Origin of the sequence: Cohnella hongkongensis (genome assembly GCF_042654645.1) — a bacterium.
In the GTDB taxonomy this organism is placed as follows: Bacteria; Bacillota; Bacilli; order Paenibacillales; family Paenibacillaceae; genus Cohnella; species Cohnella hongkongensis.
Genome location: NZ_JBHSEP010000007.1, coordinates 1 through 115,024, shown reverse-complemented (window position 1 = coordinate 115,024; position 115,024 = coordinate 1). Strand labels below are relative to the sequence as shown.

The following is a 115,024-nucleotide window of genomic DNA, read 5'->3' as shown; positions in this document are numbered from 1 at the left end:
CCGCTCCATCACCCGATCGCGAACGTCGATCTCCCGGCCGCTCCGGATTTCCATCGCCTTCAGTTCCTGATCGTCCATGATTTTGCTCGTCTGCCGCATTCCTCTCCCTCCTCCCTTTCCTTCATAAGCTTGCCGAGCTTCCGCCTTAAACGTTCGTATCTCTTCTTCACGGTATCCGTCCTCATATCCAGAATGTCCGCCATCTCCTGGAAGCTTCTCTCTTCGAACACCCGCAGCACGAGCAGATTCCGCTCCTCCGGCTTTACCGCCAGAAGCGCGGAACGAAGCGGCTCTCCAAATACGCGGTCGCTTACGATCTCCTCTGCGCTCTTTTCCGCCTCCGTCGATCGAAGCAGGCGATAGGCGCGAGCTCGAACCTTCTGCCTGCGCAGCAAAGTGATGCAGTGGTGGTAAGCGAGCTTGTACAACCAGGACGAGAAAGAGAATGTCGGTCTGTAACGATCGATGTTCTCGTAAGCTTTTACCATAATTTCCTGAAGCGCGTCCTCAGCCTCGTGCTCGCTGTCCAGCAGCCGACAGCAGTAGGCGTAGATCTGTTTCTGATAGGTTTCCACGATCGCCCTGAAGTGGCCGATTTCACCGGATTGCACGAGACGCACTTTCTCTTCTATCGATTCCACGTCGGTCCACCTTTCTCAGAATGAGCCCCTACCCCTATAACGCTTTCGAACCCGGAAAAGGGACGCGCATTCGGAAAACAATAGGGCAGTGGGAGAACCGTTTTTATTTCGGGGCCACCTCCCCTAGAAGCCGCGCGTTTCTCGCGGCTGCCGCCATCGTAAAACAAGACCATAAAAAAAGGCCAACCAGAAAAAGACTGGTTAACCTGATAATACGAAAAGCCGCCCGGAGGACGGCCTGCCGCCGCATATGTCAGAACGCGTTCCGGATGTGGCGAATGTCCGCGACGGAGCCGTCTTCGCGGAAGGTGACGGCGACGACGTCGAACCGCGCGGAATTCGCGGAGGCGCCGCGCGTGCGCAAATAGATCGCCGCCAATTCGCGCACTTGGCGGCACTTGCGCGGGGTAACCGCTTCGATCGCCGAGCCGAACCGGGAAGGACTCGTTCGCGAGCGAACCTCCACGAAGACAAGCGTTTCTCCGTCCCGGGCGATCATGTCCAGTTCCCCGGATCGGCAGCGCCAGTTGCGCCGCTCTACGACGAGGCCCGCCTCGGCGAGATACGCCGCGGCAGCCTCCTCGCCCGCGCGGCCGACGGCCGCCCTGCGGCTTCTCGCCGAGTCCGAGCGTTGCGCATCCATACCCGCTCCCCCTCTACTCCATGCCATCTGCCAAAAAAACGCCTCTGGGAAAACGAAAAAGCGCCCCTACATAGCGGTAGAAATTTCTCTGGTCGGTTAGAACAAATATAACACGGGAGGGCTCCAGCGACAATGGAGCGGCAGAGCCCGAGGCCCGCACGAATCGCCTGTTTTCGAACCACGACGCTTACGGAGACGGCTTTCCGGATCCGCCGTCCGTCTTGTCTTCGGCTATTCCGCCGCTCGTGCCTACCCCTTGATTCCGCCGTGCGCCACGCTCGTGACGATGCTTCGACGCATGAACAAGAATAGCAGCATCATCGGCAGAACGACGATCGTGGATGCCGCCATCAGCAGTTCGTAGCGAATGCCGCTCTCCGAGATAAAGGCATATAGCCCGAAGGGGAGCGTCCGATTCTGCGTAGAGTTGGTCACGAGCAGCGGCCACAGGAATGAATTCCAACTGGATATGGCGTTTAACAAGACGATCGTGACGAGCGCAGGGCGGGCGATCGGCACCATGATTCTCCACAAGTACTTCCAATGGCCCGCTCCGTCGATTCTGGCGGAACGATACAAGCTGTCCGGTATGGACAGAAAGAAATTGCGCAGGATGAAAGTATAGAAGATGTTCGACGTAAAAGGGAGGATCATCGCGGAGAGCGTATCGATCAGCTGCCAGTTGGCGATCGTCGTATAATTGGTTATGACGAGCATTTCGAAAGGAATCATCATCAGCGACAGCAGCAAGGCAAACAGCAGATCCCTTCCGGGGAAGCGCAATCGCGAAAAGGCGAAGGCCGCCAAAATCGTCGTACACACGGTCAGCCCGACATTCACCGTACTTACGATCACCGAATTCAGAAAATAAGTGCCGAAAGGCGCTTTGTTAAACGCGTAGGCATAGTTGTCCAACGACCATACCGAGGGCCAGAAGGTCGGCGGAGTCGTATTGACTTCTACGGCGGTTTTGACCGACGAGATGAACATCCAGAAAAACGGGAAGAACATCGGGATCGCGCCGATCGCGAGCAGGACGTAGACTGCCGCTTTCCCAGGTGTTATCGACCTCAACGATGATCCCTCCTTAGTCGTGCTTCCATTTTCTCTGAATGTATAATTGCGCCATAGTAAAGGCGAACACCAGCAAAAACAGGATCGTGGCGCTGGCCGCCGCCGTTCCGAGCTTCCATTGCACATAGAACTGATCGTACAAATAATAAACGACCGTATACAAAGAATGGGCCGGACCCGGCCGGCCGTTAAACAGCGGAAACAGCTCATCGAACACTTTGGAGGCATTGATCGTGTTGACAATCAATACGAGTCCGATCGTCGGAGCGAGCAGCGGCACCGTAATCCGGCGAAAGATTTTGAAGGGCTTGGCGCCGTCGATTTGCGCCGCGGTATAGTACTGGGCGTTAACGTTCTGTAAGCCCGCCAAGAGCAAAATGATCGTGAAGGGCAGCATGCTCCATATCCCGTACATGACTAAAGCGGGCATGGCGTATGCCGGGCTGTTCAACCAATTGATCGCTTCTGCGCCAACCAAGGACAGCAGAAAGTTCACGATGCCATAGTCAAAGTTGTACATCCATTTCCATACGAGCCCGACTGCTGTCACGGAAGTGACCAGCGGGAGGAAATAAGCGGTCTGGAAAAAAACAGACAGCTTGATCTTCTGAATGAGCAGCACCGCGATCGCCAGGGAGACGATGGTCGAGGCCGGCACGACCGTCAAAATATAAACCATCGTATTTTGCAGCCCGCTCAGGAAGGCCGGATCTTGAACAATGGCTGCATAGTTGGCCAGACCGTAACCGCTGAACTGCTTGCGCAGCAAGTTGTAGTCTTCCTGAAAGGACAGCAGCAATACGTTCAGGAACGGGTACACGGTAAAGATGCCGATCCCGATCAAAAAAGGGGACAAATAAGCGAGAGGCTCCAGAAACGTTCGAACGGTCGTTCTGGGCGCATCGTCACGACGTTGGATTAACCGCTTCACCTGAATCGAGCCCCCGTCCTTGCGTCGAAGAGAAAAACTCCCTGCGGTTTAAAACCGATCGGCACCTCTTCGCCGGCCTCCACCTTCGTATCGTCATCGATAAAGCAGCGAAGCGTCGCCTTGCCTACCGCAAGCGCAGCCAGCTTGTCCTTCCCGAGCTCGTAGACGTCTTTGACTACGGCTCGCTGCACCGCTTCTCCGGCGCGGACCCGGATGCTTTCGGGGCGCACGGACAGCACCGCCTCCGCGCCCTCCGCCAATTCATGCGGCACCGGAAAACTCCACATAAGCTGTCCGTCATCCGAACGGAACCGCCCGTCTCCGACCCGTCCGCGAACCTCGTTGATCGGCGGCGTGCCTAGAAATTTGGCGACGAATGCGCTCGCCGGATCGGCATACAGCTCGCGCGGTTTTCCGTATTGCTGCAAGACGCCTTGTCGGAACAGCACGATGGAATCCGCGATGCTGCTCGCCTCTTCTTGATCATGCGTGACAAACACGGTCGTAATATGCGTATCCCGCTGAATGCGACGGATCTCTTCGCGCATCTCGATTCGCAGGTTGGCGTCGAGATTGCTGAGCGGCTCGTCCAGCAACAGGATCGCAGGGTTTTTGGCGAGGGCGCGAGCGATCGCGACGCGCTGCTGCTGGCCGCCCGAAAGCTGGGCGGGCTTGCGATCGAGCAACTCCTCGATATGGGTCAGACGGGCAAGCTCCATCGCTCTCTCCCGCCGCTGTTTCCGCGGCATCCGTTGGTTCTCCAGCGGAAAGCAGATGTTGTCCACGACCGTCATGTGCGGATATAAGGCGTAATGCTGAAACACCATACCGACCCCCCGCCGATCCGGCGGAATATCGGTGACGTCCCTCCCGTCAAAGTAGATGCGCCCATCCGTCGCCGGAACGATCCCGGACAGCATATTCAAGAGCGTCGACTTTCCGCAGCCGCTCGGTCCGAGCAAGGCGACGAGCTTGCCGCTGTCCAGCGTAAGTGTCAGGTCGTTCACGGCCGTCGTATCCCCGTATCGCTTCGTTATATTTTGAATGCGGATCTCCATTCCGCTTACCTCAACATCCCGAGAATGGGCGAGCCGTCGGTGTTGTCCATGGACAGACCGAGCATGCGGGCCATCGTCGAGGCTTCGTCGACCATCTTCCCCCGCTCGATCACGATTCCCTGACGAACGGCCGGGCCGCTGGCGATGAACGTCGTCATCTCCTTTTTATGCGGCAGTCCGCCATGCGAGCCGTTGCCGATCTTTTTGTCGCCGCGTTTTTTCATGCCGACGACGCTCTCCGAGGTCCAGTCTTCGTTAAACGAGATCGCCCCCTCGCCCTCGATGACGAAGTCGAACGGTCCGGTGAGATGATACTGCGCTTCCGCTTCTTCCTTCGTGAAAATATGCTTCAATCGGATTTCCGGATCGTCCCGCAGGCTGCACAAGAAGTCGAAAACGTTACGCTTCGTCTCTTCATCGTCCGGATCCTTCAATTCGATCCAGGCGGACAGTCCGGTCGAGTGGCACAGCGCGTCGTAATCGCGAATCGTGCCGTCCTCGTTCAGCCGCAAAAATCCGTTTTGCTGCAGCAATACGTTAAAGTTCAGCACCAGTTCGACGTCCGTCTGCCCGTGGTCGCCGAGAATGACGAAGTTCGTGTTGTCGGCATCTCCGTATCGGCGAACGGATTCCAGCAGCACGCCGAATTCTTCGTCATGCTTGCGCAGCTGCTCCTTGGCCTTTTCATGATAGACGCCGTGAGTGTGACGAATCGTATCCAGGTCGCACATTTTGACGAGCATGACGTCCGGCTGTCCGAAGTCGCGAATCAGATCCGGAGCGACCGCCATCGTAAACAGATCCATGCTGCGATCTTGCCCTTTCAAGTACCGGCCGTATTTCCAAAAATACGTTTCCAGCAACTGCTCGGTAGCCGTACCGGTCAAGTACTGTTCGGGGTGATAACCCCGATAGTTATACGGGACGATCATCGGCAGATTCAGGTCGTAATCGGCTCCGCCCGTTACCGGCCAGCTGATCGAACACGTCGTCCGCCCGTTCGCCTTGGCCACGTCCAGCAGCGTCTCGGCGCGCACATCCTGCTTCATATTGAACCACGGCGAGTTCAGCCTGCCCCTTTGGACGATTTCGTTTTGGTTGATCCCATGCGCTTTCGGATATTTGCCGGTCATGATCGACGTGTGACATACGTAAGTAATGGACGGATAGACCGGCTCGACATGCTTGACATAAGAGCCGCTCTCGATGATTTTGCCGAAATGGGGCATCTGGCTCATCCACTCGATATCGCTGCTGCACAGCGCATCGATGCAAAATACGAACAGCTTCTGTTTCATTCCGCACACTCCCCGATGTTGTTGTCGCTAATTGTCATCCGCTTCAACCAGATCCCCGTCCCGCAGCACATAGGTCTGTCCAAGCTTGGGAAGCAGCTGCTTGCCGTCCTTGGGAAGGAGGCGTTCCGGTTGAAAGGAATGACACGGAATTAATACTTTGGGATTGACTTGGTCGACGAAATATTTGACTTGCGACGGGTAACCGTGGCCGAAATAGTTCTGGCTGAAGAACGTGACATAACGGAATTCCGTCCGTTCGATGACGCGCTTCAGGTTCGCGTAAGCGGGGTCAAAGTCGCCGATCGGCATGCCGTCCGCGTGCAAGTAAGCCCCGCCCTCGCCCGGCAAATCGAGCAGCTCCAGAATGTGCGGATAGCTGTTCTGAAGCAGGTACCCGCCGGGACGCCGCCGCACTTCCTCCAACGTCACGACCGGGCAGGCCGCGAGAACCTCCTGCAGCCACCCCGGCTGCAGGGAACGGTCGATCGGATATCGCGGCGAATCGGGGATGTACACGTGCACCGGTTGGCCGTAGAAGGCATACACCAAATAGGCCGTCTCCGGCTCGAAGGCGCACAAGCGTCCCGTTCGCGACGCCCACTCGATATAGCGCGAGGCCTCTGCCATCTCCCGTTCGTAAAAATTGATGACGCAGAGTCCGGTTTGCGCTTCAAGCATGGCAAACAGGCGGCTCTCCACATCTTCCTCACTCAGCATGCCGGGCGGGACGTCGGGCTCCGGGACGATTGCATTCGGGCTGTACGAGCCGTATATCATGTCCACGACGCTGTCCATGAACGATGTGCAATCGCAAAGGAGGACGTCGATCTCGCGTTCCTTCAATATTTCCATCTGTTTGAGCGTCAGATCCGCATGCTTGCCGTGCAGGGACAGATCGCCGGTCCAGTGGATCGTCCCGTCCGGCGTCGTAATCAAAAAAGCGAAATCGCAATAGCTTTTCGGATTCGTCAAGATGGGCAGCACCTCGATGGCGCCGATTCGGATCGGCACGTTCGGCTGAAACGGCGTGTACGTGCGTTCTACCGTTTCTATGCCGAGGCCGACCCTCTCCAAAGCCCGTTCGATCTTCTGCGCGTTTTCGTGCAAATAAACCGGGATGTCAGGGGAGACCATGCCCATGAACGCCATATGATCCAGGTGGAGGTGGGTGATCAATACAGCGGTATTATACGGGCTGTCTTCCGCGCTGACGACGCCTTCCGCGCCGAGCAGGTCCTCCCGGCGGAAAATCCCGTCGAGCTTCGGCACGATCCCAAGCCGCAGCTTGTCCTTCAGCCAGCTCCGCCGCCGACCGATCACTTTCCCGTCGAATACGTCGGTTTTCGGATCGTAAGCCGACCCCATCTCGAAAAACACTCGGTCCTTGCCGTAGGTGACGGAGGCGATAACTCCGCCGATCGTGCGGAGTCCGGAATACAGAACGAATTCGGTTTGAGCCGGTGTCATGACCATCAACCTTTCAAATCCCGATTGCTCGCCGCTTCCGCTTCGTCCAGCGCTTGCGCCGGCGTCTTCGTTCCGAGCGCCGCCGCCTCGATCGCCGCTTGGAGATGGTTGCGGACCGAGGAGACGCCCGGAATGCTCGGGATGAAGCCGACATACTCCAGCTGCGGCGCCAGCGCCTGAATAGCGATATTCGAATTCATGTACTCCTGATATTCCGCCGTTTCGATCGCGTCATAGAAAACGGGCACAGCCCCGAATGCGATCGTCCATTCGGCCATTACCTCCGGCTTGGCGTGGAATTTATAAAACTCGTAAGCCGCCCGCTCCTTGGCCGGGTCGGACTTGAACGCTACAAAGCCATTCATCCAGGACGGGAAGAATTTCACCGGTCCTTCCTGCGGAATGGGCGCGGTGGCGAATTCAAATTGACCGGCTACGGCCCCTTCGACGTACTGCACGCCGGCGCTGGAGCCGATGTAGCTTGCGACGGCCTGGGAGCCGAACGGATTCGAGAAATACTGGTCTTCCCCGACCAGGCGGAAGATGCCGTCCTGTACGTTGCGGGCAAACCAGGCGAGCTTCTCGACTCCGATTTCCTGGTTAAACGCGCTCTTCTTGGCGCCCGCATCGATCAACGGCGAGCCGCTCTGCATAATCAAATCGATGTAATGATCGACCGCCGAATCCGCGCCGAATGCCGGCTTGCCGGTCGCTTCGAAGATGATGCGGCTGTTCTCCTCCAGCTCCGTCCAGGTCTTCGGCGCCTTAAGGCCAAGTTTGTCATAGAGGGTTTTATTATAGAAAAAAATTTCACCGGTAATCTGGGTCGGGAGCAAGTAGATCTGATCATCGCCCCATTGAGTAATCTCCTCGTAGATGCCTTCCGGAATGTTTCCCTTGAAGTCCGGCATTCCGATCCCCGGGTCGTTGATATAGGGGGCAAAATCGACAATAAGATCCTCCGCTGCATAATTGACGACATTCGAAGGGAATGTCCGCACCAGATCGGGACCGACGCCGTTGCGCACCGCCTGCATCAGCTTCGAATCAAAATCCTGATACGGCTGGGCTTGCGCGATGACCGTAATACGGTCTTGAGAGGCGTTGAAATCCGCGATGATCTTCTCCATTGTCGCTTGATGATGATCGGTCAACGTATGCCAGATGACCAGCTCGACATCCTCGACGATCTCACGCGTAGCGGGGACGTCCCCCGACGCTGCATGGCTGCCGCCAGCGTTCTGCAATGATGTCGTGCTGCCGGTCTCGTTATGGGATCCGGTCATCTGCGACCCGCAACCTCCCAGCAGAATTGCGAGAGCCGGAATTACCGACAAGATGCGATATGCCTTCACGTTCATTCCTCCGTCGTCTTTTGCTCGAATTTTGCGACTTTTCGCAATTATGAGTATTGTACGGACGGAATGTTACTGCAGCATCGCGGCGCTGTTATCCGAACGTTAAGTTTCGCGCGGCGCTTCATATGCCGCAGCTCATTCATCAGTCATGATGCGTCTATAACGCAAAAAGAAAAGGTCAAGCCGGACGACTTGACCCTTCAACGCTGCGCACCTCTATGCGGTTTTACCTGCTGATATTCGTAGCGATATACCAATGGTTCCCGAACGGATCCTCGATCCCTCCCGAGCGTTCCCCGTAATCGTGGTTTTGCGGCTCGTACAAGGAACGCGCTCCTGCCTTCAACGCCCGGCTGTACACTTCATCCGCATCCTTTACAAATAGATGAAACGCGCTTCTCGTCGGGGGGAAGTCCGGGTTTGTCCCTCCGCCGATCTCGATAATGGCGTCCCCGATGCGACAGGCGGCGTGCTGAATGCTTCCGTCCGGCCGCTTATGCCGCTCGAGCTCCTCGGCTTCAAAGGCGTTCCTAACAAATTCGATAAAACGATCTGCTCCGTCGACAATTACGTACGGCGTAACGGCGGAGTGCCCTTTCGGCTTATAATCCTGGGTCATGACCTGTCCTCCTTCATTTTGGCAAATCCGATTCCCCACTCAGTTTAGCAGCGATCCGCCGGCACGTATTGTACAATATTGATCTTCTTTCCGCTTTTTTCGATGGTATAATTCTCTGTAGCAGGTTTATTTCTATACAAGAGGTGAACGGTCTTGTACTTCTATGCTCGCCAACCCATACCCGCTCTAGCCGGATGGATCGATAAGCTGTGGATCTGCGAAGACTACCTCCCGAGCCATCGGCTGGAACAAAAGCTCCCTGACGCCGCTTTAGCTTGGATCATCAATCTCAAAGAGGATCGCTTCCGGCTGTTCGAAGGAAATCGGTTCGATCGCTCGATTCATCTTCCGGGCAGCATCATCGCCGGTCCGCGCTCGACTTATTTCTATCTTGAAACAGAAAGTCAAGAGTCATGCCTGGGCATTCAATTCAAACCGGGGGGAGCGCGGCCTTTTCTCGGCGACCTGATCGGAGAACTAAAGGATGTCGACATAGCTCTCCGGGATGGACTGGGCCGGCATGCCCATGTCGATGATTTGCGGGAAAGACTGCTGGAAACTTCCTCGGCGGAACGAAGGTTACAGCTGGTGGAGCGTTACTTGCAGCGTCGTTTGGAGAAGCCTATAAGGACTCCGGCAGGACACCCGGCCGTCGCCTACGCTTTGCGAATGTTCGAGCGAGCGCCCGCGGCCGCGCCTTCCGTCGCCCAAATAGCGGACATGGCGAATCTGAGTAAGGAACGTTTCATACGCGTATTCAAGGGAGAGGTCGGACTGACTCCTAAAAATTACGGAAATATCGTTCGGTTCCGGCTGGCCCTTCGAATGATCCGGGAAGGGCGGCTCCCCCCCGGCATTGACTTGGCGCTGTCCTGCGGATATTACGATCAATCTCACTTGAATCGGGAATTCCGCAAGTATGCCAATCGGACCCCGACGGAGCTGCTTCGCAGGCAGGACAGGTTTGAAAGTCACCTTCCCCTTACGGAGCTGCCGTCCGGCAATAAGAGAGCGGATTGAAATTTTTCATCCGTTTGGCCGATCGATTGTTTTCGAACGCATCGATCATCTGATTCCATGCATCGTTATTCCTTGTGAAGAAGCTTCAGCAGCTCTCGCTTCGTGACGGGGTGGTAGGTTAACAGCTCACCATTGTACATCACAGTAAAAACTCCGAAGGCCGAAGGAGCATTCCGAGCATCCTGGCAATCGCGAAGCTCTATAACCTTCACTTGAACGTCTAATTCCCTAGCCGTCTCGACAATGACCTGTACTGCCTGGTCCACGTACGGGCATTGGTCGGACCGCAGCACCGTAATGCCGTTCGGATATTTGCCGGCTCTTTCCGCCCAATCTCCAGGGAATTGGGGAGAAGGGCCTTCACGGAATTTCTTGACGAGCAGCTCAAAGGCGGGCGGCGCTTCGTCGACGACTTGAAAGCCGTACTTCAGGAAAAGCTCCTTGTTCGCCAGCCAAGTTCCTCTGCTCGACACCATCGCGACTCCCGACTTGTCCTGTTCCCTGGCGTCCTCGATACACGCCTCCAGCAGTTTCGAGCCGTACCCTTTTCCTTTGCCCCGACCTACGATCCACAGACAATGAATGACCATATAGCGATCGCCAAGCACGGCTCTCCACGCATATTCGATGGGCATGTACTCGATGAATCCTTTGGGCTGACCGTCCTCTTCCACCATTTTTACCTTTAAGCCCTCCGCAAAACGCTGTTGAAGCCAGCTCCGTTTTCTTTGGTATCCGGCGGATTTAGGCTTGCTTCTCATGCAAAAAAAACCGCTTTCTTCCACGTTGACCGCCGTAACGTCTACGATGTTCGCCATAGCATTGTGCCCCCCTGTCCGAATGATGAATAGCCCTATACTACCCTAACAGAACGTCGGTTGACGACGAGATTTGTCACTGGAGCCGCCTGGAGTCAAAAATGCAGCTTCAGAAAAAAAGCCGCAATCGAGACGACCCGAAGCAGCTATGCATGAGTTATGGAAGATTCGTCCCGCGGCCCTTGGCGTTCAGTCCCGCACGCCGGTCCGAACGGTAGACGAAGCTGAGCACCTCCGCGACCAGCTTGTACAGCTCGGGCGGAATTTCCTGATTCAGGTCGAGCTTGGAAAGCACCTCCACCAGGGAGGAATCCTCCTGCAGCGGAACCCCGTTTTCCTGCGCCCGCTTCATGATTTCCTCCGCGATCGTGCCCTGGCCTTTGGCGACGACGATCGGCGCCGAGCCTTTCTCGGGCTCGTACTTGAGCGCGACCGCTTTTTTTCGAATCGTCTTTGAGTTGTCCGTATCCGCCCCGCTCATGCTCTGTAGTCGACTCCCTTGTACGGTTTGGCGGCATAGGCTCCGGCCGCGACGGCTTTATGGGCCTGATCGGCCGGCTGAGCCTCAGCCGCAGCCGCCGAGCCGGGCTTCCATTGCGGCAGCGGGGACGAGGCCAGCGACAGCAGCTGGAAGCCCGCCTCCGCCATGCCCCCGGCCAGCTCCTCGCGAGCGTTCTCGACCAGCTCTGCCATGCCCGGGAAGTCGCTCAGCAGCTTCAGGGATACGATCCGGTCGACGACCTGAACGTCGACGAGGGTGTCGCCGAGATGGCGCATCCGCAAATCGAACAGCAGGTGGCAGTTATCGGCGTCCCACTCTCCCCGCCGACCGCGTCTCGTCTGCACGTGGACGGTCGCGGTCGTCTCGCCGTCGGCCCCCCGCATCGGGATGAACAGCGTCATATGGCTGAGCGGGGCCGCCAGCCCCCGGTCGGAGGAGAGCAGCAGCTGCTGGCCGGTCACCTGGCTCGCCAGCGTCTGCGCCGCCTCGCGCAGCGCCGGAGGCACGTCGTCGCGCGCCGCAAGGGCGAGCAGCGCGCCCTTGAGCGTCTCCGCGGCGGGCCGGGTCTCCGGCGCCGCGGCATCCCCCGCGGGAGTCCCGGCAGCCGCGGCAGGTGGCCCGGCGTCCGCGCCGACGGGCCATCTGGCTTCGGCGGCGTGCAGGAGCTGGCGCTCATGCCCGACGCCGAGCCACTGCAGGAAGCGGCCGATCCATGCCGCTTCCGGCTTCGCCGCCGACGCCTGCGGCTGCCCCGCAGCAGCGGCGTCGGCACGGCCGTCGGCGCGGCTGCCGCCTGCGGCCGCGCCCTCCTGGGCAGCGGGGCGGCTTCCTGCCGCCGCTGCCCGCTCTTCGGCCGCCGGGAGCCGGGCGGCCGTGTCCGCAGCCGGACGCGAAGCTTCCGGCTGCGTCAGCTGCGCCGCCGCGCCCGGAGCCGGCGGCGTTTGCGCGCCCGCCCCGGCCGGCGTCGGGGCGGCGCCTCTGGCCGCGGCGCCGGCATCGCCGCGGACCGCGGCCGCGTCGGCCGAGCCTGCGCGCGACGCGGCCGGCGCCTCGCGCTGCGCGGCGGCCGCCTCCGGCCTGGCCGAGGCCGCCGCCGCTTCGCCCTTGTTGCCGGAGCGCGGCTCTCCCGCCAGCAGCGCCTCCCCCTCCTCCAGAATCGCGGCTCCTTGCGTCAGCAGAGCGGCCAGCCGCTGTCCGAGCGCGGCCGTTTCCGGCGAAGCCCCCTTCGCCCCGGAGCCGGCGAGCCAGCCGTCCAGCGCCGCCCGGAAGTTCGCCAGCTCCTCGTGGACCGGCGGACCGAGCAGCGCCTGTCTGAGCGAGGCAAGCGTCGTCTCCGTCGCCTTCAGCCCGCGCCGGAAAGCGACGTCCGCCGCGCTTGACCACGACTCCGCGTCGACGCCGGCCGGCTTCAAAGCCGCCGCCGCATTGAAGAACGCGGCCGTCTCCTTCCCGATCGGGTACCCGTCCCGCTTCAGCCCGCGCACCAGCTCCATCGCCCATTTCTGATCCGAGAGGCCGAACGTCTTCAGCACGTCCTTCAGCCCTTCCTCCGGCAGCGCGTCCGTTGCGTCGGCCAGCGGCTTCAGCGTTACCAGCCCGCCCGGGCCTCCCGGCTGCACCTGCAGCAAAGTGCCTCTGCCGAGCGGCATGTCGGCGTCCAGCTTCGCCCTCACCTGCATGCCGTTAATCTGGACGAGCCCCTCCTGGTTGTCGAGCATTTCCATCAGCACGCCTCTGACGATTTGACCGATTCTCAGCTCCAGCGAGCGGCTGTCCCCCGGCGACGCGTCGCCCATTAAAGCCCGCAGCATCGGACCGATATTCATGCTCATGCCTGTTCCTCCCCGCTCACGCCTTATCCTTTATTTATCGGCACCCGGACGTCGATTCGTGAATGGGCTTAACCGCTCTAGAACAGCACCTGCTGCTCGACGAACAGCCCTTTCAGGAAGCTTCTCCGGTGCAGCGGCGTCGGCCCGAGCTCCAGCAGCGCCTGACGATGCGTTTTCGTGGCATAGCCTTTATGTACCGCGATCCCGTAGCCGGGATACAGCGAATCCCACACCTCCGCGCACAACCGGTCGCGGGTCACCTTGGCGACGATCGACGCCGCCGCGATCGACTGGCTTAACGCGTCTCCTTTAATAATCGCCGTCTGGCCGATGTCCAGCTCGACGCTCTCCGCGTCGACGAGCAGATGCTCCGGCCTGACGCCGAGCCCCAGCACCGCCTGCTTCATCGCCAGTCTGGAAGCCTGGCGAATATTGATCGTGTCGATGACGGCCGGTTCGACTCTTCCGACCGACCACGCCACCGCTTCCTGCACGATTTGCTCGTACAGCCTGTCCCTCTTTTTCTCGCTAATCTGCTTCGAATCGTTGACCTCTTCCAGCACAAGGCCGACCGGCAGCACGACCGCGGCAGCGACGACGTCTCCGAACAGACAGCCTCGTCCGACCTCGTCGACGCCCGCCACAGCCGTCAAGCCTTGCGACCACAGCTCGCCCTCGTAGGCCAATCGGTTGATTTCTTCCATTGCGCACGTTCCTCCTGTCGGCTTGCGGATCCAGTTCAGACGTCAGCTTCGGGGCCCCGCCCTCGGCTAGTTATCGGACCGTCGCCTCTTCCTTCCTTCCGTCCGTTCCCGTCCGCGAAATCCAGAAATCGCGAACGCATGTCGGGGGTCGGCAGAAGGCAGCTGTCGCTGCGGCCGAACCAGCGATAACGCCGACGGGCGACGAACCCGTAGACCGAATCGCGAGCGAAACGCGGCAGAACGATCGCCGGATAAGCGACCGCCCAGGGCCAGCCGAGCTTCCTGCCGATTCGGAGCGCCGCCGTCGACTTCGTATAATATTTTCCGTTCTCGATCATCACGAACGTATCCGGCAAGCTTTCCGGCAAGCCGCCGTCCTTCAACAAACGCCTCCCCAGCTCCGACTGCAGCGAAGCGAAGCGGAAAATCGCGCGTTTGTCCCGGCGAACGACGAACTTGGCCAAACCGTGACACAGGTTGCAATGGCCGTCTATCAGGAGCACGACGAGTTCGCTCGGGCTCGCTGTCGGCTTCATCCGGCCACTCCCTTTCTCTCGCTTATCTTTAAAAGAGTACACTCCTGCCGCGGCCATTGCAAGACGTCCGTTCCGGATTACCTTTTGGCCGTTCTTCCATATTTTCTGGCATAATCGGAGATTCTCCGGTAAGCGCTCTTGTCCACGCTCCTTAACGGATAATACTGCGGCCGGGTATTCGCTTCGAGGATCCAGCAGCGGCCTTTCCTGTCGATCGCCACGTCGAGGCCGATTTCCCGAAACCCGTCCCGATGCCGGTCGAAGCAAGCGCCCGCCGCTTCGCCGAGAAAGCTCAATCTGCCGTAGGCTTCGCGAATCCCGGAGTCGGAATAGCCGGCGCCCTTCAACGTTTCCCTGAAGCCGGCCACCTTGCCCCCGCGATGGAAATTCGTGACGACCTTTCCTTTTTTCCCGACTTTGGCGAACAGAGCCGTCGTCGTCCAGCGCTCTCCGTCCTTCTGGGCCATCACGCGCAGATCGAACGGCTTGCCCTCCGTCAGCGCGAGGTCGACGCCTCTCTGCAGCAAGTACCGCTTGCCGTTTGCCAGCGACTTCAGCCAGCCGTAAAGCTCTTCCCCCGTGAGCCCGCTTCTCTGGCCGCCCCCGCTCCCCTTCGCTCGATAGCCGCCGCCCGGCGACCTTTCGATACGGGTAATTCTCTTGCCCCCCGTCCCTCTCGACGGCTTGAAGTAAACGACGGGATACCTTCTCAGCATTGACTCCAGGTTCTTTCTGTCGAACAGCCGGGTGTCCGGAATGAAGGGTCGAAGCTTCGAATCCCCCAGCATCCATCCGGTTTTTCTCCACTTGCTTGCAATCGATTTGCTGGCGTATTTCATGGGCTTCCCTCCTCCCTTGTCCGTCAGATTAGACTATGTAAGCCTGGCCGCCGCCCGTCACCGCTGGAGCGTATGGCGGCTCGGGGGAGAGGGACGAAATTTCCCCGCTGCCGCCGTCCGTCGATTAACGCGAAGCGTCCGTATAGGTATAATAAGAAAAAACGGCCCTCCTCTTCGGACGCGCAAGCGGCAGAGAGGGGCCGATGAAGGAGCGAAAGCCCATGACGCAATGGAACGACCCCTATATTCGCAGCCGCGAGGAGAAAGCGCGGGCGGCTATGGCCGAGGAGCTGGCTGCCCGCTTCGCGGCCCGGGCGGAACGGCACGACCGGGAAGGCTCCTTTCCCTTCGAGAATTTTGCCGATCTTCGGGAGGCGGGATATCTGAAAATAACGGTTCCGACGCTGTACGGGGGAGACGGGCTATCGCTGTACGATCTGGTCCAGCTGCAAGAAAGGCTGGCCTACGGCGACGGCTCCACCGCGCTGGCCGTAGGCTGGCACGTCGGTCAGGTGCTGCATTTTCGCGCCAGCGGCAAATGGCCCGAGCCCCTCTTCTCCGAGCTGTGCCGGTCCGTCGTTCGGGACGGAACGATGATCAACACGTTCGCGAGCGAGGCGGCTTCCGGCAGCCCCAGCCGGGGCGGCCGTCCCGAGACGACCGCCGTGCGGGAGGGCGAAGGCTGGCGCATTACCGGACGCAAGACGTTCAGCACGCTGTCCCCGATTCTCGATCGCTTCGTCGTGACGGCCTACGTGCCGGAGGAAGACGCCGTGAGCGAATTTCTTGTGGAGCGGTCGGATCGGGTAAGAATCGTCGAAACGTGGGATACGCTGGGGATGAGGGCGACCGGCAGCCACGACGTCGTGCTAGACGGCGCGTTCGCCGGCGCGGACAGAAGGTTGACCGGCAAAGGAGAGGACGACGGGGGAGGCTGGCTGCTTCACATTCCCGCCTGCTATATCGGAATTGCGCGAGCGGCGCGCGATTTCGCTCTCGACTTCGCCCGGACGTACCGCCCCAATACGTTAAGCGAGCCGATCTCCTCCCTTCCCTCCGTGCGCCAGACGATCGGCGAGATGGAGATCGAGCTGAGAACCGCCCGGGCGGTGCTGTACGAGGCTGCGGAGCGTTGGGACCGCGAGGCGGAGCGCCGCCCCTCCTTGAGGCCGGAGCTCGGATTGGCCAAATACGTCGCCGTCAATAACGCTATCCGGATCGTCGACCTGGCGATGCGCATCGTCGGGGGCGCAAGCCTCTCCCGCCGCTCCCCTCTGGAGCGTTACTACCGGGACGTCCGGGCCGGCCTGCATAACCCGCCGATGGATAACGTCGTCGTCCAGACGCTGGCCGACGCCGCGCTGGAACGGCGGAGCTGAAGCGGCTTTCGCAGCGGCGCGACGTGTTGTTCTGGCTCAACCGGCGCAGCGGCGGTTATAATAGAACCAGCTTGTCCTTAATCTATAAGAGGAGTGATTCGCTTGTCGCTTAACGCCTACTTGAACTTCGACGGAAATACCCGAGAGGTCGTACAGTTTTATGCGCAGGTTTTCGGAATCGAAGAACCGGAAATGCACACGTTCGACTCGATGCCGGCCGACCCGGACTACCCGCTTCCCCCGGAAGCGAAGAACCGGATTATGCATGCGTTCTTGAATATCGGGGGAGGCACCCTGATGTTCTCCGACACGTTCCCGGGGATGCCTTACCAGCAGGGCAACAACTTCTCGCTCGCCCTCGTCCTTGACGATGAGCGCGCGATCAGGGACGCCTTCGACAAGCTGAAAGAGGGCGGATCCGTCAAGATGGAGCTTCAGGAAGTGCCCTGGAGCAAAGTCTACGGCAGCTTGACGGACAAGTACGGCATTGCGTGGCAATTCAGCCTGACGAGCTAATTCTCCCAAGCATAAACGGCTTACGCCGTCCTTGGGACCGGCGAGATAACGTTTATGTCGGAGGTGATTCAGATAAGGATAGCGCTTGCTGAATCACGAAAAAAATGCCTCGTCGATCCGACCGGATAGACGAGGCATTTTTGAACAGCCGCCTTGGCGACAGGCCTTCTACTGCGCGGCCTCGTCCGGCGTCTCCAGCGTCATTCGCCCCAGCTTGCCGGAGCGCAGATCGCGCAGAAGCACCGTTGCCGCCTTCTCGTAATCGACGTGGCCGCCGCTGACGATGCAGCCTCTGCGTCTGCCGATGCTCTCCAGCACTTCGACCGCCGCCTGCATGTCCGGCAGCTCCGAAGGCAGATCCTTCAAGCCGTACCGCTCGCCGAGCACCGCTCCGTATTCCTCGACCAGCACCTTCAGCACGAAGCAGGCCACCTCGTCGAGATGGAGAATGTCTTCCTTGATCGCCCCCGTGGCGGCGAGACGAAAGCCGACGACCGGATCTTCGAACTTCGGCCATAAAATGCCCGGCGTATCGAGCAGTTCCAGTTCCCCCCCGAACCGAATCCATTGCTGGCCTTTCGTCACGCCGGGCCGATCGCCGGTCACCGCGACGTTGCGTCCGGCCAGCCGGTTGATCAGCGTCGATTTGCCGACGTTCGGGATGCCGACGATCAGCGCGCGAATCGGACGGGGCTTCATCCCTTTGGCGATCTGACGCTCGATCTTCTCCTTCAGCAGCTCTCTCGCCTTGCCGGCGATTTCCTTGACCCCGTCGCCCTGGTTAGCGTCGATCGCATGCACCGCATGCCCAAGCTCGCGAAAATGCCGCCCCCACTCCGCCGTCCGCTCCGGGTCCGCCAAATCCGCCTTGTTAAGCAGCACGAGCCGAGGCTTCCCGACCGTAATTTCGTCGATCATCGGATTTCGGCTCGAATTCGGTATGCGGGCGTCAAGCAGCTCGAACACGACGTCGATCAGCTTCAGCTTCTCTTCGATCTGCCGCCTCGCCCGGGTCATATGCCCGGGGAACCATTGAATCGTCATGCCGCTTCCCCTCCTTGCCTAGACAACGGGACTGTCCCACAAGTCGTCTTCGATCGTCCCCCGACGCACTTATGACACAGCCCCGCCTCATTAATGCTTCACCCATTTGAAATCCTGAATCGGCCAGAAGATCAGATCGGCGCGGCCGACGATGCGGTCCACAGGGATATAGCCGATCATCCGGCTGTCCTCGCTGTTCGGCCGATTGTCGCCCATGACGAACACCGTTCCCTCCGGCACGACGCCGTCCGGGAAGGAGCTGTTCGGAAAGTTGGAGCGATCTCCGTCGTAACGGTTGTACAGCACGCCCTGCGAGTGGGCTTTATCGTAAGCCTCTTGCAAATAAGTTTCGGCTAGCGGTTCCCCGTTTATGTACACCTGGTCTCCTTCGACCTTGACGGTTTCTCCCGGCAGCGCGATGATACGCTTGATAAAGTCGCGGCCTTCCTCCGGCACGTGGAAGACGATCACTTCCCCGCGCTTCGGCTCGCGAATGTCGTAAATGATTTTGTTAACGATAATCCGCTCCCGGTTCCAGAAATTCGGCTCCATGGACGGTCCGTCGACGATAAAAGGACTGATGAGAAACCAGCGGACCACGAACACGAGAACTCCGGCAATCGCAAGCGCCTTGATCCATTCCATCAGCTCGTTCCCGGGACGCTTCGGAGGCTTGGCCGCTTGACTGCCGCCGCTCGCGCCGGAAGCCGCTCCCTCCCCGCTGTCGCGAACCAGGCGGTCGTCCCCGGCCGAGTTCGCTTCCTGCCCGGCCGATTCGTTTGGTTTGGAATTGTAGTGGTTATCCATTCGCAATCGCCTCTAGCTTTCTGGTATACATGCAAAAAGGAGGACTTGAACGTCGCCAAGCCCTCCTCTGTCGTCCATTATCGAATTTCTTTAATACGTGCTGCCTTACCGCGCAGATTGCGCAGGTAGTACAGTTTCGCGCGGCGAACTTTACCGCGGCGAGCCACTTCGATTTTCTCGAGGCGCGGGGAATGTACCGGGAAGGCACGTTCTACGCCTACGCCGTACGAGATTTTACGGACGGTGAAAGTTTCGCTGATGCCGCCGCCGCGACGTTTAATGACGACGCCCTCGAACAGCTGAACGCGCTCGCGGGAACCCTCGACGACTTTCACGTACACTTTCAGCGTATCGCCGGGACGGAAGCTTGGTACGTCCTTGCGCAGCTGCTCTTGCGTGATCGCTTGAATCAAATTGCTCATTGCGTGTTCACTCCTTCCCTAACAGACGTTCGTACCCCGCTCCCCGAATGCCCGGCATTCGGATCTTGGCGTGCAGAGGACCGTCCTACTCGTTCCGTTGTATCCGCCCATCGCGGGCATAGACAAAACAACATTTGAAATTTTAACATATACACGCACAAAATACAACTACTCCGCCGGCTCTTTTGCCGAATTTTGCCGTTCCGCACGAAGGCCGTTCAGCCAGCTCCGCTCCTCCTCGCTTAACTCCGCCCGCTCCAGAAGATCGGGGCGGCGGACGAGCGTCCGCTCCAGCGACTGCCGCCGGCGCCACTTCTCGATCTCCGCATGATGGCCGGACAGCAGGGCGTCCGGCACCTTCCAGCCTCTGAACTCCGCAGGCCGCGTATAGTGCGGATATTCCAGCAGCCCGTCGCTGAACGAGTCGGTCACGGCCGACTGCTCGTTGCCCAGCGCGCCGGGCAGCAGCCGGACGACGGCGTCGGTGACGATCATCGCGGGCAGCTCCCCGCCGGTCAGCACGTAATCGCCGACCGACAGCTCGTCCGTCACGAGATGCTCGCGAATGCGCTCGTCATAGCCTTCGTAATGGCCGCAAATGAAGATCAGGTGAGATTCCTCGGACAGCTCCCGCGCAACCTCTTGCGTGAACGGCCTGCCCTGGGGGCACATCAAAATAATGCGCGGCTTGCGCTCTTTTTCCCCGTCTCCGTCTCCCTTCTGCCGCTCGAGCAAATGCTCGACCGCGCCGAAGATCGGCTCGGCCTTCAGCACCATGCCGCCGCCGCCGCCGTACGGGGTATCGTCGACCGTATGGTGCTTATTGTTGGCAAAGTCGCGAAAATTAAGCGTGTTCAGCGATACGATGCCTTTATCCTTCGCCTTCCCCAGAATGCTCGAGCCGAATACGCCGGCGAACATTTCCGGGAACAGCGTCAATACGTCTATTCGCATGCTAGAGCAGCCCTTCCATCAAACGCACTTTGATTTTGCGGGCGGAAACGTCGACATCGAGCACGACGTCGTCGATGACCGGAAGAAGCAGCTCCTTGCCCTTGGGCATCTTCACGACCCAGATGTCGTTCGCCCCCGGAGACAAAATATCGGTGACTTGCCCGAGCGTCTCGCCCTCTTCCGTGACGACCTCGCAGCCGACGATGTCGCGAACGTAATACTCCCCTTCGTCCAGTTCCACGCGCTCGTCCTCGGTCACCTTGAGCTCCCAGCCCTTGTATTTTTCCACCTCGTTAATGTTGTCGAAGCCTTTGATCTTCAGAATGTACAGGTTCTTCTGCTCGCGCGCCGAGACGATCTCGACCTTCACCGGCTCTCCCGCCTCCGGAGGCACCATCAGCAGATGTCCGCCCTTCCTGAATCTGATTTCCGGAAAATCCGTCTGCGGCCACACCTTCAGCTCGCCTTTGATCCCATGCGTATTTACGATTTTCCCTACGTTAAGCAACCGGCCTTCCGACATTCCGCTAGCTCCCTTCGAAAATAAGACGCCCGTTTTCTGTCCTTATCATAAGGCATCCGCAGGACTGTTCGCAAACGCCATTCCGGAAGCCTAACCGGCTTACGCCGGCCTTGAGGATCGGCGGGATTATGTTTATGTCGGAGGGGATTCCGGTCAGGATAGCGCATTTTATACTTTTTTAATCACTAACAAAAGGCCGCACCATGCTCGCGCACGATACGGCCTCCCAGCCTATTATTCCGAGACAATGTCCACGATGACGCGCTTCCGCTCCTTCACGGCAGCGGAAGAAACGACTGTACGCAGCGCCTTGGCGATACGTCCCTGCTTGCCGATAACTTTGCCGACATCGTCGGGATGAACGGAAAGCTCGTACACCAGGCCTCTCGCGTCTTCCTTGACCTGAATCTGCACGTCTTCCGGGTGATCCACAAGCGCTCGGGCGATAACCCGAATCAATTGTTCCATGGCTCAGCCCTCCGGTTAGAGACTGCATTGAAATGGCGTATCGCTCATTTCGCCGCAGCTCCTTAGTGACAGGATTACTTCTGGAGCTTGGATTCGTGGAACTTCTTCAATACGCCGGCTTTGCTGAGCAGGTTGCGAACGGTATCGGACGCTTGCGCGCCGTTTTGCAGCCATTTCAACGCTTTTTCCTCGTCGATCTGTACTTGAGCCGGTTGAGCGACCGGATTGTACACGCCGATTTCTTCAATAAAACGGCCATCGCGCGGGGAACGGGAATCCGATACGACGACGCGATAGAACGGAGCTTTGTGAGCGCCGATCCGTTTCAAACGAATGCGAACTGCCATGTGACTTTCACCTCCTTGACAAGAGTAGGAACTCGAGAAGCCTGTTCGCTTAGAACGGGAACTTCATGTTTTTGCCTTTCCCTCCGAACATGCCCTTGAGCGCCTTCATGCCGCCCTTAGGCCCCTTCGGACCCATCATGCCGGAAAACTGCTTCATCATCTTCTTCATGTCCTCGAACTGCCTGAGCAGCCGATTGACGTCGGCCAGCGTCGTGCCGCTTCCTGCGGCGATCCGCTTGCGCCGGCTGTAGTTGATGATGTCCGGCTTCTGCTTCTCCGCCTTCGTCATCGACTTGGCGATCGCTTCGGTGCGCGCAATCTGCTTCTCGTCGATCTTGAAGTTCGGGTTGTTCTTGACCTTGCTCATGCCCGGAAGCATGTCAAGCAGCTGATCGAGCGGCCCCAGCTTGCGAACCTGCTCCATCTGCTCGAGGAAATCGTCGAAGGTGAACTCGGCGGTGCGCATCTTGCGCTCCATCTCGGCCGCCTTCTCCTTGTCCATGTTCTCCTGCGCCTTCTCGATCAGCGACAGCATGTCGCCCATGCCGAGAATCCGGGAAGCCATCCGGTCCGGATGGAAAGCTTCGAGCTGGTCGATCTTCTCCCCGGTGGAAGCGAACTTGATCGGGCAGCCGGTCACCGCCTTGACCGACAGCGCGGCGCCGCCGCGCGTGTCGCCGTCGAGCTTCGTCAGCACGACGCCGGTCAGCGCGAGCTGCTCGTGGAAGCTCTTGGCCACGTTGACCGCTTCCTGCCCGGTCATCGCGTCGACGACAAGCAACACTTCGTCGGGCTGAACCGCGGCGTGAATGTCCTTAATCTCCTGCATCAGCTCCTCGTCGATCTGCAGGCGGCCCGCCGTATCGATCAGGACGTAGTCGTTGCCCTGCTCCTTGGCCAGCTGTACGCCTTGCTTCGCGATCTCGACGGGGCTGATCTGGTCTCCGAGCGTGAATACCGGAGCGCCGATCTGGCCGCCTAGCACTTCCAGCTGCTTGATCGCGGCCGGACGGTAAATATCTCCCGCGACGAGCAGCGGCTTATGGTTCTGGGACTGCAGCAGCTTGGCCAGCTTGCCGGTCAGCGTCGTCTTCCCGGCGCCCTGCAGGCCGGCCATCAGCACGACGGTCGGCGGCTTGGCGGCCTTCGCCAGCTTCTGCTGCGTGCCGCCCATCAGCTCCGTCAATTCCTTGTTGACGATATCGATAATCACCATCGCGGGCGTGAAGCTCTTCTGGACTTCCTGGCCGGTCGCGCGCTCCTTCACCTTGGCGATGAAGTCTTTGACGACCTTAAAGTTCACGTCCGCTTCCAGCAAAGCCAGACGCACTTCGCGCATCGCTTCGTTGACGTCGTCCTCCGAAACTTTGCCGCGGGTTTTCAGCTTCCCGAATACGTTCTGCAGCCGGGTAGTCAATCCTTCGAATGCCATCTTTCCCATCCCTCCTTCGGAACGGTTCATCTTCGTTCATGGATCGCGAGCGTCGCAGACAGGCCTGCGGCGATTATTCGGCGCTTCTGAGCAGCGCCGCGGTTCGGGCGAGCGGCTGGCGCCATTCCGCCGGCAGCCCGGCGATCTGTTCTTCCAGCAGATCGATGCCCGCGTTCAAGCGGCTGTGCCGCTCGGCCAATCCGAGCTTCGTCTCGTATTCCTCCAGCACCTGCTCGGCGCGCTTCAGATGCTCGTACACCGCCTGACGGCTAATCCGAAAATCCGCAGCAATCTCGCCCAGTGTATAGTCATCGTGAAAATAACATTTCAGGAACGTCTGTTGCTTGTCGGTTAACAACGGTCCGTAAAAATCAAACAACACATTGATTCGGTTCGTCTTCTCCAGCGCGTTCTCCCCGTTCACAATGGCTGCTCCCCTCATTCCCTCGCGGCGGGATGCGAATTGTCGCTCGGCCTCTCCGCGTGCAGTTGTCAAGGAAAAACACTTTACATCTCATTTCATTGCCTATGTTACCGAAAAAAAAACAGGATGTCAAGGGAAATACCTTAACATCTATCCGGCAATCGACAACTGAAGGAAGTGCGAGTTTCCCCATAAAAGAGCGTCAAAAACGAGCGCAGACGAGAGCTAGAAAAAGATATCGCCCAGGTTTTCCGGTCAAATCCCGGATTCTGAAGTCGATTTGCCTATTTTTCACCAGGTACCTTCCAGATCAATAGGCAACACATTGAAAACCCCTGCAGAGGTTCAATTTAATTTCAGGAGGCGGTTTATCGTGAATGCGCTATTGCTAGCAGGCGGGTTGGGGACGCGTTTAAGACCATTGACCGAGCGCAACGACGGAATGGCCGCCATGATCGGAGCCGACGGAGGCTGCTGCGACGGACTGGGAGAGGCGGGCGTCAACCGCAATCAGGGAGCGGAGTCCACGATCGCTTATTGGCTGACGGAGGCGATTTATCTCCGGCACCGGCAGAAGGAAGCGAAGCCGTATGCTCTTGGCGTTCGATAACCGAAGCATCGTCAGCCTGTCGAGAAACCTTCGACAGGCTTGGCCAGCGGTACGTCATTTTCACCTCTTGGTTGCACTCGTTTCTCTGGCTACGCTGCGGGGGATGAAGTAAGGCTTTCTTTCCTCGGGGCCCTCAACAACGTAAGCCTGTATTCCAAATACCTTTTCAAGCATGGAGACGGTCAGCACCGTTTCAGGCCGACCGTCGCCCGCGATCCGGCCATGCTGCAGCACGACCATTCGGTCGGCTACCTGGGCTGCCTGATTGAGGTCATGAAGGACGATGACGACGGTCATGCCCTCCTCCCGGTTTAAGCGTTTGACCAGCTCCAGCACTTCCAGTTGGTGACGGATATCCAGATACGTCGTCGGCTCGTCGAGCAGCAGGATCGAAGTGGACTGGGCGAGGGCAAGCGCGATCCAGGCGCGCTGCCTCTCCCCGCCGGACAGCGAATCCAACAGCCGATGCCGATAGTCGACCATTCCCGTAAGCGCCAGAGCGCGATCGATGGCGGAATGATCCTGCTTCTTGAGCATTCTCAACGGCCCGGCATGAGGATAGCGGCCTTGCTCGACGAGCTCGCGAACGGTTAGGCTGGCCGGTACGTCGGGAGCTTGCGGCAGGATCGCCATTCGGCGCGCTGCCTCTGCAGAAGAAAACTCGGCAATCGCCCTGCCGTCCAAATAAATGACTCCGCGATCGGGTTTTAACAGTCTGGCGAACGCTTTTAATAAGGTCGATTTCCCCGATCCGTTCGTTCCGACAAGCGCCGTAATTTGCCCGGGGCGTATCGAAAGATCCACCTCCGGCAGGATCACCGAGCTGTCGTATCGCAATTGAACATTTCTCGCTTCCAGTACTGCTTTTGATTGCGGACTGGCTTCCATTCGACCTTCCTCCCCGTTTCGTTTCATCTTTTGATCTGCTTGCGAGCCAAATACAGAAAAAACGGCGCGCCGATAAAAGCAGTAACGGCTCCGACCGGCAGCGAGGCCGGACGTCCGCCTTCGAACAGCGGAATGGACAGCCCTTGGGAGAGAATATCCGAGCCGACCAGAAGCCAGGAAGCGATAAGCGCGCTGAAAGGAAACAGTCTTCTGGCGTCCTGCCCCACGATCTGTCTCGCAATGTGAGGGCCCATTAATCCGATAAAACCCACGGCCCCGACGATAGACACCGCGCCAGCCGTTAACAGAGCGGCGATGAGAAGCAATCCGGCCCTCGCCGGGCGAACGGGCAGGCCGACTCCCCGAGCGACGCTGTCGCCGAGCTGCAAAGCGTTAGCCAGCCCCGCGCTCATCCATCCGACGGGCACCATGACCAGAAACCAAGGCCAGATGATATTCCAATGAACCCACACCCGTCCGTTTAGCGATCCGACCGTCCAGAGCAGAATGCTGCCGATCGCCTCGGAATGGCGGAGCAGCAGCAAAGAGGTGCACGCGGACAGAAAGGAGGACACCAGAAGACCGATGACGGCAAACCGTAAGGCATCTCCTCTGCGATGCCAGCCGAGCAGGTAAATGACCGATACGGACAGGAGGCCTCCTGTCAGACCGAACAACGGGGTTTGGATAGACAAGTTCGCCGATCCGCCGAAGGAAGTCATGTAAGCGACCAGCATTAATACGCTGCCGGCGGACACGCCCAGCAGACCCGGTTCCGCCAATGGATTGCGGGTAACGGATTGAAGGATCGCCCCCGCAAGCCCGAGCATCGCCCCGGCAGCGAGCGCTACCAAAGTGCGCGGCAGCCTCAGCTCCCACACGATCTGCCGATGAAACAGCTCCTCCTGTTCGTTCAGCAAGGCGAGGATCACTTCACGCGGAGACAAAGCGACCTGGCCGAATGCAATGTGCATGATAACGAAAACAGTAAGCCCCAACAAAAAAAGCAGCCCCCACACCCGGAACCGCTTGGCATACGGCGCGTCAGCTTTGAAGTGAACGATCATCGCGAGCTCGCCTCCTCCACACCAGCATCAGGATAAGAATCGGCACGCCGACCATCGTCGTCCATAGCCCGACCGGCACTTCCCGCGGAGTGAATACGGTTTTGGCCAACAAGTCTGCCGTCACGAGCAATACCGCTCCGACCGCAGCCGAGCCTGGAAGAACCCATCTGGCATCCTCTGTCCTCAATAACGCCCGGGCCAGATAGGGGCCAAGCAGGGCAATGTATCCGATCGGCCCGCATTGCGCGACGACCGCCGACACCATCACCCCGCTGGTCGCCAGCAGGAGCAGCCGGAGCCGCGCGACGTTTAATCCCAACGCCTCGGCCTGTTCGTCCCCGAGCCGGAGCAAATTCAGCGGTTTGGCAAACATCATCGCAGCAGGAATGCCAATGGCGGCCCACGGAAGCGTATATTCGACGTGATCCCAATGACGCCCCGACAAGCTTCCCATCAAATATCTGTATAATAGATTGATATCGTTTTGCGTTCCCATCGTAATAAGCCATACAATCATTCCGTTAAGCATGGCGGATACAGCCGTTCCCATCAAAATAATGCTGGCGCTTTCGGATCGTCCGTATACGGAAGCAAGCACGATAGCCCCGCCGATCAAAGCGCCAAGCAACCCGAACAAGGGATATAAGCTAAAGGCGACAGGCAGGTGAAAGACGGTGATCACCGCGATGGCCAGCGAGCTTCCGGCGGATACGCCGATCAGGTCAGGACTTGCCAGCGGGTTGCGCAGGCCCGTCTGCATCAGGACGCCGGAAATGCCGAGCATGGCTCCGGATAACGCCCCGAGCACGACGCGAGGCATCCGAAGTTCGAGAACGGAAGCCACGGCAAGCTCGGAACCGTTGCGGTAGACCAAAACGCCGAAAAGCTCTCTCCAGCTTACGGCCGGGTAGCCCAGCTTCAAGGCCGTCAAGGCGGCGGCAGCTCCGGTTGCAGCGAGAAGCAGCGCCAGGACGAGCGCCCGGCCCGTCCTGGTTGCTCCCGCATAGGTTCGAGTTGCCTCTCCCACTACTGATCAGACCCCTTGAAAACGTCGGGATACAGCGCGGCCATCGCTTCGTCCATTACGATGCCGAGCGATCGCGTGCCTCTCCCGTTCGCCCAGATGGGCGTTCTGACCTCTGTGATCTGATTTTCTTTTACCGCCTTAAGCTTGCCCCAAAGCGGATTGGCGGCAAATTGTTCGGATAGCGGCTTGGCGTCCGGACCAAAACGGAACGTCTCAATGAAAATATGATCGGGGTCCGTTTCCAGCACCTTCTCCAACGAGTAAGCCATTCCGCCTGCCTGATGACCGCCGTCTTCCGCCGGAGCCGGCCACGGATACGGAGTGAGCTCCGCCAGCATTGAACCTACCAAGGACCCTTCCGTATCGATGCCGAAATTGACGTCTGCGCCGTAGAGAATGAGGGCGCTTCGGTCGTTCGGCGATTGCTGCTTATACTCTTCGAGCTTGTCCAGAAATTTCTTCCTTGCAGCGGCGGCGGCATCCGCTTCGCCGGTCCATTCTCCCATGCTCTCCAGAAAGGCGATGGAATCCTCGTACGTCTTCAGTTCGGCAATGTATAACGGAGCGATGCTTTGCAAGCCGTCTCTCAGCATATCGTGGGTGCCTTTAAGTCCGATAACCAAATCGGGCTCAGACTTGGCGATATCCTCCAGACTGGGCTCCATAAAGCCGCCGCCGATCTGCACGAACGAAGACGCGCGGTCCCCGAAAAACTCCGCCTGAAAAGCAAGGCTGTCGGGCACGACGGCGACCGGCTCCAGTCCGAGCTCCGCCAAGCCGTCCACGCATATTTCGGTCAAACAAGCGATTCGTTTGACTGGATTGGGCAATTCCAATTCGGCTCCGGTGCTGTCCGTTACGGTGATGCCTGTCTTTTCCGGGCTGGGTACAGAATTTTCCTCCGGACTCCGACCGGCGGAATTGTCCGCCTCGCCCGACGAAGAGGACGGAGCAGCGGATGAAGCGCCCTGCCCTTTCTCGTTCGAAGAACCGCAGCCCGCCAGCAAGACTAGCGCAGCCAAAATAAAAATGATCCATTTTACCCCATTGCCTGCTTTTCTTTCAATCATAACGCTACCTCCAACTCAATTACAGATTCCCATCTATTCTATTCGTAATTATTACTATTTGTAAAGTGTAATTATTACGAAATTTAAATCGACTTAGAAAACATGCATGTCTATGGACATGAGGCCTTACTCCGCTCCTCCGAGCATGTCTCGCCAGTACGATTATTTCGTAATCCCACTGCCTATCCCCAATAAGAACTACCATGGAGTACGAATAATCGTTCTTAATTGTACTAGTACGAAATCAACGATTTTTGCCGGCGATTGCATATCTGGAAAAATAACGTAAAGAACGGCTATCGCCCAACCTATTGCCGTGAAGGTCGCAAAGGCAGCTTTTTCTTTCCTCTCGGTCGATTTTATTTTAGGCCATTGATAAATGATCATCAAAATGATCACTACTGTTATACTGACTATATAAACCCCTCGCACGTTCTTCACCTCTCTTTTGAAGCCTTAGGACGCACTTCCTTTTCCCGTTCTTAAAACACTTGCCTTAATATCGAAATCCACTTCAATTGTAGGGAATATTTCCTTCCAGTCTCCTTTGATCTTCTTCCATTTTTTGGGGTATTTTCGTCGAAATTCTTCTCCAAAACCGAGGATATCTGCTTTCATCTCTTTTTGTACTTTATCAAGTGTGTCTGTTAGTCGCTTTTCTATTTTTTGGACCAACTCCTTTTCCAGCGCTTTAAGGTTCTCCAGCTCCTTTAAATCCCATTTCGTTTGGTTCTGGATAACATCATCTATCGTTACAATCTTAACCGTCATTTTTAATGGATAGCCGTCCACTTCCGGCACCAAATTTGTTCTTCCCTTGATTAAATTCATGGATATAAACCCGTCTGCTTCTTCGGGCTTTACAGTGACGATCGATTCTTTGATCTCGTCTCTAAACCAGAGCACTCCTCTTGTGATCTGTTCGTTAATGGATCCGATCATCTTCCCTTGTTTTAAAACCGCCGAACGATGGATGTATGCAACCGTTTCTAATGGCGGCTGCCCTTCTTCCGGGGGCAATTTATCAATCATTGGAAGAACGGAAGCTCCAGATTCCCCCTTTAACATTTCCATTAAATCGAGTAAAGTCGCCTTCATTAATACTTCAGATTCAGCTAATTTAATGAGCGCCTCGGAAGCGCTTCGCTCCAAAGACGGGCGTAAAGCCATGATATCTTTCGCATTCCCACCACTAATAAATACATAACTTCTCAAGCGCGGCTGAGGATGGCGGACAAAGAAATCCAATTCGTCACGAATCCCTGTCTCAGCGAACGCCTTGCTGATCACAATCGCCTCCGCATGATTCCAAACAATTTCCCGTGGAAGCTTTTCAGAAAGGTCCTCGATCGCTTCTGGCATGGATAGTCCTTTTCCGCTTCGAAGGATCGTTTTTTTTCCTCCCCCTTGGCTGTCTTTCCCTCCCTCACTTCCATTACCGCTGCCGCCAGGAGAATGTATTTCTACTGTAAGTTCGATCTTCCCTGCTTTATTTTTATCCAGAGCCACTCCGGTTATAATCGCAAGATCATTCGTTTCCCTTCGATCCCAACACCCCGTAAGCGGAATAAACGCTGTACAGACAACACAAATAAGGACGAATCGTCTCACCTTTTCCTCTCCCCTTTATGCTTAAAAATCGTTTTGCGTATGTACGCTGCACAGAAGAGAAACAGGGGGATCGCTAACCCATACACTAAAGTATCCATAATGCCCTGAGAGACTACTCGAAAATGTTCAGCCGCCTCCGCCGAATTCAGGAATGCCTTCATGGCCAACACCCCAACCAAAAAACCAACAGGCAATACAAGCGATCGGTAGTCTGAAAGTTTAAACCATTCAGCGGTTCCCAACACCACAACATAATAAAACGCACTGAGCTTGATAAATGTCCCCGCAATCCAAATCGCCATTACGAGCGATTCAAGATGAGACAGAAATTCGGCTATACTAATATATCTGGAAGCGCTCATTAACGGAGCGTTAAAGTTCTCTGTCACACTTCCGAAAATCCAAATCACGATAATATTGGTCACCACTAACGTTAACGTAACGACGAATACCGAAAGCACTCCAAATTTCAGCCCTTTTTCCCGGTTTGTTAAAAAGGGAAGAAAAAAATAGATGATGCCAAATTGAGCGAACCACGTGTATAACACCCAAGAACCTTTTAATGAAGGCATCAACCCGTTTTCCATCACGGGAAACATTCGTTTTACCTCTACATCTGGCAAGAGTAGAACGATAATGACTAAAAACAGCAAGAAAAAAACTGGAAAGACCATTCCGGCAAGCCTTCCCAGAACTTCCAGTCCCCCATGTACTGCCAATGCGCATAACATGACCATCATGCCTATGATCACGAATTTCGGAGTGTGCGGGAGAAATTCACTTACGACATATTCTCCGTACTGCCAGAACATCACGCTCAATGAAGTCATTAGCAATAACAGCAGGACCAATCCAAGGGCTTTGCCTAAAAAGGTTCCCAGAATACGTTCGCTGTATTGCATGATCGTATCATTGGGATAATACTTGTTTAATCTGTATGCGATATATACGCTTAAAAATCCCACAGGAGAAGCCAAAATGGGAGAGATCCAAATATCCTGCTTCGCAGCATCAAAGACTGTGGCTGGAATAAAAAGGATCCCCGTTGCCAGAATCGCGTGATACATCAATATTCCCATCTGCAAGGCAGATATTTTTCCCTTTTCAATCATCACCTCACCTCATCTTTCCTCTCCCTCGCTCCCCTTATCGGAAGCCGGTTTCTGATTGGAACCTTGCCGGTATTTATTATATTCTCCTGTTAAATGAGGGCGCGTTTTTAATTTCCATAAGGGGGCTCGTATGAGCGCATCATTCATATCCGCACCTTTCATCGGAGCCACTGGAGAAAGGTACGGAACTCCGAAGGATCGCAGCGTGCTAAGATGCGTCATGATCGCCAAGAGTCCTGTCATGATGCCTACCAGTCCAAACGTCCCTGCAAGCAGCATGATCGGAAAACGCAGCATCCTTATAGGGATTGCCAGATTGTATCGAGGAATGGTAAAGGAAGCGATACCGGTAATCGCAACGACCATGACCATATGATTGGAAACTAAGCCGGCATCCACAGCTGCTTGTCCGATAACTAAAGCTCCTACAATGCTGACGGCAGCTCCTACTTGTTTGGGAAGTCTAAGTCCTGCTTCCCGTAATCCTTCAAATGTAATCTCCATTAGGAAAGCTTCCACTAACGCTGGAAATGGAACGACCTCTCGAGAATCCACCATGGTAAGCAGCAGTGTGGTTGGCACCATCTCATGATGGTAGGTAATAATGGCCACATACAGAGACGGCAGCAATAGGGAAATAAAGCAGAACAAATAGCGCAACCAGCGGGTTGCCGTAGATATCATAAAATGATGGTAATAATCTTCTCCGGATTGAAATAAGGAAAAGAAGGTCGTCGGAGCAATCAAAACAAAAGGCGTACCGTCAACAATGATAACCACACGTCCCTCAAGCAAACTGGAAACAGCTGTATCAGGCCGTTCCGTAATAAGCACTTGCGGAAAAGGAGTGTAAGAATAGTCTTGAATTAATTCTTCAATATATCCGGATTCCAATATTCCATCGATATCAATTCGTTTTAGACGTTGATTAATTTCTTCAATTAACGTTTCATCCGACAGATCTTCGATATAAGCGAGAGTAATCGCGGTTTGCGTGTAACGCCCCAATTTCAACGTTTTCATTTTTAATTGAGGACTTCTAATCCTTCTTCGCAGCAAAGAGGTATTAACCTCCAAGGTTTCAGTAAAACCTTCTCGCGGCCCTCTAACAACCAATTCCCCAGTCGGCTCTTCTATGGCTCGCTTCTCCCATTTAGCCAATCCCAAGGCAAACCCCTGCTCATCGCCTTCCAATAACAAAAGCGGATTCCCGACAGATAACTGTTCGATACAGGCATCGAAAGACTCTAGCTTTACTACCTCCGCAACAGACAATGTCTGCTCAATCAAGGCTTTAGGATGAACAGAACGCTGTTCCGCTCTTTTCATAAGCGGAGTTAATACGTTGTTATCCATTTCTTCAACATTGGACAGGCCCTTTATATAAATTAATTGAGCCTTTGTATGACCAGCAATTAAAAATGAGCGAAAAACCACATCAGAACAATCTTTATACAGATCATGTAGAACGTTCAAATTTTGGTCCAAATCAGGATAAAGCGGTTTTGGAGCCTGTTTATCCCCTTGCTGCGCTTTATTGATGTTTTTATTGACCTTAAACCTTCTGCGATAAAACACACGAATCCCACTTTCTCCAGGGTATACGGATGATAACGCAGTATCCCACTTATCTAATCAAAATATACCCTGCTCGGAAAGAGATGCGGGAGGTCAGGAGTCCGGGAAACATCTCAGCGCTTGTTTTGTCGTGGTAACTGAAAACCACATACTCTCCGTCTTATGCCTTGATTCGGTGCACAGCGATTGCGGGACGCCGGATATATCGCCCAATGTAGCGTAATTACTGACGAACGTGCCCACGCTGCTTTGGCGCATGCACATCGATGGTGGACTTGCAGCACGTCATCATGAGCAGCCTGCTCCACTCTTCTGTTTTTCCGCAGGAACAGGTGGTACAAAATCGCCCCTTGCAGCGATACGGTACCATCTTCAAGTCATGACACCCTTCGCATACCATCAGCTTTAATGTTAAAAAAGACCCCGCAGCCAAACGTACAGGCTTGGCTGAGGGGTCTTGTTCCTGTTATTTGCGTCTCGCCCGGCCCGCTAAGCCGGAATCGATACGTCGATTAGGGTTCGGTCGTCTCTTCTTCTTCGTCGTCGGTTCCGGCCATGCCTGCGAACAGCGCGTGCACGAATTGATCGGCGTCGAACTGCTGCAGATCGTCCATTTTCTCGCCCAGTCCGACCAGCTTGACCGGCAGCTTCAGCTCGTTGCGGATTGCGATAACGATGCCGCCCTTGGCCGTGCCGTCCAGCTTCGTCAGGACGAGTCCCGTCACGCCGCTCTTCTCTCCGAACAGCTTCGCCTGCTGCAGCGCGTTCTGTCCGGTCGTTCCGTCCAGCACCAGCAGCGTTTCGTGAGGAGCGCTCGGAATTTCCCGCTGGATGACGCGGTGGATCTTGGCCAGCTCTTCCATCAGATTATGCTTGTTTTGCAGGCGGCCCGCCGTATCGCAGATGAGCACGTCGACGCTGCGCCGCTTCGCCTCCTGCACCGCATCGAACATGACCGCCGCCGGATCCGCTCCCGAAGACTGCTTGACGACGTCCACTCCGACGCGCTCGCCCCACACCTCGAGCTGCTCGATCGCGCCTGCGCGGAACGTATCGCCGGCAGCCAGAAGCACGCTTTTGCCCTGCTGCTTGTATCGCCAGGCCAGCTTGCCGATGGTCGTCGTTTTGCCCACTCCGTTCACTCCGACGAACAGAATGACCGTAATGCCGTTCGGATTTTCCTTCAGCCCGGCCTCGTCTCCCGAGCCGCGAAGCATCTCGACGAGCTTCTCGGACAAAATCGGCTGCAGCTCGGCCGGCTCCTCGATTTTCCGCTTCTTTACCTCGTCGCGAAGCTCGTCGATCAGCGCCATCACCGTATTGACGCCGACGTCCGCGCCGATCAGAATTTCCTCGAGCTCCTCGAAAAATTCCTCGTCGATCTTTTTGCGCCGGCTGAACAGCTCGCCGACCTTGCCTACGAGCGCGTCGCGCGTCTTGGCCAGACCGTCGCGGAATTTGCTCGTCACCGCCTCCGTCTTGGACGCGATGCTCTCTTTCAACCTCTTAAAAAAACCCATTATCGTTCCTCCAACCCTGTCGCGTTTACGCGGATGAGCACGGCGGTTGCAGCTAACGGTCCCGCTCGCCGTTATTCGCCGACCTCCCTGTCCAACCTCAGTTAACGGCCTGCTAGACCGTTATAACCATCTACCGATTCATCTGCCCACGATAGCGACGGTCCGCAAAACCGTTAATCTTGAGTGCCCGCCGGACTTCCGGCAAGGAAGGCGCCTTCGCGACCGTTAAGCCGTCGCGATCATATCGTCCGTTTCCTCCAGACGCACCGACACGAGCTTGGACACGCCGCCTTCCTCCATCGTCACTCCGTAGAGCACGTCGGCTTCCTCCATCGTCCCCTTGCGGTGCGTGACGACGATGAACTGCGTCGAATCCGAGAATTCGCGCATGTACTGTGCGTACCGAGCCACATTGGCTTCGTCCAGCGCGGCCTCGACTTCGTCCAGCACGCAGAACGGCACCGGCTTGACGTGGAGAATCGCGAACAGCAGCGCGATCGCGGTCAGCGCCCGCTCGCCGCCCGACAGAAGCTGCAGATTCGTCAGCTTCTTGCCCGGAGGCTGCGCCACGATGTCGATGCCCGTATCGAGCGGCTTGTCCGGCTCGGCCATGATCAGATCGGCTCGTCCGCCGCCGAACATTCGCGAGAAGACGACGACGAAGTGCTTGCGGATCTCCTCGAACGTCGTTCGGAACCGCTTGGACATCTCCTCGTCCATCTCGCGAATGATGCCGTGAAGCTTCGTCTTCGCTTCGATCAGATCGCTCTCCTGCGCAGAGAGGAAGTCGAAGCGCTCGGATACCCGCTTGAACTCCTCGATCGCGCCGAGATTCACGTCCCCGAGCGCCGTTATTTTGCGCTTCATGTCGCGTACCTCGTTCTGGGCGCCGACGACGTCTTCGGGCACCGGGTAGCGCTCCTTCGCCAGCTCGAAGCCGATCTCGTATTCCTCCGTCAGCTTGCGCAGCAGGTTGTCCAGCTCGACGTCCATCCGGTTGACGGCAATCTCCGCCTGCCGCAAGCTTTCGTCGACGTTCCTCAGCTTCGCCCGCTGATCCTTCGTCTCGCCCTCCTTGCGTTCCAGCTCGCGCTGCTTCTCGGCGCGGTCGGCCCGCTTGAACTCGAGATTCTCGGTCAGCTGTTTTTTGCGAATGCGAAGATCGTTCAGCTTCTCCCGCTGCTCGACCGACTCGCTCAGCGTCCGCTCCGCCTCCGCTTCGTTATGCTCGAGCGACTCTTTCAGCTGCTTGAGCTCGCCCGTCAGGCGGCTCAGATCGGACCTGTGGCGTCCGAGCTGCTCGTCCAGCGACGCGCGGTCCTGCTCCATCCGCGCGATCGCGACCTTGAGCTCGGTAAGCGCCGCCTGAAGCTCCTCCTTCGCGGACGCGCTCTTGCGGCGCAGCTCCTCCGCCTCGCGAATCCGCTCCTGGATGCGCTGCTCCTCGGCGGACAGATCGGCCAGCCGCTTCTCGGCTTCTTCCTTGCTCGCAGCCAGGGAGCCGGCCTCGGCGGCGAAGGCGGCCTTCTCTCCTTCCATGGCGGAACGCTGCTCCTCGAGCTGCCGCTCCTCCTGCTCCAGCTGAACGCTTTCGGCCGAAGCCTGCTGCTCCCTCAGCCTTTCCTGCTCGCCCTGTTCCCGAAGCTGCTCGATGTTCTGCGCGACCTGCGCCAGCTCCTTCTTCAGATCGTCGACCTCGGCGCGCGAGCGCTCGCGCGCCTTCTCCGCTTCGGCGATCTCGCGCTCCAGCTCCTCGAGCTGCCGCTGGCGCCCAAGCAGATTCGCCGACTTTTTCTGCAAGCTGCCCCCCGTCATCGATCCGCCCGCGTTCACAACGTCTCCGTCGCGCGTCACGACGCGATAACGGTACTGCAATCTGGACGCGATCCGGTTCGCCTGCTCCAGCGTCTCCGCAATGAGCACGTTGCCGAGCAGACTGCCGACGATCGCTCCGTACTTGGGCTCGAAGCCGACAAGCTCCGCCCCTATGCCGATAAACCCTTCGGCCTGCTCCAGCGAGCGGCGATCGCCGTCGGAAATCGACCGGGCGCGAATGACGTCCAGCGGCAGGAAGGTCGCTCGGCCGGACTGTCTCTGCTTCAGATGAGCGATCGCCGCCCGGGAGCTCTTCTCGTCCTCCATGACGATATGCTGCAGCGCCGCGCCGAGCGCCGTCTCGATCGCCGTCTCCAGATGGCCCGGCACGCTGACCAGCTCGGCCACGGCCCCGTGCACGCCGTGCAGCGAGCCGCGCTTCGACGCCTTCAGCACCTCGCGAACGCCGTGCTGAAAGCCGTCGTAGTCGTTCTGCAGCTCCTTGATCGTATCCCGCCGCGAGACGAGCGCTTCTCTGCGCTGCTCGTTCCGCCGGACCGCCGCCTGCGCTTCCTCCAGCTTGCGCTGAACCTCGGAGGAACGCGCTCCCTCGGAGACGTAGCGGTCGCGCACTTCGTGCAGCGTCCTCGTCACCTCGGCCAGCTTCTCTTCCAGACGCTCTCTTCTGGCGCCGATCGCCTCGAACTGTTCCCGCCATTTCGCTTCCTCTTCGGCGATCCGCGTCATCCGGCGCTCCAGCACCTCGTTCTGACCTTCGCCGTAGCGGATGTCGTTGCGCGCCTGCGCCATCGCGTTCAGCGTATCGAACAGCTCGGCCTTCAGCCGCTCTTCTACCTCCGTGCTTCCGTCGGCCAGCGCCAGCCGGTCCTCCTCCTCCGCCAGCTTCGCCAGAGAAGCCGCCAGCTCGACATCGAGCGCGGCGCGCTTCGTCTGAAGCTGCTCCGCTTCTTCCCTCGCCAGGGCATGCCGCTCCTCCGCGGAAGCCAGCGATTGCCGGAGTCCGTCGCGCGAACGCTCCAGATGGCCCCGCCGCTCGTTCAGCAGCTCCACGTAGCCTTCCGTTTTCTCGGTGTCTTCGCTGCAGCTCAGCAGCTCGTCCTGCAGCTTCTCCAGCAGCTCCTCGAGCTGGACGAGCGTCTGCCGCTCTTCCTCCAGCAGCGCGTCGTGCTTGCTGACGAAGGTGGACAAGCCGGTCTGTTCCTCGCGCAGGGCGTTCAGCCGCTCGTTCGTCTGCGTCCAGGACGAATGCACCCCCTCGATCTGGTGAACGTAGAGGGCGATCTCTTTATTTTTCAGCTCTTCTTTAAGCGCTTTATACGTTTCGGCCTTCGCCGATTGCTCTCTGAGCGGTTCAATCTGCCCGTTCAGCTCGCTGACGAGATCGTGAATGCGCAGCAGGTTGCTCTCGGTATCCTCGAGCTTTTTCTGCGCTTCCTTTTTCCTGCTTTTGTACTTCACGATTCCCGAGGCTTCCTCGAAAATTCCCCGCCGATCCTCCGAGCGCGTACTCAAAATTTCTTCGATTCGTCCTTGTCCGATGATCGAATACGCTTCCCGGCCAATCCCCGTATCCATGAACAGCTCGGTAATGTCCTTCAGGCGGCACGGCTGCTTGTTGATGAGATACTCGCTCTCCCCGTTGCGATGAACGCGGCGGGTCACCGTAACTTCGGTAAAATCGAGCGGCAGCGCCTTGTCCGCATTGTCCAGAGTAAGCGACACCTCTCCGAAGTTGACCGCCTTGCGGGCGTCGCTGCCGGCAAAAATGATATCCTGCATGTTGCCGCCGCGCAGCGACTTGGCGCTTTGCTCTCCGAGCACCCAGCGAATGCCGTCGGAGATGTTGCTCTTGCCGCTGCCGTTCGGCCCGACGACGGCGGTAATGCCGCGAACGAATTCGAGTTCGGTGCGGTCCGCGAACGACTTAAACCCGGTCAGCTCGATTCTTTTCAAAAACATAAGGACAGTTTCTCCTCTCGAGTCGATAGGTCATCTGGGACTCTGCTTCGCAAATGAAGCCAGCGCCTGGGAGGCGGCCTGCTGCTCCGCTTCCTTCTTGGAACGCCCGATTCCTCTGCCGAGCTGCTGATCGCCAACCCCGACGACGGCGATAAACTCCTTGTCGTGGGCGGGCCCCCTCTCCTCGACGATGCGGTAGTCCAGCGCGCCCAGAGACAGCTGCTGAACTTTCTCCTGCAGCTCCGTCTTGTAGTCCTTCATCGGAGCCTGCCCGTCTCGGGACAGCTTGGCGAACATATGCTTCTCCAGGAAAGCCCGAACGGCCCCCAGCCCTTGGTCCAAATAGAGCGCTCCCAGAAAAGCTTCGAAGGCGTCGGCCAGCAGCGACGGCCGGGAACGGCCTCCCGTCTGCTCCTCCCCTTTGCCGAGCAGCACGACCTGCCCGAATTCGAGCGTCTCGGCAAAACGGACAAGCGATGGCTCGCAGACGATGCTCGCCCGCAAACGGGTCAGCTCTCCCTCCGGGGAATCCGGATAGAGCCGATACAAATATTCGGATACGGTGAGCTGCAGCACGGCGTCTCCCAGAAACTCCAGCCTTTCGTTATCCGGAATGCGCGCGCTTCGATGCTCGTTCACGTAAGAAGTGTGAGTAAAAGCCTGTTTCAACAGCGCCGGATTGCGAAATGTCACTTCGATGCGCTGCTGCAGCCGCTGAAATCCGTCCTTCATGAGCTTTCACCTCGATCGCGCCCTATACACATTCGACGCAGACGGCTCATGCCGCCTGCGTCGACGTTCCGCGCACTTTAGTCAACTTCCTAAACGCAGCTTGTCCGAATTAGTCTTCATACTTGCGCATGATGATCGTAGCGTTGTGTCCTCCGAAGCCGAAGGAATTGGACAGCGCTACTTGAACGTCGGCGGTGCGCGGCTTGTTCGGCACGTAATCCAGATCGCACTCCGGATCGGGCTGATCCAGATTGATCGTCGGAGGAATAACGCCGTTCTTCAGCGTCAAGCCGAGAATAACCGCTTCCACGCCGCCCGCCGCTCCGAGCAGATGCCCGGTCATCGACTTCGTCGAGCTGACGGCCAGCTTGTAGGCGTGGTCGCCGAACGTCTTCTTGATCGCCAGCGTCTCGGACTTGTCGCCCGCTCCCGTCGACGTGCCGTGCGCATTGATGTACTGAACGACTTCGGGATCGATTCCCGCGTCTTTGATCGCCTTCCTCATGCAGCGAGCCGCGCCGTCGGGATCGGGATCCGTCATATGATAAGCGTCGCCGCTCATGCCGTAGCCGATGACTTCGGCATAGATGCGAGCGCCTCTCGCCTTCGCATGTTCAAGCGATTCCAGAACGAGCACGCCCGAGCCTTCTCCCATGACAAACCCGTCGCGGTCGACGTCGAACGGCCGGCTCGCCTTCTCGGGCTCCTCGTTGCGGGTGCTCATCGCCCTCATCGCGCAGAACCCCGCCATCCCGATCGGACGGATCGTCGCTTCCGCACCGCCGCAGATCATGACATCGGCGTCTCCGCGCTGGATCATCTTGAAGCTGTCGCCGATGGAGTGCGTGCCGGTAGCGCAAGCGGATACGGCGGCGGTGTTCGGTCCCTTGGCTCCCGTGATCATCGAGATTTGGCCGCTGGCCATGTTCGCGATCATCATCGGGATGAAGAACGGGCTGACCCTTCTCGGACCTTTTTCCATCAACGTCGTATGCTGCTCTTCCCAGGTGCCCAGGCCGCCGATTCCGGAGCCGACGATAACGCCGACCCGCTCCGGATCGGCATTATCCCCGATCGCCAGTCCCGCGTCTTCGATCGCAAGCTTGCTCGCGGCGACGCCGAACTGCACGAAGCGGTCCATCTTCCGGGCTTCTTTCTTGTCGATCTGGTATAAGCCGGGATCGAAATCCTTGATTTCTGCCGCAATCTTGGTCGTATAATCGGTCGTATCGAAAGCTTCGATCAGGCTGACCCCTGATTTTCCGTCGAGCAAGTTATTCCAGAACGCAGGCAAGTCGGTGCCGAGGGACGTGACGACCCCCATTCCTGTAACGACAACGCGCTGTGTCAAATCCCATTCACCTCTTCAGGCTATATCATCCGTCGCGCGCGGCGCGAATCGGCGTTAGAATATGCAGAAGTCCCGTCGCAAGTACGGGACCCGTCGATCATTACGCATGAGATTGTATGTATTTAACGACTTCTCCCACCGTTGTGATCTTCTCTGCATCCTCGTCGGAAATCTCCAAATCGAATTCGTCCTCGAGCTCCATTACGAGTTCTACCACATCCAGAGAGTCAGCGCCCAAGTCGTCTTTGAAAGATGCTTCGGGTGTTACCTCTGCCTCTTCTACACCCAGGCGTTCGATAACGATGCGCTTTACGCGATCCAGTACATCGGACATCCGGTTCACCTCCCTTAACGTATTATACGTGAATCATGGACAAAAAGCCATAGAGGCCTGCATGAGTCCGTTCGGCCCGCGCGGGGTGTCCCAGCCGCCGCGACAGCCGTCTCCGGCGCGCGTCGACGGCTACATGTACATCCCGCCGTCGACGTGCACCGTCTGGCCCGTCATATAGGATGCCGCTTCGGACGCCAGATACACGACGATGGAAGCGACGTCTTCCGGGCGGCCCATTCGGCCCATCGGAATGTCGGCGAGCAGCTTCCCGCGGTACTCCTCCGGAAGCTTGTCGGTCATGTCGGATTCGATGAATCCGGGAGCGACCGCATTGACGGTAATGCCTCGGGAGGCCAGCTCCCTTGCGGCCGATTTCGTCAAGCCGATGACGCCGGCTTTGGCCGCGACGTAGTTGGCTTGTCCGGCGTTGCCGAGCACGCCTACGACCGACGAAATGTTGATGATGCGGCCGGAGCGCTGTTTCATCATCGGGCGGGTCACCGCTTTGATTCCGTTGAATACGCCCTTCAGGTTCGTCTCGATCACTTCGTCGAATTCGGATTCCTTCATTCGCATAATTAGGTTGTCACGGGTAATGCCGGCGTTATTCACGAGGATGTCCAGCTTGCCGAAAGCTTCAAGCGAAGCCGCCACCATCTCGTCGAACTCCGTCGCCCGGCCGACGTTGGCCTTGACCATAATCGCCTTGCGGCCCAGCGCTTCCACCGCCTTGACCGTCTCGGCGGCCGCCGCCTCGCTGCCCGAATAGTTCACCGCCACGTCGGCTCCCGCCTCCGCCAGGGCGATCGCGATCGCCCGGCCGATACCGCGCGACGCGCCCGTTACGAGCGCGCTCTTGCCTTGCAAATCCCACATCGCCATGCCTCTTCACCTCTCTGCCATGGTCGCCGCGAACGGCGTTATTCCGCAGCTGCGCCCGCAGCCGCCGCGCTGTTGACCGAGACGACTCGGACGGATTTGTCGATCTTCTTGATCAAACCCGCCAGCACCGTTCCGGAGCCGATCTCTACGAACGTGTCGACGCCTTCCCCGATCAAGTACGCGATCGTATCCTCCCACTGCACGGGCGACACGACTTGTCGAACGAGCAGCTCGCGAAGCTCCGCCCCCGACGTGACCGGCCGGGCATGCACGTTGGCGACGACTGGCACGAACGCGTCGCGGAACGGCGCTTGCGACAGCGCCTCGGCCAACCGATCCGCCGCCGGCTGCATCAAGGAGGAGTGGAAGGGCCCGCTCACCTCGAGCGGGATTACCCGCTTCGCTCCGGCCTCCTTCCCCCGTTCGACGACGGCGGCGACGCCGGCCGCCGAGCCGGATACGACGATCTGGCCCGGGCAGTTGACGTTGGCCAGCTCCACGATCGTTCCCGCCGCCGTAATGTCCGAGCAGAGCGCCTGCAGAGCCGAGCGCTCCGCTCCGAGCACGGCCGCCATCGCGCCCTGTCCGCCCGGAACCGCTTGCTCCATGAACTGGCCGCGCGCGCGGACAAGCTTCACGGCATCGACGAACTCCAGCACGCCGGCCGCGACGAGAGCGCTGTACTCGCCCAAGGAATGCCCGGCGACGTAATCCGGCTTCAGCCCGCGCTCCTTGTACACTTCCAGCAGCGCAACGCTCGTGGCGAGAAGCGCCGGCTGCGTATTCGCCGTCTGGCGCAGCTCTTCCTCCGGCCCTTCGAAGCTCAGCTTCGCTATCGAATAGCCGAGCGCCTCGTCCGCCTGATCGTAGACCGCCTTGGCGGCCGCGTGGCTTTCGTAAGCGTCCTTTCCCATGCCGACCGCCTGCGCGCCCTGGCCGGGAAATACGAATGCAACTTTACCCAACACGATTCCTCCTCTACCAGTTCAGCACCGCCGCGCCCCAGGTCAGTCCTCCCCCGAATCCGACCAGAACGAGCGTGTCCCCCTCCCGGACTCGGCCTTCCTCGACCGCCTCCGCCAGCGCGAGAGGGATCGAAGCGGCGGATACGTTGCCGTACCGGTCCAGATTAATCATCGCTTTGTCTGCGGACAGGTCGAGTCTTTCGAGCGCCGATTGAATAATACGGATGTTGGCTTGGTGCGGAATAAGCAGATCGATGTCGGACTTCTCGAAGCCCGCTGCGCTCAGCGCTTCTTCCGCCGCGCTTCCCATGACGCGAACGGCGAACTTGAACACGTCGCGCCCGTTCATCTCGATAAAGTGACCGCGAGCCGCGAGCGTCTCGTCGCTGGACGGGTGGCGCGAACCGCCGCCGCGAACCCGAAGCAGCTCTCCGCCTGCGCCGTCGGCCCCGAGCTTAAACGACTTGAAGCCCCGATCGCCGGATACCGGTCCCAGCACGACCGCTCCGGCGCCGTCTCCGAACAGAATACACGTATTGCGGTCTTCGTAATCCGTTATGCGGGACAGACACTCCGCCCCGACGACGAGCACGTGCTTGTACATGCCCGTCGAGATAAATCCCGTCGCGTTCGCAAGCCCGTAAATAAAACCGGAGCAGGCGGCCGACAGATCGAACGCGGCAGCCTGCTTGGCGCCCAGCTTCTCCTGAAGCAGACAGGCCGTCGACGGGAAGAACATGTCCGGCGTAATCGTCGCCACGATAATCAAATCCAGCTCCGCCGCCGTGATGCCGGCCGCTTCCAGCGCTTTCAGGGAAGCCTCGTAAGCGAGATCGGACGTCGCCTGTTCCGGCGCGGCGATTCTTCGCTCGCGAATGCCGGTGCGCGTCACAATCCATTCGTCGTTCGTCTCGACCATCCGCTCCAGCTCTTGATTCGTTAAGCGGCGCTCCGGAACGTATTTTCCCGTCCCGAGAATGCCTACGGAAACACCATTCATAGCTCTCTCTCACTTTCCGCTGAATTCGTCAGCCAAAGACGCGATCAACCGGTTGCCGATCGCCGTGCGAGTCTGGCGAATCGCCGTCTTCATCGCCCCCGCATCCGAAGATCCGTGCCCCTTCACGACCAGTCCGTTAATGCCCAGCAGCGGAGCCCCGTTGTATTCGTTGTAATCCATCCGGGTCCGAATTCGCCGGAAACTCGGCTTAAGCGCGGCCGCGGCCAGCTTCGACGAGAAGGACGAGGTCAGCTCCTCGCGAAGCAGCTTAAAGATCGATTGGGCCGCCCCTTCGAGCGCCTTGAGCAAAATGTTGCCCGAGAAGCCGTCGCATATGATGACGTCGCATACCGAATCCAGCACGTCGCGCGCCTCGACGTTGCCGACGAAATGGATCGGCGCGCTCTCGAGCAGGCCGTACGCCGCCTTCGTCAGCTCGTTGCCTTTGGCCGCTTCCGTGCCGACATTAAGCAATCCGATCCGGGGCTTGTCGATGCCGTGAACCTTGCTGCGATACAGGCTGCCCATAAGCGCGTACTGCAGCAGATGCTCCGGCTTCGCGTCCATGTTCGCCCCCATATCGAGCGCCAGCAGCCCCTTGTTGTCCAGTGTCGGGAATATCGCGGCCAGTCCCGGCCGTTCGATTCCCGACATCCGCCCGACGACGAGCAGCCCCGTCGCCATTAAGGCGCCCGTATTGCCGCACGAGATCATGCCGTCGGCGCGTCCTTCCTTCACCATGCGCCCGGCCACGACCATCGAAGAATCCGTCTTGCGGCGCACGGCTCGAACCGGTTCGTCGTCGCTTCCGATCGTCTCGGAGGCGGGTTCGACGGTGACGTTGGCCGGAGCGCCGGTGCCGAGATAAGGCTGAATCGCATCCGGATCGCCGACCAATACCAAATGGATATCGGGAAATTCGGCAGCCGCAGCCAAGGCGCTCTCGACTTGGGCGCGCGGCGCATGGTCGCCTCCCATCGCATCTATGGCAATCCGCATGATGTACAACTCCTTTATGAGGTCACTAACTTCTCGCCGGCGGATCTATAGATGATAAAGTTCCCTTGAAAGACCATTTCCTCGCCGACATATGTAAATACTTCAACTTTTGCTTTTCCTTTTTGCCCGCCGCTTGACCGAACGTAAGCTTTCGCAATGCACTTCTCCCCCAGCCGCGCGGGCCGGATGAAGCGGATATCCGCCGAAGCCGTCAGCGCGATCTCGTCGTTGATCACCGCCACCGCCAGCGAGTTGGCTTGCGCGAAAACATGATGGCCCCGGGCGATGCCGGAACGGGAAAAGACGTGCTCTTCGCCGATCTCGAACAGAGAGATGCCGCTCTTGTCGAGCTGCAGGTCGAGAATGTCTCCGATCACCTCGTGCAAAGGCAGTGAACGAACGGAATCGTAGGATCGCTCCGCCATCAGCTTCAGCCTTTCCCTCAGCTCGGGAATGGCCAGCTCCAGCCGATCCAGCCGGATCGTCTGTATGCTCACTTTAAGCAGGCGGGTCAACTCCCGATCGGTTAGAAACGGATTCTCTTCCAACAGCTTGCTGAGCTGTTGGTGGCGCTGCCGTTTGGGAAGCCGCTCCACCTTCTCCACTCCCTTCTGCGCTCGATCCTCTTCAGCTCGATCCACGCGAATTATCAATTACCTTTAATACCAGGTGCCAATAAGAGTATAAAGAAAAACGCGCCGGCATGCAACGACGGCAAGAGCGCTTAAGTCGGCCGCAACCGGCCGAAGCGCTTGCCCGTCGTCATTCCAGACGCGTTCAAGCTTATTGCTTGATAATTTCACGGGACTTGTACGTACCGCACACCTTGCATACGCGGTGCGACACTTTCAATTCTCCACATTGATCGCATTTCACCATACCGGGAACAACCAGTTTAAAGTGGGTCCGGCGTTTGTGTTTGCGGGCTTTCGATGTTTTCGCGAAAGGGACTGCCATGCTGCCACCTCCTTATCAGTCTGAAATAAGCTCCGGCTGTTCGGCCTTGGCTTACTCTTTCTGAGAATTAAACCAATCCTGAAGCGCAGCCATACGGGGATCGACTTTCTCCGTCCGGCAACCGCACGATTGTTCGTTCAGGTTTGTCCCGCACTCGGGGCACAGCCCTTTGCAGGCTTCGCTGCACAGGGGCGCGTAGGGCAATTGGACGACGAACTCCTCCATGACGTAAGGAGCCAGATCGATCCGCTCTTCCGTTACCGGTACGGCTTCTTCATCCTCGCTTGCTTCCTCGCTCTCGTCCGAGACTACGCGAAACTGCTCCTCGAAAGGAACGTCGACCGTCCTCTCGACCGCATCCAGACAGCGCGAGCACTGCATACGCACGTCGCAGCTGAGCCGCCCCGTTACGAGAATCCGATCGTCTGCGGCGCTCGCCGTCAGTTCGTATTGCAGCGGAGAAAGCGGACGGTATTCCGAATGACCCCGGAACAGCTCCGTCAAGTCCAGAGCCCCTTGCAGGCTCGCCGTCTGCTGGCGAGACGCCAGCTCTTGCACTTTAAGCAACAATTAGATCACTCCAAACAAACAAAGTTTATTATATCGAGATCGACGTTTATTTGTCAACAATTTCTGCGACATTAGTGAGGAGGAGCGCCGATTCGGGAGCCTCTGCCGACGACGGTTTTGCGGGAGCGCCTTCGGCTGCCGAGCCTCGGCCCGGCCCGGCCGACTGCAGGACCGCTCTGCCGCGCTTCGGGGCCGACCTCTTGCGGCTTCGCTTCTCTCCGTCCCCTTCTCATGTTATATTGGGGAGAAAAGCATCCTTCGCCATAAGGAGACAGTCATGTCCACGGTCGGCATCGTCGTAGAATACAATCCGCTTCATAACGGTCACCTCTATCATTTACAGCAATCGAAAAAAATAACGCAGGCGGAGAATGTCGTCGCCGTTATGAGCGGCAACTTCCTGCAGCGAGGCGAGCCGGCTCTGGCGGACAAGCGGGCGCGAACGGAGATGGCGCTGCGCGCCGGCTGCGATCTTGTGCTGGAGCTTCCGGTCGCCTACAGCTCGCAGCCGGCGCAGTGGTTCGCCTACGGAGCGATCGCCGTGCTGGACGCCTCGGGCGTCGTGGACTCGCTCTGCTTCGGCAGCGAGAGCGGGGAACTGGCTTCGCTGCAGCAGCTCGCCTCTTTGCTGGCGGAGGAGCCCGAGGCGTTCTCCCCCCTGCTGGCGGCGCGGCTTAAGGAAGGGCTTCCTTATCCGTCGGCGTTCACCTCCGCCGCCGAAGCTTATTTGCGCGAGAAAGGGCTTGACGAACACGCTTATTCGCTTACCCAGCCCAACCATACGCTCGGTCTGCATTACTTAATCGCTCTGCGAAAGCTGGGCAGCGCCATCGTGCCCTACACTCTTCGCCGCGAGAAATCCGGCTACGGCCAGACCGAGATCACCGATACGAAAATTGCCAGCGCCACCGCTCTTCGCAAGCTGCTGCTCGGCGAATCGGGCTCGCTGGATCAGCTCGCCGCTTACGTTCCGGAATCCACGCTGGCCATCCTGCGCCGCGAGACGCAAGCCGGCCGGGCTCCGATCCACTGGGAAAGCTTCTCCAGGCCTCTGTTCCACGAGCTGCTTCGGCAGTCCGCTCCCTCGCTCTCCGAGTTCGCCGAAGTCAGCGAAGGATTGGAATACCGGATTCGCGGCGTCTTGTCCGAGCTTCCCGAGTATTCCGTTGAGGCGCTGCTGCAGGCCTTGAAGACGAAAAGATATACCCGCACCAAGCTGCAACGGACGCTTCTGCGCATCCTGCTCGGCCATCGCAAGGCCCAGCTCTCCCCGGAGCGGCTCGCCGACGGGGTCGATTACATCCGGGTGCTCGGCTTCACCTCTCGCGGCCAGCGCCTGCTCCGCGACATGCGCAGGAAAGCGAAGGTTCCCGTCGTCTCCTCCGCGGCCAGACACGACTCTTCGTTTTTGGCTATGGACGCCCAGGCTGCCGGCGTATATTCTTTGGCCTTCCGCGACGCCCAGCCAAGCGACGCCTTGCGCGACTTCACGCTTCCTCCCGTTCGGCTTTCAGACAAGATGGTCTAACCCGCTCTCCCGGGGCGTACATTGTAGAAGTAACGGCCCTGATTTCGGACTTTTATAAACGCGCATCCGCGTTGCTGCTGGGCCCCGGGAGGCGATCAGCTGTGGCTCAAGCCAATCTATCGAATAGCAAACGCGCCGTTTTCCTGTCGCTGCTGTTGGGCTCTTCCTCCATGCTTGTCGTGGCGGGGATCGTTCACTCGCCCGGCGAAGCCTTTCGAGCCTCCTTGACCGGCTTGCAAATCTGGTGGCAGAACGTCTTCCCCGGCCTCCTCCCCCCGATCATGCTTGCAGAGCTTCTGGCCGCTTCGGGGCTGCTGCACGGCTTGGCGACGCTCGCCGAACCGCTTACGCGCGGATTGTTCCGGCTGCCCGGGGCGGCAGGCTGGGCGATCGCCTTCGGCTGGTCCGCCGGCATCCCTGCGGGGGCTAAAGAAGCCGCCCGCCTTCGGGAGAACGGGATGATTCGGAACGAGGACGTCGATACGGTGCTTCTCGTCTCCCATGTCCCGAATCCGTTCCTCATCGTGCTCGTCATCGGCTTCGGCTTTCTTCATTCTCCTTCCCTCGGCTGGGCGATCGCTCTCGGGCTGTGGCTCTCCGCGATTTTGTCGGGCATCGTCTGGTCGCGGACGATCCGATCGCGCGGCCCTCGCGTGCCCGTTCTGCCCGTTACGCAGCCGCGAGCGCTGCTGGTCCGGGCGCTGCGCGCCGCCGCCGACGCCCGCCGGGAGGACGGCCGCCCGCTCGGCAAGCTGCTGGCGGATTCGGTGACGGGAGCCGTCGGGACGCTCATGACGGTCGGCGGCTTGATGATGATGAGCGCCGTCGTCGTCCGGCTGCTCCAGCTGTTTCTTCCCGGCAGCGACCTGTGGCTTCAGATTCCCGGACTGTACGAGCTCCATCTGGGCGCCTACGAGAGCAGCCGCTCCGCCCTGTTCGCGTCCGAGCCGGCGCAAGCCTGCGCCTTGCTGGCCGCAGCTCTTGCGTGGAGCGGCTGGAGCGGCCTGCTTCAGGCCAGGGCGGCGTTCGGCCTGAGCCAGCCCTTTCCTTGGCTGAAGGTTATCTCCTCCCGCCTGCTTCACTCCGCCGCCGCCTTGCTCGTCGTCTATCCGCTCGCGGCGCTGGCGCTGTCCGAACCGATCAAACAGTGGTTCGCCGAACGCTGGCCGGCCCCGCCCGCGATCTCCGAAGCCTGGTCGGCTTCGGGCGGAGCGCTGCCGAGCGGATGGGAGCAGCTTCCCGAGAGTCTCGCGGTCGCGCTAGCCAGCTTCGGCGTGTTCCTGCTGCTCGCCCTGCTGGCTGCCCTCATTCGGCCGAAAGCGCCGCAGGACAAAGATCGCCCGGACAAGCGCCAGCGTTAGAACAAGAGCTCCTTCCCGCTGCCGGGGAGGAGCTCTTGTTCGCCGTTCCGCGTCTGTTCGCGTTTATTGGCCGTCACCGTGCGTGGGCGTATCGTATTTGGCCTTTAGTCCCGCGTCCACGACAGGCGGCACGAGATCGTGTACCGGGCCGTGGAACTTGGCGATTTCTTTCACGATGCTGGAACTGAGATAGGAATACTTCGGGTTGGTCATCATGAAGACGGTTTCGATGCTCTCGTCCAGTTGACGGTTCGTCGAAGCCATCTGCAGCTCGTATTCGAAGTCGGTCACCGACCGAATGCCGCGGATGATCACCTTCGCGTGGCGCGACCGCATGTAGCGGACGAGCAGGTCGCGGAAGCTGTCGATCTCCACGTTGGGCAAATCCTTCGTCACCTCCGCCAGCAGCGCTTTTCTTTCCTCCACGCTGAACAGCGGCGTTTTCGTCGTATTGTTAAGCACGGCCACGATGAGCCGATCGAATTGCTTGGCCGCCCTGCGAATAATGTCCAGATGGCCAAGCGTCACGGGATCGAAGCTCCCGGGATAGACGGCGATGCGGTACTCGTTCTCGGTTCCGGATAGTTGTCGGGTCATCGTTCGTTCGCCTCCTCCGTTTCCATAATCGATTCGATTGACGCCTCTTGCTCGGGTCGATACCGGTAGACGGATACGGCGATCTCTCCGTATTTGGCGTATTTCGTGCGCTCGAAGCCTCCGAATGTCTCGGGATAGCTCACGCCCGGATCGTGCTCCACAACGGCAATCGCCGATTCCGCCGCCAGTCCCCTCCCGGCCATTTCCATTAGAATGGCGTCGCAATCCGTCATCGCATAAGGAGGATCCAGAAAGATCAGGTCGAACGAACGCCCCGTCTTCTCCAGCGCCTTCAGCGCGCGGCGCGCCTCGTTGCGGTATACGGACGCTCTGTCCGCCAATCTCGTCGACTCCAGGTTGCGGCGAATGACCTCGACGCTCTTCGCGCTGGAATCGACGAATACCGCGCTGACCGCCCCTCGGCTGAGCGCCTCGATGCCCAGCGCCCCCGTGCCTGCGAACAGATCGAGCACCCGCTCTCCGTCGTTGAAATACGGGCCGATCATGCTGAACAGAGCTTCCTTCACCTTGTCCGTCGTCGGACGCGTTCCGCTTCCCGGCACCGCTCGTAGCGGATGCCCCTTGGCTTGTCCCGAAATGACGCGCAATGACTTCATCCCCTGCAGTTGTACGATGTTGTGATCCGTTAACGGTGTAATGTTACCACAATCTCCCTCGATGCAAAAGCTCTGCGAGCTCCGCACCGCCGCTCCGGGGAACTCGCGCTAATTTTTTTCCGCGGCAACGTATATTTTCCTTCGACCGGGTCACAATGATAGTACCGGCGCCGAGAGGTGTCGGGGACAACCGCGGAGAAGACTTACGTTTCCCCATAAGCTCTTCGTCCGGTTTCTCCTCTCCCATGAAGGCCCTCGTCGCGAGACGGGGGTCGATTTTTTTGATCAAAATGCCCACCAACCACCGCCTCCTTAAAGAGAGTTCAAGTCCGTTCCTAATTTTGAGCTAAGAAGAATAAGCCAATCCCCGCCAGTCCAGGCCAACACACACCAACCCCGCGAGCCCCCGCCAGTCCAGGCCAACACACGCCAACCCCGCGAGCCCCCGCCAGTCCAGTCCAACACACGCCAACCCCGCGAGCCCCCGCCAGCCCAGGCCAACACACGCCAACCCCGCGAGCCCCCGCCAGCCCACTAACGTAACGGTTGTCAGCGCCGCTAATTGTGCCATTTTCGCAGTACGGAGGTTGTAACGGTTGCGGCAGCGGCTATTTCAGCCGAAAACGCGCGTTTCGCTCGATAACCCCAAAATAAGCGCGGTGGCAACCGTTAGCTTTTCCTTTTTCGGGAAAACGATCGATTAAGCGCCACTGCAACCGTTAGACGTTGCCGGCAGGCTGCGCGCCTTCGATCGGTCGCATACCGTCGACCGTATGCCGTCGATCGCATACGACAACGGCTTAACCTGACAACATTGCCCCTTGCCCGCCCACTTACAGATCCGCGCCGAAAAAGTCGCGAACCGACTTATTCGCCCATCCACCCGCTCCGGGATCGGTTATCGTCCCGGCGAAGCCAGGCCTTGCCGGAGGACCGGGGATCGACGGCATAGACGGCTCTCCGCTTTGCCCGGGAACGGAAGAAAGCCAGGTTCCCGCCCATCGGGTAAAGGCGATAATCCCCCCTGCCCGGTCTCTTAGCACGCCTTTATCGAGCCAGCCGAGAGGCTGTCCGGTCAGACTGAACACCTGCTTTCCCTGGTGAATCCAGCCCAGGTTGCGGCCGTATCGGCTGACGAATCTCTCCTTCTCCACCACGATGAAGGAAGCCTGTCCGTACCGGTCGAAGTACCATTCGTTCATTTCGCGAAGCTCCTCTGTTTTTTCTTCATTATAGCACCGTCGATCCGTTCTTCCATCCCTTCGGCGGAACGCTCTGCCGAGCCGCCCGTCAATCTGGACGCCTCATCGGCGTGGTACTTGCTTGATCACTGAAAAAAAAGACCGCGCGCCAGCCTTGGCACGCGATCCTGCGTTTAATGAATGCCCGTTTTCCCCGCCTCCAGCAGACGAAGCACCTCCTGCTTCGTCTCGACGAAGGCCGGCGAAGTCCATACGTCGGCCCGCCGCGGCCGATCGAACGGCACGACAAGCTCGCGCAGGACGGCGGCCGGGGCCGGCGACAGAACGTAGATCCGATCCGACAGCACTAACGCCTCCTCGATGCTGTGCGTCACGAACAGCACGGAGCGTCTGTCCGCCTCCCACAGCTCGAGCAGCCAGCGCTGCATGTCCGCCCTCGTCAGGGCATCCAGCGCAGCAAACGGCTCGTCCAGACACATGACGCTGCGCCGCATCAGCAGCGCGCGAAGAAAGCTGACCCGCTGCTGCATGCCTCCGGACAGAACGTGCGGATATTCCTTCGCCACATGTCCGAGCTGAATTCGTTCCAGCCACTGCCCCGCCTGCTCCTTCGCCTCCCGCTTCGGCGTCCCGGTCGAGACGAGCGCAAAGCGGATGTTCTCCTCCACCTTCAGCCAGGGGAACAGCGCAGCCTGCTGCGGCATATAGCTGATCAGCCCCCTCTGCCCGGTGCGGTCCTGTCCGTCGATCAGCACCTGTCCCTGATCCGGCTTCTCCACACCGCCGATCATCCGGAACAGCGTCGACTTCCCGCTTCCGGAAGGCCCGATCAACGAGACGAATTCCCCCGCCCTTACCGTCAACGACACGTCGTTCAGGACGAGAATTCGTTCCTTGCCCCTGACGTAAGACTTGCGAATGCTTTTCAATTCCAGCGTGCTTCCCCGGTTGTCGCTCGCCGTCATGGCACCGCCTCCTTCCACTCCGGCTCCGAACGCGGCCTCCATCGAATGACGAGACGCTCGGCCCACACGACCAGGTAGAAAAACAGCAGGCTCATCACAACAATCCAGACGATCGAGGCGAATACGGCCGCCTGCTGAAACCCGCTAAACTTCAGCTTCAAGTAGAAGCCGATGCCTCTGTTCGCCCCGGCGCCCAGCCACTCGGCGACGATCGCCGAAGATACGACGTAGGTCGCCGCGATGCGCAGCCCCGAGAACAGATAAGTCAGCGAGGCCGGAAACTCCAGCCTCCTCAGACGCTCCCACCGCGAGACTCCGATCATCCCCAAGTATTCCCGCAAGTGCGGCTCCGCCTGGCCGAGACCGACCAGGATCGATAACGCGATCGGAAAAAAACAGACCAGCACGAGCAAAATAAGCTTCGGCGTCGTTCCGAAGCCGAACCAGATGATCAGCAGCGGGCCGAGCGCGATCAACGGAACGTTCTGGGACAGCACGAGCAGCGGGGACAGCGCAGTCTTCAGCGGAGGGACGATGTGCAGCAGCACGGCCACCGCGATGCCGACGACAGTTCCCAGCCCCAGCCCGACAAGCGCCAGACCGAACGTCGTCTGGGCGTGCATGCCTAACACGGCGGCATCCTTATACAGCTGCACCGCGATGTCGGAAGGAGCCGGGAGCCGGTATACATCGATGTCGAACGCCATGCATACCGCCTGCCAGACGGCCAGGCACACGAGAATCGTGACGACGGGAAGCGCGGCGCCTCTAACTCGCCTACTGCCCATCCGGATATTTCTGCAGCAGACGCGCCATCGAAGCGTTCGCTTTCGCGTCCACGACCAGTTTGATTTGCGACAGTACGGACGGGCTGCCTCTCTCGATCATGGCGGCGTTCATCCGCTTGACGATCTCGAGCAGCTGATCGAGCTCCCCTTCCATCGTCGTCTCCAGCGGCCCTACGCGATAGGGGACACCGGACGCCTTGATGATGCCGATCGCCTCGTCGACATAGGGAATGACATCTTCTCCGGGATTAATTTTCGGGACGATCTGAACGCTGAGCAGCGCTTGAGCCATCTTCTTCTCTCTCCTTTGTATCCTTAAGCGGATGAAATTCTTCAGGCCGGGCCAAGCGCCTTGTCCTGGCCCAGCGGCGGCTTGGCCGGCCGAATATTCGCGACGGCGTTCATCCGATGCCCGATACCGGTCTTATTGCGGCAGGAATTCCGTCGTAAACATGTCGTCGTAGTTCAGTTCCTTCTCCATCAGACCGTTCTCCAGCATCCACTCGCCGTACCCGGACCAAATCTCTCTCTTCTGCTCGCCCCAGCGCGGCGCATCGTCCTGGTATTTCGGACTGAGCCACTTCTGGCTCGCCTTCACCAGCTCCGCGTTGATTTCCGGAACGGCCGCGATCAGAACGTCGGCCGCAGCGTCCGGATTGTCGATGGCGTACTGATAGCCCTCCGACGCGCCGGCCAGAAACGCGCGAACCAGCTCCGGGTCCTCCTGGATCAGCTTCTCGTTCGTCAACAGCAGCGGCGTATAGTAATCGAGCCGCTCGCTGTAATCGGTCAAATAAACCATGTTGACCGGCTCGCCTCTGAGCTCCGCCTCGATGCCGGTCCAGGCGTAGAAGATCCATTCGAAGTCGATTCCCTTTTGCGTTGCCGTGAAGAAATCGGCCGTTCCGGCGTTGACGAAATTCACCTTGTTCACGTCCGCGCCCTGCACGTTCATGATCGATTCGATGACCGCCTTCTCCGCAGGCGAGCCCCACCCGCCGTACGTCTTGCCCTCGAAATCCTTCGGCTCCTTAATGTCTTTGTCCACCGGCGAAGCGAACCCGGACGTATTGTGCTGAATGATCGGCGCGATGGAGACGAGAGGAAGCCCTTGCTCCCTGGCCAGAATCATGCTCTCCTGGGCGCCGACGCCGAACTCGGCTTTGCCGTTCGCAACAAGCGCGCTCGCCCCCGCCTCCGGCGGCAAAATCAGCTCGACCTTGAGCCCGTGCTTTTCCCACAGGCCCAAATCCCGGGCCACATACAATCCGGTATGGTTCGTATTCGGCGTCCAGTCGAGCACCAGCGTCGCTTCTTTAAGCTCCGCGGCCGGCGCCGATTCGGAAGCGCCGGGCGACGGGCTGCCGGTCGCCTCTCCTCCTTTATGGCTCCCGCAGCCGGACAGCAGCATCGTTCCCGCCAGCAGCGACACCCCTAACCCTTTCCACGCTCTTGCTTTTCTCTTCATCTCTTGTTCCCTCTCTCCTATAGGCTTGCGCGCAGAGGAGCTTCGTACCCATCAAAAAAAGCCCCCCGATCCGGAGGGCGTTCATTAGCCAACATGAACAATGACACGGCGAATTCATCGTCGCGCTCCCGCCTTCCTACGCTGGTACTAACCAGATCAGGTGATAAGGGTCTGCATCTTCATAGGGATGCACTCTCAGCCGGCCGTCGTCCAGCTCCCCCGGGGCATATTCGATTGTCGAAACCCGCAACGCACAATCCTTATTATAGCAAACCGAACGTCCTTGTCCACCCCCGCTCGTCTGCGGCGGACAGAACGCGCGGCGCCTCGGGCGGCAGCCGGCGAAGGCAGACGGAATCTATCGCGCCCGCGCTGCCGTCCTCTGCGAACTCCGGATTCAACGTCGAAAAAAAAGAGGCCGCCCCTCCGGAGCAGCCAGCGGCCAGGCCAACACCGCTTTTTCGGCCGCATTTCGCGCAACATGTCCCCGGGATTCCTCCTTGTTTCGCAAGGCGTTTCTCCCCCGGGCGCTATCTGAACATCGTATACAGCTTCAGCAGATGGAGCATGTTGTTCGGGTCGATTCTTTGGGCGATCACGAAGTTGACGAGCTGATCTTCCTGAGCCTCCGTGAGAGATTCGTTCAATATTTTGGCGAACGTCTTCACCCATCTTCGCACTTTGGCGCGATCCTGAAGATCGTACTTCGTCGCGCCCTCCAGATGTCCTTTAATCTTTTCCTTGATGGCGGGGTTTTTCATCTTCAGCTTGACGCGCTCGACGAATTCCGTCTTAATGCCGAACTTCTGATAGCTCTGGGTCAAAAGAGGATCACGCTCCTTCCTGCGGCCGCTTCGGTACATCTTATGCCACGGGAAGACGCGAGATGACTGCCGCGCAGTCGGGCTAGTCCAGCGGCTCGTCGCGCAGCTGCGCCTCGCGCGACAAGTAATCTCGCAGCGGCGCGTAGGAAGGAGAGGACCAGAACGCCTCCGAGGACGTCAGCGCAGACGCGTCGTCCCGCGCCTGCTCCAGCAACTCGAAATCGTTCAGCAGGTTGGCCAGCCTGAACTCCGGCATCCCGCTCTGCTTCGTCCCGAAAAACTCGCCCGGCCCCCGGATCTCCAAATCTCTGCGGGAAATTTCGAACCCGTCGTCCGTCACCGTCATCGCTCGCATTCTCTCCTGGCCGTTCTCCGACTTCGGATCGGCGATCAGAATGCAGTAAGACTGGTATTCTCCCCGGCCGACCCGCCCTCGCAGCTGGTGGAGCTGGGACAGGCCGAACCGGTCCGCATCCATGACGATCATCAGCGTGGCGTTCGGAACGTCGACGCCGACTTCGATTACCGTTGTCGAGACGAGCACCTGCGTCCTGCCCGCGGCGAACTCGGCCATCGTCTCCTCCTTCTCCGCCGCGGTCATCCGGCCGTGCAGCAGCCCGACAGCCAGCTCGGGCAGCGCCTGAGACAGCTGGATATGCAGATCGATCGCGTTCTGGACGTCCAGCTTCTCCGACTCCTCGATCAGCGGACAGATGAAGAACGTCTGTCGTCCGGCGGACGCTTCCTTGCGGATGAAGCCGAGCACCCGATCCATCATCTCGTGCTTGACCGCATACGTCTTGATCGGCTTGCGTCCCTTCGGCCGCTCGCGCAGCGTCGACACGTCCATGTCCCCGAACACGGTAATGGCCAACGTTCGCGGAATCGGCGTCGCGGTCATCGTCAGCACGTCCGGGTTCATGCCCTTCCGCCTGAGAATGCTGCGCTGGTTGACGCCGAACCGGTGCTGCTCGTCGGTCACGACGAGGCCGAGGCTGCGGAAGAAGACGTCCTCCTGGATGAGCGCGTGCGTGCCGACAACGATATCGAGCAGCCCCATCTGCAGAGATGCGATCAGATCCCGCCTTCTTCGCTCGGTTAAGCTGCCGGTCAGCAGTCCGACCTGAATGCCGTGCGGCTCGAACAGCTTCCCCAGCGATCGCGCGTGCTGCTCGGCCAAGATTTCGGTCGGCACCATTAGCGCGCCCTGGTGTCCGGCACGCACCGTCGCATACAGAGCGACTGCCGCCACGACCGTCTTGCCTGAGCCTACGTCTCCTTGCAGCAGCCGGTTCATCACGTACGGCTGCTTCATATCGTGCAAAATCTCATTGATCACCTGCTTCTGCGATCCGGTCAGCTCGAACGGAAGGGCGGCGACGAACGACCGAATGTCGTCGTTGTTAACGGCATGCGCGAGTCCGTCCGTTTTCCTCGCATGCATAGCCCTGTAAGCCTGCAGCTTTAATTGAAAGAGGAACAGCTCCTCGTACACCATTCGCCGCCGGGCCTCCTGCCCTTCCTTCGTGTTTTCCGGCTTATGAATTCGGGCGATCGCCTCCTTGCGGGCCATGAGAGCGTGCTTGTCCGTCAGCTCCTCGGGAAGAATCTCGGGAATATGCTCGCCGAACTGAGCCATCGCCTTGCCGATCAGATGCCTCATCGCGGATTGCGTGATATCGCCTCCGACGGAATAGACCGGCTGCAAGGTGCCCGTCTTCGCTTCCCCCCGATCCGGAAACTCCGAGTCCGCTACGGTCAGCTGCCGGCGCCGCTGATCCCATTTACCGGTCAGCGTAATTTCCCGCCCGATCGTCAGCTGCTCCTTCAGGAACGCCCGGTTAAACCAGACGGCGGTGACGAGCGTCGCTTCGACCGTCACGCGGCAGAGCAGCCGGGACTTCCCGCCGTATCTCTGCAGCGAAGGCAGAGAAGCGATCGTCCCCTGAACGGTAATCCTCTCGCCGTCCTTCACTTCGCTAAGCTCGCGGATCCGATAATCCTCGTACCGGAACGGATAATATTCGATCAGCTCTCCGACGGTGGAAATGCCCAAGGCGTGAAGCTCTCCCGCTTTCCGGGGGCCCACGCCTTGAAGTTTCGTCAGAGGAATTTGGAACAGATGATTCGACATTTGACCAACCTCTTTATAAACTTGCCTCGAATCAGGAATGAAGCGGGAATACGAACAGCCCAATCGTTCCCGGTCCCGCGTGCGCGCCAATCACCGGTCCGATCTCCGTCTCCCCGTACTCCTGTACGTTCAGTCTGCTTTTGAGCAGCTCCGCCATCTCTGCGGCGCCGTCCGTATAGCCTGGCGTCAGCGCCATCGTCAAGTTCACGGGCGTATCCTTCAGATCGGATTCGAGCACCTCGGAGATGCGCGACATCGCCCTCTTCTGGCCTCTCGCCTTATCGAAAGGATAGACGAAGCCTTCCTTGTCGATCGACAGAATCGGCTTGATGTTCAGCAGCGAGCCGAGCACGGCGGAAGCCTTCCCGATGCGCCCGCCCTTCTGCAAGTACTCCAGCGTATCCACGAGAAAATAAAGCCGGAGCTCCCTGCGCATGCGCTCGATCTCGGCCAGAACCTCCTCTTTCCCCGCTCCGGCTTGCGCCATCTCCGCCGCCCGGACGACGATCTTGCCGTAGCCGAAGGACGCGGATTTCGAATCGATGACCGTCACATCGGCTCCGTCGTCCAGCATCGATTGCGCGATGGTCGCAGACTGGTACGTGCCGCTCATCGCGCTCGAAAGCTGAACCGAAATGACGGCATGTCCCGCATCGGTCAGCCTCTTGTACACCTCGTGAAAATCGGCCGGCGACGGCTGCGAGGACGTCGCAAGCTTGCCGAATCCGACCAGCTTCTTGTAAAATTCCGTCGGCTGCAGCGTAATGTTGTCCAGAAAGCTTTCCTCGCCGAAGTTCACCTTCAGAGGCACCATTTCGATGCCAAGCTTTTCCCTTGTCGCCAGCGGAATGTCCGCCGTGCTGTCCGTGACCAGAACAACCGATGCCATAGCCTGTCTCCTCCAACCCACATGAATTTTACGGTTCAACCGCGAACAGATACGGATACAGGGGCTGACCGCCGTCGTGAATCTCGACCTCCGCATCCGGATACGTCTCGGCGAGCCAGCGTTCAAGCTCCTCGACGCGTTCCGCTTCGGCGCCTTCGCCGGTCAGCACCGTCAGAATCTCGTCGCCGTTCGCCAGAAGAGAGGCGAGCAGCGCCCGGGCCGTCTCTGTCAGACTCTCGTCCGATACGACGATCTTCTTGTCCTGAATGCCGATGTAATGGCCTTCCTTGATCTGGACGCCGTCCATCTCGGTATCCCTGACCGCCTTCGTAACCGAGCCGGTGACGACCCGCTCGAACGCCTTCGTCATCCGCTCGATGTTGGCGTCCTCCGGCTCGTTCTCCTGGAACGCCAGCATCGCCGCCATGCCTTGCGGCAGCGTGCGGGTCGGGAGCACGGTTACCGGACGCTCCGCCAGCTCGGCGGCCTGCTTCGCCGCCATCAGGATGTTCGGATTGTTCGGCAGCACGATCACGTGTTGAGCCGACAGGGAAGTGATCGCGCCGAGCAAGTCCTCGGTGCTCGGATTCATGCTCTGGCCTCCGGAGAGCACAATGTCGACGCCAAGGCTGCGGAACAGCTCGGCATTCCCGTCGCCGACGCTGACCGCTACGACGCCGTACGGGGCCAGCTCGTAGACGTCCGGATTCGGCTCGCTCTCCGGAGAAGCGGTAACGGCAGGCAGGTCGACGACGCCCGGAAGCGAGTAGTCGACCTTCGGCCTTTCCGGAGAAGACGGCGACTCGTGCGGCAGCGAAGCCGGATCCGGCTTCTGCGCGAGCAGCTCCCGATGCTGCTCCTGCATATTCAGAATGTGAATATCGGTAATCTCCCCGTACGTCAGCGCCAGGTTCAGCACGTCGCCGGGACGGCGGGAATGGACGTGCACCTTTACGATGCCGTCGTCCTCGATGAGGATGATGGAGTCCCCGTCGCGCTCCAGCGCCTGCCTGAACGAACGCTCCGGGAAGGGAGCGGACGTCGTAAAGCGCCGGATGAAAAATTCCATATCGTAAGGGAAAGCGATGCTTTCCGTCGTGATTTTCGATTGGGCCGACGTTCCCGCGGCGGACGGCTTGCGTTCCTGCGCGGGATGCGCGGGAGAAGCCGCAGGCGCGGGACTAGCTTCGGGCGCGCGGGGGACCGGCGCCTCTCCGTCCGCGGCGCTGCCGCTCAAGTAGTCGACGAAGCCCTCGTAAATATAGACGAGACCTTGCCCGCCGGAATCGACGACGCCGACCTGCTTCAGCACAGGCAGCATCTCCTGCGTGCGGGCGAGCGTCTCGAGCGCTTTGGCATGCACCTCGCGCATGAACTCCGTCAAGTCCGCCGTTCTCCGCGCAGCCGTCTGCCCGTGTCTGGCCGCTTCGCGGGCAACGGTAAGAATCGTCCCCTCGACCGGCTTGACCACCGCCTTGTAAGCGGTATCAACTCCCTGTTGCAGAGCATTCGCGAACAGAGGCGCCGTAAGCTCGCGCTGCCCCGCAATCGCACGCGAAAAACCGCGGAACAATTGGGAAAGAATGACGCCCGAATTGCCCCGCGCTCCCATCAGAAGTCCTTTGGACAGCACTTCCGCAGCTCTGCCCACCTCGTCCGACGGCTTATTTTTCAATTCGGCCACGCCGGCCGACATCGTTAAATTCATATTCGTTCCCGTGTCGCCATCCGGCACGGGAAATACGTTCAGGGCGTTGACGCGTTCCTCGTTGCGGGACAACCTCTCCGCGCCGAGCAAGATCATGGCCGCCCATTCACTTCCGTTCAAGAAGCGCTTACTCAATGATGAATTCCCCTTCCCTAAAATCAGCGTTCAAAAAGTTCGAATCCGCTTCCTGAATCACTTCGCGATCAAAAATGGACTTTTTGAACAACCTATAGAATAAGCTACTTCAATACCCGCACTCCTTGAACGTTTACGTTCACTTGATCGACCCGCAGCCCGACGACTTCTTCCAGGACGTATTTCACTTTGGATTGAATGTTGTGGGCCACTTCGGATATTTTCGTACCGTAGCTGACGATGACGTACAGGTCGAGATGCACCTGCTCGCCCTCGTGCCGAACCTCTACGCCGCGCGACAGATTTTCCCGTCCCAGCAGCTCCGCGATCCCGTCCTTCAGGCCTTTGCGGGACGCCATGCCGACCAGTCCATAACAATCCAACGCCGCCGAACCGGCAACTATAGCGATGACTTGATCAGCTACATCAATCTTTCCGTTCTCCGAGACGAGCTGCAGAGGCATGGAAACTCACTCCTTTATGGCTTATTATGGACTATACCTCATTGTACTATAAAAAATCGGGAGAATGAAGCCGTTATCCTGTCATTTCTTGCGTTTATCCCGCAAAAGCTCGGATATGACGCTTTTTTCGTTGCATCCGGATACGCGCTATGCTAAGATAATGAAGTATTTGTATGGACGTGGCAAGGAGGTGTATTTGAATGGCTCGCAAATGCTATATCACGGGGAAAAAGCCAGGCTCGGGCAACCACAAGTCTCACGCCAACAACACTTCCCGCCGTACTTGGGGGGTCAACGTACAAAAAGTGCGTATTCTGGTGAACGGCAAGCCTAAGCGCGTATATGTCAGCGCCAAAGCTCTGAAATCCGGCGCGGTAACCCGCGTATAAGATGACCATGAGGAAAAAACCGTCAGACGCGTCTGACGGTTTTCTTTTTATGCTTGCCTACTGCAAGGCGTCAATTTTTGTGAAACGTGTTGAGAATCGCTTTGACGAAGCCGCCCAAAAATTTCGGCAGCTTGATGGTGTAAAACTTCATCGTCCCATCCCTCCTCCGCAGGCTGAACCCTCGCAAGCTTCTTTTTCGCCGAAGCCGCTACTGATTCCAATGTATGCAGGAGAAGATTTGTCCTATGACAACTGTCAGCGCAAGGACGCGATCGCCGCTGCGCGGTCCGGATGCCCGAAAATGTAGGTGCCCGCAACGAGAGAGTTCGCGCCGGCTTCCTTCACGAGCGCGGCCGTATCGGCGTTGATGCCTCCGTCCACCTGAACGTGGACGTCCTCTTTGCCGCGGCGCCGCAGCAGCTCGCGCAAGTCCCGCAGCTTGGGCAGCATGGCCGGCAGGAAGCTCTGTCCTCCGAATCCCGGATTGATCGTCATAATGAGAATCAGATCGATTTCGTCGAGCATATATTCCAGCACCGACAGCGGCGTATGCGGATTCAAGGCGACCCCCGCCTTCATCCCCAGTTCCTTGGCTTCCGTCAGCGTACGGTGCAGATGAACGCAGGCTTCGGGATGCACCGTCACGCGCTCCGCCCCGGCTTTGGCCAGCGCGGGGAACAGCGATTGCGGATTTTCGACCATCAGATGAACGTCGAAAAACAGCTTCGAAACCGGGCGGATCATCTCCACGATCGGCGGACCGAACGTCAGATTCGGCACGAAATGGCCGTCCATAATATCAATATGCACCCAATCCGCCCCGGCAGCTTCGATGCTGCGGATTTCGTCTCCGAGCTTGGAGAAGTCCGAAGCGAGAATGGAAGGCGCGATAATCGTCATGTCAGTACCTCCGCTTGTTTTCTTTCCACTCCGTCATGAAGCTGACGTAGTTGTCGTATCGGCTTGCGGCGATCCGCCCCTGCGCTCTCGCCTCCAATACGGCGCATTGCGGCTCGTGAATGTGCGTGCAGCCTCGAAACTTGCAGTTAGGCGCCCGTTCCGCGAATTCGCGGAAGCAGGAACCGATCTCGTCAATGCCGAGCTCGGCGAAATCCAACTGGCTGAATCCCGGAGTGTCGGCCAGAAAGCCCCCTTCGGCCAGCGGAACCAGCTCGACGTGCCGGGTCGTATGCTTGCCTCGCCCCAGCTTGTCGCTGATTTCGTTCGTCTCCAGCTTCAGCTCGGGCACGAGCGCGTTAACGAGGGACGATTTCCCGACGCCGGATTGACCGGCCAGCACATTGACGTGCCCGGCCAGCGCCGCTCTCAGCTCATCCAGCCCCTCGCCCTTGTGAGCGCTCGTCTTCAGCACCCGGTAGCCGATCGATCCGTACAGCGCCTCCGCCTGCTCGACCTCGCGGCGAATCCGCTCGCCTTCCTCCCCTTCGGGAATCCGGTCCAGCTTCGTGAGGACGAGGAGCGCGTTCAGACCGGCGTGCTCCACGTGCACGAGAAACTTGTCGAGCAGAACGAGGCTCAGCTCGGGTCTGACGACGGAGAAGACGAGCACGGCCAGATCGGCGTTGGCGATCGGCGGACGCGCAAGCTGGGAAGCTCGCGGATGAATTTCTTCGACGGTTCCTTCCCCGTTCTGCGTCTCGCTGTACACGACGCGGTCTCCTACGAGCGGCGATTCGCCCCGTTTCTTGAAAATACCTCGGCCTCGGCACTGCACCGGCTCCCCGCCGCGGGAAGGCTGCACATAATAATAACCGCTTAACGCTTTGAAAATCATGCCCTCGGGCACGCACACGCCTCCTTCTGTAACGCGATTCGGCAAGCTTCCCGTTCGCTTGCGTTCCGGTGCCGGCCGCTCGAATTCGAGCGAAGCCAACACGGGGCGACTGAGGAAAGTCCCGCGTCAGTGCTCGCCGCCATCGCCGAACAGATCGCCCGAAGATTCGGAATGGGCATCTTCCCCGGTCGGATCTCCTTCGCCCGAGCCGCCCTCTCCCGGATCGGAATCCGGCGTGTTCGAGGCCGGAATGTCTCGGTCGTCGTAATACACCGGCTCGGATTTCAAAAATTGACCGTCCCGGGTAATCGTGATCAGCCCCGTCTTATCCGGCGACAAAATGAGCTTCACCGGGAACGACGTCGTCGAGCTGATCTTCTTGGACACATGCTTGATGCTGTCTCCCGTCGCGTCGGAGTAGACGATCTCGATATCGCTAGGCTGGCCTTCCACCGCCGGAGAGACGGTGACCGTCAGCTTCTTCTCCAGGGCGTCCGGCGGATAGCCGCTGCTGACCCAGATCGTCACCTCGGTTTTAGGCGTCACCATTTCGTTCTTTTCAGCCGGGAACTGCTTAAACACTTCATTTTTGGGCGTCGTATAGCTCGGTTCCCGGAAAATGTTTTTCTCGGGCAGCACCAGATTTTCGCGTTCGATCATCGCCTTGGCCTCCGCCTCGGTCTTGCCGATCAGATCCGGCATCGGGAACGCTTCCTCGCCCTTGCTGACGACGAGCGTGATTTTCGTCGCGGCCGAGGTCGGATCGAATTTCGTGTCGGCTGCGGGAATCTGATCCAACACCGTGCCCGGCTCGCTCTCGTTATGCTTCTCGACGGGCAAAATATTGTCCGGATTCACGCCCATCTGCTGAAGCTGAACGACCGCTTCCTCGTATTTGTAGCCCTTCAGCGTCGGCATCAGCGGCAGATCCTTCGCCCTGCTGACCGTCAGCTGGATGAGGGAGCCTTCCTTGGCCACGACGTCCTTCTTGGACTGGTCGATCACGACCCCGGCGTCGTCTTCGTCCTCGACTTCCTGGTACAGCGTAGGATCCATAATCTGGAATCCGGCCGTCGTCAAAATTTCGATCGCTTCCTGCTCTTCTCTGCCAATAACGTTCGGAACCTCGATGTCCTCGTTCGTGACGCCCTTAAGCAAGGCGACCGCCCAGATCAGAACGCCGATCAGCACCGCCGCGATGATGCCGAGCACGGTAGGCAACACCCACTTGCGCTTCCGGTCGTCCTCGTCGTCGTTCCAGCGCTCCTCCGGATTGGAGACTTTGACGGCGGGGGCTTCGATCGTATTGCGCATGTCGGGCCGAATGGCCGGCACGACCCTCGTCTTGTCCTGCTCGTCCTCGTCGTCGCTCTCGTACTGCCAGGCCGCCTCGTTCACTCTGTGCGGCTGCAGGCACGTCTCCAGGTCCCGCTGCATTTCTTTGGCGGACTGGTAGCGCTCCTGGGGGTTTTTCCGCATCGCCCGCAAAATGATGTTCTCCACGCTCTGGGGAATGTGCGGGTTCACCAGTCGAGGCTGCTCGAACGGCTCCTGCAGATGCTTCAGCGCGACGCTGATCGGACTTTCGCCCAGAAACGGCAGCCTTCCGGTCAGCATCTGATACAGCACGATGCCGAGCGAATACAGATCCGACTTCTCGCCGGTGACCACCCCCTTGGCGTGCTCCGGAGAGAAATAATGCACCGAGCCGATGACGGACCCCGTCTGCGTAATCGTCGAGGAGGTAGCGGCCCGGGCGATGCCGAAATCCGTTACCTTGACGCGGCCGTTGTGGCCGATCAGAATATTGTGCGGTTTAATATCGCGATGAATAATTTGATTATAATGGGCGTGTTCCAACGCATCGCAGATTTGCGCGGCGATCTTCACCGCTTCTTCTGTCTGCAGGGGAGCCCGTTCGCGTATAATTTCGTTCAGATTGGCGCCGTCGACGAACTCCATCACGATGTAGTGCGTGTCGTCGACCTGCCCGACGTCGTAGATGCTTACGATGTTCGGATGGGACAAGGACGCGGCGGCTTGCGCCTCGCGCCGAAACCTTTTGACGAAGTCGTCGTCGTGGGTGAACTGCTGCCGCAGCACCTTCACCGCTACGAAGCGGTTAAGCAGCAAATCCTTCGCTTTATAGACGAGGGCCATGCCGCCGCCGCCGACTCGAGCCAGCAATTCGTAACGTCCGCCAAGCGTATGTCCGATCATGCCGATTCTCCTCCCGCAGCGTATGCCCGCCCGTCGTCCGCGACAAGCACAACGGTAATGTTATCGTCTCCGCCCGCGTCCAGGGCCAGATCGATCAATTGCTGAGCCTGCTGGTCCAGAGGCGCCTCCGGCTGCTCCAGCGCCGCCAGAACGTCCGAAGGCTCCACCAATCCGCTAAGCCCGTCGCTGCACAGCAGCAGGACGTCCCCGCTTCGCCAGTCGATCAGCCGGACGTCGGCCTCGACCTCGCGATCGGTCCCCAGCGCCCTGGTCAGCACGTTTTTGCGGGGGTGATGGGCGGCCTCCTGCGGGCTGAGCTGGCCGGACTTCGCCAGCTCGTTGACCAGCGTATGGTCTTCGGTCAGCAGCTCCAGCCTCCCCTCCCGCAAGCGATAGGCCCGGCTGTCGCCGATATGGCCGATGAGCCCGGCATCTCCGCGCAGCAGCGCCATAACGACGGTCGTGCCCATATTATGGTACTGGTCGTTGAGCGCCGCCGTATCGAAGACGGTTTTGTTCGCTTGGCGTATGATCTCTTTCAGCTTGGGGACGCTATCCGCTACCGCCGCCGAGTGCTCCCAAGCCTGCAGCGATTGGACCAGGCTGTCCACAGCCAGCGAGCTGGCCACGTCGCCGGCGCGATGGCCTCCCATCCCGTCGGCCACGATCGCCGCCGTCCAAGCGCCCGGCAGAACGCCGCACCAAGCCTGATCCTCATTGACCTGCCGGACTTTGCCGACATGACTTCGCAATACCGTTAACATCTCGCATCACCCCGTCGTCGTCTCCATATGCTTCGCCCGCAGCTGACCGCACGCCGCCGCGATGTCGTGGCCCTGCTCCCGGCGAATCGTGACATTTATATTTTTCTTCTGCAGCACTCGCTGGAATTCGAAGATATCGTCCCTCGGCGTTCGGACGTAGTTGCGCTCCGGCACATAGTTGACGGGAATCAGATTCACGTGGCACAGCATATCCTTCAGCACGTCTCCAAGCTCCTCCGCGTGCTCCGGCCGGTCGTTCATCCCCCCGATCAGGGCGTATTCGAACGTGATCCTTCTTCCGGTTTTCTCGATATAGTATTTGCAGGCGTCGATTACGTCGGCAAAAGGATATCTGCGGTTCACTGGCATCAGCTTCGAGCGCAGCGCGTCGTTCGGCGCGTGAATGGAAATGGCCAGGTTGATCTGCATGTTCTCGTCGGCGAACCGGATCATGTTCGGCACGATTCCGCTCGTCGACACCGTAATATGTCTGGCCCCGATATTCAGCCCTTTCGGATGAATCATCATCCGCAGGAAGCTCATCGTGGCGTCGTAATTTTCGAAAGGTTCTCCGATCCCCATAATGACGATGCTTGACACCCGTTCGTTCAGCGGATCGAGAATCTGCTGAGCCTTCACGACCTGCGCGATAATCTCTCCCGCCGTCAGGCTTCTCTTCAAGCCGCCCAGCGTCGAAGCGCAGAACGTGCAGCCGATCCGGCAGCCGACCTGCGTCGTGACGCAGACGCTGTTCCCGTAGTTGTGCTTCATGATAACCGTCTCGATCGCATGGTTGTCCTGCAGGCCGAACAGAAATTTGACCGTGCCGTCCTTGGATTCGAACTTGGCGATCTCCGTCAGCGTCACGAACCGGAAGCTCGCGTTCAGACTATCCCTCAGCTGCTTCGGAAGATTCGTCATCTCCTCGAACGAGTTCACTCTCTTGACGTACAGCCAGTCGAAGATTTGTCCCGCCCGGAAGGCAGGCTCCCCCTGCTCCTTGATCCATTCCTGAATCTGTTCCAACGATAAATCGTAAATAAACGGATTTTGTTGATCTTGCTCTTGATCCTTTTTTGCCAACTTCTTCACCACCATTCGTTCATTTTATCATAAATTTAGCAGCTTTGCTTCCGCAGGCGCGCGATGAAGAACCCGTCGCTTCCGAACATGTCCGGAAGCAGTTGAACCATGCCCGTGAACGGCTCGGCGAGACCGCCGGCCTCGCGCAGAGGCTTGAGCGTCTCCGCCGGCCATTCGGGGTCGAGGGCAAACTCCGGATGCCGCTCCACGAACGCGAGAACCGCCTCACCGTTTTCCTCCGCCGCAATCGTGCACGTGCTGTAGACCAGCGCGCCCCCGGGCTTGACGAGCGGGGCGACCCTCTCGAGCAGACGGCTCTGCAGCTCGGACAGCTGCGCGATATCCTCCGCCGTTTTGTTCCATTTGATTTCCGGCTTCCGGCGAATGACGCCGAGTCCGGAGCAGGGCGCGTCAAGCAGCACGACGTCGAACGATTCCGGCTCGAGCCTGTCGGCCAGCTCGAGCGCATCCGCGGTCATCGTCTGCACGCTGGTCAGCTGAAGGCGGTCGGCCTGCTGCTTAATCAGCGCCTCTTTATGAGGATGCACATCGTTGGCGACGATCTTCCCTTCGTCCCGCATCTTCTCGGCCAGATGAGTCGTTTTGCCTCCCGGAGCGGCGCAGCAGTCGAGCACCCGCATGCCCGGACGAGGATCGGCCACCGAAGCTACGAGCATCGAGCTTTCGTCCTGAATCGTAAACTGGCCTTGCTTGTACCATTCGGTATGGACCAGATTGCCCGGACGCAGCGCAACGACGCCTTCCGGAGCGAGCGGCGAGGCGGCCGCCTCGATGCCGGCCTCCGCCATCTCCGCAAGCACCCGTTCACGCGTCGTCTTCAGCGGATTAATTCTCGCCGAAGCGTGCGGAGGCTCGTTGTTGGCCGCGCACATCCGCTCGGCGCCCGCTTCTCCGTATGCAGCTATCCACCTCTCCACGAGCCATAGCGGATGGCTGTGCTCAAGCGAAATTCGTTCCGCGGGAGAGAGCCCCTGCGGCAGCGCCGTCGCGAAGCCTTCGCGCAGCAGGGCGCGCAGCACGCCGTTCACCAGCCCGCCGATGCCCGCGTGTCCGCGTCTCTTCGCGATGGCGACCGCCTCGTCGACGACCGCGTGCGCGGGCACGCGGGTCAGCCATCGCAGCTGGTAGCAGCTCATTCGCAGCAGCGCCCTCACCCAGGGCTCGATTTTGTTCGGCCAGCCTTTCACGCGGCTCTGCAAAGCAAAGTCAATCGTATTGAGCCGCTGAATCGTCCCGTACACCAGCTCCGTCGCCAGCGCCGCGTCCGGACGGGACAGCCCCGCCGCCTGAAGCGCCTGATTCAGCTCCAGTCCGCTGTACGCGCCCCGAGTGTCTACCTTGTGCAGCACGCTCATCGCAACCTCGCGCGCGCCTTGCGGCTTTCCCCCGGGCCATCGAATCGTTTTCGTCATCCTTCGCATCCTTTTCCTGCATTTATAGTGTTCCCGCCCGTCTCGAGCCCGCCTCCCCGGCGCCGCCTCGGCCCGTCGGAAACCGTCAGGTCCTTCCATTACTTTTCCCCGCATTCGCTACCGACACCCTATATACACGCAATTGCCCCATAGGTTGCGTTGGCCGCTCCGAAAACCGCCGCGCAGCCTCTCCGATGCCGCGGCCGCAACGGCACTCCCGCCATCCGAGCATAAACGGCTTACGCCGTCCTTGAGACCGGCGGGATAACGTTTATGTCGGAGGTGATTCAGATAAGGATAACGAATTTTTTCCTTTCTTGAATCACAAAAAAAGCCCGGGGGTTACCCGAGCATTGTGCCGGGAGCCAGACGGGCTCCTTTGGCGAACTCCGCTGCTTTGAGCGCTTTTTTGCCGGCCGGCTGGACGTCCGTCAGCACGATGCTGCCGTCCCCGGTTCTTACGCGAATGCCGAATGCTCCCGTCTCCAGCACCGCTCCGGGAGCGAACGCAGCCCACTCCGGCCGCAGGTCGGCATCCGACGGACGCGGGATCGCGCAGCCCCATACCTTGAATACCTCGCCGTCCAAATAAGTAAACCCTCCGGCCATCGGATGGAGGCCTCTCACCCGGTCGTAAATCCGCCGCGAGCCTTGTCCCCAATCGAGCTTCTCGTCCTCGCGGGACAGGTTCGGCGCATAGGTCGCCTCGTCGTCCGCTTGCGGAGTGCGCCCGGCCGTGCCGTCCTCGATCTTCGGCAGCCACTCCGTCAGCAGGCCCGCTCCCGCTGCGCTCAGCTTCTCGAACATCGTGCCCGCCGTATCCTCGTCCCGGATCGGCACCTCGACCTTGGCGATCATGTCCCCGGTGTCGAGCCCCTCCGCCATGTACATCAGCGTCACGCCCGTTACGGTCTCGCCGTTCATAATCGAGCGCTGAATCGGCGCTCCGCCGCGATAACGGGGAAGCAGCGAGCCGTGCACGTTAATGCACCCGAGACGCGGAAGATCGAGCACCGGCTTCGGCAAAATCTGTCCGTAAGCCGCCGTTACGATCAGATCCGGCGCGATCTCGGCCACTGCGGCAACCCCCTCCGGCGAACGCAGCTTCTCCGGCTGCAGCACCGGCAGCCCCCGTTCGAGCGCGAACACTTTGACCGGCGACGGCGTCAGCTCCCTTTTCCGGCCTTTGGGCCGATCCGGCTGGGTCACGACAGCCGCCACCTCGTATCCGCGCTCCAACAAAGCCGCTAGGGAAGGGACTGCGAATTCCGGCGTTCCCATAAACAATATCTTCATCTTAATCCCCATCCTGCTCCTGCTCTTCCGGTTTGCGGGCCTCGTACACCGATTCCGCCGCGTCGATGAACAGCACGCCGTTCAGATGATCGACTTCGTGCTGGAACGCCCTGGACAAAAACTCCCTGCTATCGTATTCAATCGGATTGCCGTAGCGGTCCTGCCCTCGGATAATAATCCGGTTGGCCCTGCGAACGTCGCCCTGAAGCCCTGGAATGCTCAAGCAGCCTTCGGGGCCGAGCTGTTCGCCTTCCGAGAATACGATCTCGGGATTGACCAACTCGATGAGCTCGTGTTCGTCTCCGACGTCAACGACGATGACTCGCTTCAGAATGCCGATCTGCGGGGCTGCAAGCCCTACGCCGTCCGCATCGTACATCGTGTCCGCCATGTCGTCCAGCAGCTTGTGCAGATTGGCATTGAATTTGGTCACTTCCTGCGCTCTTTCCCGGAGCACGGGGTCGGGGTGTTTCACGATTAACCGAATGGACATAACGGCATCCTTCCTTTTCATTACTGACATGACTTCCTGGCTCGACAAGCTCGGTTATCGGCACCCGGGATCCGACGCCGAAATCCGCCTCTGCGCGCCCGCTTCATGATCACAATCGGACTGTCGACTTCCTATCAAAGCATCATTTGCGGATCTACGTCGACGCTGACCTGCACGCCGCCCTTCTTCACCGCGTCCGAAATGTCTCCGAGCGTCTCCGCGACGAGACGGCTCGCATCCAAGTCTCCCCGATATTTTACCATACATTGAAACCGGTAGCGATCTTTCAATCTCGCAATCGGGGAAGCGACCGGACCGAGCACCTCCATGGCCGTCCCGCCGCCCAGGTCGAAGTCTCTGCGAACGCCCAGCGCGTCCGCCTTGCCGCGCAGGCCGGAGGCCAATTGCTGGCCGATCGACAGCAGCATCGGCACCGACTCGTGGGAAAAGGTGACGGAGATCAGACGGCCGTACGGCGGATAGCCCAGCTGCTTGCGCAGCACGAGGGCCCTCTCCGCGAAGCCTAGGAAATCGTGCGCCTGCGCCGACGTGATGGACTCGTGCTCGGGATCGTAGGTTTGAATGACGACCTCTCCCGGCAGCTCGTGGCGTCCGGCTCGGCCCGCCACCTGGGTCAGCAGTTGGAACGTCCGCTCGGACGCGCGGAAATCCGGCAGCCGCAGGGCGGAGTCCGCCGCCAGCACGCCTACGAGAGTAACATATGGAAAATCCAGCCCCTTCGCCACCATCTGCGTTCCGAGCAGCACGTCGGCCCGGCGCTCGCGAAACTCGCTTAGCCACCGTTCGTGAGAGCCTTTTTCCGTCGTCGTATCCACATCCATCCGAATGACGCGGATGCCCGGGAACGTCGCGGCCAGCGCTTCCTCTACCTTCTGGGTCCCCGTGCCGAAGAAGCGGATGTGCGGACTCTCGCAGCTCGGACAGGCTGTCGGCTCCGTCTCCGAGTAGCCGCAATAGTGGCAGCGTAAGTTTTGCGAGCCGCGATGATAGGTGAGAGAGATTTCGCAGTGCGGACAGGCCGCCGTGTAGCCGCAGGACCGGCACATGACGAAGGTCGCGTAGCCTCTCCGATTCAGCAGAAGCACCATCTGCTCCCGTTTCTCCAGCCGGCTGCGGATCGCGTCCGCCAGCAGTCGGCTGAACATCGCGCGATTGCCCAGCTTCAGCTCCTCGCGCATGTCGACGATATGAACGCGGGGCAGCGGCCGATTGGCGACTCTCTCCGGCAAGGCGATGTACACCGTCTGTCCCGGCGCCGCCTCTCTTCCCGGATAGACGGCCGCCTCGTAGGTTTCGAGAGCCGGCGTCGCCGAGCCGAGCACGACGGCGGCGCCGTGCCGCCTTGCCCGTTCGATTGCGACGTCGCGCGCATGATATTTCGGGCTTTCCTCCTGCTTGTAGGAGGTTTCGTGCTCCTCGTCGATGACGATCAGCCCGATGCTCGTGAAGGGGGCGAAAATCGCCGAACGCGCCCCGACCGCCACCTGCGCCCTTCCTTCGCGGATTTTGCGCCATTCGTCGTAGCGCTCTCCCTGGGACAGGCGGCTGTGAAGAACGGCCACCCGAGCGCCGAATCGGCTCTTGAACCGTTCGACCATCTGCGGCGTCAGCGCGATTTCCGGCACGAGCACGATCGCTTCGCGCCGCAAATCGAGACAGCGCTGAATGGCCTGCAGATAGATTTCCGTCTTGCCGCTGCCCGTCACGCCGTGCAGCAGGAACGTGCGGCTGATGCTCGCGTCCAGCGCTTCCCGGATCGGCGCCAAAGCCGCCTCCTGCTTCGGCGTCAGCCGCATCGGCGTACTAACCGGAAAATGCCGGTCCGCATAAGGATCCCGGTCCTCCGTCACGGGCCGGATCTCGACGAGCTTCCGCTCCTCCAGCGAACGGATCGTGCCGGACGTCGTCGCCAGCGCCTCCGCCAGCTTCGCCAGCGGAACGGCCTCGTTACGCTCGGCCAGGTACCGGGCGATTTCGCGCTGCTTGCCTGCCCTCGCGGGGATGCTCCCCGCCGCCTCCAGCAGCCGTTCCGGGGCCGCGGGGAATACGGTCAGCACCGTCTTGACCGAGAGCTGGTCCTCGACGCGCTGCCTTTCCTCCAATCTCCCCTCTCGCAGCCAGGCTTTCAGCAGCCCCCCGTGCTCCGGATATTGCTGGAGCAGTCCGGCCAGCTTAAGCGGCTTGCCCCGCCTCAGCGCAAGCAAGAGACCGCCGCTTCGGGCGATCTCTTCGTCGGTCCAGACCGCTCCCGCGGCCGGCAGCACGTATTTCTCCGCACGCCCTTTCAGCGCGGCGGGCAGCATGGCCTGCAGCGCGACGGTAAGCGGGCACAGCCACCTGCGGCTGATCCATTCCCCCAGCGCCACCAGCTCCGGAGACAGCGGAGGCAGCGCGTCCAGCACCTCCTCCAGCGGCTTGAGCTTCCCGCTCTCCACTTCGGCGCCGTCGGCCAGCCCGGTCACGATCCCCTGGAGCTTGCGAGGGCCGAACGGCACCGCAACCCGGCTGCCGACCTCCACCCATTCGCGCAGATGGTCCGGGATCGCGTAGTCGAACGTCCGGTCGGTATCCCGGCTCGGAACGTCCACGATTACTCTCGCTATCGTCATCGCCCCGCCGTTCCTTTCCTCGCGTCCTGCACGACGTCGAGCAGCCGCTCGGCGACGGCTCTTTTCGTCATTTGCGGCAAATGCTCGGCATACCCGTCGCGCCCGTAGAAACTGACGATATTCGTCTCCTTGCCGAATCCCGCACCTTCCGCGGCGACGTTGTTGGCGACGATCAGGTCGCATTTCTTGCGCGCCAGCTTGTCCAGCGCATGCTTCTCCACATCGGCCGTCTCGGCCGCAAAGCCGACGACGTACGGCCCGCCGCCGCGAGCTTCTCTCCACTCGCCGATCTCCTGCAAAATGTCGGGATTGCGCACAAGCTCCAGCGAGAACGAGTCCGACGTCTTCTTGATCTTGTGATCCGCGCGGCTCAAGGGCCGGTAGTCGGCTACCGCAGCCGCCTTAATCACCACATCCGTTCCGTCCATTCGCGCCATCACCTCGTCGCGCATCCGCAGCGCGGAGTCCGCTCTGACGACGTCTACGCCATGAGGGGGGGAAGCTTCCGTTCTGCCGCACACGAGCGTCACCTCGGCGCCCCGATCCCGGGCCGCCTCTGCGATAGCGAACCCCATTTTACCGGAGGAATCGTTCGTAATATAGCGCACGGGATCGATTCGCTCGATCGTGCCCCCTGTTGTAATCAGCACCCGCTGTCCGTCCAGCGGCTGAGGTCCGGTCAGCTTCTTCACGATGGCGTCCACGATCTCGTCCGGCTCCGCCAGCCGCCCCTTGCCGACATAGCCGCAGGCCAGCTGACCGGTTCCCGGCTCCACGAAATAAGCTCCCCGGGCCGCCAGCTTGTTGACGTTGTCGATGACCGCCGGATGCTCCCACATATGGACGTTCATCGCCGGGGCCAGGAGCAGCGGGGCGGTCGTCGCCAGCAGCGTCGTGCTGAGCATGTCGTCGGCGATGCCGTTCGCCAGCTTGCCCAGCATATTCGCCGTCGCCGGAGCGACGACGGCAAGATCGGCCGAATCCGCCCAGTCGATATGCTGCACGACGGCGGCGTCGCGCTCGTCGAACACGTCCGTCGCCACCGGATGACGGGTCAGCGTCTGCAGCGTCAAAGGCGTGATGAACTTCGTCGCCCCTTCGGTCATCATGACGCGGACCTCCGCGCCCAGGCCGACGAGGCGGCTGCACAGCGTCGCCGCCTTGTACGCCGCGATGCCCCCCGTAACGCCTACCAGTATCGTTTTGCCCGCAAGCGGCTTGCTCATCTTATCTCCTCCCCTGGTTTCCCGCCAAGCCCAAACGCCTTCGGCGTCCTCTAGACGCGGAATCGCGTTTTGGTCTAGAAAAAAAACAACCGCGCGGGTTGTCTTCCTCCTTGTCGTATCCGATTGGAACTGCCGTCTTATTCCGCAGCTGCGGCGACCGGCTTGATATGCTCGACCTTGATCGCTTCCTGATAAATCTCCTCAAGCGCGACTCCGACATGCTTGTGCGACTTCGGAGCGCCGAGGTTGCACAGCTCGCCTTCGCGCAAGCCGCGCGCCCGCTTGGCGGCCGCTACGACGAGCGTATATTTGCTGTCGACTTTCGTAACCAGTTCATCGATGGATGGATATAACATGCATTCACCTCGTTCTTTAAACGTTGTCCGCCGTTTTAAGCGTCTGCAGCTGCTCGAACAGCGCGCCCAGAAACCGCTCCCGCTTGCAATGCTCCGCCGTTATAATCGAGTCGATCCGGGCGCAGGCCAAGTCGATCTCGTCGTTGACGACCGCATAATCGTAATGGTGCAGCAAATTCATCTCTTCCACCGCCACCGAAAGCCGATGATCGATCGTCGCCTGGGTTTCCGTCCCCCGTCCGACGATTCTCGTCTTCAACTCGTTAAGCGACGGAGGCATGAGGAAAATAAAGACGCCCTCGGGGAACTTCTCTCGAACTTTAATCGCTCCCTGAACCTCGATCTCCAAAAAGATATCCTTGCCTTCCGCCAGCGTCTTCTCCACGAACTCGCGGGGAGTTCCGTAGTAGTTGCCGACGTATTCCGCGTACTCCAGAAGCGCGTCCTTCTCGATCATGCTCATGAACTGTTCGCGCGTCTTGAAGAAATAGTTGACGCCGTCGCGCTCGCCTTCCCGAGGCGGGCGGGTCGTCGCCGACACGGAGTACACGAGTTCGGGCAGCTTGCTGCGCAGCGCGGAGCAGACCGTCCCTTTGCCGACCCCTGAGGGGCCGGACAGTACGAATAAAATCCCCTTGTTCATCGTGTTCCCCAATTCATTCGTCGTGTTCGTCGTCTTTGGTAGACAACCGGTGCGCTACCGTCTCCGGCTGAACGGCCGACAAAATCACGTGATCGCTGTCCGTAATGATCACCGCACGCGTGCGGCGGCCATAGGTGGCATCGATCAGCATGTGCCTGTCCCGCGCCTCCTGGATGATTCTCTTGATCGGAGCCGACTCCGGGCTCACAATCGAAATAATCCGATTCGCGGACACGATGTTGCCGAATCCGATATTGATCAGCTTGATCGCCATGGTATGCATTTTCCCCCCGGTTATTCCTACCCAACAGGTGCGGCCAGCAACCGAACTAATCGCTTCCAGTGTTGCCAGAAGCGGCCCTCCGCATACTGCTGGCCCAACAATGCCCAGATGTATACATCTATCGATTATTGCCTATTGTACTTCAAATCCTATGGTGGGACAAGAGGAACTAAAGGCTTAATTCGCCGGATTCCGATTCAGGCTCCGGCTTCGGCTGCGCACGTATTCGGTCAGGGACACCGTCATTTCGTAAGCCATGAACGGGGTCATCAGGTAAATGCCGTTAAAATGGTCCATCGCGACGTCGAGCAGCTCTTCCGCGATCTTCACGCCTTCGGCTCGGCCCGCAGCCCCCTCCAATCCGCTCATTCGCTGCCGGACCGCATCGGAAAGCTGGATGCCCGGCACTTCGTTGTGCAAATATTCGGCGTTGCGCCCGCTCGCGAGCGGGAAGATGCCGAGGAAGATCGGAACGTCCAGGTGCCGGGTCGACTCCGCGATTCGTTCGATCAGCTCCGGGTCGTATACCGGCTGGGTCATAATGTAGTCGGCTCCCGCCGATATTTTGCGCTCGAGCCGCTGTACCGCTTTATCCAGATGCTTGACGTTCGGGTTAAAGGCGGCTCCGACCACGAAGTTCGCTTTCTGCTTCAGCGGTTTGCCCGAGAAGGCGATTCCTTCATTCAACTGCTTGATCATTCGGATGATTTCAAACGAGGTCAGATCGTACACGGAGCTTGAGCCGGGCAAGTCGCCGAACTTGGCCGGATCGCCCGTCACCGCCAGCACGTGATCGATGCCGAGCGCGTCGAAGCCCATCATATGCGACTGCGTCCCGATCAGGTTGCGGTCGCGGCAGGCGATGTGGGCGAGCGGACGAATGCCTACGCGCTCCTTCAGCAGGGCGGCAAGGGCCAGATTGCTCATCCGGGTAACCGCCAAGGAATTGTCCGCCATCGTCAGGGCGTCGGCTTGCGCTTCCTTCAGCGCCTGGGCGCCCTTCATGAACTTGGCGATGTCCAGATCGCGCGGCGGATCCAGCTCGACGATGACCGTATGGCGCTCCCGCACGAGATCGACGATGCTCGGCTCCGCGCTCTGCGGCGGCTCGAAGGCCGGCGGCTCCGGATCGACGATCGCCGGGCTTTCGGCCGGAGCCGGGACAGCGGCGTGCGCCGCCGGCAAGTACCCGCGAAGCGCCTTGGCGATCTCGGCGATATGCTCCGGCGTCGTGCCGCAGCAGCCGCCGATCAGCTTGGCTCCCGCGTCGGCAAACCTGCGGGCCGACGCGCCGAAGTATTCCGGCGACGCCGAATAGACGACTTTCCCGTCGACATAATCGGGGATGCCCGCATTCGGAAAGACGCTGAGCGGCACGTTCAGATCGCGCGGAATCGTCTCCAGCGCGCGGAGAATGCCGGTCGGCCCGCTGCGGCAGTTAAAGCCGATGACGTCGGCGCCCTCCCCCTTCAGCCGGCGAAACGCCTCGGCGAGCGGAATGCCGTCGTGCGTCCTCTCCGGGTTCTCAACGGAAAATTGACAGATGACGGTGAGATCGCTCTTCCTGCGGATGAGCGACAGGGCTAGCGACAGCTCCTCCAGATCGAAAAACGTCTCGAGCAGCAGGCCGTCCACGCCGGAGGAGACCAGCGCGCCGATCTGCTCCTCGAAGTCGCGCTTCACGACCGCCGTTCGAATGTTTTTGCCGGCCACCCCCCGGACCGCCCCGATCGCGCCGACGACGTACACGCCTTCTCCGACCGCTCTGCGAGCGAGCGAGACGCCGGCCGCGTTGATCTCTTCGACCTTGCTCTCGAGTCCGTAGCGGGCGAGCTTGTTCTGCTGGGCGGAATACGTATTGGTCTCGATGATCTCCGCTCCGGCCGCCGCATACTGGCGATGGACGTCGGCGATGACGTCCGGCTTGAGCAGATTGAATTCCTCGAACGACACGCCGACCGGCAGTCCGAGTTGATATAGATACGTCGCCATCGCGCCGTCGCCGACCAGCGGCTTGCGGGCGAGAGCCGTGCGCAAATCCGGTTTCATGATGCTTCCCATCCATTCCTAAAAATAAAGTATCCTTAATGTAGCACACTTTTCATTTCGGGAAAATGGCAAAACCCGATCTGAATCGATCGGGTTGAGCGGATTTTTCAGTTTCGGCGCGAGGCGCCTTCGGTCGGGGAGCGGCCCTCTGCCCGGAGCTTATACGTCCACGGAGCCCGTATAGACCGCTTCCGCCGGGCCGGTCATGTAGATGCGCCCGCTGGCCTCGTCCCACCTGATGCGCAGATCGCCGCCGGCGAGCGAGATGGTCGCCTCGCGATCGGTCAGGCCGTTCAGCACCGAGGAGACGAGCGTGGCGCAGGCGCCGGTGCCGCAAGCCAGCGTCGGACCCGCGCCGCGCTCCCATACCCGCATATCCACCTGGTCGCGGGAATGGACGGTCGCGAACTCCACGTTGATCTTGCGCGGGAACAGCGGATGCGTCTCCAGCTTCGGCCCCCACGCCGCCAGGTCGAATCCGGCCGCGTCGTCCACGTAGATGACGCAGTGCGGATTGCCCATCGACACCGCGGTAAATTTGAACTCGCGCCCGTCCACCTCGACCGGGTGGCCGACGACCGGATTGGCGTCGATCGTCGTCGGCACGTCGAGCCCGTTCAGAATCGGCCGGCCCATGTCGACGGTCACCTGGGCGACCTTGCCGTTCTCGATCGTCAGCCGAACCGGCTGCACGCCGGCGCCCAGCGTCTCGATCGTCAGCTCCGATCGGGCCGCAAGACCGTTATCGTAGACGTACTTGGCGACGCAGCGGATCGCGTTGCCGCACTGCTCCGCCTCCGAGCCGTCGGAGTTCATGATTCTCATGTGGAAGTCCGCCTTCTCCGAAGGCAAAATGTACACCAGCCCGTCCGCTCCGATGCCGAAATAACGGTTGCACAGACGAACGGCCAATTCCGCCGCGTTGTCCGGCAAAGCTTTCTCTCCGGCCACGACGATAAAGTCGTTGCCGAGTCCGTGCATTTTCGCAAATTCCATAATCGTACGCCTCCCGCTATGACCTGTCAGTCAGTATTCGCACTCACTGGATTAATCATAACGGGACGGCGGCGGGATGAGCATACAGCAAATCTTCTTTTATTTGCACTTTTCGACTACGGACGAACGTCGGGTCGGCTCGTCCGAACGTTCAGGAAGCCGAGCGCCCTGGTCGCGCGCTCGCGCGCCTCGGCGACGGACCCGCCCGTCGATAGCGCCACCGCCATCCGGCGGCCCGGCCTGGCGACCGGCTTGCCGAACACGCGAACCTGCGTATGCGGAACGGACAGCGCTTCGCCGACTCCGCCGATCCGGTAGTCGTCCAGCTCGCTGCCGGCCTTCAGCGGACGGCTGGCCCCCGGCGCGACATTCTCGATCTCCGGAATCGGATAGCCGAGAATGGCGCGGACGTGCAGCGCGAATTCGGACAGGTTCTGGCTGACCAGCGTGACGAGCCCCGTATCGTGCGGGCGCGGCGACACTTCGCTGAAATACACCTTGTCCTTGGCGAGAAACAGCTCCACGCCGAAGAGGCCCGCTCCGCCCAGCTCGTCGGTAATCGCTTTGGCGATCCGCTGCGCCTCGGCCAGCTGGTCGGCGGTCATCTCGTGCGGCTGCCACGATTCGACGTAGTCCCCGTCCTTCTGAACATGCCCGATCGGCGAACAGAACGCCGTGCCGCTGACCGAGCGCACCGTAAGCAGCGTAATCTCGGACTCGAACGTAATGAACTCCTCGACGATGACCCTCGTCTGCTGCACGCGGCCGCCTTCCATCGCGATCGTCCAGCAGCGCTCCAGCTCGGCCTCCGAGCGGCAGACGCTCTGTCCTTTGCCGGACGAGCTCATCAGCGGCTTCACGACGCACGGAAAGCCCATCTCCTTCGCCGCCTCGGCAAATTGCTCGTACGTATCGGCGAACCGGTACGCGGCCGTAGGCAAGCCCAGCGTCTCGGCCGCCAGCCGGCGAATGCCTTCGCGGTCCATCGTCAGGCGCGCCGCGCGGGCGGTCGGGATGACCCGATAGCCTTCCTCCTCCAGCTTCAGCAGCTCGCTGGTGGCGATCGCTTCGATCTCGGGCACGATCAGATCCGGCTTTTCCCGTTCGACGACTTCCCTCAGCGCCTGCTTGTCCAGCATATCGATCACATAGCTGCGATGCGCGACCTGCATCGCCGGCGCCCCCTCATAACGATCGACCGCCACCGTCTCCAGGCCGAGCCGCTGCGCTTCGATGACGACTTCCTTGCCGAGCTCGCCCGATCCGAGCAACAATATTTTTTGGCTAGCCTGCATGTCTGCATTCCTCCATCATGAACTCAAGTTCGATAACGTCCATTATACACGATGGACGGCCGCTGCATAGCCGGATCGCCCCTTGGCGGCGAGTTCAAAAGAGAACGCGGCGGAGCGCGCTGTCAGGGCGCGACTGCGTACTGATACCCGATAAAAAACAGCCGGACGCCCCGTGAAACGGAGCGCCAGGCTGCGTTGAGGACAACCCGTTATCTGGCCGGTCTCGCCGAGGTCGAGTTGCCTCCATAAGAGATTTTGGCTCTTTTCCTCTTCTGCTTCGAGGAGCCCCAGACGCTGCCCGCCCCCATCGCGAACGTCGGAATGCCCGCGGCGACGATGACGAGCGCCCAATCGCGCAGATCGAGCGGAACGGTTTTGAACACCGGCTGCAGCGGCTCGATGTACAGCACGGCCAGCATCAGCGCCAGCGAAGACAGCACCGCCAGGACGAGGAATTTGTTCTCCAGCAGCTTCCGATGGAAAATCGAGCGAGAGCTGCGGCAGTCGAAGACGTGAATGAGCTGCGCCATGACGAGCGTGGCGAACGCGACGGTCTGCGCGTGAACGAGCTGGTCCGGCTGCCCCTCTCCCGCTCTTAAAGCAAGCACGAACGCGCCGAGCGTGCAGAGGCCGATCAGCACGCCGCGGCTGACAATCTTCCAGCCGAGCCGCCTGGCGAAAATGTTCTCCTTGGCCGGACGCGGCTTCTGCTGCATCAGGTCGCTCTCCGCCTGGTCGACGCCGAGCGCCATCGCGGGCAGACCGTCCGTCACCAGGTTGACCCACAAAATCTGGATCGGAACGAGAGGAAGCGGGAGCCCGGCCATCATCGCCAGGAACATCGTCATAATCTCGCCGACGTTGGACGCCAGCAAGTAGCGGATAAACTTGCGGATATTCTCGTAGATGCCCCGCCCTTCCTCTACGGCGGCGACGATGCTCGAGAAGTTATCGTCCGACAGCACGAGCGCGGACGCTTCCTTCGTCACGTCGGTCCCGGTGATGCCCATCGCGATGCCGATGTCGGCCGCCTTGACCGCCGGGGCGTCGTTGACCCCGTCGCCCGTCATCGCCACGACGTGCCCGCGGCGCTGCAGCGCCTGCACAATTCTCAGCTTATGCTCGGGCGAGACGCGAGCGTATACGTTCACGTCGTCGGCGATCTTCTCCAGCTCCTCGTCGGACATCGCGGACAGCTCCGTTCCGGTAATGACCCGGCCCTCGCGGCCGATAATGCCGAGCGTCTTCGCGATCGCCTCCGCCGTCGTGCCGTGATCTCCGGTAATCATGACCGTCTTGATGCCGGCCTGGCGGCACTTGTAGATCGCTTCCTTCACTTCCTTCCTCGGCGGGTCCATCATTCCCGTCAGTCCGACGAAGATGAGCCCGCTCTCGGCCTGCTCGCTGCTCTCGCATCCTTCATGTCCTTTGACGTCCCGATACGCCATGCCCAGGACGCGCAGCGAATCTCTCGCCATCGCCTCGTTCGCCGCCAGCACCTTCATCTTCAGCGAGGGGGTGAACGGAACGACCTGATCGTCCCACAGGACGTAGGCGCACTGGCCGACGAGCATGTCGGGGGCTCCCTTGGTGCAGACCAGCTTGCCGCCTTGATGGGACACGAGCACCGACATGCGCTTGCGCTCGGCGTCGAACGGGAATTCCCGAATTCGCGTGTACAGGCTTTGCAGCGCAGATTTGACCAATCCGGTCTTCGCCGCCAGCACGAGCAGCGCTGCTTCGGTAGGATCCCCTTTGATTTTCCATTCCAGCCCGTCCTCGGCCGCGGGCTCGCCCTTGCCCGGCTTGCGTTTCTTCCCTTCCTCCGCTTTCTCCTGCTGGGACAGATCCGAGTTGTTGCAGAGCGCCGCGATCTGCGTCAGCCGGCGCAGAGCGGCGTCGCCCTTCATGTCGATGCTTTTGCCGTTCTCCTTCAGCGTTCCGACCGGCTCGTAGCCTTCCCCGGTAACCTCGACCTTCCGGCCTCCTAACCACAGCTGCGTCACCGTCATTTTGTTTTGCGTCAGCGTCCCGGTCTTGTCGGAGCAAATGACGGAGGCGCAGCCGAGCGTCTCGACGGAAGGCAGCTTGCGCACGATCGCCTTGCGCTTGATCATTCGCTGCACGCCAAGCGCCAGCGCGATCGTGACGATCGCCGGAAGACCTTCCGGGATGGCGGCGACGGCCAGGCTGACGCCGGCCAGGAACATGTCGTAAATAGGTTGTCCGTGCAAGATACCGGCGAGAACAACGACAACCGTCAACGCGAGCGCCACGACGATCAAGATTTTTCCCAGCTGCTCGAGACGATGCTGAAGCGGGGTTTCGGCCTCCTCCGTCTGCTGGATCAGATCGGCGATTTTCCCCATTTCCGTCCGCATGCCCGTAACGGTCACGATCCCCTTCGCCGTGCCTCGCGTCACCATCGTTCCGAGGTAACCGCAATTTCGCCGGTCCCCGAGCGCCAGCTCCGGCGAGATCAGCTTGCCGGCCGTCTTGGCGACCGGCACCGACTCGCCCGTCAGCGCCGATTCGTCCACCGAGCAGTCGTTGCATTCCAAGAAACGAAGATCGGCAGGCACCCGGTCTCCGCTTTCCAGAAGCACAACGTCTCCCGCGACGAGATCTCTGGCGGGAATATGCAGCAGCTCGCCGTCCCGGACGACTTTGGCAAAGGGCGCGGACAGCTCCTTCAGCGCCCGGAGGGACCGCTCGGCCCGATACTCCTGGTAGAAGCCCAGCACGCCGTTAATGAGAATGATCGCGATAATCGTGAGCGCGTCGAGCATCTCCCCGAGCAGCCCGGAGACGACCGTCGCGCCCACCAGCACGAGCACCATAAAATCCTTGAACTGATTCAGCAGCAGCTTCAGCGGAGAATCTCCGCGCTTCTCGGCGAGCTCGTTGGGCCCGAGCGTCTGTAGCCGTTCCGCCGCCTGCTCCCGCGACAATCCTTTAACGCCGTCGGTATCCAGCGCCTTCACCAATTGCTCCTCGCTTAGCTGGTGCCATGCCTGACCTTCCAAGATCGTCAACCCCTTCCGTCATATCCGCTTGCGGTTCTTGACCTATATGTATTCAGACAAGCCGGGAAATATCCCCGGGGGTTGTACGAGGATTGCCGACCGCCAAGCATGCCGAAAGCGGCTGCCTCCGCCGTCATCCGAGAGGACGGCAGATCAGCCGCTTCGCCGCCAACACCTTCGTTCGCCGGCGCCCAAGCTTCCGTAAAAGGATCATTAAAAAGAGCGGCTATGGAAGCCTCCGCGCTTTCCCTTTCCGAAAATGTATGGCATCATAAAAGGCGGTAACCATCACTCTATGAGAAAAATCAGGAGCTACAGCCATGTCATTGGACGGAATTGTCGTCAGAGCGCTCGTGCGCGAGCTGCAACCGTGCGTGAAAGCGCGCATTCTTAAAATTTATCAGCCAACGGACAACGAACTGATCTTGCATATACGCGGACAAGGCTCGGGCGGCAAGCTGCTGCTGTCCGCTCACCCTTCGATGCCCCGACTGCACTGGACGGAACAAGTGTGGGCCAACCCTTCGGAGCCGCCGATGTTCTGCATGCTGCTGCGCAAATATTGCGAGGGCGGCGTAATCGAGGCCGTTCGCCAGGTCGGCCTGGAAAGAATCGTGGAGCTCGACGTCCGGCATCGGGACGAGCTCGGGGACGCGTCCCTGAAGCGGATCGTCATCGAGATTATGGGCCGCCACAGCAACATCATTCTGATGGATCCGGTCACCGGCGTCGTGCACGACGGCATCCGGCATGTCACCCCCGCGATCAGCAGCTATCGGGTCGTCCTTCCCGGAAGCGCGTACGTCGCCCCGCCGGAACAGAACAAAGCCGATCCGCTCTCCATCGGCGACAGCGAGTTCGACGAATGGGCGTCCCGCAGCGGCGGTTTGCCGGACATCCGGGACGACGATTACGTCAGCGCAGTTTCCGACGCTCTGCTGGGAGCCTTCACCGGGCTGAGCCCGCTGCTGTCGCGGGAGATCGCTTTCCGGGCTTCCCGCCACCCGCAGGAGCTGCGCGGAGCGTTCCGGGAAGCGTTCGATCAGGTTCGCCGGGAGGCGTACGAGCCGAACCAAGTCGTCATGAACAACGGCAAAATCGCGTTCTCCGCGCTCGCTCTAACCCATCTCGAAGGGGAGAAGAGATCCTTCCCGTCCATGCACGAATGTCTGGATCATTTTTACCGCGACAAGGCTTCCCGCGATCTGGTCCGGCAGCGGACGACCGACTTGAACCGTTTCCTGCTGAACGAAATCGCCAAAAACGAAAAAAAGCTGATCAAGCTTCGGGAGACGCTCGACGAAGCGGCGGAGGCGGACCGCTTCCGCCGTCTCGGAGAGCTGCTGACCGCCCATCTGTACGCCTTCCAGCGGGGCGACGCTTCCGTCGAAGTCACCGACTACTACGAGGAAGACCAGCCTTCGAGAACGATTGAGCTCGACCCGCTGCTGACGCCCAACGAGAACGCCCAGCGGTATTTCCGCAAGTACAACAAGCTGAAGAACAGCCGGGAAGCGGTCTCCGAGCAGATCGAGGCGACAAGAACGGAGCTCGCCTATCTGGCCTCGGTGCTGCAGGGACTGGAATCGGCCGGCCCGGACGACATCGGAGAAATTCGGGACGAGCTTGTCGAGCAGGGCTACATTCGGGAGCGGGGCGTCAAGCGGGGGGCCAAGAAAAGGAAAAAAGACCGGCCCGCCGTACTCTGCTACACGTCGAGCGAGGGCGTTCCGATCTACGTCGGCAAAAACAACACGCAAAACGACTATATTACGAACCGTCTCGCCGCCGCCACGGACACTTGGCTGCATACGAAGGACATTCCCGGCTCCCACGTGCTCATTCGCGGCAAGGAGTTCGGGGAAGAGACGCTGCATGAGGCGGCGATGCTGGCCGCTCATTACAGCAAGGCCAGATCGTCGAGCAGCGTGCCCGTCGATTATACGCTGATTCGCAGCGTGCGCAAGCCGAACGGAGCCAAGCCGGGCTTCGTCATCTACGACGGCCAGAAAACGCTGTTCGTCACTCCCGACGAAGACCGGATCCGGCAGCTGCCCTCTTCGATCAAATAACCGCGAGCTACCGCGTCCTTCCGGCAAGCCGCTCGACGATGCCGGCGTCCACGCTTCGGCAGCCGATCGCCCCGTGATAAGCCTTCCCCTCTCGAATGCCGTGAAAGTCCGAGCCGCCGGTCGCCAGCTTGCCGCGGGCGGCGGCCCACTCGGCGTAGCGCCGTTCCTGCTCCGGGTCGTGCTCCGAGTGATAGGCCTCCAGCCCGTCCGCTCCCTGCTCCGGCAGCGAGAGCACAAGCTCGTCGTTACCGTAAATGCCCGGATGAGCGATCACGGCTGCGCCGCCCGCCTCGTGAATCCAGGCGATCGCTTCCCGGGGGGTCGCGCGCGTCTGCCGCGCATACCCCGGCTTCCCTTCCGCAAGCCAGAGATCGAACGCTTCCCTCGCGTCGTTGACGTAGCCTTTGTCGACCATCGCCTGGGCGATGTGGGGCCGGCCGACCGACCGATCCTTGCTTGCGGTCCGACCGGCCGCAGCCGCCAGCTCCTCCGGCGTGACCGGCATGCCGAGCTGGGCCAGCTTGTCGAGGATGCGCTCGTTCCGGCTGTTCCTCCCCTCTCGAAGCGCCGCCAGCCGGGCCAGCCAAGTCTGGTCTTCCAAAGCAAAGCCGTAGCCGAGCACATGGATGTCCTGGCCGTCCGTCACCGTGCCGAGCTCGACGCCGGGCACGACAACGATGCCGTGCTCCAGACCGGCCTCCATCGCTTCGCGGACGCCCGCCACCGTATCGTGATCGGTGATCGCCACCGCGGCCAGTCCCGCTTCCTTCGCCATCCTCACGTTAACCGCCGGTGCGAACATCCCGTCCGAAGCCGTCGTATGCGTATGCAGATCCGCGCGGCTACTCATGGGACAGCTCCCCCAATTCGCTCAACAGAGCGACGGCCGGCATCGGCAGCAGCGACGAACGCAGCCGCACGGAATAAAACTGCCGCCTGAAGCTCGCGCCGGAAATTCTGACCGGCTTCAGCAGCCCCAGTGCAAGCTCGTGCTTAATCGTCCATACGGACAGCAGCGACAGGCCCAGACCGGCCTCTACGGCGGATTTGACCGCCCCGGTGCTCCCGAACTCGCTGACGACCTTCAGCCGTTCGTCGGTAACGCCGTGGCGCTGCAGCTCGTCTTCCATAATCTGCCTCGTCCCCGACCCTTTCTCCCGCAGCACGAACGGCTCGCGAATCGCCTCCTCGAGAGACACCTGATCGCGCGAGGCGAACGGGTGGTTGGCCGGAGCGATGAGCATCAGCTCGTCGTCCATGACCGCCTGGGCCTCGATGCCCGGAACGTCGCACGGCGCCTCGATGATGCCGAAATCCAGCCCTTGATGGGCGACCGCTTCGACGATCTCGGTCGTATTCATCACCTTCATATCGACGGAGATGTCCGGAAATCTCCTCAGGAAGCTGCCGAGCAGCCTCGGCAGCACGTATTCCCCGATCGTCAGACTGGCCGCGAACTGCAGCCTTCCCTTTAACTCCTCGATGTACTGCGTCATCATCCGGTCCGTATCCCGCATCAGCTCCACCGCTCGGCGGGCCTGGGGAAGCAGGCGATGGCCCGCCTCCGTCAGCTCCAGCCGTTTGGTCGTCCGGTTGAACAGCTTCGTTCCGAACCGTTCCTCCAACGCTTGAACCTGCATCGTCACGGCGGGCTGGGTCATATGCAAGGTCAGCGCCGCCGCAGAGAAGCTGCCCCTCTCCGCTACGGTGTAAAAAATATGAAGTTGGTGCACGTTCAGCGCCATCGGTTTCCGCCTTCCCGTCCGTCTTTTTTTCTCGCATTATACCATAGAATGCGAACGGCCGGGGGGAGGGTGCCCCTCCGCCCGGCCGTTCCGACCGCCCACGGACGACGCTAGCGCCGTTTGCGGTTGTTTTTAATTAAGGTCATGCGCCTGGAATGGCGCAGCCAGGAATAGTAAGTTTTCAAATCCCGAAGCTCCATCGTCTCGGACATTCTTCCGAGAAAGGTGACAACGATCATCTTGTGAAGAGGATTGCCGAGCAGATCCGTATCCGACTCGCTGACGGAAAACTCCGCCACGAAAACAAGATCGTCATCGATCGTGTAGACGTCCTGTTCGTTCCTGTAATAGGACACGACGCGGCCTTCCTTCAAGCATTCCCACATAAATTCGGCGATATCGGAATAGCCCGTCTTCTCCTGCTCCACTCGATCCGACCAACGGGAGCGCGCATGGTTCGTAATGATGATGTCGGAAATTCTCTTGTCCCCAAGAACGACATGAAAGGGCTCGTAGGTGCTCCACCGCTCCGTATGCTTATCCTTCACCGGGCCATCTCCTTCCCGATTGTAGGTCTTCTGAATCACTAGCATCATGCGTTTCTAGGAACTTAAGTACATTCTACAGCATCTATTCCCTACGATTCAACAATAAAATAGACAGATGGAAAATTTTCCCGAGAAGAAAAAAGAGCCGCCCTCGGATCATCGCAGGATGATCGGGGACAGCCCTGTTTACCCCAGTACGATGCGGTCGTCGGCAAGCTGATGACCGCTGATTCTTTCGAATTCCCGCAGCAGATCCGCGACCGTGAGATTCGCTTTGCGCTCCTCGGGAACGTCGAGAATGATGCGGCCCTTGTCCATCATAATCAACCGGTTGCCGAGGCGGATCGCCTGCTCCATATTATGAGTCACCATCAGAGTCGTCAGCTTCATATCCCGCACGATTTCATCCGTCAGCCGGGTAATCAGCTCGGCCCTGGCCGGATCGAGCGCGGCCGTATGCTCGTCGAGCAGCAAAATTTGCGGCTTGGTGAACGTCGACATCAGCAGGCTGAGCGCTTGCCGCTCGCCGCCGGACAGCAGGCCGACTTTGGCGCTCATCCGATTCTCGAGGCCGATGCCCAGACGGCTGAGCTGCTCGCGGAACAGCTTCCGTTTGGCCGCCGTCGCTCCCCAGCCCAGTCCGCGCGTCTGGCCGCGCTTGTAGGCCATCGTCAGATTTTCCTCGATCGTCATTCGCGGCGCCGTGCCGGCCATCGGATCCTGAAAAACCCGGCCGATCCAACGGCTTCTTTTGTACTCGGGCAGCCCGTGCACCTCGGTACCGTCGATTCGGATGGCGCCGATGTCCGGCTTCATGACGCCCGAGATCAGGTTCATGAGCGTCGACTTGCCGGCGCCGTTGCTCCCGATGACGGTGACGAAATCGCCGGCCTTGATCGTCAGGTTCGCGTTCATCAGCGCAATCTTCTCGTCCGGCGTTCCCGGATTAAACAGCTTCGTAACGTTCGTTAGATCGAGCATCAGGCTTTCCCTCCTTGATCCGGAGCGATCACCGTCAGCAGCTCCTCGGAGCGCTTCTTGGCAATGCTTCGCTGCATCATGACGCGCCGCACGTACGGAACGACGAGCGCGACGATGACGATCAGGGCCGTCACGAGCTTCAGGTCGGAGGCTTCGAACAGCTCGATGCGCAGCGCCACGGCAATGACGATCCGGTATACGATCGCGCCGACGACGACGGCCAGCGTCGCCATGAACACCGTTCTCGCGCCGAAGATCGCTTCGCCGATGATGACCGAAGCCAGACCGATCACGATCATTCCGACGCCCATCGTTACGTCGGCGAAGCCGCCTTGCTGGGCGATGAGCGCGCCGGACAGCGCGACCAGACCGTTGGACAAGCTGACGCCTACGATTTTCGCTCCGTCCGTATTCGCGCCGAAGCTGCGGATCATCCGCTCGTTATCGCCCGTCGCTCTCAGCGCAAGCCCCATATCCGTATGAAAGAACGCGTCGAGCAGCAGCTTCACGATCAAAACCGCAATGCCCATAATGAGAATAAACAGCCCGACCGGCTTCACGATGGAAGAGATCAGCGTATCCATATTGACGATAGACACGTTCGGGCGCCCCATAATCCGGATGTTGATCGAGTGAAGCGCAATCATCATCAGAATGCCGGCCAGCAAGCCGTTGATCTTTCCTTTCGTATGGAGCAGTCCGGTGCAGACTCCCGCGAGAAGCCCGCCTCCGAAAGCGGCCAGCGTGGCAAGTGCGGGATGATAGCCCGTCGAGATCATGATCGCAGCGATGCCCCCGCCCGTCGCGAAGCTTCCGTCGACGGTCAGGTCGGGAAAATCCAAGATGCGGAACGTGATGTATACTCCCAGCGCCATCAATGCATACAGCAAGCCCAGCGCAACGGCTCCGTAGATCGAATCAATCATCGATAAGCCTCCTCACAAACCAATGGGGCGAACGACCGGGAGCCGTTCACCCCATTTTGATCCGTTTACTGGATAATATTGTTTTCCTTGTCCTTGACCTTGTCCTTCATAGCGTCCGTAACGACGACGCCCTGCGCCTCGGCCGCCTTCAGGTTCAGAATCAGGTCGAGCTTATCCGGAACGGAAACCGGCATTTCGGCGGGATCCTTGCCGTTCTTCAGAATGTCGACCGCCATCTGGCCGACCTGGTAGCCGTGGTCGTAATATTTGAACCCGACCGTCGCGAACGCGCCCTTCTCGACCGTGTCGCGGTCGCTGGAGAAGAACGGCAGCTTGTTGTCGTTGGCTACTTGAATGATCGAGTCGGCTCCCGTTACGACCGTATTGTCCAGCGTAATGTAGATCGCATCCGCGCGGCCGACCAGCGATTCGGCGGCTTGCTTCACTTCGGACGAAGTCGAAGCGGCGGCTCTAACCAGCTTGATGCCGTGGGCGGCGAGCGCCTCCTCGGCTTTCTTCGCCATGATGACGGCGTTGGACTCGCCTTCGTTGATGACGATGCCGACATTCTTCACATCGGGAAAATCGGAGGCGATGAAATCCATCAGCTGGACGATCGCTTCCGGATTCGTGTCGGACGCTCCGGAGATGTTGCCGCCCGGCTTCTCCAGGCTGCTGACGACTTTGTCGGCGAGCGGGTCGGTGACGGCCGCGAACAGCACCGGAAAATCTTTGACGTTCTGGGCGAGCGACAGGGCGGAAGGCGTGGCGATGCCGAGCGCGAGATCGTATTTGTCCGCCGCGATCTTCTGCGCGATCGACAGATTGTTCGTCGAGTCGCCCTGCGCGATGTTCAGATCGACCTTCAGGTTGTCGCCTTCCTTAATGCCGGCGTCTTCCAGCGCCTTGAGGAAGCCTTCCCGGGTCGCGTCGAGAGAAGGATGCTCGACGATCTGGGAGATGGCGATTTTGTAGCTGCCGCTGCCGGCCCCTTCGTTCTTGCCGCCGCATCCCGCCAGCACCGCCAGCGCCGCTGCGGACAGCATCACGGTCGTCATCAGTTTCTTTTTCAAGTTTCATTACCCCTTTATCCCATTTGTTTTTCTAGAGCGGGTGAAAGCCTTGCCTCTTCCTGTGAAAGCGATAAACAAAGAATCAGATACTAGTTTAATAGTCCTTTTCCCTATTCGTCAATTGCAAACTTTCACAATTCGGGTTTTCCGGCGAAAAGAAAAGAGCCGACCCCAGACAAGGCCGACTCTTGTTAGCGTAAGAAGCGGACGGTTCGTCGGCGTTCCGGGAGCCGGCAACCGGAGGAAGCGCCCGACAGATTCTCGGTTCTTCTCTCCGATCGCCCGTCCCCTTTCGCTTACAGGCCGTAAAACCGCGTTTTATCCGGTACGTTCTTCTCGTACTCGGTTTTGATCTCGTTCCGGTAGGAGCGTTCCACCTTGCGCACGAAGGGCAGCCGCTGCAAATGGCGAACCGTCTCTTCCGCTACGTCCGCGTTCATATACATGACGGCGTAATGCATTTTGCGGGACAAATAATGGAGCGTGCCGTACTTGTCCAAGCCCCTGGCCGCCTTCGAATCGCTGAACCATACGATGTATCCTGTCCGTTCGGCAAACATGTCCAACCTCCGTCTGAACTGGAAAATCTGTTACCCGCAGCCTCCGCTCCCGCAGGAGCAGCTGCCCCCGTTGCCGCAGCCCGAAGCTTTCGGATTGGGATTGTTGTCCGGAACTTTAATGCTTTGCGAAACGGCAAAAGCCAGCGTTCTGGATATATCAGTCAGCAGCTCGTCCAAGGAGTTCTCCGCCGCTTTGTACTTGCGTACGGATTCCACCTCGTCCAGCCGCTTCTGCGCTTCGTACACTTGCTCCAACGCGGCGTTGTAATCCGGATGAAACCTTCCGAACCGCTCGCACTCGGCGAACTTCTCCTTCGCTTGAAGGAACTGCTTCTTCAAGTCCTGTACCTTGGCGTCCTGCAGAACCTCCGCTTTCCAATAAGCGTATTCCGCAGCGGAGGCGGATCGGACAAGCGACTCCCCCAGCTCGTAAGCGCGAGTCAGAAGCAGCGCCAGATCGGCGGGCTCCGTCGCGCTAAGTTCCGCCGCGGGGAGGATTTGCGTCATGCCGGCCATCGGCTCACCTCACCATTCGGCTTTGTCTTCCTCCCCTATCATAACACAAGATGAGCTCGTACGGTCAATCGGTTTCCAGCTCCTCCAGGGCGGGCAGAACGATCATCAGCTCGGAGACCTCCTCCGCCCGGACGGCGGATTCCGCCGACGCGCCGCTTGGACCGGACCGGTCCTCCTCCGGCAGCCATCGCCCTTCGGCTACCCAGGAGGCTCCGATCTCGCGCAGGCGGCGAGGGGCAAACAGGCGAGTCTCGCCGTCCCGTTCCAGACGGACGGCCGCCTGCCACTCGACGGCCCTCTCGATCAGCCGCTTGCTCGTCGAAGGGTGATAGGTTCTCGGCCGGGTTACCCAGGCCGCCGGAATGTCCGACAGCCCCGGGAACAGGTCGTCCGCGCCGAACAGTCCTCTATCGGCTTCGAAGGCGGACAAAGCCGGGCGGAAGCCGATCCAGCCCCGCTCGGCGTCGGCCGGAGCGGCTTGCCCGCTTCGGCGCTCCCGCGCCGGAGCCCCGGCTTCCGCGGGCGGAAATCCGACCTTCCTCAGCCTGGCGCGCACTCGCTTGCCGCAATCCGGTCGGATCAGGAAATGCCGGTCGCCGATCCTGTCCGCGACCATGTCCGCGATTTCCGCATCGCGCTCCAGCAGATCGGCGATCTCCCGACTGTCCGTCCGCAGCACCAGCGCTTCGGCCAGCTCCGTTCTCCCGAGCGATGCGAACCAGTCTCGCAGCGCTGAGGAGACCGGCGGCGGAAGCGGAGCGCCGGAGCCCGTCTCCAGAAAAGCCAGCGTATCCGCCAGCGAATGGCCGGCGCGGAAAGCCCGCTCGCACGAGCGAGAAGTCAGCCGATAGACGCTCATCCGGTCCGCCTTCTCCGGCTCGGCGATCTCCGATAACGTCCAGCGGGCTCTCAGACCAATTTCCGGCGGCACGAGAATTTCCCCGTCGGGCTGCACGAAGAAGGCTCCCTCCTCCTCCCGGCCGTCAGGTCCCGTCCGCTTCCGGATGACAGGCTGCCCCCGCCACGTACCGCGTTCGATCCACCCGAACGCCTCCAGCAGCGACAACCGCCTGTCGGCTTCTTCCCGGCTCTGCCACTCGTAGAGCCTACCCGCGGTATGCCAGCCTTCGCCGCCGAGAGCGAGCGCCGCCGAGAAGGTCAGATGGCAGGCCGGATCCGCCGAAGCGTACCGGGTCGTCACCAGCTTTTGCAAGCCGCGCTCGGCCTCCTGCAGCGGCTGAGCCAGCCAGCCTTCCAGCCCTTCGCCGCTGGCGCCGACGACGCCGTCGCGCTCCTCCAGCACGCCGTATACCAAGCCGAGATCGAGCGCAAGCATCGCCTGCGGCGGCAGCAGCTCGGAATAAGGGTACGGCGGCAGCCAGCCTTCCAGCTCCTCCGGCCGGAGCGTCATCGCCGCTGCGATCCGGGCCGCCGCCGCTTGCTGCGGAGCCCCCTTGACCGTTCGCGTTAACGGCCCGCCGGCGATCTCCCCCCAGGCGGACAGCAGCTCCAGCGCCAGCGTCCGTCTCCCGCCCGATGCGCTCGGCGCGACTTCGCCGCTTGCTTCCGGGGGAAGCGGCCGGTTGTTCGCAGGCAGCACCAGCGGCTGCCACATCGCCACCGCGTCCTCCGGCACGTAGAACAGCCGGTCCCCCCAGCTTTTGCGCACCGCGAAGAGGACGCCGCTTCTTCGCAGCCTTGCGATCGCGACGCGAGCCTCCGCCCCCGTCAGGCCGAACTCCTCCTCCGCGCGCGCCGCCATGCGCTCCATCTCGAACGGGGCGGCGCCGTATTTCTTCAGCACGCCCTTGAGCACCGCCAGCTGGGCGCCGTCGCCGCTGCGGCGGAGCCAATCTTCCGCCCAGCTCCGGTCGGACAGCACGTCCGCCAGCTCCATGCCCGGCTCCATTCTCGCGAGAACCGCCGGGTCGGCCGTTACGAGCCGCTTCATCGCGTCCGGCAGCCTCTCCACAGACCGCGCGACGTTCATACGCGCGCCTCCCCGGCCGCTTCCCCGATTCGGCCGCCTTCCCAACAGTCGATCGCGTAGGGATATCCCTGCTCAAGCAAAAAGCGTCCGCGATTGCGCGAAAACTCCACCTCGTCCGTCCCCTCGCTGACGAGAGAATAGAACCTCGCTTTGAGGCCGTTTTTTTTCGGGCGCAAAATGCGCCCCAGCCGCTGAGCCTCCTCCTGACGAGAGCCGAAGCTGCCGGAAACTTGGATCGCCACGGCCGCATCCGGAAGATCGACGGCGAAATTGGCCACTTTGGACACGAGCAGCACGCCGATGTCCCCCCGCCTAAAGCGATCGAACAGCTCCTTGCGCCCGCGCAGCGGCATCTCGCCGGTCACCAGCGGCAGACCCAGCTGCTCCGACAGCGCGTGCAGCTGATCGAGATACTGCCCGATGACCAGAGTTGGAACGCCGTCATGCCGCTGCAACAGCGCCCTGACGACCTCCGTCTTGCGCGGATTTTCCCCGGCGATTCGGTTGCGCCGGCTCTTGGGAGCCGCCATGTAGCGGGCGGCGGCCGCCGGCTCCATCGGCACGCGCACCTCGGTGCACTCCGCCTCGGCGATCCAGCCTCGCGCCTCCATCGTCCGCCAGGGCAGCTCGTACCTCTTCGGACCGATCAGCGAGAAGGCGTCCTCCTCCCGTCCGTCCTCGCGAACGAGCGTCGCCGTCAGCCCCAGCCGCCGCGTCGCCTGGATGTCCGCCGTCATCCGAAACACCGGGGCCGGCAGCAGATGCACTTCGTCGTAGATGATCAGCCCCCAGTCGCGATTGACGAACAGTTCCAGATGAGGATACTCCTCGCTCCTGGCCGAACGGTAAGTGAGCACCTGATAGGTCGCCACCGTCACCGGCCTCACGTTCTTCGACTGTCCCGTATATTCGCCGACCTCGTCCCGGGTCAGCGTCGTATTCCGCAGCAGCTCCGAGATCCATTGCGCCACCGAGACGCCGTTGGGCGTCAGAATCAGCGTCTCGCGCTGCAGCCGGGCGAGAGCGGCCATGCCGACCCACGTTTTGCCTGCGCCGCAGGGCAGCACGACGATGCCGCTGCCCGCGTTTGGATTCAGCAGCGCGTTGACCGCCTCCCTCTGATAGTCTCTCAGCTCGATCGGCCGGCCGTCGACCGTCTCCGTTCGCAGCGACACGGAAAGCGGCTGTCCCTCGTGAAAGCCGGCCTCGTCCCGGACGGGATGACCCAGGGCGGCCAGCTCCCGCTTGATCCAGCCCCGGGCTTCGGGACGGACGATCGCCTTCGTTCCGTTCGGAGCCCCGTTCAAGCAATGGGCGACCGACGCTGTCCGGCCGACGCGCTCCATCGCTTCCGGCGAATCCGCCAACAAAATCAGCTCGCCGTGATCGCGGACGAGCCGGATTTTCCCGTAACGGTCCATCTGCGTCCGGATAAACAGCTCGACGGGAGCCGGAAGCGGGCACCGGGACAGGCCGACGAGCTTCTCCGTCACCTCGGTGCAGCTCCAGCCGGCGGCCGCGGCGTTCCACAGCGTCACCGGGGTAAGCCGGTACGTATGCCAGAAGCCGGGGCGCTTCTGCAGGATGGCGACGTCTCTGAGAAAATCCCGGGCCGCCGCGTACTCCGGATGTCTCTCGTCCACGAGCAGCGTGCCGTCCGCTTGCACCCACAGCGGTCGTGTAGCGTTCATATCCGGCATTCCTCCTTGTCGTTAACAAGGTTTTCCTCCTTCCGCCCGGTTCATGCATTCGGAGGGAATTCAGAGCAGGACAGCGATTTGGATAACTGCGGAAGCATCATAGAAAAACCCATTTCCCGGAACCGTACGGAAAATGGGTCTGGCGCTTCTAGTGGGCGTAAGAGGAGCCGCCGTGCTCGGAAATCTCGCTCAGCGCCTCTCCCGCCTCGTTGACGAAAATTTCCCGCACGGCCAAATCGCCGATCGAGACGACGCCTTCCAAATGGCCGTTGTTGACGACCGGCAGCCGGCGAATTTGCTCCGCCGCCATAATCGACGCGGCTTCGTCGACGGATAGGTCGGGCGGCACGGTGCGAACGTCGTTCGTGAGCACTTCGTCCAGCGATTCCGAGCCGGAACGGTTGTCGGCATAGCCGCGAATGACGAGATCCCGGTCGGTGACGACGCCGATCAGCCTGCGGCTTTCCACGACCGGAATAAATCCGATATCGTGGTCCCTCATCAAGCGCGCCGCTTCCTGAATGCTGGCCTGGCGGGAAAGGGTAACGCAATCGGTCGACATGATGTCGGCAATTTTCCTCATCTTGAGCCTCCTATATGGCCGTACCGCCGACTGGGCGGCCGGTCCGGCGTCATTGTTCGGTCTCCAGTAGAATGACCGAAACGGAACGCCCCCATACAGGTAAAAAATCGCTTAGTCCGAATCCAGCGCGGCGTCGTCCGCCACGGCGACGAGAAGGCGCGCGGCGTGCAGCATCGCTTCCTCCTCGAGATCGAACATCGGATGATGATGGGGCGCCGAATCGCCGCTCTCCCTGCCGGCCCCGACGAAGAAAAAGCAGCCGGGCTTGCGCTCCAGATAATAAGAGAAGTCTTCTCCGGCCATGATCCGTTCGCACGGAGCCGTGCCCGAACCGGGCAGATGCTCGGCGATCTGCCTCAGCACCCTCTCCGCTTCCCGCTCGTCGTTCACGACGGGAGGATAGCCTTCGATATAGCGGAACCGGTAATCGCATCCGTGCATCTCGCAAGTATGCTTGACGATCTGCTCCATTCTGCCGCGGAGAAGCGCCCTCATTTCCTTATTAAAGGATCTCACCGTTCCGGCCAGCATGCTGCTGGCGGCGATCACGTTGTTGGCCGTGCCCGCGGAGAAGCGGCCCACGGACAGAACGGCCGCATCCAGCGGATTGACGCTGCGCGATACGATCGTCTGCAGCGCGGAGACGAGAGCGGCGCCCGTCACGAGGGCGTCCTTGCTTTCGTGGGGCAAGCCCCCGTGTCCGCCGCGGCCGACGATCTCGATCTCGAATTCGTCCGGAGTCGCCATGAACGGCCCCGATCTTGTCGCCGCCGTACCGCAAGGCATCGGAGACCAGAGATGGACGCCGTAGATCGCGTCGACACCGTCCAGCGCTCCGTCCTCGATCATCCGGATCGCCCCGCCGGGCAGCGTCTCCTCTCCCGGCTGGAACAGAAAGAGGCGCGAGCCGGCCGTCTCGTCCCGGTGCAAGCTGTAATACCGGGCCACGGCAAGCAATTCGGCCGTATGCCCGTCGTGCCCGCAAGCATGCATTACCCCCGGCACTTCCGAACGGTACTCGCAAGCTTTGGCATCCTGAATCGGCAAGGCGTCGATATCCGCCCGCAGCGCAATGGTCCTGCCGGGACGCCCGCCGGCCAGCCGGGCCACGACCCCCGTCCCCGCGACTCCGCGACGGACTTCCAGTCCCCACTTCTCGAGAAGCTCCGCGATCATGGCCGACGTTTTATATTCCTGAAAGCTTAATTCGGGATGCCGATGAAGGTGCCGGCGCCATTGTACCATGTCCCCGTACAGAGACTTCAGCGTGTGCTCGTGAACCGTCATGGCGGCGACTCCTTTCCTTAAGTCGTAGTCGTATTTGTATTATTGTATCAGAAACGGCAGGCCTCCGTAACCGTCCGTACCGGCACGGGCGGCGAATTGTCAATGAACGTTCGAAACTTAACCGCCGAGGCAGGCTTGCAGAAGCCCTGCAAACCGACTATCATGGAAATGGACGGCGCTCGCCCTGACAAGGGCGTCGGAACGCGCCAAAGCCTCGCGTGGGACGCATCTACATAAGGAGGATTATCATGCTACTCGAAAATACAGGGTTAAACGGAATGCGCAGCGATCTCGGTCATCTGGACGAGTCCGGCGACAAGCTCGGCTTCGTTCGCTGGCAATGGGAGTACAGCCGCGCGACTTACGATCTGAAGCTTCACGACCGTTCGAGCGGACAAGATTATTACCTGCGCATCGCGACGAGAGCCGTAGAAGGCAAGCTGGAAAATCCGGACGCCGTTCTGGAAGTGGAAGCGGTCTATATCGGCCGCGCGACGTTCCCGCACGGACTGGATTACGAATCGCCGATTCCCGAGCCGATCTTGAATGCCGCGAACCAACGCGCCCAGGATCTGAAGAAGCTGCTCTCCTAGGCAGCGCGGAGGAATACGGATGAAATCTCCGGTGAGCGGCCAGCGCGGCGCGCCAGATTTTCTGTTGCTGATTCTGACGCTTCTGCTCGTAGGATTCGGACTGGTCATGGTATTCAGCGCCAGCTCAAGCATGGCGGTCACCAAGCCCGACTACAACAATGACGCTCTCTACTTCCTGAAGCGTCAATTGATGTGGGTCGGGTTAGGCACGTTTGTCATGCTCGTACTGATGAACATCCATTATCAGAAATACAAAAAGCTGTTTCTGCTGTTTTTCATCGGCACCCTGATCCTTCTTGCCCTCGTTCCGATCATCGGAGAGACGAGAAACGGCGCGACAAGCTGGCTCGGCGTCGGCTCCTTCGGCGTTCAGCCGACCGAATTCGCGAAGCTGGCCATCATCCTGTATTTGGCGGCGATCATCGCGAAAAAGGACGAGAAGTTCCGCGATTTTAAAAAAGGGCTTCTGCCCGTCATGATCGTCGTCGGCTTCTTCGCTTTCCTGATCATGCTCCAGCCCGATTTCGGCTCGTGCGCGATCCTCGTCATGTGCGCGTCGGCGATCGTCGTCGCCGGCGGCTCGAATCTGAAGCATATATTGCTCTCCTCCGCCGTCCTGATCGGCTTGGCCGGACTCGGGACCAGCTTTTATCTGCTGCTGAATCCGGATGCGGGCTTCGGCTTCCGCGGAGACCGCTTCACCGCCTTCCTGGATCCGTTGGCGGATCCGCAAGGAAGCGGCTATCATCTGACCCGCTCGCTGCAGGCGTTCGGGCACGGCGGACTGACGGGAGCCGGGCTCGGCAACAGCATCCAGAAGCTGTTCTATCTCCCTTATGCCTACAACGACTTTATTTTCGCGGTCATCGGAGAAGAGCTCGGCTTTATCGGAACGACGATTTTCATATTGTTTTACGTGCTTTTCTTATGGAGAGCTCTGATCGTCTCGCTGCGATGCCCCGACGTATACGGCACGCTGATCGGGGTCGGTCTGGTGTCACTGATCGCCATCCAGGCCCTCATCAATATGGGGGGCGTCAGCGGAGCGATTCCGATTACCGGGGTGACGCTGCCGTTTATTAGCTATGGCGGCTCGTCGATGCTCACGCTGATGGCCGGCATGGGCATCCTGCTCAGCGTCTCGAGAGAGTACAATCGCGTAGAGAGGCCGGCTCAGACGGCGCCGCCTCCGGTTCGCAATAAAGCCTATCGTTAAACAGAAGAAAGGGATGTCCGCTTGGCGGACATCCCTTTCTTCTGTTCCCGGATCTGTTACTTCACCCGGTTAGCCTCTTCGGTTTCCTCGTCTTTGAAGGCTACGCCTTCGACCTTGACGTTCACTTCGACCACGTTTAAGCCCGTCATGTTCTGAACGGCTTCCCGCACGTTCTCCTGCAGTCTCCGTCCGACCTCCTGAATCGGAATGCCGTACTGGACCACGATACGCAAGTCGATGGCCGCTTCGACCTGGCCGACTTCGACGGATACGCCCTTCTGGGCGTTGCGACCGCTCAGCCTCTTGGCCAACCCTTCCGATATGCCGCCCGACATCGCGGCGATTCCCGGTGTCTCCAACGCCGCCAAGCCTGCAATCGTGGCAACGACGTCATCGGAAATCCGTATAGTACCCTGTTGAAGTTCTTCCGTCATAGCGGCCACTCTCCCCGACCTGTTATGCTTCCATTGTAATGGAAGACCACACCATAATCAACCGCAGCGAAGGTCCCCCGCCTTTATTCTAAACTTCCGATTAACGGCATACAGAAATTGGGTATAGTAAGGAATGCCATAAGAGATCTCTTTAAAATTTGCCTTGGAGATGATGTCCGCTTGCTGAAAAAATTGTTTTACCCGCTCCTGGTCGTCACGTTTCTCCTAAGCGCCCTTTCCCACTATATGCATTGGGGAACGGAGCTTCAATTCGCCTTGGCCGGCATTGCGATATTGTTCGCGGCGGGCCTGCTCGGCAAAGCGACGGAATCCGTCGCCCACTATGCGGGCCAGCGGCTCGGCGGTTTCCTGAACGCCACGTTCGGCAACGCCGCGGAGCTGATCATCGCCATCTTCCTCATCAAGGAAGGCATGTTCGAGATCGTTAAAGCGAGCTTAACCGGCGCCATTATCGGCAATCTGCTCCTGGTTCTCGGCGCAAGCGCGCTGGTCGGCGGATTCAAGTTCAAGGAACAGAAATTCAACGTCCATCTGGCCGGGCAGAACTCTTCGCTGATGCTGCTGAGCGTCATTGCGCTGTTCATCCCCGCCATCTTCGTCAAAACCGAGCACATTTCCGTCGAGAACACGTTGAAAATAAGCGAGATTGTGGCCGCCTTCCTGATTGTCGCCTACATCGGCTGGCTCATCTACTCGATGGTGACGCATAAGGATCTGCTGGCTGAAAAGGAGGACACGCAAGCCGATCACGGCGAAGGTCCGGGCTGGTCCAAGACGCTGTCGGTCGTCCTGCTCGTGGCCGCCACCGTCATGGTCGCCTTTATTAGCGAATGGCTCGTCCATACGCTGGACTCGTTCTCGGCCCGCTTCGGACTGTCCGAATTGTTCATCGGAGCTTTCGTCGTGGCCATCGTCGGCAATGCGGCGGAGCACAGCGCGGCCGTCTTGCTCGCCCTGAAGAACAAGATGGGGGCCGCCGTCGAAATCGCCGTCGGCAGCAGCTTGCAGATCGCGCTATTCGTCGCCCCGGCCCTCGTCTTTATCAGCCTTCTGTTCGGCGGAGGCATGAACCTGATCTTCACGACGATCGAGCTGGCCGCCATCGCCGTCGCCGTCTTCATTGCGATCTCCATCTCCCGGGACGGATCGACGACCTGGTTCGAAGGCATGCTGCTGCTGTTCGTCTACGTTATTCTCGGGGTCTCGTTTTTCTTCGTCTGAGGCCACCGGAACCAAGCCTAAACGCCTTCGGCGTCCTCTGGACGCAGAATCGCGTTTTTGTCGGAGGGGATTCAGAAAAAGGATTTTATACTTGCTGAATGACCGAAAAAAGAAGAGCAGCAGCCCTGCCCTGTCAGGGTGCTACTCTTCTTTCTTTTCCAACGCTTCGTATAGAATCGCCAGATTTCGTTCCAATTGACTGATCAGCAGCTTGCCAGCGCCCTCGTCAACCAGTCCAGTCCGAACCGCGAAATCAACCGCCCGTGAGAAGCCGTACATCTGGGTGTCCAGCACTTCTTCGTATAGCGGGCATTTACGAGTCGTCAGGTTTTCCATCTGGATCGCGATCAACTTCTCGATTTTATCGGCGTCTTCCTGAAGCAGCCTGAGCGCTTTCTCGTGAAGATCGACTAGGGTATCCGATGCTGCCATTCCCACTCCCCCTGTGCCCTTACTCCCAAATCTAAGCCATCAGCCGTCGTAACGACGAGACGTCTGCTGCCGTATTTCCAGCTATCACTTTTATATTAGACCATAATGCCCGGAAGCACAAGGACAGGTGACCGTATTCCCGAAACTTTCCGGCAGGAAACATGAAGCCGGGAGGCCTTTTCCTCGCGGAAGCGGACAAAATAAAAGAACCGTTCTTCAGGTCCCCGTGAAAGCGGCCCGAAAGAACAGTTCCATGAAGCTCAATTCATCATAACGATTATTCCACGACCTTGACGTTCAAGCCGTGCTTGGCGAAAACGGCGCCGAGCTCTTTCTTCGCTTCCTCGGCGTCCGGCCCGTGCACGTGGAGCTCATAAGAAAGATTGCCTACAAGCGTAGTAAACAATCCGAGAATGCTCTTTACATCGATGTACTTGTTATCTGCCTGAAGCACGATAGAAGAACGGAACTTGTTTGCGGTTTGGGACAACTCTACAATGGCCGCATTGTTCGACATAGGATTCCCTCCTAAATTTTAGGCGTATCGATCTCTCCCACATCATAACTTGTTCCCCCAATTTCACGCAAGGGAAAAAAATCATGATTTCAAGAAATCCGGATTCAGTCTCTCCAGTTCGGGATGGACGAAGAGACCGTCCTTGCGGATCAGCACGTCGTCGAAGTACACTTCCCCTCCGCCGTACTCGGGACGCTGGATGAGCACGAGATCCCAGTGAATGGACGACCGATTGCCGTTGTCGGTCACCTCGTAAGCTTGCCCCGGGGTAAAGTGCAGACTGCCGGCGATCTTCTCGTCGAACAGCGTGTCCTTCATCGGATGAAGGATGTAAGGGTTAAAGCCGAGGCTGAACTCGCCGATATGGCGGGCGCCGTCGTCGCTGTCCAGAAGCGCGTTGATCCGCTCGGTGTCGTTCGCCGTCGCTTCGACGATTTTGCCGTTCTCGAACGTGAACTTGACGTTCTCGTAGGTGAAGCCGTTATATACGCTCGGCGTATTGTACGAGATCGTGCCGTTCACGGAGTTGCGAACCGGACACGAGTAGACCTCGCCGTCTGGAATATTGCGTTCTCCGGAGCATTTCTGCGCGCCGATGCCCTTAATCGAGAAAACCAGATCGGTGCCCGGACCGACGATGCGGACCTGATCCGTACGGGCCATCAGCTTCTGAAGCGGATCCATGGCGCGATCCATCTTCGCGTAATCGAGGTTGCAGACGTTAAAATAAAAATCCTCGAACGCCTCCGTGCTCATGTTGGCCGACTGCGCCATCGCGCTGTTCGGGTAGCGCAAAATGACCCATTTCGTCTTTTTGACCCGCTGCTCCATATGTACCGGATGACGGTGGAGACGGTCGTAGGCTTTCATTCGGTCGGACGGCACGTCGGCCAGCTCGTTCGCATTATCGCCCGCCCGAATGCCGATATAGGCGTCCATGCGCTTCATTCGCTCCAGGTCGTAAGCCGCCCACGTCTCCAGCTGCTCGTCGGTCGCATGCAGCAGCAGCGTGCGCAGCACCGAACGGTCCTCGATTTCGACGAACGGATTGCCGCCCAGCCTGGCCACCTCTTCGATCAGGCTCTTAAGCAGCTCCCGTTCGGAACCGATCATTTCGATCAGCACGTTTTCGCCCGGCTGCACGTTGACCGAATAGCCCGCCAGGTTAGCGGCCAACTGCCGGATTCGCGGATCTCTCATTTGCTAACTGCCCCTTTCTTTCCATCCCTTGATTTCCTGCTTAATTGTATCACCTTAAGCTTTGACAAGGAAATTCGTTTCCGACATCCGTTTCTCGCTGTAAGCTTTTCCTTCCCACGCGTAAGACAGCTCCGTCTCCTCCTCCATCCGGATGGGAAACCAGCTTTTCGAATTCGCCGTCCAAAGCACGACCGTGTCGACCTTCAGCGTAGCCAGCGCGGCTTCAAGCTTGCGGTTCGCCTCCTCTAGCTTGCGGCGGGCCCGCTCCGGATCTGTGCCGTACAGCGTCCGATCCGCTCGAACCTCGTCCATCTCCTCCCGAAGAGCGTCTGCGATCCGCCGTTTCGCCGTCTCCTCGTCCAGACGAATCCGGATGCGGACGGGCACTCCCGGCGACGGCGGGTCGGCGTACTCGATCGCGGCGGAGCGGCTGCCCAGCGCCTTGAGCAGGCTGAGCGGTCGGTAGCTCGGGGCGGAGCCCTCCGTCCCTTCCGCCTCGCCCTCCGGCTTGTCCGATGTCGTCCAATTCAGCTTCATGCTGCCGTGACGGTTGACCTCTCCCTCGAAAGCCGCCTTCGTCTCCATCCTCCCCTTCGGATTGTACAGGGCAAGCTCCCCGGCGAATCCGTAGCTGTCTGTTCCGGAAAGCGCGGAAGCCGATAAGGCGAACGCCTTGTCCGCCGGCATGCGGGCATCCGGACCGACGCAGCCGGCTGCCGCCAGAAGAAGCCATCCCGCTCCCCCCAGCATCGCGCATAATTTCTTTGCTCGCTTCATTCCGATCCTCCTTTCGCTTCGTATCGTTTCCCCATTCGCCGGGTCTATGCACGCCGCCCCGAATAAGGAAGGTGCGAGCGGGAGAGCGGCTCGAGCGCCGCGCCCCGTACGAGCGTCACGCCAGCGTCTGGGGCCGTCCCAACAGGATTAAGGGACAGCCCGTTCTCGTTTCTGCAAACGAAAAGAAGCCATTCCTTGGTAATTTACTTTCTGAATCACGAACCAAAAAGCGCGAGTTATGGGGCCATGTAACCCCTCACTCGCGCTTATCCCTCCGAAAAACCGGCCGATCTACCGCAGTAAAAACCACGTTTGAGCCAGCCTCTGGACTCATCGTGTAAGATCGCGCGTCAGCCGACGACGATGCAGTTGCGTCCTCTGTGCTTGGCCTCGTACAGCGCCATATCCGCCTTGTAGAACAGCGTCTCGACGCTGATCTTGGCGTCCTGCAGCCGCCATTCCGAGATTCCGCACGATACGGTCACCTGCGGGCTCGTCTCGGCTTCGACGCGCTCCCGAATCCGCTCCGCCACGCGCTGCGTCTGCTCCAGGTTAAGCAGCGGCAAGTAGATGGCGAGCTCCTCTCCGCCCCAGCGGGCGGCGATGTCGCTGTCGCGGATCGACGTTCGTATGATGTGGCTCACCTGGATGAGAATATCGTCCCCGACCTGGTGGCCGTAAGTGTCGTTCACCTTTTTAAAATGATCGATATCCACCACAATCAGCGAGCCCGAGGGGTCTCTCAGCTGCTTGCGGCCGATTCTCTCGTTGAGATAATGACGCGCGTACAAGCCGGTCAGCTTGTCGGTAATGACCATTCGGCGCACCTCGGCATGCAGCGTAGCGTTCGAGATCGCCAGCCCCAGATGGGCCGACAGCACCTGCAGCAGCTTGTAATTGTCGTAGGAGAAATGGTTGGGCTCGCGCTTGGCGATCATGACGGCCCCGATCGCCTCCCCGTTAAGCAGCAGGGGAGCGGCGAGCAGTGAACGCGAATCCGTCAAGTCCATGAACTTGGACTTGACGGGAGTCGCCGAGCAGTAATCGGACAAAATAATCGGCTCCTTCGTCGTCCACATCACCCCGCAGAAGCCGTATTCCTTCGAATAGGTCTCCCCGATCATGTCCGCCACGTTGGCGGACATGACGACGAACTGCTGAAGCCCGGTGTCGAATTGAAGAATGCAGCAATAATCCGATTTGAATATTTTGAGCAGCTCGGCCGAGGCGAACTGCATCGTCTCCGAAAGCTTCAGGCTGCTGTTCAGCCGCTGCGTAAGCTCGTTGATCAGGCGCAGCTCCCCGACGAGAACGTTGGCCTGTTCGTGAAGCCTGGCCTTCTCGAAAGCCGCGCCCGCGGCGCCCGCCAGCATCGTCAGGAAGCTGATGTCCGCCTCGTCGAACCGGCTGCCCGGCATATCGAGCCTGAGCACGCCGTAGACGCCTTGCTTGCCGGACAGCGGTATGGCGATGCGATGGCGTTCGGCCGAAAGCTCCTCCCGAATCTTTCCGTCCAGGAACGCGGCTCTGCATAAATCCATATCGTTCAGATGGAAGGCCAGAGGGCGGACCTTCTCGTTGGGACTGGCATAGTCTTGCGACAGGAACAAATCCGCCTTGCAGATCGGATACAGCTCCTCCAGGCTGTCCAGCACTTCGGTTAGGACGTTCTCCACATCGATATGGTCGTTCAGCCGTCTCATGACGCCGAACAGAATGTTTCGGCGCGCCTCCTCCTTCGTGGACAGCTTGCGCTCTCTCAGCAGGTCTCCGACGAACAAGTTCTCGAAATCCCGGTAAATACAGCTGCGGATATGAAGCGCGGCCGCCTGCAGCAGCTTGAGATCGCCGGCCTGTGCCGAGCCCGCCGGAAGCAGGCAGGCGACTACCGCGCATGGAAAGCCGGTCGTTCTCGTAAAGATCGGCACGGCGATCGAATCGTATTCCTTAAGTCTGGCCAGTCGATGCTCCTCCGCCCGCATCAGCGTCGGACGACAAGTGTCCAGCGCCCTGCTGGCCGCCGTCGGTCCGATCTCTTCCTCGCTCCAGGACGGAAACTCGGCGTCCGACTCCTCCTCGGCTTCGTTCCCGACGACGTTCGTTCCGTCCGGGTGAAGCAGCGCCATCGGCCCTCCGAGCCAGGGAAAGCCTTCGACCTCCTCCAGCCACTCTGCGAAGCCTCTCCTCAGCAGATCATGAACGTAAGGCAAATCCGCCTCTGTGAGCTCCTGCTTCTGCAGCCAATTCGGTAACCATTGACGGGTGCGGGATGGATTGTCCTTATTGTCTTGCGATTCGTGATGCTGCTGCAATTTCCGCTTGCGAACCATGCCCGACACCTCCATCCCCGATGTCCCCTTTTTTTTAATATACAATGAATCTGTGAATTTTGCACTAGCTTCATAGAAGTCCATAGTCTTCAGGCTTATTTTTTTAAGCGCTTTCTTTACGGCGCCCTGTACGAATCTCCGCTCCAAAATAATTGGGGGGATTGAATGTTTCTTGACAAATCCCTGCAACTTCTTATAATATATCTTGTTGAATACTGGGCTTAGATCTTGTGGCACCCTCTCGGACGATCCACCAGCGGGCAGCGGCTGAACTTCCCTGCTGGAACCGGACCTGCCGGTTCAGGACAATCCGCGCAACGAAACCCGTTTTCAAAACCATTTCTTTTTGAAAAAGGAGCTTTCTCACACATGGCAAGATATACAGGTCCTAAGTTCAAGTTAAGTCGCCGCCTTGGAATCTCCCTGAGCGGATCGGGCAAGGAATTGAAGCGCGCATTCCCTCCGGGACAGCACGGCAACAACCAACGCCGCAAAATCAGCGGATACGGAATGCAGCTGCAAGAGAAACAAAAGCTTCGCCATATGTACGGGCTGAACGAGAAGCAGTTCCGCAACCTGTTCGACCGCGCGTCGAAGCAGCAAGGGATCGCCGGCGATAACTTCCTGATCCTGCTGGAAAGCCGTCTCGACAACCTCGTGTACCGTCTCGGCTGGGCGAACTCCCGCTACGGTTCCCGTCAGCTGGTCTCCCACGGCCACGTGACGGTGAACGGCAAGAAGGTCGACATCGCTTCCTATACGGTGCAAGTCGGCGATGTGATCGGTCTTCGCGAGCGCAGCCGCTCCCTGAAATCGATCAAAGAAGCTCTGGAAGGTCGCCATCATATTCCTGGCTACCTGGACTACAACGCCAACGCTATGGAAGGCAAGTACGCTCGTCTTCCGGATCGCGGCGAGCTGTCCCAAGAGATCGACGTTAAGCAAATCGTCGAGTTCTACAGCCGTTAATCGTCCTCCAGAACCCCAAAGCCCCTCGTCTTCCCCAACAAGGAAGCGAGGGGCTTTTCTTTCGATTGACGGAACGGATCGCCCCCCTCTCCTGAAGCGCTGCGCGAGAAGTTAAAGCAGCGAATAGGAGGACTCGACGCTTTATGGTACAATTCGGGTAGAATCTGCAGAATCCATAAGGAGTGAGTCGCGAGATGATAAACGAAACGTTAAGCAAAGCCCTGAACGACCAACTCAATTACGAGCTCTATTCCGCTCACGTCTACTTGGCGATCGCGGCCTACTGCTCCGGCGAAAGCCTGGACGGCTTCGCCAACTTTTTCACCGTGCAGGCGGAGGAAGAGAAGTTCCACGCGATGAAAATCTACAAATACTTAAACGACCGCGGCATCCGCGTGACGTTGTCCGGGATGGACACTCCGAACAACGAATATGCGTCGGTGCTCGACGCTTACGAGCATGCGTACGAGCATGAGCAGGAAGTAACCCGCCGCATCTACCACTTGTCCGATCTGGCCATGAACGACCGCGAGCACGCGACGATTCAGTTTCTCAAATGGTTTATCGACGAACAGGTCGAGGAGGAAGCGATGTTCGACTCGATCATCAACAAGCTGAAGCGAATCGACAAGGACAGCAACGCCTTCTTCATGATGGACGCGGAGTTCGCCGCGCGGACGTTCACCCCGCCCGCGCTCTAAGCCTCCTGACGGCCGTTCGAGGGACGTCCCGTCGCTCATCTTCGGATGACGACGGGATGTCCTTTTTTTGTCGGGAAAAACACAACCTCGGCCCGCTTGCTGCGTATAACCCTTACAGCAAGCAGCGAAGGCGGGGCCGATCCGATCCGCGCCTCCCCCTTCGTGCGCGGCGGACAGAGGGGGCGCCTTCAGCGCGTTCCGGCCGCCATTGTTCCATGAAGGCAAACTATGGTTATGTATGCTATAATAGTTCTGTTTGTTGAAGGAGGATTTCAAAGAATGACGACGACAAAACAACCCCCTTCGGAGCCAGAACGCAAGGGAGAAGGCTTCAAGACGGCAGGAAAAATCGCGGGGTTCACCGTACTCTGGCTTATTCTGTTCGGCATTTTGGCCGGACTGGTCGGCGCCGGAGCGGTGGCCGGCTTCGTGGCGTCCCTCGTTCACGAAGAACCGATCCGGGATCGCGCATTCATAGAGCAGAAAATTAACGAGAACGCGATTACGGGATTCGTGTACTTTAACGACGGAACTCCGATCGGACAGATGCGCACGGAAGAAGACCGCCGGCCGGTCACCTACGACCAAATTCCGCAAATCATCATCGACGCGGTCGTCTCGATCGAAGATAAAAACTTCTTCACCCATCCCGGAGTGGATACGAACGGATTGCTGCGCGCGGTAAAGCAGCAGCTGCTGAACGAAAGCGTCCAAACCGGCGGAAGCACGATTACCCAGCAGCTTGCCCGCTGGGTGTTCCTCACGCTGGATCAGACGTCCAGCCGCAAGGCGAAGGAGATTTTCCTCTCGCTTCGTCTGGAGCGGTATTTAACCAAAGAAGAAATTTTGACGGCGTACTTGAACAAGGTGCCTTACGGCAACGGCTCCAACGGCTATCAGGTATTCGGCATCAAGGCGGCGTCCAAGGGCATCTTCGGCATCGACAGGCTGGATCAGCTGAACATCGCCCAGGCGGCTTATCTGGCGGGAGTGCCGCAGCTCCCTTCCCTCCACTCCGCCTTTAACGGCAAGGGCGAGTTCAACCAGAAGAACTTCGATCGCGCCGTCAAGCGGCAGAAGCTCGTCCTGAGCCGCATGCTCGAGGAGAACAAGATTACGAAAGCCCAGTACGAGGAAGCGCTCGCTTTCGATCTCTACAAGTCTCTGGCGAAGCCGACGGAGAAAGCGTACAATACTTATCCTTATTTGATGCTCGAAGTCGAGCGGCAGGCGGCCGAGCTGCTCGTATTAAAGCAAAACCCCGATCTGACTCGCGAGGATCTGAAGAAAAAAGAAAATTCGGGACTGATCGAAGAAGCTCGCGCGCAGCTTCTGCGGGGCGGCTACAGAGTCAAAACGACCATCGACAAAAAAGTATACAACCTGATGCACGATATCGCGGAAGATCCGGAGAACTTCGCCCCCGATCATCCGACGAAGGGCGTCGAGCAAGTCGCCGCCGTCATGATCGATCATAAGACGGGAGCGATTCTCGGCATGATCGAGGGACGCGATTTCCACATCGAGCAGATGAACTTCGCGACCCAGATGGTCCGGCAGCCGGGCTCGGCCATGAAGCCGGTCGCCGCTTACCTGCCCGCTATCGACAAAGGGCTGATCCAGCCGGCCAGCGTCCTGGACGACTCGCCGATCATTCTGAAAAACGGCGGAGGCGGCTACCATATTCCGAAAAACTCCAACAACCGGTATTCCGGCCTTGTTACGGCGCGCCAAGCGTTAAACAGCTCTTATAATATTCCGGCGCTGAAAATCTTCCTGGAGAAGGTCGGCATTCAGGACTCGTGGGAATTCGTCCGCTCTCTCGGCATCACTACGCTGGTCGAGGAAGACAACGAAGCCCAGACGGGCGTCATCGGCGGGCTGAAGTACGGCACGTCCGTCGAGGAGCTCACGAACGCTTACGCCGCGATCGCGAACAAAGGCGTATTCAACGATGCGTATCTCATCGAGGAAATCCGCGACGCGAACAATCAGATCGTTCATAAGCACGAACTGGAGCCGAAGAGGGTCGTCTCGGAGCAATCGGCTTACCTGATGACCGATATGCTGCGGACGGTCGTGACGAACGGCACGGCCACCACGCTCATGTCGCAGTTCAAAAACTACAAGAATATCCCGATCGTCGGCAAAACCGGGACGACGCAAAACTACAGCGACGTCTGGTTCGAAGGCTACACCCCGGACATTACGCTCGGCGTGTGGGTCGGACACGAGAAAGTGATTCATACGCTTTCCTCGAACAGCCACGGAAGAGCGCGGTCGATCTGGGCCAAAATTATGAACGAAGTGACCGAGGCGAAGCCGGAGCTGTTCCCGACCTCGTCGTTCGAGAAGCCGAAGGACATCGTCTCGATGACCGTATCGAGCGTCAGCGGCAAGCTGCCGACGGATTTGACCCGGCAGGCCGGGAAGCTGGTCACCGATATTTTTAACCGCAAGTTTATTCCTACGGAATCCGACGACGCTCTGGTCAAGGTCAAATATATTTCGTACAACGGCGTTAACTACTTGCCGCAAGAAGGCACGCCGGAGGATCTGCTGCGCGAGTCGGTCATGATCGTCCGGGAGGCGCCTCTGGATACGCTGATCGAGGAGCTGCAGGCGAAGCTCGGCCAGGTGTCGGCCCAAAGCCGCAGGCCGCTCTCCTATTACTTGCCGAAGGACGCAGCCCAGAGCGCGCCTTCCAAAATCGATCCGAGGGTCGAGGACGGAGCCGTGCCGAGTCCTCCGCGCAACGTCATGGTAGAGACGCTGGACAACTTGGCGAGAATTACGCTCAGCGCGTCGCCGGAGGCGGACGTGGCCGGCTATCGTCTTTACCGGTCGCTGAACGGAGGCGCCTTCCAGAAAGTCGAAGCTTCCTTGCCGGCCGGCGAGGATTTGAAATTCGTCAATTACATCAGCTTATCTCAGTCCTACAGATATTACGTGACCGCTGTAGACGTGGCCGGCAAGGAATCGGCGCCAAGCGAGATCGTGGCGACCGGCGGCGTCGACATCGTCGATCCCACGCTGCCGGGAGGACCGGCCGCCCCCGGGCAGGTCATCGAGGACCCGGGCTCCGAAGTCCCTCCGGAAATTCCGAGCGGCGGAGGCGGAGGCGCGCCGTCCGCGCCAAGCGGCTTAAACGCCCGGGCGACGGAGATCGGCGTCATCCTCTCCTGGAACGCCAATCCGGCGGAGGAGGGCGTGACTCAGTATCAGATTTGGCACAGCGCCGACAACGACAAATACAAGCTGCTGGGTACGACCGACTCGACTTCCTTCGAATACATTACGCCTGAGCCGACAGGCCGGTATCGGATTACGGCCGTCAGCCCCTCCGGGGAATCGACGCCTACCGCCTCCGTCGAAGTGAGAGCCGGAGGCTAACGAAAGGTTAACGAAACAGAGGGTGCATTCGCCGTCCTTTTCCGGACGGCGAATGCACCCTCTGTTGTTTGACTCGTTAGCAGCGCCTTAATCCTCGATCGTAGACAAATCGCCTGTCGGCAAGTTCAGCTCCCAGGCTTTCAGCACCCTGCGCATAATTTTGCCGCTGCGCGTTTTCGGCAGTTTGTCCTTGAATTCGATCTCGCGCGGAGAGGCGTGAGCGGACAAACCTTCCTTGACGAACTTGGCGATGTCCGCCTTCAGCTCGTCGGACGGCTCGTAGCCCTCCCGCAGCGAGATGAACGCCTTAATGATCTCGCCGCGAAGCGGATCGGGCTTGCCGATGACTCCCGCTTCGGCGACGGCCGGATGCTCGACCAGCTTGCTCTCGACTTCGAACGGGCCGACCCGCTCTCCGGACGTATTAATGACGTCGTCGATCCGTCCCTGGAACCAGAAATAGCCTTCGTCGTCCTTATAGGCCGAATCTCCGGACACGTACCAGCCCGGTATATGGAAATACTCTTGATACTTCGTCGGATTGTTCCAAATTTTGCGCATCATGGACGGCCACGGCGTCTTGATCGCCAGATTGCCCATCCGGAACGGCGGCAGCTCGCTGCCCTGATCGTCGATAATAGCCGCCTGTACGCCTGGAATCGGCTTGCCCATCGACCCCGGCTTAATCTCCATGCTCGGGTAGTTGCAAATCAACTGCCCGCCGGTCTCCGTCATCCACCAAGTATCGTGAATGCGCTGGCCGTAGACCCGGTTGCCCCAGCGAACGACTTCCGGATTAAGCGGCTCGCCTACGCTCAGCACGTGACGCAGGCACGACAGATCAAACGACTTGACGGCATCGTCTCCGGCCCCCATCAGCATGCGGAAAGCGGTTGGCGCGCTGTACCATACCGTCACCTTGTACTTCTCGATTGTGGCGTACCAATCCTGCGGGCTGAAGCGTCCGCCGCGCACGACGTTCGTCACACCGTTCAGCCAAGGGGCAAACACGCCGTAAGACGTTCCCGTTACCCAGCCGGGATCGGCCGTGCACCAGTAGACGTCGTCCTCGCGCAAATCCAGTACGATGCGGCCGGTATGATAGTGCTGCACCATGGCGTTCTGAACGTGAAATACGCCCTTGGGCTTGCCCGTAGATCCGGAAGTGTAATGAAGAATCAGGCCGTCCTCCCGATCCAGGAAGGTGACCTCCGCGTCGTCTGAGGCGCCTGCCATCGCTTTGCGGAAATCGATAATGCCGTTCCCTTCTTCTACGGAATCCCCGAATACGAGAACATGCTTCAGCTCGGGCAGCTCCGCCCGAGGCACCCGGGACAACAGCGCAGGCGTCGTAATTAAAGCGACCGCTCCGCTATCCTGCAGACGGTCCCGAACGGCGGTCTCCATGAACGCTTCGAACAGCGGACCGACGACGGCTCCGACTTTAATCGTTCCGAGCAGGCTGAAGTACAGCTCCGGAGTCCGCGGCATAAAAATAAATACGCGGTCGCCCTTGCCCACTCCCAGCCCGCGAAGCACGTTGGCGAAACGGTTGGACTGCTTCGACATTTCCTCGAAAGTATAGCTTTCCTCGCGATGGTTGTCGCTGTAATGCAGCGCGACCTTGCTGCCGCGGCCTTCGGCCACATGACGGTCGATCGCCTCGTGCGCCATGTTCACCTTGCCGGTCGACGACCACGTAAAGTGCTTCTCGACGTCAGCCCAGTTAAAGCCTTTGACCGCCTCTTCATAAGAAGCCATGTTGGACACTTTCGCCGTAACGGCCAGTTTTTCGTCCGATTGCAATGTCACACTCCATCACCTTCCCATTGAATTCCGGGCACCCATTAGAGAATGCGCTTTCATAAACTTGAGGCTAACCCTCTATCACAGCCATTATAACACAGCGCCACTAAGCTCTGTATAGTGGGCAAGGACAAATTCGCGCTTTAAGGGGGCATTATTCCTGCGCGTTCCCCGTACGCGAGGCTCGTCACCGAAGCGGAATATGCTATAATAAACAAAGCTGTAACACCGTTTACAAGGGGGAACGGCATGGAGCATATTAAAAAATACGTCCGCCGCACGATCGAACGTCACGGCCGCTCCCTGATCGTGGAAGGTCCCGTTGCGCCGGAAGAGCTCCGGAGGCTGACGATGCACCCGAAGCTGGACGCCTTCCGCAGGCCGGCGGAGCAGCATGTCGCGCTGGTCGAGATCGCGGAACTGCCGGAAGGCAGAATTATCGCCGCCCGGGACGGGGACGTCATCGTCGGGTACGTCACCTTCCATTATCCCGACGAGATGGAGCGCTGGTCCGATGGCGGCATGGAAGATCTCGTCGAGCTGGGAGCGATCGAAGTCGCCGACGACTACCGGAACTTCGGGCTCGGCAAAGCGATGATCTCCGCCGCCTTCGAAGGCGGACAACTGGACAATATGATCGTGTTCACGACCGAATATTATTGGCACTGGGATCTGGAATCCAGCGGCCTGAACGTCTGGGAGTACCGGGAGATGATGGAGCGGCTCATGAAATCGGTCGGCATGGTCTGGTTTGCCACCGACGATCCGGAGATTTGCGCGCATCCCGCGAACTGTCTGATGGTCCGAATCGGCAAGGACGTTCCGCTGTCGTCCGTCGAGCAGTTCGACCGCGTTCGGTTCAGACAACGTTTCATGTATTAGAAAGGCAGGCGACCTCCTCTGGCTTCCAATACGTTATGGATTGACAATCAAGCTTACCGGAAGTATCGATTTTCCGACGACCATCCTTTTCACCCGCTCCGCCTGGCGCTGACCGAAAATCTGCTGCGGGAGAGCGGCGCTCTGAACGACAGCCAAGCGATTTCCCCCTTCCCTGCGGAGGAGGCCGAACGAAAAATCCGGGACATCCACCGGGCCGACTACGTCGAGGCCGTACTGGCGCTTGGGGCCGGCACGCCGGATATGAAAGCGCTTAGCCAAGCCGCGCGCTACGGACTGGAGACGGACGGAGACACGCCCTTCTTCCCCGATATGCACCAGGCGGCCGTAGAGCTGGCGGCAGGTTCCATGGCGGCCGCCGATGCGGTCATGGCGGGCCGGACGACCCGGGCGCTGCACATGGCGGGCGGCCTGCACCATGCGTTCCCCGACCGGGCCTCCGGCTTCTGCATCTACAACGACGCGGCCGCGGCAATTGCCCATGTGCGCGAGAACTATTCGGGACGCGTGCTGTACATCGACACCGACGTCCACCACGGTGACGGAGTTCAGTGGTTCTTTTACACCGATCCCGACGTGTTCACGCTGTCGATCCACGAGACCGGCAAGTTTCTGTTTCCCGGAAGCGGCTTTCCCCATGAACGAGGCGACTCTTCCGGCTACGGGGCCTGTCTGAACGTCTCCATGGAGCCGTATACGGAGGACGATTCCTGGCTGGAATGCTTCGGCCGCGCGATCGAAAGCGCCGCCCGCGCCTTCCGGCCGGATCTGATCGTCAGCCAGCACGGGTGCGACGCCCACGCCTTCGACCCTCTCGCCCATATTCACTGCAGCATGCGAATTTACCGGGAAATGCCGAAAATGATCCGCAGTCTGGCGGACCGGTACGCGGACGGCAGATGGGTCGCTCTCGGAGGCGGCGGATACGATCATTGGAGAGTGGTGCCGCGGGCGTGGAGCCTGCTCTGGCTGGTGATGAACGACCACCCGCTGCTGGCTTCGATCGACGCCCAGGCGGACGGCGGCCTGCTGCCGAAGGGCTGGCCCAGCGTCCCCGTTAGCCGCAAGCCGGATTACCCGCTGCCTTCGACTTGGCTGGACGATGTAGGCCTCTGGACGCCGATGCCGCGGAGAGCGGAAATTACCGAGAAAAACCAAAAAAATCTCGAAATCGCGCTGCAGCATATCGGATAAAAAAGGCCGTGCCCTTCGGCAAGTGGTCTCCTCCCGGAGACATCTCTTGCCGAAGGCACGGCCCTCTTCCTCATAAAGACTTGACGATTTCTTCGACGATCGCGTAGGAGCGGTTGGACGCCTCCACCGTGAACTCGGCAAAATTCACCTGCGCCGAACCGTCCGCCTTATCGGACATCGAACGGATGATGACGTGGGGAATATCGTTCATGAAGCACACCTGCGCGACCGAGGCTCCCTCCATCTCCGTGCAGGCGCCGCCGAATTGCTCGTACAGCGACTGAACCTTCGCCCTGTCGGCCACGAATTGATCGCCGGACACTATTTTCCCGACTTTGCAGCGACCTGGATACGCCTTGCGGCCGGCTTCTTCGGCCAAAGCGATCAGCCGCTCGTCGGCCCGATACTCCGAGACGTCCTGGTACGGAATCGTCCCCCGCGGGAACCCGAGCGCGGTCACGTCGACGTCGTGCTGCAGGCTGCTGGAGGAGATGACGATATCCCCGATGTCCAGCTGCGGATCGACCGCTCCGGCCACTCCGGTGAAGAGAACCGCGTCCGCTCCGAACCTGTCGATCAAAATTTGCGTGCAGACCGCCGCGTTCACCTTCCCGACGCCCGAGCGGGTCAATACGACCTTCTTGCCGTGAAAAACGCCGCGATGGTACGAGATGCCCGCGCGGCTCTCCGTTTGCTTGTCTTCCATATGCGCGAGCAGCAGCTCGATCTCTTCCTGCATCGCTCCGATAATCCCGATCGTATCGAATGTCATCCCGATCTCTTCCTTTCTTCGGCGAGAATTGCCGCAAGCCCGGAACGGCTTGCGCCCATAGTCATAACCACCGGCTTAGCCGGTGGCTTCCATCAGCCCTATAAGGGCATGGTACTAGCAAGCGCCTAAGAAGGCGCCCTGAAAGTCTGCCAACCGCGAGCGGTCTCGGGCTTGCCCCTTAAAGGG

General features: G+C 59.6%; 111 protein-coding genes, 1 pseudogene and 1 riboswitch (1 of these 113 cut by a window edge). Of the genes and pseudogenes, 16 read left to right on the top strand and 96 right to left on the bottom strand.

Going from position 1 to position 115,024, the window contains the following annotated elements; genetic code table 11:
* The 10 genes from ACFO3S_RS11755 to ACFO3S_RS11710 all read right to left on the bottom strand — a co-directional run.
* Positions 1-99, bottom strand: partial view of a hypothetical protein gene (locus tag ACFO3S_RS11755; protein WP_378095703.1) — the start only. The gene continues 903 nt to the left of window position 1, outside the view; only the first 99 of its 1,002 coding nucleotides appear in the window; its start codon is at positions 97-99; its stop codon lies off the left edge, out of view.
* Entirely contained in the window at positions 60-641 is a 582-nt protein-coding gene (locus ACFO3S_RS11750) for an RNA polymerase sigma factor (RefSeq protein ID WP_378095700.1), read from the bottom strand. Before ACFO3S_RS11750 ends, ACFO3S_RS11755 begins: the two co-directional genes overlap by 40 nt.
* A gap of 253 nt (positions 642-894) precedes the next feature.
* Positions 895-1,284 (bottom strand): YraN family protein, encoded by a 390-nt coding sequence (locus ACFO3S_RS11745; protein ID WP_378095697.1) that lies wholly within the window; start codon positions 1,282-1,284, stop codon positions 895-897.
* A 249-nt stretch (positions 1,285-1,533) separates the two neighbouring features.
* Complete coding sequence (locus tag ACFO3S_RS11740; protein ID WP_378095694.1) at positions 1,534-2,358, bottom strand: carbohydrate ABC transporter permease; 825 nt, start codon at positions 2,356-2,358, stop codon at positions 1,534-1,536.
* Between the two features lie 13 nt (positions 2,359-2,371).
* Positions 2,372-3,289: a carbohydrate ABC transporter permease gene (locus ACFO3S_RS11735; protein WP_378095687.1), complete on the bottom strand. Its 918-nt coding sequence runs from the start codon at positions 3,287-3,289 to the stop codon at positions 2,372-2,374.
* Positions 3,286-4,347, bottom strand: a complete 1,062-nt coding sequence (locus tag ACFO3S_RS11730) for an ABC transporter ATP-binding protein (RefSeq protein WP_378095684.1) — start codon at positions 4,345-4,347, stop codon at positions 3,286-3,288. Before ACFO3S_RS11730 ends, ACFO3S_RS11735 begins: the two co-directional genes overlap by 4 nt.
* A gap of 5 nt (positions 4,348-4,352) precedes the next feature.
* Positions 4,353-5,645 (bottom strand): alkaline phosphatase family protein, encoded by a 1,293-nt coding sequence (locus tag ACFO3S_RS11725; protein ID WP_378095681.1) that lies wholly within the window; start codon positions 5,643-5,645, stop codon positions 4,353-4,355.
* Between the two features lie 27 nt (positions 5,646-5,672).
* Positions 5,673-7,112, bottom strand: coding sequence for an MBL fold metallo-hydrolase (locus ACFO3S_RS11720; RefSeq protein WP_378095678.1), 1,440 nt, complete (start codon positions 7,110-7,112; stop codon positions 5,673-5,675).
* A gap of 5 nt (positions 7,113-7,117) precedes the next feature.
* Positions 7,118-8,467 (bottom strand): extracellular solute-binding protein, encoded by a 1,350-nt coding sequence (locus ACFO3S_RS11715; RefSeq protein ID WP_378095676.1) that lies wholly within the window; start codon positions 8,465-8,467, stop codon positions 7,118-7,120.
* A 229-nt stretch (positions 8,468-8,696) separates the two neighbouring features.
* Complete coding sequence (locus ACFO3S_RS11710; RefSeq protein WP_378095673.1) at positions 8,697-9,089, bottom strand: VOC family protein; 393 nt, start codon at positions 9,087-9,089, stop codon at positions 8,697-8,699.
* A gap of 153 nt (positions 9,090-9,242) precedes the next feature.
* Between ACFO3S_RS11710 and ACFO3S_RS11705 the strand changes: the two genes are divergently transcribed.
* The gene (locus tag ACFO3S_RS11705; protein WP_378095670.1) at positions 9,243-10,109 is read left to right on the top strand and encodes a helix-turn-helix domain-containing protein; all 867 of its coding nucleotides are present in this window, start codon (positions 9,243-9,245) and stop codon (positions 10,107-10,109) included.
* A gap of 65 nt (positions 10,110-10,174) precedes the next feature.
* On the opposite strand, the gene ACFO3S_RS11700 is transcribed toward ACFO3S_RS11705, so the two are convergent.
* The 6 genes from ACFO3S_RS11700 to ACFO3S_RS11675 form a co-directional block, all read right to left on the bottom strand.
* Positions 10,175-10,927: a GNAT family N-acetyltransferase gene (locus ACFO3S_RS11700; protein WP_378095667.1), complete on the bottom strand. Its 753-nt coding sequence runs from the start codon at positions 10,925-10,927 to the stop codon at positions 10,175-10,177.
* 157 nt (positions 10,928-11,084) lie between these two features.
* A complete protein-coding gene (locus ACFO3S_RS11695; protein WP_378095664.1) occupies positions 11,085-11,408 on the bottom strand; it encodes an EscU/YscU/HrcU family type III secretion system export apparatus switch protein in 324 nt (107 codons plus the stop codon).
* Entirely contained in the window at positions 11,405-13,261 is a 1,857-nt protein-coding gene (locus tag ACFO3S_RS11690; RefSeq protein WP_378095661.1) for a hypothetical protein, read from the bottom strand. Before ACFO3S_RS11690 ends, ACFO3S_RS11695 begins: the two co-directional genes overlap by 4 nt.
* A gap of 77 nt (positions 13,262-13,338) precedes the next feature.
* Entirely contained in the window at positions 13,339-13,965 is a 627-nt protein-coding gene (locus ACFO3S_RS11685) for a ribonuclease HII (RefSeq protein ID WP_378095658.1), read from the bottom strand.
* 35 nt (positions 13,966-14,000) lie between these two features.
* On the bottom strand, positions 14,001-14,501 hold the full coding sequence (locus ACFO3S_RS11680; protein WP_378095655.1) for a thiol-disulfide oxidoreductase DCC family protein: 501 nt from the start codon (positions 14,499-14,501) through the stop codon (positions 14,001-14,003).
* 77 nt (positions 14,502-14,578) lie between these two features.
* Entirely contained in the window at positions 14,579-15,340 is a 762-nt protein-coding gene (locus tag ACFO3S_RS11675; protein WP_378095652.1) for a YheC/YheD family protein, read from the bottom strand.
* Positions 15,341-15,561: 221 nt separating this feature from the next.
* On the opposite strand from ACFO3S_RS11675, the gene ACFO3S_RS11670 reads away from it, so the two are divergent.
* Positions 15,562-16,719, top strand: coding sequence for an acyl-CoA dehydrogenase family protein (locus ACFO3S_RS11670; RefSeq protein WP_378095649.1), 1,158 nt, complete (start codon positions 15,562-15,564; stop codon positions 16,717-16,719).
* A 102-nt stretch (positions 16,720-16,821) separates the two neighbouring features.
* Entirely contained in the window at positions 16,822-17,235 is a 414-nt protein-coding gene (locus tag ACFO3S_RS11665; RefSeq protein WP_378095646.1) for a VOC family protein, read from the top strand.
* 168 nt (positions 17,236-17,403) lie between these two features.
* Here ACFO3S_RS11665 and ylqF read toward each other — a convergent pair whose 3' ends face one another.
* From ylqF to ylxM, 9 genes are all read right to left on the bottom strand, one after another.
* Complete coding sequence (gene ylqF, locus ACFO3S_RS11660; RefSeq protein WP_378095643.1) at positions 17,404-18,279, bottom strand: ribosome biogenesis GTPase YlqF; 876 nt, start codon at positions 18,277-18,279, stop codon at positions 17,404-17,406.
* Between the two features lie 90 nt (positions 18,280-18,369).
* Positions 18,370-19,014 (bottom strand): signal peptidase I, encoded by a 645-nt coding sequence (gene lepB, locus ACFO3S_RS11655; protein ID WP_378096076.1) that lies wholly within the window; start codon positions 19,012-19,014, stop codon positions 18,370-18,372.
* Between the two features lie 149 nt (positions 19,015-19,163).
* On the bottom strand, positions 19,164-19,508 hold the full coding sequence (gene rplS, locus ACFO3S_RS11650; RefSeq protein WP_378095640.1) for a 50S ribosomal protein L19: 345 nt from the start codon (positions 19,506-19,508) through the stop codon (positions 19,164-19,166).
* A 168-nt stretch (positions 19,509-19,676) separates the two neighbouring features.
* Entirely contained in the window at positions 19,677-20,462 is a 786-nt protein-coding gene (gene trmD / locus ACFO3S_RS11645; RefSeq protein WP_378095637.1) for a tRNA (guanosine(37)-N1)-methyltransferase TrmD, read from the bottom strand.
* Position 20,463: 1 nt separating this feature from the next.
* Entirely contained in the window at positions 20,464-20,985 is a 522-nt protein-coding gene (rimM, locus tag ACFO3S_RS11640) for a ribosome maturation factor RimM (RefSeq protein ID WP_378095635.1), read from the bottom strand.
* 234 nt (positions 20,986-21,219) lie between these two features.
* Positions 21,220-21,453 carry a KH domain-containing protein gene (locus tag ACFO3S_RS11635; protein ID WP_115990949.1) on the bottom strand — a complete coding sequence of 78 codons (234 nt, stop codon included), beginning with the start codon at positions 21,451-21,453 and terminating at the stop codon, positions 21,220-21,222.
* 74 nt (positions 21,454-21,527) lie between these two features.
* On the bottom strand, positions 21,528-21,800 hold the full coding sequence (rpsP, locus tag ACFO3S_RS11630) for a 30S ribosomal protein S16 (RefSeq protein ID WP_094050759.1): 273 nt from the start codon (positions 21,798-21,800) through the stop codon (positions 21,528-21,530).
* A gap of 49 nt (positions 21,801-21,849) precedes the next feature.
* The gene (gene ffh, locus ACFO3S_RS11625) at positions 21,850-23,232 is read right to left on the bottom strand and encodes a signal recognition particle protein (RefSeq protein ID WP_378095632.1); all 1,383 of its coding nucleotides are present in this window, start codon (positions 23,230-23,232) and stop codon (positions 21,850-21,852) included.
* Between the two features lie 73 nt (positions 23,233-23,305).
* Positions 23,306-23,656, bottom strand: a complete 351-nt coding sequence (gene ylxM, locus ACFO3S_RS11620; protein WP_378095630.1) for a YlxM family DNA-binding protein — start codon at positions 23,654-23,656, stop codon at positions 23,306-23,308.
* Between the two features lie 373 nt (positions 23,657-24,029).
* On the opposite strand from ylxM, the gene ACFO3S_RS11615 reads away from it, so the two are divergent.
* A complete protein-coding gene (locus ACFO3S_RS11615) occupies positions 24,030-24,266 on the top strand; it encodes a hypothetical protein (protein WP_378095627.1) in 237 nt (78 codons plus the stop codon).
* Between the two features lie 60 nt (positions 24,267-24,326).
* Here the strand turns inward: ACFO3S_RS11615 and ACFO3S_RS11610 are convergent, their stop codons facing one another.
* From ACFO3S_RS11610 to ACFO3S_RS11515, 20 genes and pseudogenes are all read right to left on the bottom strand, one after another.
* A complete protein-coding gene (locus ACFO3S_RS11610; RefSeq protein ID WP_378095624.1) occupies positions 24,327-25,154 on the bottom strand; it encodes an ABC transporter ATP-binding protein in 828 nt (275 codons plus the stop codon).
* Positions 25,155-25,177: 23 nt separating this feature from the next.
* On the bottom strand, positions 25,178-26,221 hold the full coding sequence (locus tag ACFO3S_RS11605) for a FecCD family ABC transporter permease (protein WP_378095621.1): 1,044 nt from the start codon (positions 26,219-26,221) through the stop codon (positions 25,178-25,180).
* Positions 26,199-27,248 (bottom strand): FecCD family ABC transporter permease, encoded by a 1,050-nt coding sequence (locus ACFO3S_RS11600; RefSeq protein ID WP_378095619.1) that lies wholly within the window; start codon positions 27,246-27,248, stop codon positions 26,199-26,201. Before ACFO3S_RS11600 ends, ACFO3S_RS11605 begins: the two co-directional genes overlap by 23 nt.
* A complete protein-coding gene (locus tag ACFO3S_RS11595; RefSeq protein ID WP_378095617.1) occupies positions 27,248-28,318 on the bottom strand; it encodes an ABC transporter substrate-binding protein in 1,071 nt (356 codons plus the stop codon). Before ACFO3S_RS11595 ends, ACFO3S_RS11600 begins: the two co-directional genes overlap by 1 nt.
* Before the next feature lie 456 nt (positions 28,319-28,774).
* Positions 28,775-29,929, bottom strand: a complete 1,155-nt coding sequence (locus ACFO3S_RS11590) for a Ger(x)C family spore germination protein (RefSeq protein WP_378095614.1) — start codon at positions 29,927-29,929, stop codon at positions 28,775-28,777.
* Positions 29,926-31,041 carry a GerAB/ArcD/ProY family transporter gene (locus ACFO3S_RS11585; protein WP_378095612.1) on the bottom strand — a complete coding sequence of 372 codons (1,116 nt, stop codon included), beginning with the start codon at positions 31,039-31,041 and terminating at the stop codon, positions 29,926-29,928. The genes ACFO3S_RS11590 and ACFO3S_RS11585 overlap by 4 nt, the downstream gene beginning before the upstream one ends.
* A 9-nt stretch (positions 31,042-31,050) precedes the next feature.
* Positions 31,051-32,625, bottom strand: coding sequence for a spore germination protein (locus tag ACFO3S_RS11580; protein ID WP_378096074.1), 1,575 nt, complete (start codon positions 32,623-32,625; stop codon positions 31,051-31,053).
* 257 nt (positions 32,626-32,882) lie between these two features.
* Positions 32,883-33,025, bottom strand: a pseudogene (locus ACFO3S_RS11575) (transposase zinc-binding domain-containing protein); the annotation flags it as partial.
* 106 nt (positions 33,026-33,131) lie between these two features.
* A complete protein-coding gene (ftsY, locus tag ACFO3S_RS11570) occupies positions 33,132-34,139 on the bottom strand; it encodes a signal recognition particle-docking protein FtsY (protein ID WP_378095609.1) in 1,008 nt (335 codons plus the stop codon).
* A gap of 225 nt (positions 34,140-34,364) precedes the next feature.
* Positions 34,365-37,934 (bottom strand): chromosome segregation protein SMC, encoded by a 3,570-nt coding sequence (gene smc, locus ACFO3S_RS11565; protein WP_378095606.1) that lies wholly within the window; start codon positions 37,932-37,934, stop codon positions 34,365-34,367.
* Positions 37,935-37,964: 30 nt separating this feature from the next.
* Positions 37,965-38,666, bottom strand: a complete 702-nt coding sequence (rnc, locus tag ACFO3S_RS11560; RefSeq protein WP_378095603.1) for a ribonuclease III — start codon at positions 38,664-38,666, stop codon at positions 37,965-37,967.
* A 109-nt stretch (positions 38,667-38,775) separates the two neighbouring features.
* Positions 38,776-40,017 (bottom strand): beta-ketoacyl-ACP synthase II, encoded by a 1,242-nt coding sequence (fabF, locus tag ACFO3S_RS11555; protein WP_378095600.1) that lies wholly within the window; start codon positions 40,015-40,017, stop codon positions 38,776-38,778.
* Between the two features lie 100 nt (positions 40,018-40,117).
* Positions 40,118-40,351: an acyl carrier protein gene (locus ACFO3S_RS11550; protein WP_094050752.1), complete on the bottom strand. Its 234-nt coding sequence runs from the start codon at positions 40,349-40,351 to the stop codon at positions 40,118-40,120.
* 129 nt (positions 40,352-40,480) lie between these two features.
* Entirely contained in the window at positions 40,481-41,227 is a 747-nt protein-coding gene (gene fabG, locus ACFO3S_RS11545; RefSeq protein ID WP_378096068.1) for a 3-oxoacyl-[acyl-carrier-protein] reductase, read from the bottom strand.
* Between the two features lie 44 nt (positions 41,228-41,271).
* Entirely contained in the window at positions 41,272-42,198 is a 927-nt protein-coding gene (gene fabD, locus ACFO3S_RS11540) for an ACP S-malonyltransferase (protein ID WP_378095598.1), read from the bottom strand.
* Positions 42,199-42,211: 13 nt separating this feature from the next.
* Positions 42,212-43,198: a beta-ketoacyl-ACP synthase III gene (locus ACFO3S_RS11535; protein WP_378095595.1), complete on the bottom strand. Its 987-nt coding sequence runs from the start codon at positions 43,196-43,198 to the stop codon at positions 42,212-42,214.
* A gap of 9 nt (positions 43,199-43,207) precedes the next feature.
* Entirely contained in the window at positions 43,208-44,197 is a 990-nt protein-coding gene (plsX, locus tag ACFO3S_RS11530) for a phosphate acyltransferase PlsX (protein WP_378095592.1), read from the bottom strand.
* Positions 44,198-44,211: 14 nt separating this feature from the next.
* The gene (gene fapR / locus ACFO3S_RS11525; protein WP_378096065.1) at positions 44,212-44,793 is read right to left on the bottom strand and encodes a transcription factor FapR; all 582 of its coding nucleotides are present in this window, start codon (positions 44,791-44,793) and stop codon (positions 44,212-44,214) included.
* A gap of 187 nt (positions 44,794-44,980) precedes the next feature.
* Complete coding sequence (gene rpmF, locus ACFO3S_RS11520; protein ID WP_094050747.1) at positions 44,981-45,154, bottom strand: 50S ribosomal protein L32; 174 nt, start codon at positions 45,152-45,154, stop codon at positions 44,981-44,983.
* A 51-nt stretch (positions 45,155-45,205) separates the two neighbouring features.
* Positions 45,206-45,712, bottom strand: coding sequence for a YceD family protein (locus ACFO3S_RS11515; RefSeq protein ID WP_378096063.1), 507 nt, complete (start codon positions 45,710-45,712; stop codon positions 45,206-45,208).
* Between the two features lie 289 nt (positions 45,713-46,001).
* Between ACFO3S_RS11515 and ACFO3S_RS11510 the strand changes: the two genes are divergently transcribed.
* Both ACFO3S_RS11510 and ACFO3S_RS11505 read left to right on the top strand, forming a co-directional pair.
* Entirely contained in the window at positions 46,002-47,252 is a 1,251-nt protein-coding gene (locus tag ACFO3S_RS11510) for a nucleotidyltransferase (protein WP_378095589.1), read from the top strand.
* Positions 47,253-47,353: 101 nt separating this feature from the next.
* On the top strand, positions 47,354-48,613 hold the full coding sequence (locus tag ACFO3S_RS11505; protein ID WP_378095587.1) for a nucleoside recognition domain-containing protein: 1,260 nt from the start codon (positions 47,354-47,356) through the stop codon (positions 48,611-48,613).
* A 63-nt stretch (positions 48,614-48,676) separates the two neighbouring features.
* Here ACFO3S_RS11505 and coaD read toward each other — a convergent pair whose 3' ends face one another.
* From coaD to ACFO3S_RS11445, 12 genes are all read right to left on the bottom strand, one after another.
* Positions 48,677-49,210, bottom strand: coding sequence for a pantetheine-phosphate adenylyltransferase (gene coaD, locus ACFO3S_RS11500; protein WP_378095584.1), 534 nt, complete (start codon positions 49,208-49,210; stop codon positions 48,677-48,679).
* Positions 49,207-49,818 carry a 16S rRNA (guanine(966)-N(2))-methyltransferase RsmD gene (gene rsmD / locus ACFO3S_RS11495; RefSeq protein ID WP_378095581.1) on the bottom strand — a complete coding sequence of 204 codons (612 nt, stop codon included), beginning with the start codon at positions 49,816-49,818 and terminating at the stop codon, positions 49,207-49,209. Before rsmD ends, coaD begins: the two co-directional genes overlap by 4 nt.
* An 842-nt stretch (positions 49,819-50,660) precedes the next feature.
* Positions 50,661-51,029 (bottom strand): 4-fold beta flower protein, encoded by a 369-nt coding sequence (locus ACFO3S_RS11490; protein WP_378095578.1) that lies wholly within the window; start codon positions 51,027-51,029, stop codon positions 50,661-50,663.
* Between the two features lie 173 nt (positions 51,030-51,202).
* Positions 51,203-51,994 (bottom strand): ABC transporter ATP-binding protein, encoded by a 792-nt coding sequence (locus ACFO3S_RS11485; protein WP_378095575.1) that lies wholly within the window; start codon positions 51,992-51,994, stop codon positions 51,203-51,205.
* Positions 51,991-52,782 carry an ABC transporter permease gene (locus ACFO3S_RS11480; RefSeq protein ID WP_378095573.1) on the bottom strand — a complete coding sequence of 264 codons (792 nt, stop codon included), beginning with the start codon at positions 52,780-52,782 and terminating at the stop codon, positions 51,991-51,993. Before ACFO3S_RS11480 ends, ACFO3S_RS11485 begins: the two co-directional genes overlap by 4 nt.
* Positions 52,772-53,074 (bottom strand): thiamine-binding protein, encoded by a 303-nt coding sequence (locus ACFO3S_RS11475; RefSeq protein ID WP_378095570.1) that lies wholly within the window; start codon positions 53,072-53,074, stop codon positions 52,772-52,774. The genes ACFO3S_RS11480 and ACFO3S_RS11475 overlap by 11 nt, the downstream gene beginning before the upstream one ends.
* A 132-nt stretch (positions 53,075-53,206) precedes the next feature.
* Positions 53,207-54,250: an ABC transporter substrate-binding protein gene (locus ACFO3S_RS11470; RefSeq protein ID WP_378095568.1), complete on the bottom strand. Its 1,044-nt coding sequence runs from the start codon at positions 54,248-54,250 to the stop codon at positions 53,207-53,209.
* A 116-nt stretch (positions 54,251-54,366) separates the two neighbouring features.
* Positions 54,367-54,481: riboswitch (TPP riboswitch) on the bottom strand.
* 299 nt (positions 54,482-54,780) lie between these two features.
* Positions 54,781-55,113, bottom strand: coding sequence for a stage VI sporulation protein F (locus ACFO3S_RS11465; protein ID WP_378095566.1), 333 nt, complete (start codon positions 55,111-55,113; stop codon positions 54,781-54,783).
* Between the two features lie 43 nt (positions 55,114-55,156).
* The gene (recG, locus tag ACFO3S_RS11460; RefSeq protein ID WP_378095563.1) at positions 55,157-57,208 is read right to left on the bottom strand and encodes an ATP-dependent DNA helicase RecG; all 2,052 of its coding nucleotides are present in this window, start codon (positions 57,206-57,208) and stop codon (positions 55,157-55,159) included.
* Positions 57,209-57,239: 31 nt separating this feature from the next.
* On the bottom strand, positions 57,240-58,097 hold the full coding sequence (locus ACFO3S_RS11455; RefSeq protein WP_378095560.1) for a DegV family protein: 858 nt from the start codon (positions 58,095-58,097) through the stop codon (positions 57,240-57,242).
* 28 nt (positions 58,098-58,125) lie between these two features.
* Positions 58,126-59,940 carry a DAK2 domain-containing protein gene (locus ACFO3S_RS11450; RefSeq protein WP_378095557.1) on the bottom strand — a complete coding sequence of 605 codons (1,815 nt, stop codon included), beginning with the start codon at positions 59,938-59,940 and terminating at the stop codon, positions 58,126-58,128.
* A gap of 104 nt (positions 59,941-60,044) precedes the next feature.
* The gene (locus ACFO3S_RS11445; protein ID WP_378095555.1) at positions 60,045-60,404 is read right to left on the bottom strand and encodes an Asp23/Gls24 family envelope stress response protein; all 360 of its coding nucleotides are present in this window, start codon (positions 60,402-60,404) and stop codon (positions 60,045-60,047) included.
* Positions 60,405-60,604: 200 nt separating this feature from the next.
* Here ACFO3S_RS11445 and rpmB point away from each other — a divergent pair, with 200 nt between their 5' ends.
* Positions 60,605-60,793 carry a 50S ribosomal protein L28 gene (gene rpmB / locus ACFO3S_RS11440; RefSeq protein WP_372636595.1) on the top strand — a complete coding sequence of 63 codons (189 nt, stop codon included), beginning with the start codon at positions 60,605-60,607 and terminating at the stop codon, positions 60,791-60,793.
* A gap of 70 nt (positions 60,794-60,863) precedes the next feature.
* On the opposite strand, the gene spoVM is transcribed toward rpmB, so the two are convergent.
* From spoVM to ACFO3S_RS11350, 18 genes are all read right to left on the bottom strand, one after another.
* Positions 60,864-60,944: a stage V sporulation protein SpoVM gene (gene spoVM, locus ACFO3S_RS11435; protein ID WP_041064529.1), complete on the bottom strand. Its 81-nt coding sequence runs from the start codon at positions 60,942-60,944 to the stop codon at positions 60,864-60,866.
* Between the two features lie 104 nt (positions 60,945-61,048).
* On the bottom strand, positions 61,049-61,693 hold the full coding sequence (gene rpe / locus ACFO3S_RS11430) for a ribulose-phosphate 3-epimerase (protein WP_378095551.1): 645 nt from the start codon (positions 61,691-61,693) through the stop codon (positions 61,049-61,051).
* 1 nt (position 61,694) lies between these two features.
* The gene (gene rsgA / locus ACFO3S_RS11425; RefSeq protein ID WP_378095548.1) at positions 61,695-62,600 is read right to left on the bottom strand and encodes a ribosome small subunit-dependent GTPase A; all 906 of its coding nucleotides are present in this window, start codon (positions 62,598-62,600) and stop codon (positions 61,695-61,697) included.
* Positions 62,601-62,714: 114 nt separating this feature from the next.
* Positions 62,715-64,808, bottom strand: a complete 2,094-nt coding sequence (gene pknB, locus ACFO3S_RS11420; protein WP_378095545.1) for a Stk1 family PASTA domain-containing Ser/Thr kinase — start codon at positions 64,806-64,808, stop codon at positions 62,715-62,717.
* A complete protein-coding gene (locus tag ACFO3S_RS11415) occupies positions 64,805-65,572 on the bottom strand; it encodes a Stp1/IreP family PP2C-type Ser/Thr phosphatase (protein WP_378095543.1) in 768 nt (255 codons plus the stop codon). The genes pknB and ACFO3S_RS11415 overlap by 4 nt, the downstream gene beginning before the upstream one ends.
* Positions 65,573-65,578: 6 nt before the next feature.
* On the bottom strand, positions 65,579-66,655 hold the full coding sequence (gene rlmN / locus ACFO3S_RS11410) for a dual-specificity RNA methyltransferase RlmN (RefSeq protein ID WP_378095541.1): 1,077 nt from the start codon (positions 66,653-66,655) through the stop codon (positions 65,579-65,581).
* Between the two features lie 35 nt (positions 66,656-66,690).
* The gene (gene rsmB, locus ACFO3S_RS11405; RefSeq protein ID WP_378095538.1) at positions 66,691-68,088 is read right to left on the bottom strand and encodes a 16S rRNA (cytosine(967)-C(5))-methyltransferase RsmB; all 1,398 of its coding nucleotides are present in this window, start codon (positions 68,086-68,088) and stop codon (positions 66,691-66,693) included.
* Between the two features lie 342 nt (positions 68,089-68,430).
* Positions 68,431-69,384, bottom strand: a complete 954-nt coding sequence (gene fmt / locus ACFO3S_RS11400) for a methionyl-tRNA formyltransferase (RefSeq protein ID WP_378095535.1) — start codon at positions 69,382-69,384, stop codon at positions 68,431-68,433.
* A gap of 1 nt (position 69,385) precedes the next feature.
* Positions 69,386-69,877, bottom strand: a complete 492-nt coding sequence (gene def / locus ACFO3S_RS11395; RefSeq protein WP_378095533.1) for a peptide deformylase — start codon at positions 69,875-69,877, stop codon at positions 69,386-69,388.
* A 134-nt stretch (positions 69,878-70,011) separates the two neighbouring features.
* Complete coding sequence (gene priA / locus ACFO3S_RS11390; RefSeq protein WP_378095530.1) at positions 70,012-72,507, bottom strand: primosomal protein N'; 2,496 nt, start codon at positions 72,505-72,507, stop codon at positions 70,012-70,014.
* The gene (coaBC, locus tag ACFO3S_RS11385) at positions 72,504-73,733 is read right to left on the bottom strand and encodes a bifunctional phosphopantothenoylcysteine decarboxylase/phosphopantothenate--cysteine ligase CoaBC (RefSeq protein ID WP_378095527.1); all 1,230 of its coding nucleotides are present in this window, start codon (positions 73,731-73,733) and stop codon (positions 72,504-72,506) included. Before coaBC ends, priA begins: the two co-directional genes overlap by 4 nt.
* A 137-nt stretch (positions 73,734-73,870) precedes the next feature.
* The gene (rpoZ, locus tag ACFO3S_RS11380; RefSeq protein ID WP_378095524.1) at positions 73,871-74,089 is read right to left on the bottom strand and encodes a DNA-directed RNA polymerase subunit omega; all 219 of its coding nucleotides are present in this window, start codon (positions 74,087-74,089) and stop codon (positions 73,871-73,873) included.
* A 16-nt stretch (positions 74,090-74,105) separates the two neighbouring features.
* Entirely contained in the window at positions 74,106-74,732 is a 627-nt protein-coding gene (gene gmk / locus ACFO3S_RS11375) for a guanylate kinase (protein ID WP_378095521.1), read from the bottom strand.
* Positions 74,733-74,745: 13 nt separating this feature from the next.
* A complete protein-coding gene (gene remA, locus ACFO3S_RS11370) occupies positions 74,746-75,006 on the bottom strand; it encodes an extracellular matrix/biofilm regulator RemA (RefSeq protein WP_027084220.1) in 261 nt (86 codons plus the stop codon).
* 186 nt (positions 75,007-75,192) lie between these two features.
* Entirely contained in the window at positions 75,193-77,064 is a 1,872-nt protein-coding gene (locus ACFO3S_RS11365; protein ID WP_378095519.1) for a bifunctional homocysteine S-methyltransferase/methylenetetrahydrofolate reductase, read from the bottom strand.
* Positions 77,065-77,223: 159 nt separating this feature from the next.
* Positions 77,224-78,060, bottom strand: a complete 837-nt coding sequence (gene dapF, locus ACFO3S_RS11360) for a diaminopimelate epimerase (protein WP_378095516.1) — start codon at positions 78,058-78,060, stop codon at positions 77,224-77,226.
* Between the two features lie 116 nt (positions 78,061-78,176).
* Entirely contained in the window at positions 78,177-79,355 is a 1,179-nt protein-coding gene (gene purT / locus ACFO3S_RS11355) for a phosphoribosylglycinamide formyltransferase 2 (protein ID WP_378095513.1), read from the bottom strand.
* Between the two features lie 209 nt (positions 79,356-79,564).
* Complete coding sequence (locus tag ACFO3S_RS11350) at positions 79,565-82,381, bottom strand: calcium-translocating P-type ATPase, SERCA-type (RefSeq protein WP_378095510.1); 2,817 nt, start codon at positions 82,379-82,381, stop codon at positions 79,565-79,567.
* Between the two features lie 320 nt (positions 82,382-82,701).
* Between ACFO3S_RS11350 and ACFO3S_RS11345 the strand changes: the two genes are divergently transcribed.
* Positions 82,702-84,453, top strand: coding sequence for an Rqc2 family fibronectin-binding protein (locus ACFO3S_RS11345; RefSeq protein ID WP_378095507.1), 1,752 nt, complete (start codon positions 82,702-82,704; stop codon positions 84,451-84,453).
* A 7-nt stretch (positions 84,454-84,460) separates the two neighbouring features.
* Here the strand turns inward: ACFO3S_RS11345 and ACFO3S_RS11340 are convergent, their stop codons facing one another.
* The 12 genes from ACFO3S_RS11340 to ACFO3S_RS11285 form a co-directional block, all read right to left on the bottom strand.
* Positions 84,461-85,303, bottom strand: coding sequence for a PHP domain-containing protein (locus ACFO3S_RS11340; RefSeq protein ID WP_378095504.1), 843 nt, complete (start codon positions 85,301-85,303; stop codon positions 84,461-84,463).
* Positions 85,296-86,198 carry a LysR family transcriptional regulator gene (locus ACFO3S_RS11335; protein WP_378095501.1) on the bottom strand — a complete coding sequence of 301 codons (903 nt, stop codon included), beginning with the start codon at positions 86,196-86,198 and terminating at the stop codon, positions 85,296-85,298. The genes ACFO3S_RS11340 and ACFO3S_RS11335 overlap by 8 nt, the downstream gene beginning before the upstream one ends.
* Before the next feature lie 110 nt (positions 86,199-86,308).
* Positions 86,309-86,746, bottom strand: coding sequence for a hypothetical protein (locus ACFO3S_RS11330; protein ID WP_378095498.1), 438 nt, complete (start codon positions 86,744-86,746; stop codon positions 86,309-86,311).
* 186 nt (positions 86,747-86,932) lie between these two features.
* Complete coding sequence (locus ACFO3S_RS11325) at positions 86,933-87,727, bottom strand: ABC transporter ATP-binding protein (RefSeq protein ID WP_378095495.1); 795 nt, start codon at positions 87,725-87,727, stop codon at positions 86,933-86,935.
* Positions 87,727-88,653 carry an ABC transporter permease gene (locus ACFO3S_RS11320; protein ID WP_378095493.1) on the bottom strand — a complete coding sequence of 309 codons (927 nt, stop codon included), beginning with the start codon at positions 88,651-88,653 and terminating at the stop codon, positions 87,727-87,729. The genes ACFO3S_RS11325 and ACFO3S_RS11320 overlap by 1 nt, the downstream gene beginning before the upstream one ends.
* 65 nt (positions 88,654-88,718) lie before the next feature.
* Positions 88,719-89,726, bottom strand: coding sequence for an ABC transporter substrate-binding protein (locus ACFO3S_RS11315; protein ID WP_378095490.1), 1,008 nt, complete (start codon positions 89,724-89,726; stop codon positions 88,719-88,721).
* Between the two features lie 296 nt (positions 89,727-90,022).
* Positions 90,023-90,286 carry a YlbG family protein gene (locus ACFO3S_RS11310; protein ID WP_378095487.1) on the bottom strand — a complete coding sequence of 88 codons (264 nt, stop codon included), beginning with the start codon at positions 90,284-90,286 and terminating at the stop codon, positions 90,023-90,025.
* Between the two features lie 30 nt (positions 90,287-90,316).
* Positions 90,317-90,802: a YlbF/YmcA family competence regulator gene (locus tag ACFO3S_RS11305; RefSeq protein WP_378095484.1), complete on the bottom strand. Its 486-nt coding sequence runs from the start codon at positions 90,800-90,802 to the stop codon at positions 90,317-90,319.
* Positions 90,803-90,866: 64 nt separating this feature from the next.
* Entirely contained in the window at positions 90,867-92,792 is a 1,926-nt protein-coding gene (locus ACFO3S_RS11300; RefSeq protein WP_378095481.1) for a helicase-associated domain-containing protein, read from the bottom strand.
* Positions 92,789-94,483 (bottom strand): DNA repair helicase XPB, encoded by a 1,695-nt coding sequence (locus ACFO3S_RS11295; protein WP_378095478.1) that lies wholly within the window; start codon positions 94,481-94,483, stop codon positions 92,789-92,791. The genes ACFO3S_RS11300 and ACFO3S_RS11295 overlap by 4 nt, the downstream gene beginning before the upstream one ends.
* Before the next feature lie 157 nt (positions 94,484-94,640).
* Entirely contained in the window at positions 94,641-95,075 is a 435-nt protein-coding gene (locus ACFO3S_RS11290; RefSeq protein WP_378095475.1) for a CBS domain-containing protein, read from the bottom strand.
* A 111-nt stretch (positions 95,076-95,186) separates the two neighbouring features.
* Positions 95,187-96,362, bottom strand: a complete 1,176-nt coding sequence (locus tag ACFO3S_RS11285) for a M20 metallopeptidase family protein (RefSeq protein ID WP_378095472.1) — start codon at positions 96,360-96,362, stop codon at positions 95,187-95,189.
* Positions 96,363-96,610: 248 nt separating this feature from the next.
* Between ACFO3S_RS11285 and ACFO3S_RS11280 the strand changes: the two genes are divergently transcribed.
* Together ACFO3S_RS11280 and ftsW are read left to right on the top strand one after the other, a co-directional pair.
* The gene (locus tag ACFO3S_RS11280) at positions 96,611-96,955 is read left to right on the top strand and encodes a YugN family protein (protein ID WP_378095469.1); all 345 of its coding nucleotides are present in this window, start codon (positions 96,611-96,613) and stop codon (positions 96,953-96,955) included.
* A 19-nt stretch (positions 96,956-96,974) separates the two neighbouring features.
* Positions 96,975-98,171 carry a putative lipid II flippase FtsW gene (gene ftsW / locus ACFO3S_RS11275; protein WP_378095466.1) on the top strand — a complete coding sequence of 399 codons (1,197 nt, stop codon included), beginning with the start codon at positions 96,975-96,977 and terminating at the stop codon, positions 98,169-98,171.
* A gap of 56 nt (positions 98,172-98,227) precedes the next feature.
* On the opposite strand, the gene ACFO3S_RS11270 is transcribed toward ftsW, so the two are convergent.
* Complete coding sequence (locus ACFO3S_RS11270) at positions 98,228-98,605, bottom strand: Asp23/Gls24 family envelope stress response protein (RefSeq protein WP_378095463.1); 378 nt, start codon at positions 98,603-98,605, stop codon at positions 98,228-98,230.
* 183 nt (positions 98,606-98,788) lie between these two features.
* Between ACFO3S_RS11270 and cax the strand changes: the two genes are divergently transcribed.
* Positions 98,789-99,847 (top strand): calcium/proton exchanger, encoded by a 1,059-nt coding sequence (gene cax, locus ACFO3S_RS11265; RefSeq protein WP_378096060.1) that lies wholly within the window; start codon positions 98,789-98,791, stop codon positions 99,845-99,847.
* Positions 99,848-99,988: 141 nt separating this feature from the next.
* On the opposite strand, the gene ACFO3S_RS11260 is transcribed toward cax, so the two are convergent.
* The 5 genes from ACFO3S_RS11260 to ACFO3S_RS11240 all read right to left on the bottom strand — a co-directional run bounded on the left by ACFO3S_RS11260 (position 99,989) and on the right by ACFO3S_RS11240 (position 105,103).
* Entirely contained in the window at positions 99,989-100,279 is a 291-nt protein-coding gene (locus ACFO3S_RS11260) for an Fpa/YlaN family protein (RefSeq protein ID WP_378095460.1), read from the bottom strand.
* Positions 100,280-100,556: 277 nt separating this feature from the next.
* A complete protein-coding gene (locus tag ACFO3S_RS11255; protein WP_378095458.1) occupies positions 100,557-100,796 on the bottom strand; it encodes an HPr family phosphocarrier protein in 240 nt (79 codons plus the stop codon).
* A gap of 81 nt (positions 100,797-100,877) precedes the next feature.
* Positions 100,878-101,996, bottom strand: a complete 1,119-nt coding sequence (locus tag ACFO3S_RS11250) for an aminopeptidase (RefSeq protein ID WP_378095455.1) — start codon at positions 101,994-101,996, stop codon at positions 100,878-100,880.
* Positions 101,997-102,050: 54 nt separating this feature from the next.
* On the bottom strand, positions 102,051-102,773 hold the full coding sequence (locus tag ACFO3S_RS11245; RefSeq protein WP_378095453.1) for a hypothetical protein: 723 nt from the start codon (positions 102,771-102,773) through the stop codon (positions 102,051-102,053).
* Positions 102,774-103,123: 350 nt separating this feature from the next.
* A complete protein-coding gene (locus ACFO3S_RS11240) occupies positions 103,124-105,103 on the bottom strand; it encodes a sensor domain-containing diguanylate cyclase (RefSeq protein WP_378095451.1) in 1,980 nt (659 codons plus the stop codon).
* A gap of 369 nt (positions 105,104-105,472) precedes the next feature.
* Between ACFO3S_RS11240 and rpsD the strand changes: the two genes are divergently transcribed.
* From rpsD to ACFO3S_RS11225, 3 genes are all read left to right on the top strand, one after another.
* Complete coding sequence (rpsD, locus tag ACFO3S_RS11235; RefSeq protein ID WP_378095449.1) at positions 105,473-106,072, top strand: 30S ribosomal protein S4; 600 nt, start codon at positions 105,473-105,475, stop codon at positions 106,070-106,072.
* A 197-nt stretch (positions 106,073-106,269) separates the two neighbouring features.
* Complete coding sequence (locus tag ACFO3S_RS11230; RefSeq protein ID WP_378096057.1) at positions 106,270-106,773, top strand: ferritin; 504 nt, start codon at positions 106,270-106,272, stop codon at positions 106,771-106,773.
* A 279-nt stretch (positions 106,774-107,052) separates the two neighbouring features.
* A complete protein-coding gene (locus tag ACFO3S_RS11225) occupies positions 107,053-110,166 on the top strand; it encodes a transglycosylase domain-containing protein (protein WP_378095446.1) in 3,114 nt (1,037 codons plus the stop codon).
* Between the two features lie 87 nt (positions 110,167-110,253).
* Here ACFO3S_RS11225 and acsA read toward each other — a convergent pair whose 3' ends face one another.
* Entirely contained in the window at positions 110,254-111,978 is a 1,725-nt protein-coding gene (gene acsA, locus ACFO3S_RS11220; RefSeq protein WP_378095444.1) for an acetate--CoA ligase, read from the bottom strand.
* A 243-nt stretch (positions 111,979-112,221) separates the two neighbouring features.
* Between acsA and ACFO3S_RS11215 the strand changes: the two genes are divergently transcribed.
* Complete coding sequence (locus ACFO3S_RS11215; protein ID WP_378095442.1) at positions 112,222-112,854, top strand: GNAT family N-acetyltransferase; 633 nt, start codon at positions 112,222-112,224, stop codon at positions 112,852-112,854.
* A gap of 33 nt (positions 112,855-112,887) precedes the next feature.
* Here the strand turns inward: ACFO3S_RS11215 and ACFO3S_RS11210 are convergent, their stop codons facing one another.
* Positions 112,888-113,010: a hypothetical protein gene (locus ACFO3S_RS11210; protein WP_378095440.1), complete on the bottom strand. Its 123-nt coding sequence runs from the start codon at positions 113,008-113,010 to the stop codon at positions 112,888-112,890.
* Here ACFO3S_RS11210 and ACFO3S_RS11205 point away from each other — a divergent pair.
* Entirely contained in the window at positions 112,957-114,066 is a 1,110-nt protein-coding gene (locus tag ACFO3S_RS11205) for an acetoin utilization protein AcuC (RefSeq protein ID WP_378096054.1), read from the top strand. The genes ACFO3S_RS11210 and ACFO3S_RS11205 overlap by 54 nt on opposite strands.
* A 70-nt stretch (positions 114,067-114,136) precedes the next feature.
* On the opposite strand, the gene ACFO3S_RS11200 is transcribed toward ACFO3S_RS11205, so the two are convergent.
* Complete coding sequence (locus ACFO3S_RS11200; RefSeq protein ID WP_378095438.1) at positions 114,137-114,838, bottom strand: 5'-methylthioadenosine/adenosylhomocysteine nucleosidase; 702 nt, start codon at positions 114,836-114,838, stop codon at positions 114,137-114,139.
* Positions 114,839-115,024 lie beyond the last annotated feature (186 nt).

Excerpts from the sequence above, each read along its gene's own strand:
- ACFO3S_RS11700 (WP_378095667.1), bottom strand. The coding sequence starts at position 10,927 with ATGGCGAACATCGTAGACGTTACGGCGGTCAACGTGGAAGAAAGCGGT.
- plsX (WP_378095592.1), bottom strand. The coding sequence starts at position 44,197 with ATGCGGATTGCCATAGATGCGATGGGAGGCGACCATGCGCCGCGCGCC.
- ACFO3S_RS11415 (WP_378095543.1), bottom strand. The coding sequence starts at position 65,572 with ATGTTAACGGTATTGCGAAGTCATGTCGGCAAAGTCCGGCAGGTCAAT.
- ACFO3S_RS11465 (WP_378095566.1), bottom strand. The coding sequence starts at position 55,113 with ATGTACCGAAGCGGCCGCAGGAAGGAGCGTGATCCTCTTTTGACCCAG.
- ACFO3S_RS11340 (WP_378095504.1), bottom strand. The coding sequence starts at position 85,303 with ATGAGTAGCCGCGCGGATCTGCATACGCATACGACGGCTTCGGACGGG.
- rpmB (WP_372636595.1), top strand. The coding sequence starts at position 60,605 with ATGGCTCGCAAATGCTATATCACGGGGAAAAAGCCAGGCTCGGGCAAC.
- gmk (WP_378095521.1), bottom strand. The coding sequence starts at position 74,732 with ATGAACAAGGGGATTTTATTCGTACTGTCCGGCCCCTCAGGGGTCGGC.
- ftsW (WP_378095466.1), top strand. The coding sequence starts at position 96,975 with ATGAAATCTCCGGTGAGCGGCCAGCGCGGCGCGCCAGATTTTCTGTTG.
- ACFO3S_RS11445 (WP_378095555.1), bottom strand. The coding sequence starts at position 60,404 with ATGCCTCTGCAGCTCGTCTCGGAGAACGGAAAGATTGATGTAGCTGAT.
- ACFO3S_RS11485 (WP_378095575.1), bottom strand. The coding sequence starts at position 51,994 with ATGACGGCGAGCGACAACCGGGGAAGCACGCTGGAATTGAAAAGCATT.
- recG (WP_378095563.1), bottom strand. The coding sequence starts at position 57,208 with ATGTCGAATCATCTGTTCCAAATTCCTCTGACGAAACTTCAAGGCGTG.
- ACFO3S_RS11245 (WP_378095453.1), bottom strand. The coding sequence starts at position 102,773 with ATGAAGCGAGCAAAGAAATTATGCGCGATGCTGGGGGGAGCGGGATGG.
- ACFO3S_RS11280 (WP_378095469.1), top strand. The coding sequence starts at position 96,611 with ATGCTACTCGAAAATACAGGGTTAAACGGAATGCGCAGCGATCTCGGT.
- ACFO3S_RS11215 (WP_378095442.1), top strand. The coding sequence starts at position 112,222 with ATGGAGCATATTAAAAAATACGTCCGCCGCACGATCGAACGTCACGGC.
- ACFO3S_RS11550 (WP_094050752.1), bottom strand. The coding sequence starts at position 40,351 with ATGTCCGATGTACTGGATCGCGTAAAGCGCATCGTTATCGAACGCCTG.
- ACFO3S_RS11685 (WP_378095658.1), bottom strand. The coding sequence starts at position 13,965 with ATGGAAGAAATCAACCGATTGGCCTACGAGGGCGAGCTGTGGTCGCAA.
- ftsY (WP_378095609.1), bottom strand. The coding sequence starts at position 34,139 with ATGGGTTTTTTTAAGAGGTTGAAAGAGAGCATCGCGTCCAAGACGGAG.
- ACFO3S_RS11690 (WP_378095661.1), bottom strand. The coding sequence starts at position 13,261 with ATGAGCATGAATATCGGTCCGATGCTGCGGGCTTTAATGGGCGACGCG.
- rpoZ (WP_378095524.1), bottom strand. The coding sequence starts at position 74,089 with ATGTTATATCCATCCATCGATGAACTGGTTACGAAAGTCGACAGCAAA.
- ACFO3S_RS11680 (WP_378095655.1), bottom strand. The coding sequence starts at position 14,501 with ATGAAGCCGACAGCGAGCCCGAGCGAACTCGTCGTGCTCCTGATAGAC.
- ACFO3S_RS11325 (WP_378095495.1), bottom strand. The coding sequence starts at position 87,727 with ATGCTCGATCTAACGAACGTTACGAAGCTGTTTAATCCGGGAACGCCG.
- ACFO3S_RS11670 (WP_378095649.1), top strand. The coding sequence starts at position 15,562 with ATGACGCAATGGAACGACCCCTATATTCGCAGCCGCGAGGAGAAAGCG.
- ACFO3S_RS11480 (WP_378095573.1), bottom strand. The coding sequence starts at position 52,782 with ATGGGCAGTAGGCGAGTTAGAGGCGCCGCGCTTCCCGTCGTCACGATT.
- rimM (WP_378095635.1), bottom strand. The coding sequence starts at position 20,985 with ATGTCGGAAGGCCGGTTGCTTAACGTAGGGAAAATCGTAAATACGCAT.
- rplS (WP_378095640.1), bottom strand. The coding sequence starts at position 19,508 with ATGAGCAATTTGATTCAAGCGATCACGCAAGAGCAGCTGCGCAAGGAC.
- ACFO3S_RS11745 (WP_378095697.1), bottom strand. The coding sequence starts at position 1,284 with ATGGATGCGCAACGCTCGGACTCGGCGAGAAGCCGCAGGGCGGCCGTC.
- def (WP_378095533.1), bottom strand. The coding sequence starts at position 69,877 with ATGTCCATTCGGTTAATCGTGAAACACCCCGACCCCGTGCTCCGGGAA.
- pknB (WP_378095545.1), bottom strand. The coding sequence starts at position 64,808 with ATGATCGGACATACGCTTGGCGGACGTTACGAATTGCTGGCTCGAGTC.
- rpsP (WP_094050759.1), bottom strand. The coding sequence starts at position 21,800 with ATGGCAGTTCGCATTCGTTTGAAACGGATCGGCGCTCACAAAGCTCCG.
- ACFO3S_RS11305 (WP_378095484.1), bottom strand. The coding sequence starts at position 90,802 with ATGGCCGGCATGACGCAAATCCTCCCCGCGGCGGAACTTAGCGCGACG.
- ACFO3S_RS11675 (WP_378095652.1), bottom strand. The coding sequence starts at position 15,340 with ATGAAATACGCCAGCAAATCGATTGCAAGCAAGTGGAGAAAAACCGGA.
- ACFO3S_RS11365 (WP_378095519.1), bottom strand. The coding sequence starts at position 77,064 with ATGAAACCGGATTTGCGCACGGCTCTCGCCCGCAAGCCGCTGGTCGGC.
- rsmB (WP_378095538.1), bottom strand. The coding sequence starts at position 68,088 with ATGACGAAAACGATTCGATGGCCCGGGGGAAAGCCGCAAGGCGCGCGC.
- ACFO3S_RS11605 (WP_378095621.1), bottom strand. The coding sequence starts at position 26,221 with ATGATCGTTCACTTCAAAGCTGACGCGCCGTATGCCAAGCGGTTCCGG.
- ACFO3S_RS11510 (WP_378095589.1), top strand. The coding sequence starts at position 46,002 with ATGTCCACGGTCGGCATCGTCGTAGAATACAATCCGCTTCATAACGGT.
- remA (WP_027084220.1), bottom strand. The coding sequence starts at position 75,006 with ATGGCGATCAAGCTGATCAATATCGGATTCGGCAACATCGTGTCCGCG.
- ACFO3S_RS11725 (WP_378095681.1), bottom strand. The coding sequence starts at position 5,645 with ATGAAACAGAAGCTGTTCGTATTTTGCATCGATGCGCTGTGCAGCAGC.
- ACFO3S_RS11295 (WP_378095478.1), bottom strand. The coding sequence starts at position 94,483 with ATGAACGCTACACGACCGCTGTGGGTGCAAGCGGACGGCACGCTGCTC.
- fmt (WP_378095535.1), bottom strand. The coding sequence starts at position 69,384 with ATGAAGATATTGTTTATGGGAACGCCGGAATTCGCAGTCCCTTCCCTA.
- ACFO3S_RS11260 (WP_378095460.1), bottom strand. The coding sequence starts at position 100,279 with ATGGCAGCATCGGATACCCTAGTCGATCTTCACGAGAAAGCGCTCAGG.
- ACFO3S_RS11320 (WP_378095493.1), bottom strand. The coding sequence starts at position 88,653 with ATGATTGATTCGATCTACGGAGCCGTTGCGCTGGGCTTGCTGTATGCA.
- ACFO3S_RS11310 (WP_378095487.1), bottom strand. The coding sequence starts at position 90,286 with ATGTTTGCCGAACGGACAGGATACATCGTATGGTTCAGCGATTCGAAG.
- ACFO3S_RS11240 (WP_378095451.1), bottom strand. The coding sequence starts at position 105,103 with ATGGTTCGCAAGCGGAAATTGCAGCAGCATCACGAATCGCAAGACAAT.
- fabG (WP_378096068.1), bottom strand. The coding sequence starts at position 41,227 with ATGTGGGATTTGCAAGGCAAGAGCGCGCTCGTAACGGGCGCGTCGCGC.
- ACFO3S_RS11345 (WP_378095507.1), top strand. The coding sequence starts at position 82,702 with ATGTCATTGGACGGAATTGTCGTCAGAGCGCTCGTGCGCGAGCTGCAA.
- ACFO3S_RS11720 (WP_378095678.1), bottom strand. The coding sequence starts at position 7,112 with ATGACACCGGCTCAAACCGAATTCGTTCTGTATTCCGGACTCCGCACG.
- purT (WP_378095513.1), bottom strand. The coding sequence starts at position 79,355 with ATGCAGGCTAGCCAAAAAATATTGTTGCTCGGATCGGGCGAGCTCGGC.
- ACFO3S_RS11290 (WP_378095475.1), bottom strand. The coding sequence starts at position 95,075 with ATGAGGAAAATTGCCGACATCATGTCGACCGATTGCGTTACCCTTTCC.
- ACFO3S_RS11300 (WP_378095481.1), bottom strand. The coding sequence starts at position 92,792 with ATGAACGTCGCGCGGTCTGTGGAGAGGCTGCCGGACGCGATGAAGCGG.
- trmD (WP_378095637.1), bottom strand. The coding sequence starts at position 20,462 with ATGCGAATAGACGTATTGACGCTGTTCCCGGAAATGTTCGCCGGCGTA.
- ACFO3S_RS11475 (WP_378095570.1), bottom strand. The coding sequence starts at position 53,074 with ATGGCTCAAGCGCTGCTCAGCGTTCAGATCGTCCCGAAAATTAATCCC.
- spoVM (WP_041064529.1), bottom strand. The coding sequence starts at position 60,944 with ATGAAGTTTTACACCATCAAGCTGCCGAAATTTTTGGGCGGCTTCGTC.
- coaBC (WP_378095527.1), bottom strand. The coding sequence starts at position 73,733 with ATGAGCAAGCCGCTTGCGGGCAAAACGATACTGGTAGGCGTTACGGGG.
- ACFO3S_RS11255 (WP_378095458.1), bottom strand. The coding sequence starts at position 100,796 with ATGTCGAACAATGCGGCCATTGTAGAGTTGTCCCAAACCGCAAACAAG.
- ACFO3S_RS11730 (WP_378095684.1), bottom strand. The coding sequence starts at position 4,347 with ATGGAGATCCGCATTCAAAATATAACGAAGCGATACGGGGATACGACG.
- ACFO3S_RS11250 (WP_378095455.1), bottom strand. The coding sequence starts at position 101,996 with ATGAGAGATCCGCGAATCCGGCAGTTGGCCGCTAACCTGGCGGGCTAT.
- rpsD (WP_378095449.1), top strand. The coding sequence starts at position 105,473 with ATGGCAAGATATACAGGTCCTAAGTTCAAGTTAAGTCGCCGCCTTGGA.
- rnc (WP_378095603.1), bottom strand. The coding sequence starts at position 38,666 with ATGAAGGACGGATTTCAGCGGCTGCAGCAGCGCATCGAAGTGACATTT.
- ACFO3S_RS11595 (WP_378095617.1), bottom strand. The coding sequence starts at position 28,318 with ATGATTGAAAGAAAAGCAGGCAATGGGGTAAAATGGATCATTTTTATT.
- ACFO3S_RS11710 (WP_378095673.1), bottom strand. The coding sequence starts at position 9,089 with ATGACCCAGGATTATAAGCCGAAAGGGCACTCCGCCGTTACGCCGTAC.
- ACFO3S_RS11610 (WP_378095624.1), bottom strand. The coding sequence starts at position 25,154 with ATGGAAGCCAGTCCGCAATCAAAAGCAGTACTGGAAGCGAGAAATGTT.
- ACFO3S_RS11585 (WP_378095612.1), bottom strand. The coding sequence starts at position 31,041 with ATGATTGAAAAGGGAAAAATATCTGCCTTGCAGATGGGAATATTGATG.
- ACFO3S_RS11470 (WP_378095568.1), bottom strand. The coding sequence starts at position 54,250 with ATGAAGAGAAAAGCAAGAGCGTGGAAAGGGTTAGGGGTGTCGCTGCTG.
- coaD (WP_378095584.1), bottom strand. The coding sequence starts at position 49,210 with ATGACCCGACAACTATCCGGAACCGAGAACGAGTACCGCATCGCCGTC.
- ACFO3S_RS11270 (WP_378095463.1), bottom strand. The coding sequence starts at position 98,605 with ATGACGGAAGAACTTCAACAGGGTACTATACGGATTTCCGATGACGTC.
- ACFO3S_RS11695 (WP_378095664.1), bottom strand. The coding sequence starts at position 11,408 with ATGAGCGGGGCGGATACGGACAACTCAAAGACGATTCGAAAAAAAGCG.
- ACFO3S_RS11455 (WP_378095560.1), bottom strand. The coding sequence starts at position 58,097 with ATGGCATCGGTTGTTCTGGTCACGGACAGCACGGCGGACATTCCGCTG.
- ACFO3S_RS11225 (WP_378095446.1), top strand. The coding sequence starts at position 107,053 with ATGACGACGACAAAACAACCCCCTTCGGAGCCAGAACGCAAGGGAGAA.
- ACFO3S_RS11200 (WP_378095438.1), bottom strand. The coding sequence starts at position 114,838 with ATGACATTCGATACGATCGGGATTATCGGAGCGATGCAGGAAGAGATC.
- rpmF (WP_094050747.1), bottom strand. The coding sequence starts at position 45,154 with ATGGCAGTCCCTTTCGCGAAAACATCGAAAGCCCGCAAACACAAACGC.
- ACFO3S_RS11285 (WP_378095472.1), bottom strand. The coding sequence starts at position 96,362 with ATGACGGTTCACGAGCACACGCTGAAGTCTCTGTACGGGGACATGGTA.
- dapF (WP_378095516.1), bottom strand. The coding sequence starts at position 78,060 with ATGGAATTTGCGAAAATGCACGGACTCGGCAACGACTTTATCGTCGTG.
- ACFO3S_RS11635 (WP_115990949.1), bottom strand. The coding sequence starts at position 21,453 with ATGGAACAATTGATTCGGGTTATCGCCCGAGCGCTTGTGGATCACCCG.
- ylqF (WP_378095643.1), bottom strand. The coding sequence starts at position 18,279 with ATGACGATTCAATGGTTCCCCGGGCATATGACCCGGGCGAGGCGGCAG.
- ACFO3S_RS11335 (WP_378095501.1), bottom strand. The coding sequence starts at position 86,198 with ATGGCGCTGAACGTGCACCAACTTCATATTTTTTACACCGTAGCGGAG.
- ACFO3S_RS11490 (WP_378095578.1), bottom strand. The coding sequence starts at position 51,029 with ATGAACGAATGGTACTTCGACCGGTACGGACAGGCTTCCTTCATCGTG.
- rpe (WP_378095551.1), bottom strand. The coding sequence starts at position 61,693 with ATGACGATTATCGCGCCTTCCATTCTCGCTTCGGACTTCTCCAAGCTC.
- ACFO3S_RS11535 (WP_378095595.1), bottom strand. The coding sequence starts at position 43,198 with ATGAATGGTGTTTCCGTAGGCATTCTCGGGACGGGAAAATACGTTCCG.
- priA (WP_378095530.1), bottom strand. The coding sequence starts at position 72,507 with ATGACGATAGCGAGAGTAATCGTGGACGTTCCGAGCCGGGATACCGAC.
- ffh (WP_378095632.1), bottom strand. The coding sequence starts at position 23,232 with ATGGCATTCGAAGGATTGACTACCCGGCTGCAGAACGTATTCGGGAAG.
- smc (WP_378095606.1), bottom strand. The coding sequence starts at position 37,934 with ATGTTTTTGAAAAGAATCGAGCTGACCGGGTTTAAGTCGTTCGCGGAC.